The organism is Asaia sp. As-1742, from assembly GCF_011753235.1.
Lineage (GTDB): Bacteria > Pseudomonadota > Alphaproteobacteria > Acetobacterales > Acetobacteraceae > Asaia > Asaia bogorensis_B.
Genome location: NZ_VWWA01000003.1, coordinates 115,344 through 230,686, shown reverse-complemented (window position 1 = coordinate 230,686; position 115,343 = coordinate 115,344). Strand labels below are relative to the sequence as shown.

Genomic DNA, 115,343 nt, shown 5'->3' with positions numbered 1-115,343 from the left:
CGGGTCGAACATCATGGCGCGACCGTAATCGGCATGCATCCAGGCTTCATCCTGCAAGGTCAGGGTGCCGTCATCGCCCACCTTGAACACGGCAAGGGAATCACCCAGACGGTTCGAGGCATAGACAAAGCGGTCATCTGCCGAAATCAGGATTTCAGCTGCAAGCGTGCTGCCACGGAAATGCGATGTGACAGTGCTGACCGATTGCAGATTGTTGATTGCCCCTGTCTGCGGGTCAAAAGCGCTGACGACAATTTTCGAGTCCTGCTCACACAGATTGTACATGAGCTTGCCGGAGCGATTGAACTGGAAATGACGCGGCGCGCTGCCTGGCGTCATGTCGTAATAAGGCGTCTTGGCCGGAACGAGCTTTCCGGTCTGCAAATTGAGCGTCCAGACATAGACGCGATCAAGACCGGCATCATCCGCAATAACGAACTTGCCGCTCGGATCGCTCTGGATCATGTGCGGATGCGACCCCGAGTGATCGGATACCGCGAAATTTCCCTGGGGGTTGTCTGCCGCACGCTCGGGCTGGCGTGGCCCGGTATTATGCACAACATCCGTTGCCGGACCGAGCGACCCGTCGGGCCGGATGGGCAGCACAGCCACGGAGCCCCCCATGTAGTTGGCCACGAGAACATAACGCCCTGAATGATGCACACTCAGATGCGCAGGCACAGCCCCGCCGGAGCTGACGGCGTTGAGCTTCTTGAGCGAGCCGGTCTTGCGATCCACCGCAAAGGCAGTCACCGAGCCGTCGCCATCCTTGTTGAAATCATCGATCTCACTCAGCGCGTACAGAAAACGCTTGTCATGCGACAGTGTGATGAAGGACGGGCTGGCGATATCGGTGAAGGTCGTGACAGGCGTCAGGACGCCGCTCTGACGATCCATTTCGAAAACGGCAATACCCTCACCATTACCGGCACCACCCGGAGGCGCATGCTTGGTGTACCCCCCGACAAAACAGATGGTCTTGGAAACCGCCTTGGGCGGGGGTGGCGGCGCAGCCGGGGCCTGATCAGCAGCATCCTGCGCCATGGCCGTGCCGCAACCCAGCAAGCCAAGGGTACCCAACGCAAAGCTGCGGCGGGAAATCGTCGTTTTCATGTTATGCTCTCAAGCTCCTCAAGCGACCATTCGGCTCAAGGCAGTTTGCATTCAGGACCGATCTTGCCGCGATAACGGGTCCATGTCTGCGTCTTGCCGAAAAGGGGAATCCCCAGAATGAAACCGCGCAGCTTCAGCACCTCCGGTGATTCGGCATGGATCCGGGCATCATAGGTACGCCCAGTCTCCGGGTCGAGGATATGCCCCCGCCACACGTTCTCATCACTGATTAATCGGAAATCGGTCAGCATGACCAGCCCACATTGTGAACGTCCCCAAACATCCTTGGGAACAGGGCCATCATACTGCATGCCAATCAGCCTGCCGCAGAGCGTATCGCCACAATGGCCGATCAGGAACACGCCATCGTGATCCTGCGCAAGCCATAATCCCTCTTCGGGCGCAGGTGGATTGCCTCGTGTCTGGGCCTGTCCGGGGAGGCTTGTCGTAAGCAGGAGCGCAGCCATCGCGCCAATGGCAGCAATATGCCTGAAGGGAAAACCCCCTCGCCTGAGCCCTGCGGCACGCCGCACCCCGGCATGCTCAGGATTCCGTGCGGTCGAGCCAGGGTATCGGGAAGAAATCCACGCCTTCATCTTCAAGCCTTTCCCTGTCAGAGTCGCTCATCGTGCCGTAAATGCCACGACCGGTCTGGCTGTTCTCGCTGTTGCCTTCATCATGCCGCTTCAGCGCTTCTTCGGCAAATCGATCGCCCACATTGTCGCACTGCGCCTCTACCTGACGTCTCAGCACATGGAGGGCCATTCGCAACTGGTCGTTCTGTGTCATGGGTATTGAGGGAGCAGGCGTCGCCGATTGACCTTTGCTCGTGGTCCGCCGCGCGATGGCCGGGGCCATCAGGCTTTTTTCAACCGTACTCACACCGCATTGTGGACATGAAACAAGACCATGGGACTTTTGGCGCTCAAACCCCGCGCCGTCAGGGAACCAGCCTTCGAATTCATGCCCCGCCGTACAATGCAAACGAAAGCAGATCATGCCTGCGCGAGCAACGCGTCCAGCTTGCCCGAAGCATCAAGCTGCATCAGATCAGTGCAGCCACCCAGACACTGCCCTCCGACAAAGATCTGAGGCACGGTCCGACCACCGCCCGACCGCCTGATCGCGTCCTCGCGCTCCTGTGTGCCGTGAGGGGCATTGATCTCGCGAAATGGCACGTTCTTCGATTGCAGGATCTGCACGGCACGCACGCAGTAAGGGCAGCCAGGTTGGGTATAGATTTCTACGTTGGACATATTCACTCCTGAACGCCGCCTAGATGATCATAATCGCCGGCCAGTTTGACGGTACGCGTAGCGACCAGAAGGTCGACACGTTGCGCCCCTGCGCCGAGCAATTGCCTTGCGCAGATGGAGGCGGTTGCGCCGGTGGTCAAGATGTCATCAACCAGAACAACATGCTGGCCCTCGATTGATCCCCGCACCCTCTCCCGGATGCGAAAGGCAGCATCAAGCGCTTGCATGCGTGCTTCGGGGGCAAGCCGAGCCAGGGTGGCTGTGGGGCGATGACGCACGAGCGCATCGGGGAGGAGGCGCCAGTGCGGCGAAGAGCGAATGATATGGCTCGCGAGCAGGGCCGCCTGATTGAAACGCCTTTTCCAGAAACGGTGCCGATGCAAGGGGACAGGAACGAGCAACCGGCGTTCAGCGCTTTCATCCCTCATCATGCCGGCCATGACACGGCCCAGAAAGGGCACGATATCCGGACGATCCCCATATTTGAATTGCAGGACCAGCCGGCGCGCCGTGCCATCGTAAAGAAAAGCGGCGCGTGCCGCTCTCCAGGGGTATGGCGCATGGCCGCATTGGGCACAGCGGCCATCTGAGCCGAGATAGGCTGCCGATGGCACCGGAAGCGCACAATGCCGACAGGCAAGCCCGACCGGTGTCATCGAACAGAAGCATGAGGTGCAGAGGAGACCGCTTGTCATGGTCTCAGTGCCGCATGAGAGACATGTTGGCGGCAATACGAGATCAAGAGCTCGAGAGAGGAAAGCTGCGGTCTTCAGCGCAACACCATCATGCCGGAACCATCATTCCACAACGCCCTTACTCGATGACAATCAGTTCGATGAGTGCCGTGTTTACCAGGACTTTCCCCTGATTCTCGAAATTGATCGTCACGCGCTGGCCGACAACACTCTGTATCTGACCGACGCCCCATTCCGGACACTGGGGATGGGTTACAAACTGACCCGGCTCGTAAAAACTGAAGTTCGGGGTCACGCCTTCCCTCCACCTGATCCGTGATCAGCATTACCCCCGATATCCTGTCTCAACACTTCAGGGGCCGCGACACCTGATTGCAGGAGCAGATCTGCCAAGGTCTCCATCATATCCTGACATGCGGCCGCATCGTCCCCTTCCGCGCGCGCAACAAGGGCTGGCTGAGTATTCGAGGCGCGCAGAAGCCACCAGCCCCTGGCCTCATCCACCCTGACCCCATCAATGAGCGTCATCCGCATCTCACTCTCTCGGGCCCGGGCGATAACGGCGTTGATTACATCGAATTTCTGCTCATCCGGACAATCGAACCTTATCTCGGGCGTCGAGACGGCATGGGGGAGCGACGCAACCAATGATGATAGAGGGGCCGTCTGCTGCGACAGAAGGTCAATTACGCGTATGGCGGCGTAAAGCCCGTCATCAAAGCCGGGCCAGTGATCGGCGAAGAAGAAATGTCCCGACATTTCGCCAGCGAACACGGCACCCGTCTCACGTAATGCATTCTTGACGTGGGAGTGCCCGCTTGGACACATGAGGCCCTTACCCCCTGCCCTTTCAACGCCTTCAAAATAGGTGCGGGACATCTTCACGTCGCCAAGGACCGTTTTCCCGGGTGTGTCGCGCAGGATGGATTGCGCCAGAAGCAAACTCAAATGATCTGCAGCGATTACCGTGCCCCGCTCATCCACCACACCCAACCGGTCCGCGTCACCATCGAAAGCAACGCCGAGATCAGCGCCATGCTGGCGCACGGCAGTCTGCAGTTGCACCATGGCCTCCGGCAGGGTCGGGTCGGGGTGATGAGCCGGGAAGAATCCGTCGATTTCGCCGTTCAGAACCATATGCTGTCCCGGCAGAGCCCCGATGAGCGCTGCGAGGATATCACCCGCTGAAGAATGACTGTTATCCCACACCACTTTGAGGGGCCGCCCACCGGCACGCAGGCCGGTACACAGGGCGTCAACATACTCTGCCGAGCATTCCAGTTTGGCCTGTTGCCCCTCGGCACCGTCATTGAGGGTGATACCCGCTTTCAGCAAGGTCGCGAGGTCAAGGAGCCCCTGTCCGAAAACAGGGTGGTTGTGCTGGACAATCTTGAAGCCATTATAGTCCAGCGGATTATGGCTACCAGTAACCATAATCGCTCCGTCCGCCTTCTGACGGTATGAAGCGTGGTAAAGCTGAGGCGTGGGGCAACAGCTAATGCGACGTATTGTCGCACCGCCCATCATCAATCCTTTGACGAGCGCCTGTTCGAGCGCGGGAGAGCTTTCCCGGCCGTCATGGCCCACCAGAATTGTGGCTGAACGCCCTACACAGAGGCCAGACGCAAAAACGACGCCCAAAGCCCGGGCGTCGTCCTCACCAAGTGTTTTTCCAACGATCCCGCGTATGTCATACTCACGCAGGATCGAAGGGTGGAACTCATGTTGAAACAGAGTATCCATCAGGCATCGGCGTATTTCTTGATGAAGCCACGCATGGCATCACGCAGGTCCGGGCGCTCAAGCGCGAAAGCAATCTGCGCCTCAAGGTAGCCAGCCTTGTCACCACAGTCGTAACGCGTGCCTTCATAGCGCAGACCGTGGAACGGGGCATGGCCAATCATCTTGGCCATTGCGTCGGTCAGCTGGACTTCACCACCGGCTCCACGCTCGAGCTTGGACAGGTGCGTCATGATTTCCGGAAGGAGCACATAGCGACCGATGATCGACAGGTTCGACGGCGCATCTTCAGGCTTCGGCTTTTCGACAAGGCCCTTGACCTCGACCAGCTTGCCATCGTCCTTGCCGACATCGAGGATGCCATAACGGTTCGTATGTTCCTTGGGAACTTCCGAAACCGCAACCACATTTCCGCCGGTCTGATTGTAGACTTCAACCAGCTGGGCAACGCAGCCCTTTTCGCCCTGCACAATGTCGTCAGGCAGCAGAATGGCAAACGGGTCATCGCCGATGAACGAGCGCGCACACCATATGGCGTGGCCCAGGCCCATAGGCTCCTGCTGACGTACGGCCGCAAGCGAACCGGCTTCAATGGAGCTCGGCTGAAGTGTCTTGAGAAGATCGGTCTTCCCGCGCTCGCGAAGGGTCGTTTCGAGCTCGAAAGCCACGTCGAAATAATCGATGAGGCTATCCTTACCGCGCCCCGTGATCAGGCAGAACTGGTCGATCCCTGCCTTGCGCGCTTCGTCGATGGCATACTGGATGAGCGGGCGGTCAACAACCGGGAGCATTTCCTTCGGCATTGCCTTGGTGGCAGGAAGAAAGCGTGTTCCCATACCTGCAACGGGCAGTACAGCTTTTCTGAGCGGCTTGATCACGTTATCCGACCTTTAGATCAATTTGAATACGTAGTGCAGATACAGGCTCAACATGAGATGTTGAAGCCCTCAACTGCTTCACAACCTACACGATGACCGGCTGCGTGAAACTCGATCAAGCAGACAAGTTCGGCAAAGTGATGGCACGCGCACCAGATTACACGAATGATGCCTCGGGATAAGTGTCAATCGTTAACGAAAGTTCACTTCGCAGCGATTAATTTATTGGCAATTTTTGAAGATTTTTTTGGGAGGAACTGGCATCCCCCGAAGGGGATGCTACCAGTTCGTCTGGTGCGGTCGAGAAGACTCGAACTTCCACGGGGTTGCCCCCACAAGCACCTCAAGCTTGCGCGTCTACCATTCCGCCACGACCGCATCGTGACAAGCGGGCCGCTCTGGGCGATACCGCTCGTGTGAAGGGGGCTATAGCCGATGACTGATGACCAGGCAATCGTCCATGAGACGATTTTTGAGAAAATCTCGACGAAATTCGAGGAAGGGCTGGTTTCGTATGAAACCGCGCTCGAAACCATGCAAAGAAGAGCCGCTGCCATACGAGCCGGAGAAGCAAGCGAGCTGCTGTGGTTTCTCGAGCATCCGCGCCTCTACACGGCGGGCACCTCGGCCAAGGAGACCGACCTTATCAACCCCGAGGGCCTGCCAACCTTCGAGGCCGGTCGTGGCGGACAATGGACCTATCATGGCCCAGGCCAGCGAATCATCTACACCATGCTGGATCTGCAACAGCCACACGGCCCTACCCCGCCGCGTGATCTTCGCGCATTCGTTCAGAGCCTCGAGCGCTGGATTATCGCAGGCCTCGCCCAGCTCGGCATAAAGAGCCGGACCGAGTGCGGCCGAATCGGGGTATGGACCAATGACCCCATCACGGGTGAGGAAACGAAGATTGCAGCACTCGGCATCAGGGTGAGCCGCTGGGTGTCCTGGCATGGGGTCGCCATCAATTTCGACCCTGACCTCGAAGATTTCTCGGGTATCGTGCCCTGCGGCATTCGTGAGTTTGGCGTCACGAGCATCAGACGATTCGATCGTGACCTGACCATGAGGGATCTCGATCAGGCCCTGCTCACCTGCTGGCCTCAGTTCTTCGGTGGGATACCGACGCTGGCCGATTGACCCGTGACATTGCTACCCTGAGAAATGTCGGAAAGCTGGATCAGGATCCGGTTGCCGCGCGCATCGACACCATCAAGCGATGAGAGCTGCAACCGGTTGTTCTGATCGAGAAAGCGCAGGGTCAGCAGCCCCTGAGAGGGATTATCCGCCTGCGCGAGCGAAATCTGGCTTGCCCCCGGCGCAGTCCGGATGTCCGTGACTCGTATCTTACCATCGAAACGCACGGGAACATGGAGCAGCAGACCGAGCGGATTGCGTGAGAGGTTGAGACGCGTCACCGCACCCGTCTGCGAGTCGTCAAGAACGAGATGGGCGCCACTTGCACGCAGCGTCATGGCGTGAGGAACAGTATAGTCCAGCCCGAGCGACCCTGGTGCGTAGCGAAAATGCCCTGCCCCGCCATTCTGCTGCGGTCCGCGCTGAATAAAGCTGCCCTCAACCGGGGTGGGATCGTTCAGACAGACCTCGACACGCTTCACCTGCGCCTTTTGCTGCGTCGTCAGGCCATCAGTCCCGCTGACAGCGCATCCGGCCAGAGCAATCGCTAGGCCTGTCGCCGCAAGGCCGCGCCGCACCGTCATACCTCCTCCGGCGCGTGCAGCTTGAGCGAGAGTGCGTGCAAGCCACTCTCGAATTCCGGCTTGAGCATCTCATTGATGAGACGATGCCGTGCCACGCGGTTCATTCCTGCAAAGCGGGGGCTGACAATCGTCATGGTGAAATGGGTCTCGTCACCCTCGACTCCATTGCGTCCGGCGTGATGGGCGTGGCGCTTGCTGTCGTCACGAATGGTCAACTCTGCGGGTGCCAAAGCGTCCTGCAACTGCCGGCTCATGCGGGCCGCGCGTTCCTTCAACTCGGTCATCTCCACTCCCTCCTTGCATCAATGTGCCTTACAACGCACATAAACCCGATCATGCAGCGCAAATCCACACGACACAGGGCCTTCGACCCGGACCCCGACGCGCCCGAGCGTTACTGCGACATGCCCGGCTGCACCGAGCATGCGGGATATCGTGCGCCCAAGGACCGTACGCAACTCAGGCAATATTTCTGGTTCTGCCTCGAGCACGTCCGTCAATACAATGCGCGCTGGGACTTCTATAAAGGCATGACACCGGGCCAGATCGAGGCCCAGCTTCGAGCCGACATCTCGTGGCAGCGCCCCTCATGGAAACTGGGCACACGCGGTGGACAGAATTTCGATGAGGAAGAGGTTCTCGATCCGCTGGATATTCTTTCCTCCACACGCGCGCGGCGCGCTCAGGCTGCCCGCCAGCGGCACAATGCCGCCCGCGAGGCCGCGCCCCCGCCCCTGCGCGACCATCTCCGTGCACTGGCGCTGGACTGGCCCGTAACGATCGAGGCTCTCAAGACGCGATACAAGGAACTGGCTCGCAAGCATCATCCCGATGCCAATGCCGGAGACCCCGCTGCAGAGGACAGATTCAAGACGGTAAGCGTGGCCTATAGTACGATTCGCGCCCATCTCATCAGCCTGTAGGCCCGATTATTGCGCGTTTCCCTCTGGCCTTGTGAGGAAACATGACCATATCCTTGGCCGGAACCTGACATGACAGAGTGAAAGACGGATTGAAACCATGAGCGATCTCGCCTCCATCGATGCACCGGAAACGGTTGTCACTGCCGAACAGAACGCGGTGCCGACTCATGTTCTTGGCGCGCCGGACCGGATCGTCTCAGCGCGTGACGTGTTCAAGATCGAATGCGACATGGAAGTGCCTGCGTTCTCGATCCGGACCGAGCATGTGCCCGATATCGATCCGAGTTACCAGTTCGACTGCGACACGACCCGGGCCATTCTGGCGGGCTTTGCCAATAACCGCCGCGTCATGGTGCAGGGCTTCCACGGTACGGGAAAATCATCCCATATCGAGCAGATTGCGGCACGGCTGAACTGGCCCACAGTCCGCATCAATCTCGACAGCCATATCTCGCGCATCGACCTGATCGGCAAGGACGCCATCGTTCTGCGTGATGGCAAGCAGATCACCGAGTTCCGCGAGGGTCTCCTGCCGTGGTGTCTTCAGCACCCCGTCGCCCTGATTTTTGACGAATACGATGCCGGTCGCCCGGATGTCATGTTCGTCATCCAGCGCGTGCTCGAAGCCGAAGGCCACCTGACCCTGCTCGACCAGAATCGCGTGATACGCCCCCATGCCGGATTCCGGCTTTTTGCCACGGCGAACACGGTGGGTCTGGGCGACACGACCGGGTTGTATCATGGCACGCAGCAGATCAATCAGGGGCAGATGGATCGCTGGAATATCGTCGCATCGCTCAACTACCTGCCGCTCGAGCAGGAAGTGGGAATCGTGCGGGCCAAACTGGGCCTCGGCAACGAGCCCGCCATCACGACGCGTCTCGAAAGCATGGTCGCCCTCGCGAACCTGACCCGCGCCGGTTTCATGGCGGGTGATATCTCTACAGTCATGTCACCCCGTGCTGTCATCACCTGGGCCGAGAACGAGCGTATTTTTGGCGATCTGGCTTTTGCATTCCGCCTGACCTTCCTCAATAAATGCGATGAGGCTGAGCGCGGCATTGTCGCAGAATACTATCAGCGCTGCTTCAACCAGTCTCCGCTGAACGCCTGACGGGGGCGAGCGCATGGCCACCTCCAGAGCCAAGGCACCGGACAGGAACCAGAACGACCTTGCCCTGCCGGGCAGTGAGCGCACGGACGCCTTCCGCCGCGCCACGAGCGCTGCGCTGCGGGCAATGTCAGGCGAGCCCGAGACCGAAATCAGCTTTGCGGCGTCGGCCAGTGCCAAACCGGGTACGGGCGTCCAGCTTCCCTATGTCTCCCGGGCGCTCACGCCTCAGGAAATGACACGCGTTCGTGGCGCTGCCGACGCAGCTGCCTTGCGACTGAAGCACCACAATTCAGAACTGTCCCCCCTGCCCCAGCAGGCCGACAGCGCCGAGACCCGCCCCTTGTACGACGCGCTGGAGCAGGTGCGTTGCGAGGTCTATGGCTCGCGTCACATGGCGGGCGTGCGGGCCAATCTGAACCAGAAACTGGCCCTCGATTGCAGCGAGAACGGCTACGCCCGCATGAGCGCGCGCGACGATATGCCTGCCAATGTCGCCCTGCCCCTTCTCGTGCGCGAGGCCTTGTCAGGGCTGCCCTCTCCCTCGCAGGCGGGTCCGGCGCTCAAGGCATGGCGCGACACGCTTTCGCCCGAAGCCAAACGTGCGCTCTCGGGCCTTGCCTCGACACAGATGGACCAGCAACGCTTTGCCGAGGCCTGCTCCGGCCTTTTCAAGGCATTCGACCTGACTGAGGAGCCCGAGCCGGAGGATCAGAGTCAGGCAGATGACCCGGATCAGGATGATGACAGTCAGACCGAATCCGATCAGCCCGATGATGATCCTTCGCCGCAGGATCAGGATGACAGCGAGACGCATGGTTTTCAGCCGGAGCCGACCGAGCAGCCCGACAGCCGCGATGCCAGTGACTCGGAGCTGCAGGACGAAGGCGCAGAACAGCCCGCCGGTGCTCTGGAAGACGATAATGGCAAGGAGGCCGAGGCCAGCGCAGCGCCGCCGGCCTACAAGGTCTTTACTAATGCTTTCGACGAGGAAGCCGATGCTGCCGATCTGTGCGACCCGGATGAGCTGGCCCGGCTGAGGCAGCAGCTGGACCAGCAGCTCAGCAGCCTGCAAGGCGTCGTGTCGCGACTGGCACACCGGCTGCAGCGCAAGCTGATGGCGCAGCAGCAGCGTTCCTGGGCGTTCGATCAGGAGGAGGGCATACTGGACGCGGCACGGCTGGCGCGCGTCGTGGCCAATCCGACCCTGTCACTGTCCTACAAGACGGAACGTCAGGCAGAGTTTCGCGATACGGTTGTTACCCTGCTGATCGATAATTCCGGGTCGATGCGTGGTCGTCCGATCTCGGTTGCCGCCATGTGTGGTGACATTCTCGCCCGCACGCTCGAACGCTGCGGCGTCAAGACGGAGGTACTGGGCTTCACCACGCGTGCTTGGAAAGGCGGCCAGAGCCGGGAGCGCTGGGTGGCAGCGGGTCGTCCACCTGATCCGGGCCGCCTGAATGACCTGCGCCACATCATCTACAAGGATGCCGACACGCCCTTGCGCCGCGCCCGCAACAATCTCGGACTGATGCTGCGCGAAGGGTTACTGAAGGAGAACATCGACGGTGAGGCGTTGCTCTGGGCATGGAAGCGCCTGCGCCGCCGCCCTGAACACAGGCGTATCCTGATGGTGATTTCAGATGGCGCGCCTGTTGATGACAGCACGTTCTCGACCAATCCAAGCTCTTATCTGGAAGACCATCTGCGCACGGTCATTGCGCGTATCGAAGCCTCACCCGAGACGGAGCTTCTCGCCATCGGGATCGGCCATGACGTAACCCGCTATTACCGTAACTCGGTTACGCTCACTAATGCGGAAGAGCTTGGCGGAACCATGATCAAACAGCTTTCCGACCTGTTCGTGGCGCAATAACCCGATCATCCGTCCCGGCGTGGGCCGCCCTTCACGGGCGGCCTCGCTCCGGACGACAGGGCCGAGGCCCCATATCCGGGTTATCGCTCCGCCAGCTCAAGAATCTTGACAAGCATTGCGTCGATTGTGGCGCGTGTTGTGCGGTGGTTGACGATTGCCGCGCGTATGACAAGCTGTTCGCCAATACGCGTTGTGGAGGGTGCAGCCACGCCGCTCTCGTGCAGGTCTTTCACCAGCGTATCGATCGCATCGTCCTCAAGACCGTCCAGTGTAAAGCAGACGATGTTCAGGGCAACCGGGGCCATAAGCAGAAAGCGGTCATCCGCCTCCACGGCCTCAGCCAGATAACGGGCAACGGCGCAACATTCCTCCACCATTTCCCCCAGGCGGTCGGCACCATAATGCGCGATCGTCATCCACACCTTGAGCGCCCGAAACCCGCGTGACAGATCCGGCCCGAAATCGCAGGGCCAAGGGGCATTACCCGCGAGCCCGCGATCCGCCCGGGTGAGATAGCTCAGTGACTGGGCGAATGCCTGCGCATGCAAGGCAGGATCCCGCACCAGAATACACCCTGCGTCGTAAGGAACCTGGCCCCATTTATGGAAATCAAGGGCAAGGCTGTCGGCTCTTTCGATGCCATCAAGCATGATGGCGTGCTCAGGAGAAAGCCGGGCAAACGCCCCGAAAGCACCATCGACGTGAAACCAGCATTTTTCTTTTGCTGCGATATCGGCGAGGGCCTCCAGCGGATCAACCGCGCCGCAATCCACACTGCCCGCCGTGCCGATGATGATAAAGGGATGATACCCTGCCGCACGATCCTCGGCGATACGATGTGAGAGTGCTAGATCATCCATGCGGTACAGCTCATCGACCGGGATGAGGCGCAGGGCGTCGCTCCCAAGCCCCGCCATGTCGAAAGCGCGGCTCACACAGCCATGAGCGGTTTCGGCGGCATATCCAACGAGCTTTGCGCCCGATACCCCGGTCTGACGTAGCCCCGGTATTGCAGCGCGGCTGGCGGTGATGATTCCGATGAAGTTCGCGAGCGACGACCCTGTTACGAGACAACCGGACGAAGCGGTGGGCATACCCACCATCTCGGCGGCCCAGCGTATCACCTGACGCTCCACTTCAATGGCAGCATGATCGCGACCGCCGCAATTATCGTTCAGGCTGGCAGCCAGCATCTCGGCAAGAATACCGATTGGCGTGCCCGCACCCTGAACCCATCCCATGAAACCGGGATGCGGATTGCCATTCGAATAAGGACGTATATCACTCACGAAACGGTCATAAAGCGCCCGCGCCTCCTGCCCCTCGCGCGGCAATTCGGCCCGGAACCCGGCCCGTAGCGCAGCCGGCATCGGCTGCCAGACAGGCCCCTCCCCCATCTGCTCAGCCCGATCGAAAACATCATCGAGCATACGATGGGCAAGGGCACGCAGCCCGGTCCAGTCCTGCGGGTCCAGTCCACTCATCGCCATTCCTCATCCATGTTTGCATTGCGCCTGTCAGGCAGATGGTCTCTTCTAGCGGGCTACGGGCCTGCGCCCAACTCCTGCCGTAAAATTCGGGTTGTAAGAGGGCATGAACAGCCCCATCCTCGCCCCCATGAAACATGCCGCAGCCTCCCTTCTCGCCCTCCTCGCTCTGGGAGGGGCCGCCCGTCACGCGCATGCTGATGCCATCCCGGCATCCTGCATGGCCTCGCAGGCCGCATCGCGCACGATGGGCGCGGCGAGCCTCACAATGTCTGGCTACAGCGCCGCACTTTCTGGTGGTGGCGCCACACTGGGGGTCGGTCAGGTGATGGCGCAGGACCGTCAGGGCCATTTGACCCTGCCCAACCTGCGTGATGCCAATGCCCTGATCTCGTTTGGTCTGCTCAAACTGGTCCATAACGGATCTCCCGCCGGGTGCCGTGGCGTCGATGGCAGGCCAGCCCTCAAGAGCCTGCGCGACGCCTTGCATCAGGGGGCCGTGGCCGAACTCGTCTGGACGGGCATCGCCTTATCTGATGGCAAGAACCGCTATACGGCTGATCGGGTGAATGTCACGTTGCGGTCAGGCCAGACACCGGGAAGTGTGGATATCAACTTTGCAGCCTCCGGTGTCAGTGCGCCTGGGGGCTCCGCCCTCCCCGGCAAGCTGAGCACGACCCTGACCATTCCTGAGCAGATGCTCGACAGCACAAAATCACCCGAAGGGAGGATCACGATCTCCTCCCTCCAGGCCTTGTGGGCGAAAGGACGTCTCGACGGTCATGGCTGGATCACCCCCGGACGCACCACAGCCACAAGTGCAGGCGAACTGCATGTCGCCATCACGGACCTGAGCGATCTGCTGGCGACCATTCGCCCCGTCCTGCCAAGTGGCGTATCAACCGCGCTCGCTGTGGCGCAGTTCATGGGGCATCGCGATGGCAATCAGGTTCTGTGGGACCTGACGCTTGGCGGCGGCGTGCTCAAGGTCAACTCGATCCCTATCCCTGTACACTGAAGCAAGATCTCTGCCCCGTCAGGAAAGCGTCTCTTGCAAGGTCAGCCTGTAGGGCAGAGCGATCCATCTGATCATGTTTGCGCCTGCGGGCAGCTTTTCTGTCACGACTGCCCTCGGGAAGAAAAGCCACGAAGCGAGGTCATGAGGGGCGGCCCCTCCGAGCGATGCTCAACCTTGCCGCCAGGGAGGCTGTCCGGGACCATAACCCGGCCAGAACTGGCCTTCCTGCCCCCCCCCCCGCGGACACAAAAGGGAGCGCAATCAGCCCGGGTGACGCAGCAGGCCACCCTCGACACGCAGGGCCGCACCCGACGTTGCTGAAGCAAGCGGAGAGCAAATATAGGCCACCATATTTGCAACTTCCTGCGGATCGGCCAGGCGATTGATCAACGTGGTCGGCCGGTTTTCCTTCAGAAAAGACGCTTCGACTTCCTGCGCCGACCGCCCCGATTTTTCGGCAGCCTTGTCGATCATGCTCATCACCCCCTCCGTACGGGTGGGGCCCGGCAGCACACTGTTGATTGTCACCCCGGTGCCGGCCACGCTCTCGGCAAGGCCGCGCGCGATCGCAATCTGGGCGGCCTTGCTGAATCCGTAATGGATCATCTCTGCCGGAATATTGAGGCCCGACTCACTCGAGATAAAGACAATCCGGCCATCCTTGCGCTCGACCATTTTTGGTAGATACGCACGGGAGAGCCGCACCCCGCTCATGACATTGATGTCGAAAAACCGCTGCCATTCCGCATCGCTGATCTCGGCAAACGGGACTTCCTCGAAAATACCCAGATTGTTGACCAGCACATCGACTTCAGGATGCGCTGCAATCAACTGGGCGATAATTTCAGTCTGCGCCACGTCGCCCGCAAATCCGCTCACAGAGGCATCGCTGACCTCCTGACGGATCGCCTCTATGGCCGCAGTTGTGCGTGTCTCGCCACGCCCATTCACGATCACATGGGCTCCGGCTTCTGCCAGACGCTTTGCAATCGCAAGACCGATACCGCCGGTCGAACCGGTCACCAGCGCCTTTTTTCCCGAGAGATCGAGTGCAAGCATGATATGTCTCCATTCATTCGATACAAATCGAACAAACCAGAACAAATTAAGTTGCCTGCACCCCGCTCATCATCCCCCGGTCTGGGGGTGAGGCGTAGAAGGAAGAGACAAGCCCTCCCTCCAGAACCCAATATTCTCTTCGGCTGTTACCTCGCAACACGACTCAGGTGTCAGCCTTGTCAGCCAGCTTCTTCAACGCCCCCATTACCTTGCGGGCCATGGTGATTCTCTGCGCGTTGGTCATTTCGCGCACGACGGCAAGCTTCTGGTCGGGACGCAGCTTCACGCCCTGATCCTTGTGTCGTTCCACCCATTTCAACAGACCCATCGGGTTGCGGAACTTCCGATTACGGAACTGGATGACCATGCCCTTGGGGCCGGCCTCGAGCCGATCCACGCCAGCCGCACTGCACAGACGCTTGATGACAACCACATCAAGCAGGTTCTCCACTTCCTGCGGCAGCGAACCAAAACGATCGACCAGCTCGGCGCGCATTGCGTCGAGCTCCGCCTCGCCTTCCAGCCCGGCAATACGGCGATAAAGACCCAGCCGAACAGGAAGGTCTCGCACATAGGTTTCGGGGATAAGCACGGGCAGACCCAGAATGATGTTGGGCGTCCAGTCCTTGTCCTCAGCGCGCTTCTGATCCTTCTGCAGGCGCATGGTGGTAACGGCATCTTCCAGCATCTGCTGGTAGAGCTCGATCCCGACCTCCTTGATATGACCCGACTGCTCATCACCCAGCAGGTTCCCCGCGCCGCGCAGATCCAGGTCATGTGACGCAAGGGTGAAGCCCGCCCCGAGCGTGTCGAGCGTCTGCATGATTTCAAGACGCTTTTCGGAAGCCGGCGAAAGACGATGGCTCTGCGGCCATGTGAGATAGGCGTAGCCGCGCTGCTTGCCGCGCCCCACACGCCCGCGAAGCTGGTAGAGCTGCCCCAAGCCGAACATGTCAGCACGATGGATGATCAGCGTATTAACCGCAGGCATGTCCAGACCGCTTTCCACAATATTGGTGGAGAGAAGGATATCGTAGCGCCCGTCGGAAAATTCCGTCATGACGCGCTCGAGTTCTGCCGGGGTCAAACGACCGTGCGCCTGAACGGTTTTTGCATCGGGCACGATGTCGCGCAGGCGGTCCGCCATGCGGTCCATATCCTCGATACGCGGCACGACGCAGAAAACCTGCCCGCCACGAAAACGCTCGCGCTGGATCGCCTCGCGGATCATCACACTGTCAAACGGCGTGATGAAGGTCCGTACGGCAAGCCGGTCCGTTGGCGGCGTAGCAATGAGACTCATCTCGCGCACGCCTGTAAGCGAAAGCTGCAAGGTGCGCGGCAAGGGCGTGGCGGAGAGTGTAAGCACATGCACATCCTCGCGCATGGACTTGAGCCGCTCCTTATGCGCCACGCCAAAATGCTGCTCCTCATCAATGATCAGCAGGCCCAGATTAGCAAAATTGACCGATTTGGCGATCAGCGCGTGTGTGCCGACCACGATATCGACCTGCCCTTCTTCCAGCGCACGCCGTGTCTCGGCAGCCTCCTTGGCTGTCACGAGGCGGGACAGCTGGGCGATACGGACAGGAAAGCCCTCGAACCGGGTTGAGAAACTGCGGAAATGCTGTCGCGCCAGCAATGTGGTTGGCACGACAACGGCCACCTGCACACCCGACAACGCCGCCACAAAGGCTGCGCGCAGGGCCACCTCCGTCTTACCAAAGCCGACATCGCCGCAGACCAGACGGTCCATGGGGCGCCCCGAGGTCAGATCCTCCAGCACATCGGCAATGGCGCGTGACTGGTCCTCTGTCTCGACGAAGGGGAAGCGGGCACAGAATTCATCCCACATCCCTTCGGCAGGTATGAGCGACGGCGCTTCCTTCATGGCGCGACCGGCGGCGGTGCGTATCAGCTCGCCCGCCATGTCGCGAATGCGCTCCTTCATCTTGGCCTTGCGGGCTTGCCAGGCCTGACCGCCCAGCTTGTCCAGCGCCACACCGCCCTGCTCCGAGCCAAAGCGGCTCAGAAGCTCGATGTTTTCAACCGGCAGGAAAAGCTTCTGCGCCCCGTCATAGAGCAGACGCAGACAATCATGGGGAGCCACGCCATCGCTGACTGTTTCCAGCCCCTCATAGCGCCCGATGCCATAATCAGCGTGAACGACCAGATCACCTTCGGCAATTTCAGACGCCTCGGTAATGAACTGCTCAGCCCGGCGCTTGCGACGGGGCGGACGGGCGATCCGCTCACCCAGCAGGTCCTGCTCGGAGATGAACGCCATGCGGTCCGCCACAAAGCCGCGTTCAAGCCCGAGCACAATGAGCCCGACCGTTCCCGGCGAGATCCCCGCCGCCGAAGCCCAGCTATCATGGGGCTCGGTGGTAAATTTGTGCTCCTTCAGCAGCGAGGCAATGCGCTCACGAGAGCCCTTGGTCCATGCCGTCACATAACAGCGCCGTCCGGCTTTCTCCCATGCCTCAAGCTGGGTACGCAGGGCATCGAAAGCCCCCTCACGCGTGCCGTCCTTGCCACGGACGAAAATGGGGCCCGGCCTACCCCCGGCATCCATGCCCTGTACCGTGTCGGGCTTAGCGAAAGGATTGAGGGCAATGCTGGGCACACGGGCCAGCATGGCATCCCAGCCCGAGCGATTGAGATAGAGCAGGTGCGAGGGCAATGCCCGATAGATGGCCTCTCCCTCACGCGCGGGAGCCTTTCTGGCCTCGAAATGATCGGCGATCATTTCCAGACGGGCCGAGAGAATATCCGGCACCTGATGGTCCATGCTGATCGATGCATCGGGCAGGTAATCGACCAGCGTATCCATATGCTCATGGAAAAGCGGAATGTAGTGTTCTAGACCCGGAAAACGCCTTCCCTCGGAAACGTTTTCGTACAGCACATCCGAAGCTGAGGATGGCCCGAAAAGATCGCGCCAGGCGGAGCGGAAGCGGCTTATGGCCTCGGGGCTCAACGCATATTCGGAGACGGGGCGAAGGTTGAAAGCGTCCAGCGTGTCGGTCGAGCGCTGGCTCGACACATCGAAGCGCCTGATATGATCGACCTCATCGCCAAACAGATCAAGGCGGATCGGCTCGCTCTCGCCGGCGGGGAACAGATCGAAAATGCCCCCGCGTGTGGCAAACTCACCGGCCTCCATCACCGTATCGGTGCGCGTGTAGCCGCTCGCGACCAAAAGATCGATCAGCATGGCCTGATCGAGGGCCTCGCCCTTCTTCACGGAAATGGCCTGATTACGGAACGCATCGCGTGGCGGTACGCGCTGAACAAGGGCATGAACCGTGGTCAGCACGATGCGTCGCGTCGCCCCTGCGGGTTCCAGCAGACGCGTCAGCGTTGCGGCGCGCTCCGCTGTCAGGGCCGGATTGGGCGAGACACGGTCATAGGGAAGGCAATCCCAGGCAGGAAAGCGTAATACGCTCACGCCGGGCTCGACATAGGCCAGCATGTCAGCCAGCGCGGCGACAGCGGCATCGTCGCGCGCCACATGGATGAGCGGGCCGTCATGCTCGCTCAGGCGGCGACGCAGGAGAAAGGCCGTATAGGCCTCCGGCACGCCCCAGAGGGTCGGCCGGTCGGGGGTATCGGTCATACAGAAATCCAAAGCACGCACGCCACAATGCAGGCGTGCTGCCAGGCGATGGTTTCGTTTTGTTCCATGACGGTTCTATCCTATAGCCTGTGAAACTCCCGATGTCAGCCCATGTTCCATGAAGGTCATGTCTCCAGAGCTATCGCCGATCACCCCGCTTCTGGCGCCCCTCGTCACCCTGCCCGGCATCGGCCCCCGTTATGACGGGCTGCTGCGCAAGGTTGCCGGTGGCAACAGGGTTATGGACCTTCTTTTCACCCTGCCAAGCAGCTACGTCGACCGACGCACGATCATGACCCTGCGTGAGGCCCGTGAGCAGCTGATGCCCGGCGCGACCCTGACCGCCCGGCTGCGTGTGCTCGACATTGTCCAGCCCAGTCGCGCCCGCCAGCCCTTTCGCATCCGTGCGACCGATGACACCGATGAGGTGGAGATTCTGTTCTTCCATCAGGCATTTGTCCGCTCCGTTGCACCGGGTGACGAACTCGCCGTCTCGGGCAAGCTCGAGCGCTACGGTCTGTCGCTTACAATGCCGCACCCGGATTATATGGTGAACTGGCTGCGCCATGACACAATCCCCGCCATCGACCCCGTCTGGCCGCTGACCGCAGGCCTGTTTCCGTCCGTCATGCGTCGCGCCATGCACAAGGCGCTCGATCTTCTGCCGCGACTGCCGGAATGGATTCCCACGGAGGTTCTGGCGCGCCATGACTGGCCGTCCTTTCACGAGGCGCTCGAAATTCTGCACCGCCCCAAAGCCGAGCCAGGCCGTCACTGGTCTCGCCTGGCCCTGATGGCGCGCGAACGGCTGGCATTCGATGAATGTCTGGCCGATCAGCTTTCCCTCGCGCTCGCGCGTCAGGAGGCACGCATCCTGCCCGGACGTGCGCTGACAGGCGACGGCACCCTTCGCGAGGCTGCTCTGGCCCGGTTCGGCCATGTCATGACCGGCGCGCAGACCCGGGCTCTGGCCGACATCGATGCGGATATGGCCGCACCTGTGCCCATGATGCGCCTGCTGCAAGGCGACGTCGGCGCAGGCAAGACGCTCGTGGCACTGATGGCCATGCTTCGTGCCGTCGAGGCCGGAGCGCAGGCCGCCCTCATGGCCCCGACCGAGATCCTGGCCAGCCAGCATTATGAGACCCTGTCGCGTCTGTCTGGCGTGACCTGCGTCTATTTGTCCGGAAGCGTGAAGGGCAAGGCGCGCTCCATTGCGCTCAAGGCTATCGCCGACGGGACCGCACGGCTCGTCATCGGCACCCATGCCCTGTTTCAGGAGGCCGTGGTGTTTCACGATCTCGGCCTTGCCGTCATCGACGAGCAACATCGCTTTGGTGTGCAGCAGCGTGCCATGCTGGGTGGAAAGGGCGACTGCACCGATATTCTTGTGATGACGGCGACCCCCATCCCGCGCACGCTGCTTCTCACTCAATGGGGGGATCTCAGCGTAAGCCGGCTGGATCAGAAACCGCCCGGACGCAAACCCATCCAGACATCGCTGCATCCCCTCTCAACGCTTGATGATGTCATTGGCGGGATCAGGCGCATTGTCGAACGAGGGGCACAGGTTTTCTGGGTTTGCCCGTTGGTTGAAGAAAGCGAGGTGCTCGACGTGGCGGCGGCCGAAGCACGATGGGCCGATCTTTCGCAACGCCTGACTACACCTGTTGGACTGGCTCATGGGCGGCAGGAAATCTCTCAGAGACAGGCGGAACTCGACCGTTTCCGGCTGGGTGAGACGCGGCTGCTTGTCGCGACGACGGTTATCGAGGTCGGTGTCGATATCCCCAATGCCTCTGTCATGGTGATCGAACATGCGGAACGGTTCGGGCTTGCCCAGTTGCACCAGTTGCGCGGCCGCGTCGGGCGTGGTGCAGCAGCGTCGTTCTGTCTGCTGATCTATGATGATGGCGCGACCGGTGCCACAGGCAAGGAACGCCTCGCCCTGCTGCGGGAAACGGAGGACGGCTTCATTATCGCTGAGCGTGATTTCAGGTTACGCGGAGGCGGTGACCTCACTGGAGTCCGGCAATCGGGCTTGCCGCTTTTCCGTTTGACAGAAGGCGTCGATGCAGAGTCACTACTCAACGAGGCTTATCGCGAGACAATTGCGATCACAGACAAATTATCCGACGGGAGTAAAGTTGACTCAAATTTTTTGCTTCTGTTCACGATATTTGATCGCCATGATCCCAACAGGATAAATCGAGCAGGATAGTGAAAATACCAGTCACCCGCAGTAATACTTACTCAATCTTTTGACATGTTACATTAATCATTTTAACTATTGCTAAAGACCAGACTTGCTCAATTCGTCGTCGTATTTCATAACCTGATTGATCCCGTCAAAGAGAGGCGATATGTCACCGATCCATCAGCCCGAACCTCACCTCGCGATACTTGAAATCGCGCGAAGGCTGCTAGGAGCGACATCTATCTGCATATGCGGATTCGATAGATCGGGCGACCTGATCGAGATAGCGGGTGGCGGCACGATCGCATCCGAAGTAACCGCTGAGTGCGTCAGGGCCGTTTGCAACGCCGACGACTCGCTTTATCTCAAAAAAACCGACGAGTCCTTTGATCTGGGTATAGCATTGGAGGGCGATCTGACCCTTCTTGCACGCGTACCGCTCTCGGTTTCCGAGACAGAACTACGCGAGCTTGCACCCTACCTTGCCGTATGCGCAAGATCGCTCCTGACCAATCAGACTTTGCAGACACGCAGGCGCGATCTGCCCGATCGGGTTCTTTGCGCAGCACATATCGGCAGACTGATCGAGACGACGACCTGCGAGAGCCGCAAGGCGAGTTTTTCGGTTATCGGGGTCGATCTCGATCACCTGAACACGCTCAATCTGCGTTACGGATGGGAAACCTCGAACCGGGTTATCGACGAGAGCATCACACGCATCCAGCAGATTCTCCCCGGACAGGCCTATCTCGCCTATGCGGGCGGCGGAAATATTCTGGTTGTGTCCCCACCCGGCCTCTCACTGGTGACAACCAGAACTCTGATCGCAAGCATTCGTCAGGCACTCTCGCCAACCATCCTGATAGATCGGGGCGAAATCCAGCCTTCATTCTCGATAGGCTGGGCCTTGTTCCCTCAGGATGGTGAAACGTCGACGTCGCTCCTCCAGGCGGTCGATGCTGCCGTCAATGACATAAGACAGCATGGCGGCGCGCATGAACGACGCGCCACCCCTTCCGGTACCGCTGCGCTGCTTGGCTCATCGGGGCTGGAGCGTGATCTGATGCGCGCGGTAGAAAGCAATGAACTCACGCTTAACTGGATGCCGATCATCGCTTCGGGCAGTCAGACCGTCGTCGCGCTGGAGGCACTTTTGCGGTGGGAGAGGCCAGGCGTGGGCCAGATCCCACCTGATATTTTCATCCAGTGCGCCGAAAATGGCGGCATGATTGAAAAGATCGATCAGTGGAGTCTCAAACGCGCCTGCGAGGCCGCTGCATCCTGGAGCCATCCACTGCGCGTATGCGTCAACATTTCTCCCACTTGGCTCGCTCGCCGTCTCCTGTCCGGAATGGTCGAGGCCGTCTTGCAGGAAACCGGCCTGGCTCCCGAGCGCCTGCAGATCGAGCTTTCCGAAAAGCGCTCCTTCGGCCCGCGCGACATTGCCTATCAGGAGCTCTCACGCCTTCGCGCTCTGGGCGTGCATGTCGCGCTGGATGATTTCGGCGCCGGATACTCCTCCCTCGAGAGGCTGGCGAATTTCCCGGTCGATCAAATCAAGTTCGATCGCTCGTTCATGCTGCGACTCAACGATGACCGCCGCGTCAACGAGGTGATGGGGCAAACAATCCAGATGGCGCGTCGACTCGGCATTTCCTGTTGTGCCAAGGGCGTGGAGACCGAGCGTCAGATGGCCTTTCTCGACTCCTATGGGTGTGAGGAAGTACAGGGCTACCTGTTGGGCATCCCGACACCGGATTATCTCTGAGCACCCTGGCCGGGAGGCAGTTTGCCTTCGAACAGGCGAACCGCCTGGGCAACATGCATTGAAAAAACCCGTACCGGCGTCACGCCGATACGGGTTTTACTGATTGCGTCGATACAACCCGGCGAAACCGGATTGTTACTGTCGGCTCAGGCTCAGAATTTGACTGAGAGCTTGAGCGAGCCATAGTTGAAAAGGCCTGCCTTGGCCGTCTTGAACTGGGCGGTCTGCCAGTTCTGGCTGTAGGACAGCCGAACCCCGTGCCACATCACTGCCACGCCTGCATGGATCATACCGACGTCCCACGTCTTGCTCACATGGGGTGAGTTGTCACGCAGTGTATTGCCTTGCAAGGTCGAGTCATAGGCAACCGCCTGACCTTCCACACCGCCATACAGATACCAGGCAACTGGGCGGGTGGCGACAAAGGCATCCGTGCCATCAAGGCCCGGACCGATCGTCGCATTGCCGAAATCGCTGTCCAGCCCTTGGCCGATACGGAATGTTCCGGCTGCATCGGCATAGGTACGATAGTCACCAGCGGCGCCTGAAATGGCCGGCAGCACATCGGCGCTGATTCCATAAAGGTTCACCACAGGCAGACGCCAGATACGCCCGGCCTGAATCTGGAAGATCGGCTGGTTCTGAAGCTGCGTGTGCCAGCCACGGTTCTTCGTGTCGCCGATCGCGCCGTGGAAGCCATTCTGCAACTGACGACCCAGACCCGCAGGCCCCATGACGCCAAACTGGATCCCGGCGACGCTGCGTGACAGATCCGTGTCGTTGATGAAGTTCACCGTGCCGAGCAGAAGGCTCGAATAAGGACGGTCGCCCGAAGCAGGCTGCGCTGTCTGCGTGTCGCGCGGCGTATAGATAAGCTGCTGCACGCCAAGGCTTACACGCTGCATGCCCTCACCCAGCAGGAAGCGGTTCACGTCAGCGAAGGGCTTGGGCAGATTATCGGTGCCCGATGTCCAGTTGAAACGCAGCCCGGAGGTATAATACTGGTCTGATGTGCCCTTGAGGGTCGATACTGCGTCATTCTCGCCCTGGAGCGTCCAGGTGCCGTAAGGGTCCTGTTTGGGGGTGGCGTGAGCCGTTGCACCCATCACAGCGAGACCGAGAACCGAGAGCGATCCGGCCCTGACCTGTCTGGCGCCCGGCCAGCGCGACTTTGAACAGCGCAAATCCATCCCCTTCCGAAATAACAGGCAGCCACCATAGCCGATTTCACGTAACAGGAAACAGTGACAGCCGGTAACGCCAACACTATCCCCTCATAAAAACGCGATATGAAGAAGATCGTGGTAATCGGGTCACGTTTTCTGGTGGCATAACCCGAAAAAACCGTGTTAGGGTCTTGATGAAACCCCTTGTGGACATCGCCCGTTCCGTACCAGCCGGCAGGCCCGTGCACACCGTTTCGACTTACTCCACTGGTGATTCTCCGTATGATGGATCACCGCACAGATCTCGGGATTAGACCGTTGAGAAGCAACCGTACCGACCGCAGCCCACGTTCCCCGCGCCGCGGCGGATTCGACGACGATTTCATGACCCCCTCCTTCGGTGACCGTGGTGGGATGCAAAATCGTCGTCCCCCTTCGGGCGGCCCACAGGTTCTGGCGTCAGGCCCGGAAGTGGGCGCCAGCGTCAAGTGGTTCAACAGCGAAAAGGGTTTCGGCTTTGTCGAGCTCGCTGATGGATCAGGCGACGTTTTCCTTCACGCAAACGCCCTCTCCACCGCTGGCCACACCAGCGTAAACCCCGGCACGACGCTGAACGTCCGCATTGGCCAGGGCCCCAAGGGCCGTCAGGTCGCTGAGGTTCTCAACGTCGACACCAGCACGGCAGAAGCTCCGCGCCCCCGCGCTGCCTTCAACCCGGCTGGCCCGCGCCCGGCTTTTGGCGGCGGCGGTCGTCCTGCCCGTCCGGCTCCTGACCTGTCGCAGGCACAGGATCTGCGCGGCATCGTGAAGTGGTACAACGCCACGAAGGGCTTCGGCTTCATCACGCCGGAAAACGGTGGCAAGGACATCTTCATCCACGCCTCGGCTCTTGAGCGTTCGGGCCTGTCTGGCCTCAACGAAGGCCAGGCAGTCGATGTAAAGGTTGTGCAGGGCCAGAAGGGTCCGGAAGCAGCCGACATCAACATCGCCTGAGCGATCTTCTGATCCAGAAAAAACCCGGCCTTGTGCCGGGTTTTTTTGTGCCCTGTGAAGAATGGCCGGTTTCAGACTACGGGACTTCCTTGATCCGCGCAGTCATACCACATGATGAGCAGTAATCGTCTACGCTGACGCAGTGCCCGCAATATGCACTTCTTGACGAAGAAGCGCGTCGGCACCGGAACAGCTTCCGTCGACGAATAAACGGTGGGATAGCCCGGATTCAGCTTGCTGCAGAATAACCACTGCCAAACCGCTGATCAGTAATCCTTGCCCTTGCTGCGTAGCAAACGGGCCTTGTCACGCTGCCAGTCCCGCTCGGCAATAGCGTGGCGCTTGTCTTCTTTCTTGCGCCCCTGACCGAGGCCAAGTGTCAGCTTGGCACGTCCACGGGCGTTGAAGTGAACGTCCAGCGGAACGAGCGAAGCCCCTGCCCGCGAGACAGCGCCAAGCAAATGGGCAACCTGCTTCTTGTGCAAGAGCAGCTTGCGCGGTGCGCGCGTGTCAAAACGGGAGAGCACGCCGCCCTGATATTCAGGGATATAGGAATTGAACAGCCAGATCTCGCCGTCCCGCTCGCCAGCATAGGCTTCGTTGATCGCTGCGCGACCCATACGAAGACTCTTTACCTCCGGCCCCTTGAGAACGAGACCTGCCTCGACGGTTTCGAGGATTGTATAATTGAACCGGCCTTTTCTGTTCTGCGCGGCAATGCCGTGCGAAATCAGACCGGATTTCTTTTTTTCAGCCACAATTTATCCTGACAGGCCGGTTTTTTTCAGAGCCTCGTCAATCACAGCGCGGGAGGCCGCGCCGGGTTCACACAGGGGCAAACGTACGGTCGGGGTGCACAGCCCCAAACGTGATGCTGCGTATTTAACCGGCCCCGGATTGCTCTCGCAGAACATGGCATCGTGAAGGGGTGTCAGACGTTGCTGGATCTGCATCGCCTTTGCCACGTCACCCGCCTGCCATGCTTCGTGCATCGCAGCGCAGAGCCTCGGCGCGATATTGGCTGTCACGCTGATGCAACCCGTCCCGCCCGCAGCGAGGAACGAGACGGTTGTGCCGTCATCGCCCGTCAACTGGGTGAATGGCGCATCGCCAAGCAGGGCACGAAGCTGAAGCGGACGCGACAGATTGGCCGTTGCATCCTTGGTCCCGACAATATTCGGGTGCTGCGCCAGACGCGCCATCGTCTCCGGCAGAACTTCGACCACTGAGCGACCAGGCACATTATAGACATAGAGCGGCAGATCGGTCGCATCGGCAACCAGCATGAAATGCTGGTACAGGCCTTCCTGGGTCGGCTTGTTGTAATAGGGTGCCACCACGAGCAGGGCGTCGGCACCAACGGCCTTCGCATGGCGTGCCATGCCGATCGCCTCATGCGTGCTGTTCGACCCGGCGCCAGCCATGACCGGCACGCGCCCGCCCGACACCTTGACGGTATGGGCGACAACAAGGGCATGCTCATCATGGGTCAGGGTCGGGCTTTCGCCTGTCGTGCCGGCTGGGATAAGTCCTGCCGTCCCTTCATCGATCTGCCAGTCGATAAAGCGACCGAGAGCCGCGAGATCAACCGTGCCATCTTCACGAAACGGGGTCAGCAGCGCGGTCAGAGACCCTTTGAAATCCTTGTTCCGTGCCATGCCTGTTCACCTGCCCCGTTTTTAGAACCTGCTGCTAAATAGAACTCCTGCCGCCCCTGTCAAATGGATATCGCGTGGAAGCCCTGCCCTATGCGCTACCCCGGATAACGGGAGGGACTCGCGGGATAAACGCCAAGTATGGCAATTTTCTCGCTGCATCCCCGCAATACCGCCAGAGCCTTGCCCAGCGCCTCCTGCTCGGGGTGGCCTTCCACATCCAGCAGAAAGCCTGTCGCAGTCAGCGTGCCGGGGCTCATATAGCTCTCAAGGCGCGTCATGTTGACACCGTTTGCGGCGAACCCACCCAGAGCCTCGTAAAGCGCACCAGCCCGGTTGAGCACACGGAACACAAGCGTCGTGATCACGCGTTCATCCTGCGGCGAGGGCCAGGCAGCCTGTCGCGCCACCAGATAGAACCGCGTCGTGTTATGGGCAGCGTCCTCGACATTGGCCCGCAAGACCTCAAGGCCGTTGAGTTCGGCAGCCAGTGATGACGCAATGGCGGCATCCTCGCGGGATTGCCATTTGACGACCATCTCTGCCGCCCCCGCCGTATCGAAGGCCGAGCAGGCCTCGACACCAAGCTCACGGATCAGGTTCCTGATCTGCCCAAGCGCCACCGGGTGGGTATGAACCCGCCTGACTTCCTCAATCCTGGTGCCGGGCAAGGCAATCAGGCAGTGTTCCACACGCTGGAAATGCTCGCCAATAATCGGCAGACCGGCTTCCGGCAAAAGCGCATGAATTTCGGGAACACGGCCCGCGAGCGAATTTTCGCAAGCCAGCATGCCAAGCGTTGCCCGTCCCTCGCGCACGGCATCGATCGCCGCCTGAAAGCTGGGGCATGGCAGGGTTTTCCAGCCCGGTCGCGCCGTGCGGCAGGCAAGATCGGAATAAGCGCCGGGACGCCCCTGAAAAGCAATTGTGTGGGTCATGCTGCAAGCACCTGACGTATGCGTACAAGATCCTCGGGCGTATCGACCCCGAGCGGCGCCTCGGCAATAGAGGCGCAGCCAATGCTCATACCCGCCTCAAGCGCCCGCAATTGCTCAAGCGACTCACGACGCTCGAGAGGCGAAGGCGCCAGCGCCACGAACCGCGCCAGCGCCTCACGCCGCCAGGCATAGACCCCGACATGATGCCAGAGCGGGCCGTCACCCCAGGGGATCGGCTGCCGGGAGAAATAAAGCGCACGCGCTACGCTTGCACCCGACGCGAAAGCGCAGGCGGCCTTGACGACGGAGGCCCGTCGCGCCTCTTCCTCTGTCTCTACCGGCGCAACCAGCGTACCGATATCGAAACCTTCAGCCACCGGGCGCAAGGCGGCAGAGAGGCTGTGCGGCGCAATCAGAGGCAGATCACCCTGCAGATTGATCACCACATCATGACGCCCCTCCGGATCATGGCTTTGCAGGGCAGCATGAACGCGGTCAGATCCGCTGGGCAGGGCCGGATCGGTCAGGACGCCTGCCACATCATGGCCAGACAGGGCATCGAGAATGGCCTGATCGCCAGAGGCAACAAGCACAGGGCCAAGGCCTGATGCGAGCGCCCGTAACGCCACCTGTAGAATCATGGGCTTGCCGTCGATCTCTGCCAGCGGCTTGTTTGGCAAGCGCGTCGAGGCAAGACGCGATGGAATGACGATGATGGGATTCATGGGAATGAGGCAGGCTTTCCGCTTGTCTTGTGAAGGGCCGCAGCGCGAGGCCAGACATGCCGCACCCCCCATGACGCGTCAATCTTTCCTTGCAGGCTGCGCGTTTTCATTGCGTCAGCCTGTAAAGATTCATCGCCATCATGGCTAAAAATATCGTTTTTCGGTCCGATACTGTCGTTCAGCCCTCATGTGCCCTTGCGATCGTGGCCGCACTGCCGGATATGCCTTCAGATTGTTCGACGCTGCGCTGCCCGCTCAGGGCTGATTTACGGATTGTGAGTTACCGCCATGACGCTTCCGCCCGATCTCGATGCCTGCCTGCAAACTGCACGGCTCTGTGCCGATCACGCGGGTCAGGCGATCACACCCCATTTCCGCGCTGGTCTGGATGTGGATGACAAGAGCGACGAATCTCCCGTCACGCGTGCCGATCGCGAGGCAGAATCTGCCATGCGCGACCTCATCAGGCAGGCCCATCCCGACCATGCCATTCTGGGCGAGGAATATGGTTTCTCCGGTGATGAGGGGGATTACATATGGGTACTGGACCCCATAGATGGCACACGCGCCTTCATCACCGGCAGGCCGAGTTTTGCGACACTCATTGCCCTTTTCCACAAGGGAATGCCTGTGCTGGGCGTGATCGATCAGCCCTTTACCCATGAGCGCTGGGTTGGCGTTGCCGGACGTGAGACCGTCTTTGAATCCGCCACTCTTCCCGGCGTTGCAGGTACCCGGAATTGCCCGACGCTTGGTGACGCCGAGCTGTCATGCACTTCGCCCGATATGCTCATAGCCCCTTATGACCAGCGTTTTGCACAGCTCAAGAAAGCTGCACGTCGCACAAGCTGGGGTGGCGATGCCTATGGTTATGGTCTGCTGGCACTCGGGCAGATTGACCTGATTGCGGAATGTACCATGAAACCGTGGGACTGGGCTGCTCTGGTTCCCGTTGTGAACGGCGCAGGCGGCATTGTGACGGACTGGCAGGGCGCACCCCTTACGCTTGAAAGCGATGGGACTGTTCTGGCCTGTGGTGACAAGGCGCTTCTGCCCAAGGCCATCGCGAGCCTTCGCCCTTCCCCCTGAACCACGTATGAGCTAGCACCGCGTTTCGGATTTGCGCTGCTGACAGGAGCCGACATGGAAGCCTCGTTTTCTCTCCCCAAAGACCGCATTCGCATCCTTCTGCTCGAAGGTATTCATGAAAGCGCCGCCCAGCATCTCGCCGCGCAGGGCTACAAGCAGGTAACGTGCCTCAAGACCGCGCTTGAGGGCGAGGCTCTGACAGAAGCACTCAAGGGTGTGCACATGGTGGGCATCCGCTCACGGACACAGCTCACCGCCCCCGTGATCGAGGCGGCCGACCGACTCATGGCAATCGGCTGCTTCTGCATTGGCACCAACCAGGTCGATCTCAACGCGGCACGCATGGCAGGTATTCCGGTTTTCAACGCTCCCTTCAGCAACACGCGCTCCGTGGCCGAACTCGTCATGGGCGAGATCGTCATGCTGCTGCGCCGTATCCCCTCGCGCTCCGAGCAATGCCACGCAGGCGGCTGGGACAAATCGGCTGTGAACGCGTGGGAAGTGCGCGGCAAGACGCTCGGCATCGTGGGCTACGGCTCGATCGGTTCGCAGCTTTCCGTTCTGGCCGAGGCTTTCGGCCTGCGCGTGATCTATTACGATACGGTGGACAAGCTTCCGCATGGCAATGCCACACCGGTTGCCACGCTCAATGAGCTTCTCGCCCAGTCGGATATCGTGAGCCTGCATGTTCCGCAGACGGAGCAGACGAAGGACATGATTGGCGAGGCCGAAATCCGCGCCATGAAGCCCAATTCCATCCTGCTCAACAATGCACGCGGCACTGTGGTCGATATCGATGCCCTCGCTGCTGCCCTGCGTGACGGGCACCTCATGGGTGCCGGTGTGGACGTATTCCCCAAGGAGCCGAAAGGCGCAGGCGAGAGCTTTGTCTCCCCCCTTCAGGGACTGCCCAACGTCATTCTCACACCGCATATCGGTGGCTCGACCATGGAAGCGCAGGAGCGTATCGGCGTGGAAGTCGCCAAGCGCTTTGTGGAATATTCCGATGTCGGCTCGACGCTGGGCGCTGTCAATTTCCCTCCGGTGCAGTTGCCCGAACGTCCGCGTGGTACGCGCTTCATGCATGTGCATGAAAACCGCCCCGGCATCATGCGCCAGATCAACGAGATCTTCTCCAGCGAAGACTGCAACATCGTTGCTCAATACCTGCAGACCGATGGCGAGGTCGGTTATGTTGTGGTCGAGACCGATGCGAGCCCCGACTCGGAACTTGATAACCGCCTGCTCAACAGCCTCCGCGAGCTCAAGGGCACGATGCGCGCGCGTCTGATCTATCAGCGTTGAAGTAATTTGATGAATTATTAACACTGCACTAATAATGATCAGGAACAGATTCACCTGTTCCTGATCATTCGTTGGTGCCGGTGACCGCTTCATCCTCTTCCATTGCCCGTATCCAGAGTTTTGCCTTTGCGGGCATCGATGCCATCCCGGTCACGGTCGAAATCCAGATCGCCTCTGGCCTGCCCGCCTTCATCATCGTTGGCCTGCCCGACAAGACAGTCGGTGAATCACGCGAGCGCGTCCGCGCTGCCCTGGCAGCACTCGGACTCGCCCTGCCCCCCAAGCGTATCCTGATCAATCTGGTTCCGGCCGATCTGCCCAAGGAAGGCTCGCATTTCGACCTGCCGATTGCTCTGGCCATCATGACGGCCATGGGTATCCTGTCGCATGAGGCCGTGGCGGCTTACAGCGCCATTGGCGAACTCTCGCTTGACGGACGCCTGCAGGCGACGGGTGGCGTGCTTTCTGCCGCACTCGAGACAGTCCGGCATCAGCTTGGCCTGATCTGCCCCCGCCCCCAGGCACAGGAGGCACGATGGGCGAGCGACACGCTCGATATCCTTGCCCCCGACACATTGCGCGCCCTGCTGTCGCATTTCAACGGCGAGCATGTATTGCCCTCCCCCGAACTCGAACCTGTGGCGCGCTCAGCGCCGCTGAACGATCTTGCTTTGGTCAAGGGCATGGATATGGGGCGACGCGCCCTTGAGATCGCGGCTTGCGGGGCGCATTCCCTGCTGATGTCAGGGCCTCCGGGTGCTGGTAAATCCATGCTTGCGCAGTGCCTACCCTCTATCCTTCCCGATCTGACGCATGAACAGATACTTGAGTGCAGCCGGATTCACAGTCTGGGCGGTCAGGCCAGCGGGAGTACCCTGATTACCCAACCGCCTTTCAGGGCGCCGCATCACTCGACTACCCTGCCCGCGCTTGTCGGCGGGGGCTCACGATCCCGCCCGGGCGAAGTGAGCCTTGCCCATAATGGCGTTCTCTTTCTCGATGAACTGCCGGAATTTTCGCGAAGCTGCCTCGAATCCCTGCGTCAGCCTCTGGAGACGGGCGCGATCACGGTGGCACGAGCCAGACAGACCGTGCTCTATCCCTCGCGTTTTCAGTTCATCGCGGCCATGAATCCCTGTCGGTGCGGCTATCTGGGCGATGCTGAGCGCGCCTGCCGAAAGGCTCCTCAATGCGGCGAGGAGTATCTCTCCCGCCTCTCCGGCCCCATGCTCGACCGGATCGATCTTTCCTTGTTCGTCACCCCGGTCTCGCCCCTCGACATGATTACCGCACCGGCAGGCGAGAATAGTGCCACCGTGCGCGCCCGCGTCGTGAAAGCAAGACAATTTCAGATTGCGCGTCAAGGAGTCCCCAACGCGCAGGTGGCAGCTCAGGATATCGTTCTGACGCCGGAGGCACGCCATCTTGTCAGTGAGGCGGGTACCAGGCTGCGCCTTTCAGCCCGCGGGCTTACACGCCTGCTGCGCGTAGCACGCAGCGTTGCCGATCTCGACCACGCAACAGATGTCGGCGCCCCGCATCTGCGCGAGGCGCTCGGTTTCAGGATGCGCTAGAGCCGCGCCTTACCCCGCCAGTGAAGCGCGGAGCACTTCGAGTCCCCCTTCAAGATCTGCAATGAGGTCGTTGGGGTCTTCGAGCCCGATATGCAGTCTGAAGTTTGGCCCCTCAGGCATGGCGTTGGGCAGCGAGCGGCGCACGCCCCCCGTCGTTGGCAAAACGAGGCTTTCATATCCGCCCCAGGACGCGCCGATGCCGAACAGGGCCAGCGCATCAATCATGTCCCGCATGGCCGCGACAGACAGATCGGCGCGCAACTCCACACCGAAAAGCGAACTTGCCCCCTCAAAATCGCGTCGCCAGAATTCATGGCCGGGACATTCCTCGAACGCCGGATGCAGCACACGCGCCACTTCCGGTCGGCCACGCAGCCATTGCGCCACCAGCAAAGCCGAAGCTGATTGACGCTCAAGCCGCACCGCCATCGTGCGGAGCCCGCGAAGGGTTAGCCAACATTCATCCGGTCCGGCCAGCTGGCCAATCTGAATGGCGGAATCGCGCAGTGTCTTCCAGAGTGCGCCATCTGCCACTGTGATCGCGCCGGCAATCACATCGGAATGTCCGGCGGGATATTTCGTCAGCGCCTGGATGGAGACGTCCACCCCATGGCGGAAAGGCTGGAAAATGCCAATCCCCCAGGTATTGTCGAGCATAAGCAGCGCACCATGCTCATGGGCCACACGTGCCAGCATGGGAACGTCCTGCACCTCGAATGTGTGGCTGCCCGGGCTCTCGGCAAACACGACACGCGTATTCTCTCGCATCAGCCCGATCAGGGTCTCTTCATCCGCTAGGGGCGCATAATAGGTGGTCTCGATCCCCATACGCGCCAGCATGGTGCCGGCAAAACGGCGTGTGGGCCCATAGACCGAGTCGGGCAGAAGCAGGTGATCACCAGAACTCAGGAAGGCGAGCAGAGGCAGGGTGCAGGCCGCCAGCCCCGAGGAGACGACCTGCGTATGGGTCCCGCCTTCAATCAGCGCGAGAAGCTTTTCAAGCTCATGCTGAACGGGCGAGCCCATCGCTCCATAGATCAGTTCATGCTCATGGCTGCGCAGCCCCTGTTCCCGCATCGCGTCCAATGAGGGAAAAAGGACGGTCGAGCCCCTCGTCACCGGCGCATTGACATAGGCCCCCTCGGGCGGGGTGGGCTCAGGTCGCCCTCCCTGTACCAGTAGTGAGGACAGGCGCTTCCAGCCGGAAGTGACCTGCTTGGCGGTGTTTTCCACTCTCTTGTTTCTCCTGTCAGGTCTCAATGGGGGTGGCAGGATCGCTTCCCCACTCGGCCCATGACCCATCATAAAGCTGCCCTGGCGCCAGCCCGGCCACACGCAAGGCCATGGTCAGCGTTGCGGCGGTCAGACCCGACCCGCAACTGGTGATGACCCGACGCGAGCCTATGGCACAGCCCGCGAAACGCTCGACCAGCGCCTCAGGCTGCAGAAAGCAGCCGTGGGGGTCCAGCACCTCGGTAAAGGGCAGGTTCACCGCGCCCCTCATATGCCCACCGCGCATGTTGGGCCGTGGCTCGGCTGTTCGGGCATGGAAACGCACTGCACTGCGTGCATCGAGGATTACGCGGTCAGGGTCATCGAGCGCGTCGAGCACATCGCCCTTGCCTGCAAGGAGCGCATAGCGGGTGCGCGGTCGATAAGGCTGCTCGCAGGGTGCCGCCGGAGCCGGCGCAGCGTCGGGCGCAAGACCAAGAGCCTCGAGCGCTGCCAAGCCACCGTCAAGAACATGCACAGACTCGTGCCCGAACAGTGAGGCCATCCAGTGAGCCCGACAGGCGCCGATACTTCCTTTGCGGTCATAGAAAACCAGTCCCGTATCGGAGCCTATGCCCAGTGCCATCATGGCCTGCGCAAATGTGGCCGCACCGGGTACGGTATGGGGGAGCGGGTCCGAGCGATCACATATGTCGTTGATACGGAAACGATTTGCCCCGGGAAGCGCTAGTTTATGGAAGTCTGCTTCCGGGTCACCGTCCTGCCCGGGAAGGAGAGCCGAGGCATCGAGATAGCGATACCGGCCGGGAGGAAGCGACATCAGGGCCTGTGCATTGATCAGGGGGGGTATCGTCATGGATGGCACGCTCCTGCACATGATGGATCAGGCATGTCCCGGCCTGACGGGGATCGCAAAAACGGATCAGGAACCGCACGATAGCAGCCGGAATGACCTCGTGGTCAACTGGCGACGGCCACAGCCGGGGGAGATTAGGTGACAACCGAACGCATCATGCTGGGAATGCTCCTTCTGGGGGTCGCTTATGGTTGCGGCGTGGTGCTGTGGCCCTTCCTTTCCGCCATCCTGTGGGGCGCGATTCTCACTTTCACGACATGGCCCCTGTTCAAGCGCCTGCGCCGCCACATGCGCCCGCCTCTGGCCGCTGTGGTCATGATGGTCGGTAGCGCCATTGCCATTGTCATGCCGCTCGCGCTCCTTACCTCGACCGGCATTGCGGATCTCCCGCTGATCATCGGCGGCATCAACACCGAAATCGAAGCCCTTGGGCGTACCCATCCGGCGCCGGACTGGCTGGCCACGATTCCCGGCATCGGCCCACAGCTGACCAATGCCTACCAACACTGGAGCCATGACGTCCGCGGCGTGGGCGAGGCCCTTCATCCCTATGCCGGGCAGATCGCCCGTTATACCCTCAAGGCCCTGATGCAGATGGCGAGCGGCCTGGCCGAACTGGTCATGGCGCTCTTTATCGCCCTGTTTTTCTGGATCAGTGGTGATTCGCTGGGGCGTGTCATCACGGCTGTCCTGACCCGCATCACCGGCACCTATGCCGATCGTCTGATCACCATCATCGGCAGCGTCATACGGGGCACGGTCTACGGCATTCTCGGTACCGCCATCGTTCAGGGCGTGCTCACCTCCATTGGCCTGTTCATCTCGGGCGTACCTGCCCCGGTGCTGCTCGGCGGTGTCGCGGCCTTTGTGGCGGTTTTTCCGGTCGGTGCCCCGCTGGTATGGGCACCTGCCGCCATCTGGCTGGCCCTTCATCATCATCTCGGCTGGGGCCTGTTTCTCGCGGGTTATGGCATCGTGTTCATCTCAGGGGCCGATCACATCATCCGGCCCGCTTTCATCGCCAGAGGGGCGCAGCTTCCCTATCTTCTGACCGTACTCGGTGTGCTGGGCGGCGTGGTCACATTGGGCGGACTGGGTATTTTTCTGGGTCCGGTCCTGCTGGGCGTCGGCTATACTCTGACAACTGAATTCGCGCGTGGCGCCTATCAGACAGAAAAGAAAATGCTTCAATGAATCCGTCTTTGACCCACGACGCCCCGCCTGCCCATTTAGCTGATCGCACTGTCCCCGGTATTGGCCAGAATTTTACCATCCTGAGCTGGAATCTGCTCCGCGCCGTGGGGGCCCCGCTCGATGAGGTCGTCGAACTGGCACGCACCTTCCAGCCCGATATCTTTCTGATGCAGGAGGCCGTGAGCAGTTTCGACAGGCTGCCCACCATACTGGGCGGACATTACGCGCGAATTCCTCTGCCCGACCGCATCCACGGCACTGCGTGCTGGAGCCGCTTTCCCTTCGCACGACCGCCGGTCTCCTGCGCCCTGCCATCGGGGTTGATGGTCAAGCGCACGGCACAGCTCATCGATTTCGGGTCATTCTCGATCGCAAACGTGCACCTGTCTCACGGGCAGATCCTGAATCGCCGTCAGCTTCGCCGTATCGCGCCGATCCTGCGCCATCGGGCGCTCGTCATGGGCGACTTCAATCTTGTCGGGCCGACCTTGCTCCCCGGTTTTCGCGATGTTGGCCCAAGAGCCCCCACGCATCGCATGGCCGACATGCTGCCGATACGGATCGACCGCTGTCTGGTGCGTGGCATGACACCCCTCAATGCCGGTGTTCTGCCCAATCGCAGTTCGGACCATCACCCTATTACGGTAACACTACGGCTCGATGCGCCCGACAGGCACCGCGCCTTCTTTCAGCGACTGGCAGATCGCCGGCAGGTCAAGGCGCTCACAGATAGGGCATGAACAATCTGACGGCAGCATTACGCGTTTTGCGCCAGGCGCTGAGGCTGTCGAGCGCGTGATGCGTGAGCCGTCCCGCCTTATGCCGTTCCATGAAACTATTGAGAGACTGCGCCACCGACGCACTGTAGATTTCGAGATTGATCTCGAAATTCAGACGCAGGCTGCGCGCATCGATATTGCTGCTACCGACAAAGGACCATTCTTCATCAACGACAAGCAGCTTGGCGTGATTGAAGGGTGGCCTGTTCATCCAGACATGGCACCCTGCCTTCAGGAACGGTGCAAGACTGGCATCGCGGGCATAATCGATCAGCCTATGATTGCTGCGACGTGGCAAGATGATATCGATCTGCACACCACGCAGGGCTGCAAGGCAAAGCTCCGATACCAAACGCTCATTGGGCAGGAAATACGGCGTCATCAGGCGAACCGCGCGGCGTGACAGGGCAATCGCCTGCAGCATGGAGAATTCGATCTTCTCAAGATCGTTATCCGGCCCGGATGTCACGATACGCATCGGGATATCACCGGCCCGGTCAAGCTCGGGAAACCAGATCTTACCGTCAAGCTCTTCACCGCAGGTAAAAGACCAGTCACGCGCAAAGGCTTCGGTTAGTTGATGAACAATCGGCCCTTTAAGCCGGAAATGCGTATCCGCCACCGGATGCTTGATTCGCAGGCGCCGCAGGTTCTCCTCACCGATATTCAGGCCGCCCATAAACCCGGTACGCCCATCGATAACCAGAATTTTGCGGTGATTGCGCAGATTGATGAATGGCATTTTCCACGGAAGAAGCGAGTGCATGAACCGCTCACAAGGGACTCCACGCACGCGCAAGGCCTTGTGAATGCCACTGCGGAAATACCCGCCCCCGATACCGTCAACCAGCACACGCACCGCGACACCCCGCGCCTGCGCTGCCACCAGGGCATCCACAAACTGCTCCCCGATTCTATCTGCCCTGAAAATATAGGAACACAGCAGAATCGAGACTTGTGCCGAGGCAATGTCCTGCAGCATGCGCGGATAGATGTTGTCGCCATCATGAAGGCAATCGACGGAATTGCCGCCCAGCAGGGGCCGCTCGGTCAGCTTGCCGATCATCCGCGCCAAGGGGGCGAAATCCCCCTCCATACGCTGGCGGGCATGAAAGGCCGGGCCCCGCCCCCGCCAGTGATGGTCACTCACCAGACGTCGCGCCAGACGCCTGACACGATTGATACCGAACATCAGATAGAGCAACGCGCCGAAAATCGGCATGAGCCAGCTCACACCGATCCAGCCGGCACAGGCCGCCGTGTTCTGTTTCGTCCGCAGAACATGCAAAGTGACTGCAACAGCAAGACCGAGCCGAAGCAGGATCAGGAAGGCGTCAAGGAGGGTAATGGGCCAGCTCATTTCTCATAACGTTAGCGTATTCGTCCGGAATTCAAAGAGAGACATCTTGCAACCGGAAAAATCATCGTAAAATATGAGAGGGTGATCGTGGGCCAGATCCGTCCGGACTCGGTGTGCAAGGCTTTGGGCTAGCCACAAGGAATGTTGCTGAGCCGCTCGAAAAAGCGTGCGCAGCGTTTTCACGGCGCGTCTGTCCTGCCGGGTCAGGATACCGGTTGGACAAGGGTCTGAAGCAAGGCCGGTGCTGGCCTGTCCGGATAGGACCGAAACGCCCTGTGGCACCGGACCGGAATGCGAGGTCCGCAGGCAGCAACCGACGGTCAGGACAGTCAGGCTTACGCAATCGATGGCCCTCCCGTGCAGGGGGGGCGTCACTATCAAGCGTTTTCAGGCAGAGGAGAGAAAGGATGGTTATGTCAGCTCATCGTCCCCAGCTCTTCTACACGACAGAGCCGTCGCCCTGCCCGTATCTCCCCGGCAGGACGGAGCGCAAGGTCATGACCGAGCTGACCGGCAGTGATGTCGACCAGCTTCACGATCGCCTGTCCCGTGCCGGTTTCAGGCGCAGCCACGGCATTGTCTATGCCCCTGTCTGCCATGGTTGCCAGTCCTGTATCCCGATCCGGCTTCCTGTCGCGGAATTCGTGCCGGATCGCACCATGCGCCGGGTGCGCCGGGACCACGCCGATCTTGTTGTGACTGAGCGCCCCATCGTCGCAACCGAGGAACAATACGCCCTGTTCCGGGCCTATCAGGCGCATCGTCATGGCGATGGTGATATGGCCCTCATGGGGCTCGATGATTATCAGTCGATGGTCGAGACCAGCCCGGTCGAAACCAGTCTGTTCGAGTTCCGCTCACGCGATGGTCGTCTGGTCTGCGTGTCTCTTGTCGATATGCTCTCTGACGGTCTCTCGGCGGTCTACACGTTCTATGACCCGGCAGAGACCCATCGCTCCTACGGAACGGCATCCATTCTATGGCTGATTGCCGAGACGGCCCGACGCAACAAGCCTTATCTCTATCTCGGCTACTGGGTGCCAGGCAGCACGAAGATGGGCTATAAATCACGCTTCAACCCGGCGGAAATTCTTCGCAACGGGCACTGGCACCGACTGGCAGGCGCGCCCTCTGCAGGGTCCTCGACACCGACAATCGCGGTATCGAGCCCGAAAGACGACATCCCTTCCGCCGGGGCCGCCTGAGAACTCAGCTTCTGGTCACGGGCTTGCGGGTCATCCATTGCGGGGCAGCCTTGCCCTGATCCGCTCGTTTGCCGACAATCGACGCGAGATCGGCGTCACTGCGTGGCTTTTGCCCCTCATGCCAGACCAGACCTGTTTCCGAGGCAAAGACCCGCAGATCGACGATGCGCTGACCCGGCGGGAGCTTCTGGATCGTGACACCCATGCCCTTTGTCATTTCGGGCAAGGCATCAAGGGCAAAGGATAGCGCCTTGCGGTTGCTGCCCATGGTGATGATCTGATCACCAGTGACAGCCACGCAGAACCCGGCGCGGTCACCGTCACGCAGCGTCAGGACCTGTTTGCCCGTCCGTTTTTCAGCGGCCATATCGGCGTCACGCACAATCATGCCGCGTCCGCTTTCGCTGGCCAGAACGTGACGGCCGGACTCATCGATCACAAAGAAAGAGACGATATCCTCGTCTTGAGGCAGATCGACCAGAACGCGAATGGGCTGCCCGAAGCCACGCCCACGCGGAAGATCAGCCGCCTTGAGCGTAAAGGCTCGGCCGCCACTCACGAGAATACAGAGACGATCGGTGCTCTGACACTCGAGCGACAGTCCGAACGCATCACCCTCCTTGAACTTATGGCTCTCGGGGTCGATCCCATGTCCCTTCACGGCCCTCACCCAGCCTTCACGTGAGAGGAGCACGGTCAGGGGCTCACGATCGACCTGTATGGCGGCACTCAAATCGATCGGTGCGGGCGGTGCCGCAATCTGGGTGCGTCGGGTGCCAAGGGCGCCCTCGCCAAAGCTGGCGGCTGTCGCGTCAAGTTCCTTGCCGATACGGGTCCAGCGTTTGCGCTCACTGCCCAGCAATCCTTCGAGCCCGGATTTCTCCTTGAGAAGCGCATCACGCTCCTTGCGTATCTCGATCTCCTCAAGACGACGCAGTGAGCGCAGGCGCATATTCAGCACATATTCGGCCTGCAGATCCGTCAGGCTGAACACACGCATCAATTCGGGCTTGGGCTCGTCGCTTTCGCGAATGATGCGGATAACTTCATCGAGATTGAGATAAACGGCCAGAAACCCTTCAAGGATTTCCAGACGGCGCTCAACCGCGTTCAGACGATGCTGCGAACGGCGAACGAGAACGATCTCGCGATGGTCCAGCCATGACTGGATGACCTCACGCAGCCCCATCACCCGCGGCACGCGATTGGCGTCCAGCACGTTCATGTTCAGGCTGAAACGACTCTCCAGCGGGGTGACCCGGAAGAGGGTTTCCATCAGCACTTCCGGCTCGATCCCCTTGGTCTTGGGTTCGAGGATCAGGCGGATATCTGTCGTACTTTCGTCGCGTATATCGGCAAGGAGCGGCAGCTTCTTCTGCTCCATCAACTCCGCGATCTGCTCGATCAGGCGCGATTTCTGCACCTGATAGGGAATCTCGGTCACGATCACGGTCCAGGTACCAAAACGTCCCTGTTCGACCTCCCATCGTGCGCGGGTACGAAAACTGCCGCGTCCGGTCTCGTAAGCCGTGACCATGCTGGCCGGGTCTTCAATCAGCACGCCACCTGTGGGGAAGTCAGGTCCCGGCATGAACTGCATCAGCGCCTCGACAGGCGCCTGCGGGTTCTCGATCAGATGACGTGCAGCGCGACAGATCTCGGCGGCGTTATGCGGGGGAATACTGGTGGCCATGCCAACCGCAATCCCGGCCGCGCCATTGGCCAGCAGGTTCGGAAAAGCGCCGGGCAGGACCACGGGCTCGGCATCTTCATTGTCATAGGTCGGACGGAAATCGACCGCATCATCCTCGATACCTTCCAGAAGGGCCTTGGCCACAGCGGTCAGCCGGGACTCCGTGTAACGCATGGCGGCTGCGTTATCGCCGTCAATCGAACCGAAATTGCCCTGGCCTTCGACAAGCGGATAGCGCACCGCGAAGTCCTGGGCGAGGCGGACCAGAGCCTCGTACACGGCGGCGTCGCCATGGGGATGGAACTTACCGATCACGTCACCCACGACGCGGGCGCATTTCTTGAAACCCGCCGTCGGGTCCAGCTTGAGCTGCTGCATGGCGTAGAGGATGCGCCGATGCACAGGCTTCATGCCATCGCGCACATCGGGCAACGAACGCGCCATGATGGTCGACATGGCATAGGCAATATAGCGCTCGCTCAGTGCGTCTGCGAGTTTGGTATCCTCGATATGTCCTGCCAGATCCTGACTCATGCCACGCCCTTTCGTTTCAGGGCAGATAAGGCGGCGCGGCGCGGCCTGTCCAGTGCAAATACCCCGTTTTTGTTCCCGGTCCTGTGTGGCACGCTTCGGCGAATGGCCGCCTCTGCGTCATCTGCCCAGAGAAAGGCCTGAGCGCGATAAGGTCCGATAAATATGGCTGTCAAGGCAGACGAATTACAACTTTATGTGTCAGGCACCGTTCATCGCTCTCCTCATCTCGTGAAAGACAGCGATAATGACCCTGACAGTTCTCTGGCTGACGGCCCTGATCATGTTTGCCGGTGGGACGGCGCTGCTGCTGCTTGGCAAACGTCGTACCGAAACCGAAGGGGTTATGAGCCTTGCTCACGGTATCGTCCCCATCATTGCGGGCTGTTTGTATGTCGCCATGGCGACAGGCCAGGGCGCAGTGCTCCTGCCGACGGACGCCACACTCGCAGGCGCCGCCAGCACGACCCGCATCTTCTGGTTCGGCCGCTATATCGACTGGGTGTTTACAACCCCGCTTCTGCTTGTCGGTCTCGGGTTTCTTGGGATGTTCCGCGGCCGCAAGCGTGCCGATCTGCTGCTCGGCGCAGTCGCTGCGGATGTGATCATGATCATCACCGCCTTCGCCTTCAGTGCTTCGGAGAATGTGGTCAGCCGCTGGATCTGGTTCGTGCTTTCCTGTGTGGCGTTTCTGGGTGTGTATTATGTCATCTGGGTCTCGCAGCTTCAGGCCAACCGCCTCGAGCGGCCTGAAGTGCAGACGGCCTATATCCGCAGCGCAACCATCCTTTCGGTGCTCTGGATGGTATACCCGATCATTCTCGCTCTCTCGCCAGATGGGTTTGGAATTGTACCGGATTCGGCAAGCGTGCTCATTATCGCCATCACGGACGTTCTGGCGAAAGTCGGGTTCGGCTTCCTCAGCCTGTCCGATGACCGTAAACTGACCACGGTCTGATGATGTCTGGCCCGGCGTGACATTTATGAAATTGACCGGGCCACGCGATTTCTTTGCCCCGCTCTATTGGGGCTGTGCGGGAATTTGCGCCGGTGCCGCAATCCTCACCGATAATGTGCTGATCAGTCTCGCCACCATTATCATTTTCGGTCTGCCACATGGCGCGCTTGATGGAGAGATGGCACGACAAGCGCTTCGGCCCCCTCTCGGGTATCTCTGGTTTCCTGTTTTTGCGTTGCCTTATCTCGCGCTTGTCGGGCTCGTGCTCATCGCCTGGCATATCGAGCCGTTGGTCACGCTCAATCTGTTTCTGGCTCTGTCCGTCTGGCATTTTGGCGGTGAGATGCGCGACAACGGTTCTTCAATGTTTGCCGGGTTTGTCCTTGGGGGGGCGCCATTGATCCTCCCCTCCGTATTCCAGCCAGAAGCCACGGCGGCGCTGCTGAGTGCCATGGCGCCGCCTGCTCATCTTGCCTCACCGCCATCATGGCTGATCGTTCTGTTTCCCGTCTGGGCCCTCTGCGCCAGCGCGTGGCTAGGCGTCAGTCCTCCCGCGACGCGTATGAGGCGCTTATGGTCGCTGTTCGGGCTGATTGTCCCGTTCGCGTTGTTGCCGCCGCTGCAAGCGTTCATGATCTATTTCGTGTTCCAGCACGCACCGGCGCATATCGCATCACTCGTCGCTGACTCTCGCTGGAGCCGCCTCGGCTCACCGGGTGAAGCATTCTATCGCAGCCTGCCGCTCACATTTGCCTCGTTAAGCATCGGGGCCGTCATGGTACCGTTCTACGCAGGACAGTCGGCACCAAAACTGGTGGCTGTCACGTTCCAGCTTCTGGCCGCTCTGACCTTGCCCCACATGATATTCGATTATCTGATCGACAGGGCCCCGGCGCTTCGCGGAGCCCGAACACCTATGCCGGGGGATTTTCCTGCACGGCCTCACGTGCATCCGCCAGTGCCCTGACACGCATCTCCAGACGCTCGCGCGCACCGGGGACAGGTTTGTGCTGGGAGCCGAAAAGATGGCGTGAGAGGAAATGCCCCGTCAATGCCAGCCCCTCAGCCCACAGAGCCGGATCATCGCCGTCATCCTCACCCCCTTGCGGGGTCAGATAATGAGGCAGTGGCAGGAGACGATCGACCCACTGCCCGGCGGCATCGCGGCTTACAGCGCGTCCCGTTCGCGGTGAGACAAAGGCGAGATCAGTCGTCGCGCCTGAAATGGCACAGCAATCGAGCGTCAGCCCGTAACCCAGCGTCGCCAGCAGCGCGGTTTCCCAGCGCACATAATCCACCACCGGAGCGGGGTCGGACAGCACACAGAAGGCCGCGAGATCGCGCACGGTCTGGAGAAAGAAATCAGGATGAGGCTCGCGGTCCGGCAAGGCAGCATCAGCCAGTTCGGCGGCTGACTGAACCAGAGCGAGTTGCAGAGGGCGGTCCAGTAGCCTGACGGCTGTTTCCTGAACCATTTCACCGCTCAAATGCCCGAGCTGATCGGATAGGCGGGAGGCATAACGGGCGAGTATCAGATTACCCGGCTGCCAGAGCGCGGCCTGACGTCGTGACGAGCCGCCACGCACCAGACCGGCAATGCGTCCATACTCTTCCGTGAAGAGATGGACCACAGCTCCGCCCTCGCCGTAGCGCCGGGCGGAGAGGACGATTGCAGCACATTCGAAATTCATGTGCTGCAACCAATCCCGTGATCGTAGGACCGATCAGGCGCCAGCGGCAGCGGCCACTTCGGCAGCAAAGTCGCTGGTTTCCTTCTCGATGCCTTCGCCGAGTTGGAAGCGCTCGAAAGCAATCAGCTTGGCGCCGGCCTTCTCGACAACCTTGGACACGCGGGTCTCGCCATCGTGCACCCAGACCTGCTCCAGAAGAACGACTTCCTCGTAGAACTTGCGGATGCGGCCTTCGATCATCTTCTCGATGATGGCTTCTGGCTTGCCGGATTCACGAGCCTGCTCGATCAGAACCTGGCGCTCACGCTCCAGAGCTTCCGGATCGACGCTGGCAACTTCCAGAGCAGCCGGACGCGTTGCGGCAACATGCATGCCGATCTGGCGGCCCAGTGTCAGCAGGGCTTCGGATTCCGACGGCGCTTCGACAGCAGCGAGAACACCGATCTTGCCAACGCCCGGACGCAGCGCGCCGTGCACGTAGGAAGCAACGATGCCCGAAGGAACGGTCAGAACCTTGGCGCGACGCAGCGACATGTTCTCGCCGATCGTGGCGATCAGGTGGGTCAGTTCTTCGGCAACCGTGCGGCCCGTGGGCAGCTTGGCCTGCGACAGGGTGTCGAGGTCGTCACCGGCATCGAGCGCAGCATGAGCCACGGACTCGACGAATGCCTGGAAGGCTTCGTTACGGCCCACGAAATCGGTCTCGGCATTGACTTCGACCATGGCGGCCTTGTTCTTGCCCGAAGCAACGGCCACGAGGCCTTCGGCCGTGGTGCGACCCGACTTCTTGGCAGCCTGCGACAGACCCTTGGCGCGCAGCCAGTCGATGGCGGCATCCATGTCGCCAGCAGCTTCCGTAAGAGCCTTCTTGCAGTCCATCATGCCGGCGCCAGTCTTCTCGCGCAGGTCACGAACGAGGGCAGCAGTGATTTCCGCCATGTTCAAAACTCCTTTTGAGCAATGTCCCGTCAGACCCGATCGGCTGACCGGATGACAATGCTCGCCACAATAAAGAACCTGAGCCCCTTCCCGCATCCCGAAAGCGCGGGGCAGGCTCTAGGAACGAAACGGCGCGCCGCAGCTTTTCAGCCGGGCACGCCAGAAATTCCGAATGCCTGGGGAGACCTCACGATCTCCCGCACGCATCTCAGGCTTCAGCCGGAGCTTCTGCCGCGGTCTCTTCAACAACCGTCTCGACCGGCAGTTCTTCAGATGCACCGAAATCGGCACCCGAAGCAGCCATTTCAGCCGAGATACCATCGAGCACGGCCTGCGACACGAGGTCGCAATAGGTGGTGATGGCGCGGATGGCGTCGTCATTGCCCGGAATCGGGTAGGTCACGCCAGCCGGGTTGGAGTTGCTGTCGAGGACGGCAACAACCGGAATGCCAAGCTTGTTGGCTTCCTCAACCGCCAGCTTCTCCTTGTTCGTGTCGATCACGAACAGGATGTCCGGCAGGCCGCCCATTTCCTTGATGCCGCCGAGCGAACGCTCAAGCTTCTCGCGGTCACGGGTGATGTCGAGGATTTCCTTCTTCGTCAGACCATGCGTGTCGCCGGAGAGCATCTCGTCGATCTGGCGCAGGCGCTTGATCGAACCCGTGATGGTCTTCCAGTTGGTCAGCATGCCGCCGAGCCAGCGATGGTTGACGTAGTACTGGCCGCAGCGGGTTGCTGCCTCAGCCACATGCTCGGCAGCAGCGCGCTTGGTGCCGACGAACAGCACGCGACCGCCACCGGCCACCGTGTTGCGAACGGCCTGAAGGGCACGATCGAGCATCGGAACGGTCTGCTGCAGGTCGATGATGTGAACCTGGTTGCGGACACCGAACAGATACGGTGCCATCGCCGGGTTCCAGCGACGCGTGTGGTGACCAAAGTGAACGCCGGCTTCGAGCAGCTGACGCATGGTGAATTCAGGCATCGCCATGATGCAAATTCCTGTTCTTCTGGTTGTGCCTCCGTATGACATTGCGCGTTTTCACGGGCACCAGAGAGTCTGTCGTCATACGTGCGAATTGCCTTACTCCCCTGCCGACGATGCCGTCAGAAAAGCCAGACGGGCGCGGTATCGCCTTTTTCGTTCGAAAAGGCAAGGAAGAAGAGCAGGGATTGCCGTCGATCCTCAGCACACGCTTAGGCGACAGGCCCGAATCACTCCCATTGCGTAATGCCGCTTGGGCAAAGATCAGAGAGGCTGGCGAGGGCGTGGAAATTTGATCCCCGGCGCAAATCAGGCGAACTTAGGCGGGCCCTATAGGACACCGCCTGCTCAGGTGAGTGATGATTGCAAGACGCTCTTTGGCGTCCGGAGGCAAACGGTCAGGATCTGACGACATTGTTCGACCCGGGGATATGCCGAACCAAGCTAATCACGAAGGGAATATGATTATGCTCGAAAAGAAATTTCACGCGGCAATGGAAAACATCTATCACGAGGGGCTCAAGCTTCCGAAACCTTACAGAGCAACCAGATATTTGCAGCTTGTCAGGGAGTTGGGCGGTAAGAAAGCTGCTGACAGATTGCTGGCCACACCCAATCCGTCAGAGGGATTTACCCAGCTCTATCTTCACGGACAGACGGAGGGCCTTACGAAAAGCGTCGAGTACCTTGTCCTGCAATCACCGTGGTCAACACTTTTCACCGAACAGCAGCTTGCGATCGCGCGCGCAAGGTTGAAGAGGTACGGTTGCTCACAGGCATAATTTCTCCGCCTCTTGAAACCCACCGTTGAACACAGCTCCCCCGTAAACATCGCTCCATGTGCAGCTGCGCTACAACACGGGATCCGATGCAGGTTAGCTATTGCGGATTGCGATGATCTGGATCGCTGTCGTCCCATCGTGTCGCGCCTTGGACACCTCACCCGCTCAAAGATGATCAATGCGCGATACCCCATGAATGGTGCGCAATTGTTCGCCCAATCGTGGCGTGACCGGGAAGTGTCCGGTCAGGGTCACCTCCACAGCCTTGGTCTCGTCCACGGCTGGCACCAGCACGATCTTGCCGCGCCCCCTGCCCTGGCTGCTGAGAAGATCGCGCACCTTCGTCACCGCTGACGCCTCGCTGATCCATACGCGCATCTCCGAGCTTTCCTGTGCCGCAGCCTTCTCCAGATCGGTCACGTCATTGGCGGTGATACGCAGGGCGTCGCCCTCGAGCTTGAGATCGGCCGTGACCATCACCGCCTGACCAGCCACCAGCAGGTCGCGGCAACGCGACAGCACTTCCGAGAACAGGGTCACTTCGCAACCACCCGTCGCATCGGACAGGCGTACCCACGCCATCTTGCTACCGCTCTTGGTAGGGCGCTCCTTCTTGTCGACCACGCAGCCCGCAATACGCACGCGATAAGACCCGTTTTCAGCGGCGGTCATGAGATTCTGCGATGTCAGCACATTGGCCCGCTTCAGGACCGAGCGATAGGCATCCAGCGGGTGCGCGGACATGTGGAATCCGATCGCCTCGGCCTCGGCCGCCAGACGTTCGAATTCGGGCCAGTATGGGGCTTCGGCCAGGCGCAGTTCCTCGGGCTCGGCCGAGGCACCGAACAGCCCAATCTGACCCGAAGCCGCCTCCTGCGCATCGGATTGCGCACGGCGCATGATGATTTCCGAGCTGGCAAAGACGATATGACGCGGCTTGTCGAGGGAGTCGAAAGCTCCCGCCTTGGCCAGATTTTCAATCTGGATCTTGTTGAGCTGCTTGGCATCACAACGTGCAGCCAGATCGGCAAGACTGGCAAAGGGCTTGTCGCCACGTGCCTCCACAATGGCCTGCATGGCCGAAAACCCGACACGTTTAACCGCAGCCAGAGCGTAGCGAATGGCCCAGCTTCCGTCCTCCTGCTTTTCGAGCGAGAAATCAGCCTTCGAGCGATTGATGTCGACGGGAAGCACCTTGATTTTCATCCGACGCGCTTCCTGACAGAGCGAGGCCAGCTTGTCCGTCTTTTCGCGGGCGAGCGACATGCATCCGGCAAGAAACGCCACCGGATGGTTCGCTTTCATCCAAGCCGTCTGATACGAGACGAGCGCATAGGCGGCAGCGTGAGATTTGTTGAACCCGTAATCGGCAAAACGCGCCATGAGGTCGAACACCTCGGCAGCCTTTTCAGGGGTGATCCCGCGTCCGGTGGCACCTTTGACGAAGATCTCGCGCTGCGTGTCCATCTCGGCGCGGATCTTCTTGCCCATGGCACGACGCAGCAGATCGGCGCCGCCAAGGCTGTACCCGGCCATTTTCTGCGCGATCTGCATGACCTGTTCCTGATAGACCATGATGCCATAGGTCTCGGACAGGATATCGCGAATTTCCTCATGGGGCGGCTCCCATGAGGTACCGTGTTTGCGCGCGCAGTAATCTGGGATATTCGCCATCGGCCCCGGACGGTAGAGCGCCACAGCCGCAATCAGGTCCTCAAGCCTTGTCGGGCGCATCTGCTTGAGCACGTCGCGCATGCCCGCGCCTTCGAACTGGAACACGCCGCCCGCATCGCCACGGGCCAGCATGTCATAGGTAGGCGCGTCGTCCAGAGGCAGTGTGGCCAGATCGACCTCGATGCCTTGTTGCGCGATGAAATTGATCCCACGCTTGAGAATGGTGAGCGTGGTCAGCCCGAGGAAGTCGAACTTCACCAGCCCGGCCTGCTCCACGAATTTCATGTTATACTGCGTAACCAGCATATCGCTCTTGGGATCGCGATAGAGCGGCACGAGCTCGACCAGTTCCCGATCGCCGATCACCACACCCGCCGCGTGAGTTGACGCGTGGCGATAGAGCCCTTCGAGCTGCAACGCGATTTCCATCAGGCGGCGCAGCGCCTCGTCGTTCTCGCGCATTTCCTGCAGGCGCGGCTCGCCATCGATGGCCTGTTTGAGCGTGACAGGCTTGGCCGGGTTGTTCGGGATCAGCTCCGCCACGCGGTTGACCATGCCGAAAGGCAGGCCGAGCACGCGCCCGACATCGCGCACGGCGGCGCGCGCCTGAAGCTTACCAAAGGTGATGATCTGCGCCACGCGCTCGCCACCATATTCGGTGCGCACGTATCGGATCACCTCGTCGCGCCGGTCCTGACAGAAATCGATATCGAAGTCAGGCATCGAGACGCGTTCGGGATTCAGGAATCGCTCGAACAGAAGGTTGAACGGCAACGGATCGATATCGGTGATAGTCAGCGCCCAGGCCACAAGAGAGCCTGCCCCCGACCCACGCCCCGGCCCGACCGGGATATCATGTTCCTTCGCCCATTGGATGAAGTCGGCCACGATCAGGAAGTAACCGGGAAAGCCCATACGCCCGATGATGCCGAGTTCCATTTCCAGACGCTCCTCATAGCGTCTGCGTGTGTCGTCATCGGCCTCCATACGGGACAGGCGCTGGCGTAGACCCTCTTCCGACATGGCCCGCAATGTCTCTTCCTCGGTCGCGCCCTCATTCACCTTGGGACAGACAGGCAGGAGCGGCGGACGGGTCGAGACCTTCACCGCGCAGCGCTGCGCGATCATGAGCGTGTTGTCGCAGGCCTCCGGCAGATCGGCGAAAAGCGCACGCATGGCATCGGGAGATTTGAACCAGTGCTCAGGCGTGACGCGCCAGCGCTCCTGCTCCGCCATGGTGCGTCCCTGCGCAATGCAGAGTAGCGCATCATGGGCTTCATGCATGGCAGGTTTTGAGAAGAAGCACTCGTTGGTGGCGACCAAAGGCAAGCCAAGGCGGTCAGCAGCGGCGATCATGCCGGGCTCAACGGCTTTCTCCTCAGGCAGACCATGGCGATGCAGCTCGACAGCCATATGGGCGCCAAAGCTCTCCTGCAAACGGCGCAGCAGCGTCATGGCCTGATCTTCCTGCCCCTCGGCCAGCAGGCGGAACAATGGCCCACGCGTCCCGCCAGTCAGCAGAAAGAGCCCGTCCGCATGAGCGCAGAGAGTCTCGAGCAGAATGGCCGGGTCGGAAGGATCGCCCTTGAGGAATCCCTCGGAAGAGAGGAACTGCAGATTGGCAAGCCCCGCCTCATTACGGGCCAGCGCCACCATGGGCTCTGACGGGGCACCGGGCTTGTCGCTGCGCGATGGCAATGCGAGCTGACAGCCGATGATGGGCTGCACACCCTTGCCCGTGCAGTACTGCGAGAACTCAAGCGCCCCGAATAGATTGCCCGTATCGGTCAACGCCACAGCAGGCATGGCGGATTCAGCGGCCAGCGCCACCAGATCGGGTATGCGTATCGCCCCCTGGCTCAGCGAATAGGCAGAGTGATTACGAAGATGAACGAAGGGGGCATGGGACATGGGTCATGGTCTACCAGACCCGAACGCCCCCTTCATCTCTTTCTTGCGTTCACCATGAACCGAAATCGGCATGGTCGGACATGCTGTTCGATACGGCGTCTTTTCGTGCTGTACCGATGGTCCGCTCAACGATCCGCCCATCACGCAGGGTCACGACACGATCCATACGCGACGCCAGCTCCTCGTTATGAGTCGCGATCAACGCGCCCACATTCTCGCTACGAACCGCATGCAGCAACTCGTCAAACACGGCATCGGAAGTATGCACATCCAGATTGCCGGTCGGCTCGTCAGCCAGAAGAAGCTTTGGTCGGTTGGCCAGAGCACGGGCAATGGCCACGCGCTGCTTCTCTCCACCCGAAAGCTTGCCCGGCAGATTATACAGCCGATGCGCCAGCCCGAAACGCGTCAGAAGATCGGTCGCGCGTGCTGTCGCATCGCGAGGGGAAACGCCCGCAATATGCTGGGGGAGCACCACATTCTCCAGTGCCGTGAACTCGGCGAGAAGGTGATGGAACTGATAGACGAAACCCACCTCGTCGCGTCGTATCTGCGTGCGTGCCGTGTCTGACAGGGAGGCCGCGTCGTGCCCGGCAATGCGCACACTGCCCTCCTGCGGGGCCTCCAGCAGACCGGCAATATGAAGCAGAGTCGATTTGCCCGTACCGCTGGGCGCGACAAGAGCCACGATCTCTCCGGGGAACAGATCGAAAGACGCGCCCTTCAGGATTTCGAGCGTCTCTTCGCCGGAGCGAAAACGACGCGTCACGTCCTTCAGGGAAAGAACCGGCGCAGCCGCAGGATTGGTCTCACTCATGACGCAGCGCCTCGATAGGATCAGTCTTGGCCGCACGCCAAGACGGGTAAAGCGTTGCGACGAAAGACAAGGCAAGCGCCATGACCATAACCTCGATGACCTGCGACCAGATCAGCTTGGCTGGCAGATGTTCGAGATAATAGAATTCCGGGTTGAACAGGCTGGTATGGGTCAGATGCTCCACACCATGCTGGATGCGCTCGATGTTCAGGCAGAATACGACCCCGATCCCGAAACCGATCAGCGTGCCAGATACACCGACCGAGGCGCCGCACATCAGGAAGATGCGCATGACAGCCCCCCGGCTGGCGCCCAATGTGCGCAGCACTGCGATATCGCGCGTCTTGTCCTTGACCATCATGATCATGGAAGAGATCACGTTGAACGCCGCCACCAGGATGATCAGGGTAAGAATGAGGAACATCACGTTCTGCTGCACGGTCAGCGCACCCAGAAACGCGTTATTGCTCTGGGTCCAGTCCATCACGCGCAGCCTTGGGTCATCCAGACGCTGTGCGATGGCGCGGGTGACGGGCGTAACCTCGAGCGGGTCACGCGTCGCCACCTGAATGAGCGATACCGCATCGGGCATCATCAGAAAGCGCTGGGCAGAGTCCAGCGGCATCAGGATGACACTGGTGTCGTAATCATTCACCCCGGCATCGAACACCATGGCCACATGATAGGCCCTTATGCGCGGCATGGTCCCGAAAGGCGTGGCGCGACCATTGGGCGAGAGCAGCGTGACCTTGCTGCCAACCGTCAGGCCGGCCCGGGCCGCGAGCGTCGTGCCAACGGCAATCGCATCATCGCCCTGGAAATCAGCAAGTTTGCCATCGGTGATATTATCGCTCAGGGCATGAAGATCGCGCAGGTCAGAGGGGATGATGCCACGCACGACGCCGCCTGTGGAATAATTCCCGGCATCGATCAGCACCGTCCCTTCCGCCATTGGCGTAACACGGGTGACGTTTTTGACCTCGCGTATGGCGACCACATCATCCTGATAATTGGTGATGCTGTGCCCTGCGCTGAAAATGTTCAGATCGCCGTTCAGCCCGAGCACGCGACCCATCAGATCGGCGCGAAACCCGTTCATGACCGCCATGACGATGATGAGGGTGGCGACCCCCAGCGCAATGCCGATGAGCGAGAAAATCGCGATGATGGAAACGAAGCGTTCTCCGCGACGGGCGCGCAGATAGCGCCCCGCCACCACGCGCTCGAAGCGGTTGAACATGATCAGGCGGCGTCCTTGCCTGCTGAATCAGTACCCAGCACCTTCGCAAGTGCTTCTTCCACTGTCAGCTCGAAGCGTTCGCCGGTCGCACGGCGCTTGAGTTCGACCTTGCCTTCCTTCGCACCGCGCGGGCCGACGATCATCTGCCAGGGATGGCCCATCAGATCGGCATCGTTGAACTTCACGCCTGCACGCTCGCCGCGATCGTCATAAAGAAATGCGTCAGGCGCGGCGGCATAGAGCTGTTCGCACAGTGCATCCACGGCTTCATCGCCGGGCTTCAGGCTCAGAATGGCAGCGCGATAAGGCGCGACCGAGTCCGGCCAGATGATACCGGCCTCATCATGGCTGGCTTCAATGATGGCACCGACAAGGCGCGACACACCGATGCCGTACGACCCCATTTCCGGGAAAAACTGGTTGCCATCAGCACCGCTGACCGAGATCCCCATGGATTCGGTATATTTGGTGCCGAAATAGAAGATATGACCGACTTCGATACCACGCCCTTCACGACGACGATCGGCAGGCACGTCTTCCCACGCCTTTTCGTCATGCATCTCGTCAGTCGCGGCATAGAACTTCGTAACGCCGCTGAAAAACGACTCAAGGCTGGCATGGTCGGCAATATCGACGGCCTCATGCAGCCAGTCCTGCTCCTCAAGCGCTGCGTCGAAGAATACCCCGCTCTCGCCTGTCGGCGCCAGCACAAGAAATTCATGGCTCAGATCGCCGCCGATCGGCCCGGTATCCGCCTTCATGGGGACAGCCCTCACACCCAGACGCTGGAAGGTGCGCAGATAGGCCAGCATCATGCGACGATAGGCAGCAACAGCGTCTTCATAAGACGCATCGAAGGAATAGGCGTCCTTCATGAAGAACTCGCGACCGCGCATCACGCCAAAACGCGGACGCAGCTCATCGCGGAACTTCCATTGGACATGGTACAGCGCCTGGGGCAGCTCGCGATAGGATTTGATGACCTGACCGAAAAGATCGGTGATCATTTCCTCATTGGTCGGCCCGTAAAGCAATTCGCGGTCCTGACGGTCGCGGATACGCAGCATTTCGGGGCCGTAAGCGTCATAACGGCCAGAGCGCTTCCAGAGCTCGGAAGACTGGACGGTCGGCATCAGCAATTCCTGCGCGCCGATGGCATTCTGCTCTTCCCGCACGATCTGCTCGATATTGCGCAGCACGCGCAGACCAGCCGGAAGCCAGGCATAGATACCCGCCGAAGTCTGACGCACAAGACCAGCGCGCAGCATCAGACGATGCGAGGCAATCTGGGCCTCGGCAGGCACTTCTTTGAGGGTGGGCAGGAAACCGCGGGACAGACGCATCGTGTGTGACCGTTCTAGAAAAGAAAAATGGCGCGCCTGTTATGGCGCGTTCGTGGCAGACGCTGCGGGATCAGACCCGCAGCAGATGGACATCGACCAGAGGACGCTTCTGCAGCTTGCGCCCCAGCGCGCGACGCAGCGCCGTCTTGGCCGCATCGCGGAAGGCATCGTCATCCTGACGCAGATCATCAGGGATTTCATCGATGGCATCGGCGAATTCTTCCGAGATGCGGGTGCTCTCGGGATCTTCGGATTCCAGCAGACCGGGCGCGCTGATCTTGGGCATGCCAATCACATAACCCTCGTCATCAACCGCAAAGCTCGCAATGACCATGCCGTTGAACAGCATCTTGCGACGCGCTGCCAGCACGCCGCCGGTCATGGGCAGCAGACGCCCACCATCGAGCGCCAGACGACCCGTGGGGGCGGTATCCACCACCTCGGCGTGATCCGGGCCGAGACGCAGCAGGTCACCGTCCTCAAGCAAAATCGCCTCGGCGCCGGTCTCGCGAGCAAGGGCTGCGTGAGCGGTCAGATGACGCCACTCACCGTGCGTCGGAACGCTCAGCTTGGGGCGAACAAGGCTGTAGAGATGACGCAGATCGTCCGCTGTGGCATGGCCCGACACATGGACCAGATGGTCCTTGTCGGTCAGCACAGTGGCACCACGCCGGGTCAGGTTGTCCTGCACCGCCATGACGGCCTGCTCGTTGCCGGGGATCATGCGTGAGGAATAGATAACCGTATCCCCCTCACCCAGCGAAATGTTCGGGTGAACATCCGAGGCAATGCGCGACAGCGCCGAGCGGGGTTCGCCCTGGCTGCCCGTAATGATCATCAGCAGGCGGTTATCCGGAACCGAATTCGCCTCGCGCTCGTCGAGGAAGGGCGGAATATCCTGCAGATAACCACACTCGCGGGCCGCAACCTCGAGATTGCGCAAAGAACGCCCGACAACCATTACCTGACGTCCGGCCGCCTTGGCTGCACGTGCGATGCTCTCGACACGCGCGACGTTACTGGCAAAACAGGTGATCGCGACGCGGCCATGCAGCGTCTTGATCAGATCGGCCATGGAATCACGCACCTGACCTTCCGTGCCGGAAATCCCGTCACGGAAGACGTTGGTACTGTCGCACACCATAGCCAGAACGCCCTCGTCACCCACGGCCCTAAAGGCGTCGAGATCCGTCAGGGGGCCCACCACAGGCTCGCGATCGAGCTTGAGGTCGCCAGTGTGTACGATCGTGCCGTAAGGCGTGCGCAGAACGAGCGACTGCGCCTCGGGCACCGAATGGGTGACGTTGATGAATTGCAGATCGAACGGCCCGACCGCGAAATGCCCACCCATCGGGATGGTATGGATCGTCACCTGCGACAGCAGATGCGCTTCTCCCAGCTTGCGTCGAAGCACAGCGCTCGCGAAAGGCGTGGCATAGATCGGACAGCGCAATTGCGGCCAGAGATGCGCGACGGCACCCAGATGGTCTTCATGCGCATGGGTGATCACAAGTCCACACAGGCTCTTGTGACGCTCGGCAATGAAGAGCGGGTCAGGCATGAGAATTTCGGCTTCAGGCGTATCATTGCCCGAAAACCCGATACCGCAGTCAATGGCGAGCCACTTGCCGTCGAGGCAATAGAGATTGAAATTCATCCCGATCTCGCCCGTCCCGCCCAATGGCAGGAAGGCCAGACCTTTTTCAGTAATGCTCATAAATTAATCCTAGATAGAGACATAAACACACCTTCATCCTGGTGCCGGAATAAATTCGCCAGTGGCATTGCGCGCAGCAAGCAAGCGCAGGCCATCCAGCGTGAGAGTTGGAGCTACATGCTGGAACAGATCTGTTCCCTCGGAAAAAAGCGGGGCCAGTCCCCCTGTCGCGATCACCTTGATCGGTGAGGCCATCTCAAGCGCGATGCGCGAGACGATCCCTTCCACCAGACCGACATAACCCCAGAAAAGACCTGAGCGCATGGCAACCGTCGTGCTGCGCCCAATTGCAGAAGATGGACGTCCGACACTTATACGGGGCAGACGCGCTGCTGCCTGATGCAGGGCCTCGAGCGAAAGATTGACCCCGGGTGCAATCGCACCCCCACAAAAGGCGCCCTCGCTATCCACCACATCGAAAGTCGTCGCTGTGCCGAAATCGACCACCACCAGCGGACCGCCGAAAAAATGCTGTGCCGCCAGCCCGTTGAGCCGCCTGTCCACACCCACTTCGGCCGGGGTATCAACCTTGACGGGACATCCCCAGTCGAGCGCGTTATTGGCAATCAGGGGCTCGATATCGAGCCATTCGCGGCACAGACGGCGCAGATGGTAAAGTGCAGCTGGCACGACGGTACCGATAATCGCACGTGATATCGCACGGTGATTAAGGTTAGATAATTCAATCAGGCCGAGAAGCCAGACGGCGTATTCATCAGAGGTCCGCTGGTCGTTCGTCGAGATGCGCCAGGTGCCACGCCACTCCTTGCCGTCATGGACAGCAAAAACAATGTTCGTGTTACCAGCGTCGACAACGAGGAGCACAGACCGTCCTTCACCCAAGCAGTAGAATATCCCCCGCCGCGACCGTCTGAACCTCGTTCTGGTCGGTCTGCAAGACCAGCCGACCGCACTCATCGAGACCCGCGAAGAAACCCTCTATATAGTCTCCACCCCTCTGGACCGCAAGCCGCGAACCCGGCTCATGCGCCCGATCAAGCCAAGCCTGCCGAATGGGCGTAAAGCCCCGACGCTGCCAGAGATCGAACCAGAATGAGAAACACGTCAGTATCTGACGGGCTAGATCGGCGGGGCCGACCTGCCCGCCCAGCGCTGAGAGTGCGACCGTCTGACGCCCTGCAATATCCGGCGCCGTCTTCAGATTGGCGCCAATGCCGACGACAATCCATTCGGAACCAGTCGCACCGCCGCGCTCGATCAGCACGCCAGCCAGCTTGGCGCCATCGCATAGAATATCGTTGGGCCATTTGATCCGCAGTGCCGCGGACGGCGCGCAGGCAGAGAGAGCGTCATGAACAGCCACGGCAACCATGAACGGCATGGCCTGCACGAGGTCGTTTACCCGAGCATCACGACATATGAAGGAGAAAGATAGGTTTCCGCTGGGGGCGTCCCATTGACGCCCGCGCGTCCCGCGACCGGCCGTCTGACGGTAGGCAAGGACGGCTCTGCCATGGGCAGCACCATTTTCTGCTTCGTTTTTGCAGAAGTCGGAGGTGGAACCGAGTGTCTCATGACACTCAAGGGTCCAGCTGAAGCCTGACTGGAAGCTCATCGATCTTCCAAAAGCTGAGGAATGGTGGGCGATGACGGGATTGAACCGCCGACCCTCTCGGTGTAAACGAGACGCTCTACCGCTGAGCTAATCGCCCTCAGGGCAGACGGTCGAATCGCCGCCTGCCGTGGGAGAGGGGATACGTTAACTTACGGCATCCTTCAAGCCCTTGCCGGGACGGAAACGTACAGAAACCGACGCGGGAATGTCGATTTCTTCGCCAGTGCGTGGGTTGCGCCCTTTGGCAGCCTTGCGTGTTGCCGTTGCAAACGAACCAAATCCGACCAGACGCACTTCCTGCTTACGTGCGAGCGCCTCTTCGATGCTCGCAAACAGCGCCTCGACGACATCCCCGGCCTTCGCCTTGGGCAGATCGGTCTTTTCTGCAACCGCAGCAATGAGCTCCTGCTTGTTCAGCGGCTTTTCCATCTCGTTTCCTCGCAGAGTTCCTGAATAACCGATCATCCGCCCACAGGCGGTGCTACAAGCAAGGCACTATGAAGGCGTTTTCCCTAACGTCAACAGCGCTGAGGCCCGCAAGCCGGGCGGTTTCACGCTTTGGCCCGCGCTGCGACTTTCCTGCCATGAATACGACAATGGCCGCCCCTTAAGGGCGGCCACCGTGTTAGTCCGGTCATCGGATGAAATGGGAAGGATCACGCCTCCCTTACCCTCAGTGTGGCAGCTGGCTGGAGAGATTGTCCTTCCCCAGCGCGGCCGGCACATCATCCTCTTCATCCCACTCAATTGCCTCCGGCGGCCGCACCAGTGCGGAAGCCAAAACCTGATCGACATGCGATACGGGAATGATCTTGAGCGCGTCCTTCACATTGGCCGGGATCTCGGCGAGATCCTTTTCATTATCCTTAGGGATAAAGACCGTCGTGATGCCGGCGCGTGTCGCCGCGAGCAGCTTTTCCTTAAGACCACCAATCTCGAGCACGCGTCCACGCAGGGTGATTTCCCCTGTCATCGCCACATCGCGACGGATCGGAATACCCGTCATGACGCTGACGATCGACGTTGCCATGGCGACACCGGCAGATGGACCATCCTTGGGCGTTGCCCCTTCCGGAACATGCACATGAATGTCACGCTTCTCGAAGATCGTCGGCTTGATGCCAAAGGACTGGGCTCGCGAGCGCACATAGGAAACGGCCGCGGAGACACTCTCCTGCATCACCTCACCCAGCTTGCCCGTTGCCTTTACGTGCCCCTTGCCGGGCAGCATCACGCTCTCGATCGTCAGGATCTCGCCGCCGACTTCCGTCCAGGCAAGGCCGGACACCATGCCGACCAGATCCTCGTTCTCGGTCTCACCATGCTTGAAACGACGGATGCCGGAGAACTCGCCGAGATTTTCCGCCGTGACCGCAATGGTCTCGACCGAACTCGTCACGAGGCGCTTGACCACACGACGCGCAATCTTCGCGATTTCGCGCTCCAGATTACGTACACCGGCTTCACGCGTGTAGTGCTGGATCAGGCTGCGCAGGGCGTCATCGCTGATCGACCACTCATGCGGCTTCAGATTATGCGCTTCAGCCTGCTTGCCCACCAGATGACGACGCGCGATCTCGACCTTTTCATCTTCGGTGTATCCCGACAGACGAATGATCTCCATGCGGTCCAGCAAAGGCTGGGGCATGTTGAGGCTGTTGGCCGTCGTCACGAACATCACGTCCGACAGATCGTAATCGACCTCGAGATAATGATCGTTGAACGTGCTGTTCTGCTCCGGGTCCAGCACCTCGAGAAGCGCGGAAGACGGGTCGCCGCGCCAGTCGGAGCCCATCTTGTCGATCTCGTCCAGCAGGAATAGCGGGTTCGACGTCTTGGCTTTCTTCATGCCTTGGACGATCTTGCCCGGCATCGAGCCGATATAGGTACGACGATGACCGCGAATTTCGGACTCGTCGTGCACGCCACCCAGCGACATGCGCACATACTGACGGCCCGTTGCTTTCGCAATCGACCGCGCCAGCGAGGTCTTGCCCACACCCGGCGGCCCTACGAGGCACAGGATCGGCCCTTTGAGCTTCTGCGAGCGCGTCTGGACCGCGAGATATTCGAGGATGCGCTCCTTGACCTTTTCGAGACCATAATGCTCGGATTCGAGCACTTCCTCTGCCGCGGCGAAGTCGCGTGAAACCTTCGAGCGCTTCTTCCAGGGGATGGACAGGATCCAGTCGAGGTAATTGCGCACCACTGTGGATTCAGCCGACATCGGGCTCATGCCGCGCAGCTTGCGCAGCTCGCCAATGGCCTTCTCGCGGGCTTCCTTGCTCAGGCGGGTCTTGGCGATACGCTCTTCGATTTCAGCCGTTTCATCACGACCATCCTCGCCCTCACCCAACTCCTTCTGAATCGCCTTGAGCTGTTCGTTCAGATAATACTCACGCTGGGTCTTCTCCATCTGCCGCTTGACGCGGTTACGGATTTTCTTTTCGACCTGCAGGACGCCGATTTCCTGCTCCATATGAGCGAAAACCTGCTCCAGCCGCTTGCTGACCGAACTGCCCTGCAGGATTTCCTGCTTCTCGGCGATTTTCAGGTTCAGATGGCTCGCAATCGTATCGGCCAGCTTCGAGAGATCCTCGATCTGGTTGAGCGAAACCATGACTTCAGGCGCGATCTTCTTGTTGAGCTTGATATACTGCTCGAATTGCGAGATTGCGGTGCGTCCGAGCGCCTCAGCCTCGCTGCCCGTCTCAACCTCGTCCTGCACGTCCTCGATCTCGGCCTCGAAATGGCCGTCGACATCATGAAATTCCTTGATACGGGCACGGCGAATGCCCTCGACAAGGACCTTGACGGTGCCGTCGGGCAGTTTCAGCAGTTGCAGGATCGTGGAGACGGTGCCGAAACGATAGATATCCTCGGCTGGCGGATCATCCTGGGAGGCGTTCTTCTGGGCAACAAGCAGGATCTGCTTGCTGTCACGCGTGACAGCCTCAAGCGCACGGACGGATTTCTCGCGCCCGACGAAAAGCGGCACGATCATGTGGGGGAAAACAACGATATCGCGCAGAGGCAGGACAGCGATCGTCTCGACCGGCTTTGTCTTGGCTTTGGCCTCTTCTGCCTTTGCTGCGGTGTTCAGCTTGCTCACCGCAGTTTTCCTCTTTTTTTCAGTCATGAAATCCTGATCTCCTTGAGGACGATCTCAATGCGGCCACCCGTAAGTCTGGCGTGGCCGGCATCGCATCTTTGCTGCCTGAAAAGGCAGTATCCCCTTTATGTGAGGATGAAGGGCTGGTGCGGCAAGCCAGCCCAGGAGTTTTTACCTGATTGACTCAGGCAGATTGTTCAGTGGGTTCTGCGGCCTTGCCCTTGCCATAGACATACACGGGCGCAGCGCGATTTTCAGCGACATCCTTGTTGATGACGACCTCTTCCACGCCATCAAGGCCCGGAAGATCGAACATGGTGCCCAGCAGGATGGCTTCCATGATCGAACGCAATCCACGCGCACCGGTTTTGCGGGCAATGGCGCGCTGGGCGATCTGCACAAGGGCATCATCGGTGAAGGTCAGTGCCACGCCTTCCATCTGGAACAGACGCTGATACTGTTTGACGAGCGCATTTTTGGGCTTCGAGAGAATGGCGACCAGCGTCTCCTCGTCGAGATCCTCCAGCGTCGCGACAACAGGCAGACGACCGATGAATTCCGGGATCAGACCGAATTTCAGCAGGTCCTCAGGCTCGACGTCATGAAGCACGGCGCCCAGACGACGATCATCGGGATTCTGCACATCAGCCCCGAAGCCGATGCCCGAACCCTTGCCACGAGCAGAAATGATCTTGTCCAGCCCCGCGAATGCGCCACCGCAGATGAAGAGCATGTTCGTGGTATCCACCTGCAGGAACTCCTGCTGCGGATGCTTGCGTCCACCCTGCGGGGGAACAGAAGCCACGGTCCCTTCCATCAGCTTCAGCAGCGCCTGCTGCACACCCTCACCGCTCACATCGCGGGTGATTGAAGGATTGTCCGACTTACGGGAGATCTTGTCGATCTCATCGATATAGACGATGCCACGCTGGGCCCGCTCGACATTGTAATCGGCGGCCTGCAGAAGCTTGAGGATGATGTTCTCGACATCCTCGCCCACATAACCGGCTTCAGTCAGGGTTGTGGCATCGGCCATGGTGAACGGCACATCGAGAATACGTGCAAGCGTCTGGGCCAGAAGCGTCTTGCCCGAACCGGTCGGGCCGATGAGCATGATATTGGACTTTGCAATCTCGATATCATTACTCTTCTGGGCATGAGCCAGACGCTTGTAATGGTTGTGCACAGCCACAGACAGCGCACGCTTGGCAATGAACTGACCGATCACGTAATCATCGAGAACCTTGCAGATCTCTTTCGGGGTTGGCACCCCGTCACGTGACTTCACGAGATGCGTCTTGTGCTCTTCACGGATGATATCCATGCACAGCTCAACGCATTCATCACAGATGAAAACGGTTGGACCGGCAATCAGCTTGCGCACCTCGTGCTGCGACTTGCCGCAGAACGAGCAATACAGGGTGTTTTTCGAATCGCCGGTCTTGTTATTCATCGCTGCTCCTCCTCCCCGATCCGGCGCATCAGTGATGATGCCCCGACAGGGGGAACTTCAAACTTAGGCCAGGCGACAGAAGCCCGGCAAGCCCCTCCGGCAAGAGGCAATAATTGGAAACCTGGGGGCAATCACAGGGCAGGATTGCCTGTTCGCCGCGTGCGGCCCGGCAGGAGGGCCGGACCTCGCAACCGGAGAGCAAGGGCCTCAGCCCGGCTCGGCAACACTCTTGGGACGTGCCTGAACAACCTCGTCGACAAGACCGAAAGCTTTTGCTTCATCTGCCGAAAGATAGGAATCACGCTCAAGCTTCTGCTCGATTTCTTCAAGCGTACGACCGGTGTGATGACGGTAGATCTCGTTGAGGCGTTTGCGGATTTCCAGAATCTCGCGTGCCTGGATCTCGATATCCGATGCCTGGCCCTGAGCGCCGCCGGAGGGCTGATGCACCATGACGCGAGCATTGGGAAGGCAGAACCGACGTCCCTTCTCACCGGCTGCAAGCAGCAGCGAACCCATCGATGCCGCCTGACCGATGCACACCGTGCTTACGGGGCAGCGGATGTACTGCATCGTGTCGTACATCGCGAGGCCGGCTGAAACCACACCACCGGGGCTGTTGATGTAGAACGAGATTTCCTTGCTCGGATTGACGCTCTCCAGATAGAGAAGCTGAGCCGAGATGACAGCGGCCACCTGGTCGTAGACCGGGCCTGTCAGGAAAATGATCCGCTCCTGAAGCAGGCGGGAATAGATATCGAAAGCGCGTTCGCCGCGTGACGTCTGCTCGACGACCATCGGTACGAGCGCGTTGTTGAAGATCTCGACAGGATCGCGATCCCTCATGGCCATTTCCGTTCCTAACTGGCACCGGCCCCATCAGGGCCGGTGTGTGACTTCTCTCATCTTGGTATGGCCACCATGAACGCCTAGAGCCCGTCCGTCAAAAAACGAACGGACTCCAGACATTTCGGCGCGAATCAGACGATCAGAGATCGGCAGGCGGGATCTCTGCCAGCTCTTCCGGCGTGACTTCCTTCTCGGTGACCTTGGCCAGCTCGATCAGATAATCGACAACCTTGTTCTCGAGAATCGGGCCACGGAGACCATCGGCTGCCTGCGGGTTCTTGCTGAAGAACTCGAAAACGGCCTGCTCCTGACCGGGGTAGCGCATGGCTTCCTGACGGACAGCCTGCATCAGCTCTTCACGGGTCACCGTGATTTCCTTGGTGCGGCCGATTTCTGCCAGCAGCAGACCCAGCTTTACACGACGCTCGGCAATCTTGCGGTAGTCGGCGCGCAGGGTCTCTTCGTCCTTGCCCGCGTCTTCCTCATCCATCTCACCCGAAGCGCGATCCTGCTCGACGCGCTGCCAGATCTGGCCGAACTCGCTCTCGACCATGCTCTCGGGCGCTTCGAAATCGGTCTTGCCCGACAGGGCATCCAGCAGCTCGCGCTTGATGCGCAGACGCGACAGCTGGCCGTATTCGCCTTCAGCCTGCTTGACGATGATGTCACGCACCTGGGCGATGTTCTCGAATCCGATCTTCTTGGCCAGCTCGTCATCAAGCGCCGGATCAACCGGAGTCTTGAGCGCATTCGCCTTGATGTCGAAGGTTGCTTCCTTGCCAGCCAGTTCCTTGGCCTGATACTCGGCGGGAAACGTGACCGTGATCACCTTCTCTTCGCCAGCCTTCATGCCTTCGAGCTGCTCGGCAAAGCCAGGGATGAAGCCGTCGCCACCGATCTCGACATTGACATCCTGGGCGGTGCCACCGTCGAAGGGCGTGCCATCGAGCTTGCCCACGAAATCGCAGTTCACAACGTCACCGGTGCGGGCGGCGCGATCTTCCTCGATCGTCTCGAAGCTGCGCTGACGCTTTGCCAGCTCGGCCAGAGCCTTGTCGATGGTCTCGTCGCTCGGCTTGGCCGTCAGGCGGGTCAGTTCGAGACCCGACAGATCCGGCACGGCGATTTCGGGCAGGACTTCCAGCTCGATCTTGAAAACAAGATCGCCTTCGCCTTCACCACCGGAAACCAGTTCGACCTTGGGCTGCACGGCAGGGCGCAGCTTGTTGTCTTCCAGAACCTTGTTGGTGGAGTCGTTGACAGCCTGCTCCATGATCTCGCCGTTCAGGGCGGCGCCATAGCGCTGCTTGACGAGCGATGCGGGCACCTTGCCGGGGCGGAAGCCGGGCAGATTGATCGTGCGGCCGAGCTCGGCGAGACGAGCGGCACGTCGCGCCTCCAGATCGCCAGCCGGCACAGTGACGGTAAAGCCGCGCTTCAGACCTTCGGATTGCGTTTGGGTAACCTGCATCTGTCAGGCGATCCTCTATTGACCGGGTTGCCATCGGGGCCCCGCGCCCGGCTTCATCGCAGCACAGGCAAGGCAGGAAGCCCCGACTAAGGAGAAATTTTTTTGGTACGGGCGGAGGGACTTGAACCCCCACGACTTGCGCCACCAGAACCTAAATCTGGCGTGTCTGCCAATTCCACCACGCCCGCACACTCGGATCAGAGTAAACTGAGCCGTCAAGCGCGCCGCTTTACAGCAAGATCAATCTTTTCACAAGACGGGGTGCTTCACGGCATGCCCATAAGCTTTCACACCTGCCCGTGCGCAGCGGCATGAAGGGCGATTGCCAGCGCCCGCGCATCACCGAGATGAGTATCCAGCGCCTCGACAACAGGCCAGTTGCCAGCCTTCATCCCTGCCTCGCCATGCAGCCAGGCCCCGGCACAGCTGGCTTCCCAGGCCGGCATACCTGCCGCCAGCATCGTGGCAATCACACCGGCCAGCGTGTCTCCGGAGCCTGCCGTGGCCAGTGCAGGACTCGCGTGGTCGTTGAGCATCACCCGCCCATCCGGCGCCGCGATAATGCTCACAGCCCCTTTGAGAAGCACCACGCAATCGAGCTTTTCCGCCGCAGCACGCGCGGCCTGAACCAGATCCTTGCCGGGGGCACCGAATAACTTGGTAAATTCTCCGATATGGGGCGTGATGACCGACACGCCGCGCAGCTTTTCCGGAACGCCATCGGCCCAACCAAGCGCTCCGGCATCCGCAAGAACGATACGACCTGCGCGGAGCAGGCTCGGCAATGCCGCTTCCACTTCCTCAGGCGTCAGCCCCGGTCCGCAGAGCCACACCTCGCGCCGTTCATCCTCAAGCAATGCCGGTAGCGGCGCATCGTCGACCACCAGTCCGGGCGCGCCCAGGCGATAAGCCTGCGCGGCTTTGCCAGCACTGATTCGCACGAGCCCGGCCCCGCTGGCCCTCGCGCCCGCTGCCGCCAGACGTGTGGCGCCGGGCATGACCGCCCCACCACAAAGACTCACCACGCCGCGACTATATTTGTGATCATCCGGCGACATGGCCGGAATGGCCCAGAGCGCGGGATGGTTGAGCCACATGTCTGGTGCAGCGTGCGCCACGCAATCTTCCGGCATGCCGATATCCGCACAGATCACCTCCCCGCAGATTGATCGCGCAGGATAGAGCACGTGTCCCGGTTTGGGCCGCACGAACGTGACACTCATGAGGTAATCCGGCACGTCACGGGAGGCACTATCTTCGACCAGCAACGCGCCAGTGCGACCGTTCACGAAGCTTGGCAGATCGACCGCCACCCGCTTTTTCGCGCTGGCCAGCACGGTCATCACCTCGTCCGATGGCGCCCGATCGAGCCCGGCCCCAAAAACGGCATCGATCACCAGATCGGCACGTGCCGCGCTTTCCTGATCAAAAACGACATGCCTGCCATGAAAGCGCGCCGCTGCCTTAGCAGCTATGGTGCCTGCCCGAGGTGCGGCCAGCGCCGCCACCTGAACCGGCCACCCGGCGCGTTCGAGATAGCGCGCCGCCACATAGCCGTCGCCTCCATTATTGCCCGGCCCACACAGGACCAGCACACGGCACGGGGCGAACCGCGTTTTGACGGCCTGCGCCACTGCCCACCCAGCGCGCTCCATTAACGCCTCGATGCCGATACTATGGCTCGCCATTTCATCCATTGCGGCACACTGGGCAGGGTCCGGCAGGCAGAAACGTAGCGGCAAGGCTGTCATGAATTCACTCCACTGTTGATGATTTCGCGCATACTGCTAGGGAACGTCGCAGCAACCCCGTGTATTCATGATGCCGCCCTTTTGAGGGCTGGTTCATGCGCGAACCGACCCGTTATGGAGCCCCCATGTCGAACCCGTTTCTCTGGAGCCTCGTTCTCGCCATCCATCTGTTATGCATGGCGTACTGGATTGGCGGCGGTCTCTATGCAGCCATTGTGAGCCGCAGCACCGTGGCCCTTTTGGAGCCCGCACAGCGCCAGAACGTCCAGATGCAACTCATCGCGCGCTATTTTCGTACCCTGCTGCACATCATCCCTACTGCGCTGGTGACGGGATGGCTGCTCGTCATTCATACGGGCGGCTTTGCGAATATGAGCCTGCCGATCAACCTCATGCAGGGTCTTGCGCTTGTTATGGCGCTGATTTTCGTGAGCGCTTATCTCGGCCCGTTCCAGAGCCTCCGCCGCGCCATCCGCCCGCAGCCTGCCCTGTTCAGCAAGGTCCGTCAGCGCGTGATCATCATGGTCGGTGTTGGTGTCCTGACCGTGCTTTGCGCGGCCATGGGCGGAAACATGTAAACGGGGACCGACCCAGCCGCGCCCCTGCCGCTACGGGCTGGCCGCGGAAGGCGGAATGAGAGACACGCAAAATACCCCGTAAAATCTTGCCTTTTGCCTGATTTCGCGATAACGCACAGGCAATTGGCCAGCATTACGGGCTGACCTGTTTGAGAATATGCAGCGCTACGGCACCGCATCATTTCTGGACCTCCAAAGTTATCAGAGAGCAGTTTGACCGCAAAATCGACCGCAGGTTCTGCAAAGACCTCCACCACACGCAAGAAACGTTCCACCTCAAAGACGGAACAATCCGTGATGGAGGCCGTGGCTGACACACAGCCGCGCAACAGCGAACCCGAGGCCTCGATTGCGTCGCCCGTCGCGAAGGCTGCACGCAAGACAAAGACTACGGCAGCGCGCCCGACCAAGGCACGCGCCACGAAGGCGGCTGCAGCGAAAACCGCTCCCGAGCCCGAGATCAACGCGGCAGACTCTGCCAGCGCCAAGACCCCGGCCAAAACAAAATCCACCACGCGCAAGGCGAGCAAACCCGCTACGGCGGGTAGCAAGGCAGACGAGCCGAAATCAGCTGGCCGTCGTTCTTCACGCGGCAAGGGCGCCAGCGCAACCGAGATCGAGGCCGTCGTGACCGCTCCGGCCCATGCCAGCCCAGAAGTGCCCGTCTCGCCCGAGCAGCCCGCCAAGCGCAAGCCGGGTCGCCCGCGCAAGACAGCTGTCGCTGCGGAGATTGCAGAAGGCGAAGTCAAAAGCGACAACACGGCAGCACCAGCCGAAAAGCCACGCCGTGGCAGAAAGCCCGCTGCGCCCAAGCAGGAAGAAGCGGTCGCAGAGGCCGTTACACCTATTACAGACGAGCCCAAGCCTCGCGCCGGCCGTCCTTCGCGTCGCAACAGCGCCCCCAGCACGACCCCGACGGAAACACGCAGCCGCGCTGTTAAGAAAGCCGCCGAGAAGGTTGCTGCGCAGGATAACGCGCCGATCGTAAGCAGCACCACGGTTGCTGAACCCGAGGCCCCTACCCCCGCGGTTTCTGAGCCTGAAGTACAAACCGACAGCCGTGCGACGCGCTCACGTCGTCGACGCGGTGGCAGGAACTCAGCCCGTACGGCATCAGCTGACGCATCGCCCGCCGATGCCGCTACGGAAACGCAAGACACCTCCCCTGTAAGCACAACCGAAGCAGCCAAGGCCGACCCGGCACTGCAAGCCATCATCGATGCGCCCAAGCCGCTCTTTTCCGAACTTGGCCTCTCTGCACCGATCATGCGTGCGATCGAGGAAATGGGGTATGAGCATCCAACCCCGATTCAGGCACGCGCCATTCCGGTCGTTCTGAGCGGACAGGATGTGCTGGGTGTCGCCCAGACAGGCACCGGCAAGACAGCGTCCTTCACACTGCCCATGCTGGAGAAGCTCGCAGGCTCGCGCGCCCGCGCCCGCATGCCGCGTTCTCTCATTCTGGAACCGACGCGCGAGCTTGCGCTGCAGGTTGCCGAAAACCTCACCCTCTATGGCAAGCATCTGCGGCTCAACCATGCCCTGCTGATTGGTGGCGAGAGCATGGCTGACCAGCGTGCGGTACTTAATCAGGGTGTCGATATCCTGATCGCCACGCCGGGTCGCCTGATGGATCTTTTTGATCGTGGCGGGTTGCTTCTGACCCAGACCGGTATCCTCGTCATCGACGAGGCGGATCGTATGCTGGATATGGGGTTCATTCCCGATATCACGCGCATTGTCTCCATGCTGCCCGTGCGCCGCCAGACCCTGCTGTTCTCGGCGACGATGGCCCCGGAGATCCGCACCCTGGCCGATCAGTTCCTGAATCTGCCTGAGGAAATCACGGTTTCCCGTCCCTCATCGGTTGCCACGACCATTGAGGAAGCGCTGCTCGTCGTTGATGAACACGACAAGCGTCGCGTCCTGCGCAAGCTGCTGCGTCGCGAAAACGTGCAAAACGCCATCGTGTTCTGCAACCGCAAGCGCGATGTGGATGTGCTTTACAAATCGCTGCACAAGCATGGCTTCGCGGTTGGGCACCTGCATGGCGATCTGGCGCAGTCGCTGCGCTTCAAGACGCTGGAACGCTTCAAGGCTGGCGAATTGCAGATTCTCGTCTGTTCCGACGTCGCGGCTCGCGGCATCGATATCGGCGGATTGTCGCATGTCTTCAATTTCGACCTGCCCTTCAATGCCGAGGACTATATCCACCGCATTGGCCGCACAGGACGTGCGGGCAAGACAGGTCATGCCTTCAGTCTGGCCTCACCTCGCCAGAAGCTTCTGGCTGAGGGTATCGAGAAGCTGAAGCACGCGCCGATTCCGATGGTCGAAATCGAGGGTATTGAAACCCTCCCCTGGGCCGATCCGGAGCAGGAAGGCGGACAGCATGAACGACGCGAGCGGCGCGGGAAGGATCGCGGCGGTCGCCAGAACCGCCACGGCGAAAACCGTGACCGTGACCGTGACCGTGACCGTGACCGTGACCGTGACCGTGACCGTGACCGTGACCGTGACCGTGACCGTGACCGTGACCGTGACCGTGACCGTGACCGTGACCGGGCTGCTGCGTCCGAACCGGCGCGTCAAGCATCGCGCCCGAAGCAGGATGCGACGATCGAGCGTCACTCTGGTGAGCATGCGAGCGCCGACCGTGGTTCGGTTGCGCCGACGAACGCCTTCGATCACGACGCACCGCGCACCGGCTTCGGCCATGAGACCCCGGCCTTCATGCTCCTCCCCCGTCGCAACCGCCGGGTCGAGAGTGAAGATCAGGTCGGCCCGATCCAGCATCGCGGTACTGTCTGAGCGATCATGGCGTCCCTGATTGATACAACCGTTCTCTCCTACGGAGCGAACGGCGACGGGCTTGTCCTTATCGACGACAAGCCCGCCTATATTCCGCAAGCCGTCCCCGGAGACCGCCTGAAGTTGCGTGTTGGCAGCGATCGGCATATCGAGGTGCTCGATATCGAGAGTGCTTCCGCCAATCGCGTTGCCCCTGTCTGCGCGCTGTTTGACAGTTGCGGCGGCTGCTCCATGCAGACAACCGCCCTGCCAGCGCTTCTTGAATGGAAGACAGGTCTCGTTGCGCATGCGCTTCAGCGTGCGGGCTTCGACAATCTGCCCCGTATCGAGGCCATGCAGGTGCCGGTTGAAAGCCGTCGCCGCATCGATCTGGCGTTCCAGCGCCTGCCCGGTCGGATTATCCTTGGGCTGCATCGCCGCCATGGCGATGTCGTGGATATGACCGAGTGTCATATCATCGATCCTGCCCTTTTTGCGCTGCTCGCTCCCCTGCGCGAAGTTCTTGGCTCGCTCGGCGCCGTCACAGGCGGGGGTGATCTGCAGATCAATCTTTACAGCTCCGGCCCGGATATTCTGCTTTCGACGGACGCGGCTCTTGTGCCGACGGATCGGGTAAAGCTCGCCAATTTCGGCAAGACACACAAGATCCCGCGTATTTCATGGCGCTCGAAACGCCGCCCGAATGACGGCTATGAAATCGTTGCCCAGCAGGGCCCGGTTTTTCATGCCTTTGGCAGCGTAAAGCTTACACCACCCCCTGGCGGCTTTCTGCAGGCTAGCGCCCAGAGCGAGACCGCCATTGCCGAGGCCGTTCTCGCTGCACTGCCTGCGCTGAACCGCCGCGATCCTATCGTCGAGTTGTTTGCTGGTTTCGGCACATTAACCGTGCCACTCGCGCAAAAGGGCCGCGTCCTCGCCTATGAGGGCCACTTCGAGGCCATTGCTGCGTTGAAATCGGGCGCGATTGGTCAGCGTATCGAGACAACGCATCGCGATCTGACGCGTCAGCCGCTTATCGCGAAAGAATTCGAAAAGGCGCGAGTCGTCGTACTGGACCCGCCTCACGCAGGTGCGCTGATCCAGATGGATCATATTGCACGGTCCAAGGTCGAGGACATCATCTATGTCAGCTGCAACCCGCAGGCGCTGAGCAAAGATTCGGCGCTCCTGAAAAAGGCGGGTTACGAGGTGCTGTCGATCACGGTTATCGACCAGTTCCTCTGGTCGACCGAGGTTGAAGCCGTTGTCGCCTTTACCAAAAGCAAGAAGCGGCTTTCACGTCGTCAGACGTGAAAGCTTTCGCCACAGCCGCAACGGCCCTTCTCATTCGGATTGGTAAAGGTGAAGCCGGATTCGAGATCCTTGACCTCGTAATCCATCACCGTACCAATCAGAAACAGTGTCGCCTTGCGATCGATCAGCACATCCACCCCGTGATCGGTAACGCGCTCATCACCGGGTGACACGCTCTCCACAAAGCTCATGTCATAGGACATGCCTGAACAGCCACGCGTGTTCACGCCAATACGCAAAAGCTGGCCCTTGTTTGCGCCCTCATAGAGCTTTTTCAGCCGTGTGGCAGCGCGCTCCGTCATCTGCATAAGGGGCGGCAGGGCACGCTTCACCGGTGCCGGGGCGGTTGTCGTATCGCTCATGGTTCTCTCCCGGTTCAGAACATGTTCAGCGCAAGGCGGGCATCGTCGCTCATGCGGCTCATATCCCAGGGCGGATCCCAGACAATCGAGACGCTGGCATTGCTGACACCGGGAAGCGCCGCCACAGCCTCGCGCACCTGCTCGGGCAATTCCTGTGCGCTCGGGCAATTCGGGGCAGTCAGCGTCATTTCAATATCCACGCGGCCATCATCATGCAGGTCGATCGCGTAGATCAGCCCCAGCTCGTAGATATTGACCGGTATTTCCGGGTCATAAACGGTCGCGATAGCCGATATGACGCTATCCTCGTCCGGAACACCGGCGTGAGCTTCCGGCGCTGGCGTTTCCGCCGGAGCGCCAAGCGGTCTGGTCAGGATGTGACCTTCTTCAGACATGAACGACCTCCCTCGGTCAGACCAGCATCTGACGGGCGCATGCTACGCCCTTCACCAATGCGTCGATATCATCTCGTGTGGTGTAAACGCCGAAACTGGCTCTGGCCGTAGCGGTCAGACCAAGGCGTCTGATCAGTGGCTCGGCACAGTGCTGGCCAGCACGTATCGCAATACCCTGCCGATCCAGCAGCACCGCCAGATCATGTGGGTGCGCGCCCTCGACAATGAAAGAGACCACACCGCCCTGTTCTGCCGGAGAACCGATCAGCCTCACGCCTTCGCTGCCACCCAGCACGTCACGCGTGTAGGCTACGAGCGCATTTTCGTGGGCGGCAATGGATGCAGCGCCCAGCTCTTCCATAAAGGAGAGCGCAGCGCCAAGCCCGATCACCTCGATGATGGGGGGCGTTCCCGCCTCGAACTTGTGAGGAATAGCGGCCCAGCTCGATTTCGCGAAACTCACCGTCTCGATCATTTCGCCGCCACCGAGGAATGGAGGCATGGCATTGAGCAATTCGCTGCGTGCCCAGAGCACACCAATCCCGGTCGGGCCGTAGAGCTTGTGCCCTGTGCAAACAAAGAAGTCAGCGTCCAGATCCTGCACGTCGATCGCGCGATGCACGGCCGATTGTGACCCGTCGAGCAGTATCTTCGCCCCGTATTGATGGGCCAGACGCGCAAGTGTCTTTGCGGGGGTCAGCGTGCCCAGAACATTGGACATATGCGTGATGGCCACAAGCCCGACGCGGCCATCGGCCAGCAGGGATTCATAGGCCTGAAGATCGAGATCGCCGGTCTCGGTAATGGGGGCGACGCGCAATTCGATCCCGGCGCGGTCACGCAGCATCTGCCACGGCACGAGATTGGAGTGATGCTCAAGTTCCGAAATCAGCACCGCCTGACCCGGCTTGAGCAAGGCGCCATAGGAATGAGCAACGAGATTGATGGCCTCGGTGCTGTTGCGTGTAAAAATGACCTCATGACGGTCAGGGGCGTTCAGAAAACGCGCGACCTGCGTACGCACCGATTCATAGGCTTCGGTCGTACGCTCGCTCATCCAGTGCAGCCCGCGATGAATATTCGCGTATTGGTGCTGCATCGCGTGCATCATGGCCTCGATCACGCAATCCGGTTTCTGCGACGACGCCGCGCTGTCAAGGAAGACCAGCGGGCGGCCATGAACCGTCTCGGACAGGATCGGAAACCGGCTGCGCAGGGCAGAAAAACGGTCGAGCATGTCGATTGAGGACATCATCCCTCTCTTTTTTGCCACCAGGCATCCACGCGCAGGTCGAGCAGGGCATGAGCCGCCTCGTCAGTCACGAGAGACAGCGCATCCAGCAGGAAGGCGCGCACGAGAATGGCCCGTGCTTCCGCATAGGGAATGCCGCGCGCGCGCAGATAGAAAAGCTGCTCGTCATCAAGCGCACCAACGGTCGCGCCATGACTGCACTTCACGTCATCCGCATAGATTTCCAGCTCCGGCTTGCTGTCAATCTGGGCCTTCTCCGAAAGGAGAAGCGCCTGGTTCATCTGATAGCCATCGGTTTTCTGAGCAACGCGGTGAACGTGGATCTTGCCCTGGAACACGCCATGAGCCGCATCCATGAGCACGTTCTTGACGGTCTGACGCGAATTGCAATCGGGTGCGGCATGGGTGATGACCGATGTGAGATCGGCATGCTGCGCGCCAGCCAGAAGCTGGGCCGCATTCACATGCACCATCGCATGTTTCCCAGCCAGATGCGCCAGCACCTCATGACGCGAGAGCCTGGCCCCCAGCGTCAGGGTGAAGCTGTCATACGTTCCATGCTCAGCCACGCAGGCATTGACGAAAGCCAGGTTGGTGGCCTCAAGGCTGTCGTGCTGGACACGCAGATGGGTCAGATGCGCTTTTTCCGCGACCGACACCGTAAGGCTCGGATTGGCAAGATAGCCCCCCTCACCCGACTGGATATCGAGCAGGGTCAGCGACGCCCCAGCCTCGAGCGTGACCTGATGCGCAAGATGGGTCGAGACCGGCGTATCGGTCGTCACCAGCGAAACGAGGCAGATCTGACCGGCCTCAACGTTCTCCGGCACAACCAGAGACAGACCGGGCTGACGCAGGGCGTTGTTGAGCACGCTCAAAGGCCGATCGGCCACCAGCGATGCCACGTCGTTCGTGATGACTACACCCTCAGGCAGGCGTGTCAGCCCGGAAACCAGTGACCCGTTGATGAAGACAACGCGATTCCCGGTGCGCGCTTCAGGTGTCAGACGGGCAAGGAGCGCTTCCGCATCGCCAAGCGACACGGGGCTAGGCGCGTCAAAGCTCGTTTTCTCGATCTCGCGAAGCGGCGTATAGCGCCACGCTTCTGCACGACGCTGGGGCAGGCCCTGCTGCGCCAGCAGCGCGCGGGCTTCACCCTCATGGGCACGTGTCAGAAACGACCCGACCGCAGGCGACAAGGCTGCGACGTCGCTCATGCCACCGCCTCGAGATATTGCTGATAACCCTGGGCTTCCAGTGCGAGCGCCACTTCTGCGCCACCACTATGGATGATGCGTCCCTTGGCCATGACATGCACACGGTCCGGCTGGATATAATCCAGCAAACGCTGATGATGGGTGATGATCAGCGCCGAGAAATCAGGCCCGCGCAGGCTGTTGACGCCCTCTGCCACGATACGCAGGGCATCGATATCAAGGCCACTATCGGTTTCGTCGAGGATCGCGAATTTCGGGCGCAGCATACGCATCTGAAGCACTTCGTTGCGCTTCTTCTCGCCGCCCGAGAAGCCGACATTCACGTTACGCTTGAGCATGTCGTCCGACATGTGCAGGTGCTTGGTTTCCGCGCGGACCGCCTTCAGGAAGCCCACAGCATCCAGCTCGTCTTCCTTGCGGGCGCGACGGACGGCATTCACAGCCGTGCGGAGGAAATTCGCATTATTGACGCCCGGCAACTCCACTGGTGCCTGGAAGGCAAGGAACAGACCAAGTGCTGCACGCTCTTCCGGCTCGAGGGCCAGCAGATCCTCGCCCTGGAAGGAGGCGCTGCCACCCGTGACTTCATAATCGTCACGCCCGGCCAGCACATAGGACAGGGTCGACTTGCCCGACCCGTTGGGCCCCATGATGGCGTGGATTTCGCCCTTGGGTACTTCGAGATCCAGACCGCGCAGAATCTCCTTGGGGGTTCCGTTGTCGTCGATCTGCGCACAGAGACCGGAAATTTTCAGAAAATTATTCATGTTGCGGCTCTTTACCCGACGCTACCTTCAAGACTGAGTTGCAGGAGCTTCTGTGCTTCCACTGCAAACTCCATGGGGAGTTCCTTCAGGACATCCTTGCAGAACCCGTTGACGATCAGACCCACCGCATCTTCTTCCGACAGGCCACGGGACCGGCAATAGAACAGCTGGTCCTCGGAAATTTTCGAGGTGGTCGCCTCATGCTCGACACGGGCCGTCATGTTGCGGTTCTCGATATAGGGCACGGTATGCGCGCCACACTGATCACCGATCAGCAGGCTGTCACACTGCGTGAAATTGCGGGCACCGCGTGCCTTGGGCATCATACGCACCAGTCCACGATACGTGCTGTCCGAATGTCCGGCCGAAATGGTCTTGGCGATGATGGTCGAGCGCGTATTTGGCGCCAGATGGATCATCTTCGTGCCCGTATCAGCCTGCTGGCGGTTATTGGTCACGGCCACCGAGTAGAACTCGCCAACTGAGCCCTCACCCGCCAGAATACAGGAAGGATATTTCCATGTAATGGCGGAACCGGTCTCGACCTGTGTCCAGGAGATCTTGGCATTGCGACCTCGGCAGGCGCCACGTTTGGTCACGAAATTATAGATGCCGCCCTTGCCGTTCTCGTCGCCGGGATACCAGTTCTGCACCGTCGAGTACTTGATGGTGGCATCGTTCATGGCCACCAGTTCGACCACGGCCGCATGAAGCTGGTTCTCGTCGCGCATCGGCGCGGTGCAGCCCTCAAGATACGAGACAGTCGCCCGGTCCTCACAGATGATCAGCGTGCGCTCGAACTGCCCGGTATTGCGGGCATTGATGCGAAAATAGGTCGACAGCTCCATCGGGCAACGCACACCCTCCGGCACATAGACAAACGAGCCATCGGTAAACACGGCGGAGTTGAGCGCGGCGAAAAGGTTATCACTGACCGGCACAACCGAGCCGAGATAGCGCTTCACCAGCTCGGGATGCTCGCGAATGGCGTCCGATATCGGGCAGAAAATCACGCCAGCCTCTTCGAGGGTCTTGCGGAATGTCGTCACCACTGAAACGGAGTCAAACACGGCATCGACGGCCACGGGCAGGCGCGCCTCAGGCTCGCCCGCACCCTCGACCCCGGCCAGAATGGCCTGCTCGTGGAGCGGAATACCCAGCTTTTCATAGGTCCGCAGCAGCTCGGGATCGACTTCCTCCAGCGATTTCGGGCCGGGTTTCGTCTTCGGCTCGGCGAAGTAAAACGCATCCTGATAGTCGATGGCAGGATAATGGGGCTTTTGCCAGCTCGGCTCTTCCATGGACTTCCAGGCGCGAAAAGCCTGAAGGCGCCATTCGAGCATCCATTCAGGTTCCTGCTTGCGCGCGGAAATGAACCGGATCGTGTCCTCGCTCAGGCCCTTGGGCGCGAACTCCATCTCGATCTCGGTTTCGAAACCCCATTTATAGGTCGACTGGCCAAGGGTTTCGACGGCTTCGCGTGTTTCGGTTACGGCTGGCATGTCATCCCTCCCTGGCAGGATGCTGGTCGTGATTTTCGGCGTGATCATGCGTCACGCAGCGTGACGCCGGCATGAAGCCCCCCGAGAGATGGGCGCGGCTCATATCCGCCAGATTGATGGCTTCAAGGGTCGAGCGAATGGCCGTGTTCACCATGTCCCATTGCCCCGAGGAGAGAGAGCAGAGCGACTTGGCCTCACACACACGCCCCTCAACACAGGCGGTGAGTGCAATCGGACCATCGACCGACGTAATGACGGCAGCGATCGAGATATCGGAGAGCGAACGGGCGAGACGATAGCCGCCGCGTGCCCCGCGATGCGAGGCCACAAGCCCGTCTGCTGCCAATCCCTTGAGGAGCTTGGCAACCGTCGGCTCGGGCACACCGGTCGCACCCGCGAGCGCAGTAGCTGTCATGAGCGTGTCCTGTTGGCCAAGCTGCACGAGCAGAACCGTAGCGTAATCAGCGAGTTTCGATAACCTGAGCATTCTGCTCCCTCGATCAGTTCCGCATGAACAGAAATTAAAGACCTAAATGGTGCTATTTTCCTAGCAGATGCGCGTCCGAGGCTCCCGCGTCAACCCTTTTCGCCTCTTGTCATGAGGATAAAACAGGTGGTTGTGCATCCTGCGCGCGACATGTGACCGCACAGGCCTTGCACCGCGCGAAAATGGGTCAGCCCAGATGGCCGAAACAGAGCCGCATGAGCATATCCAGCAGGGCGCCCACCACGAAACCAACCAGGGTCCCGTTGATACGGATATATTGGAGATCACGCCCTACACGCTGCTCCAGCCGCGCCGACAGTTCCGCCGGGTCCCACCGCTCCATGACGGAGGCGATATAGGCTGCCAGCTTGTCACGAAGCGATGGCAGGATACGCACAAGTGTCGTCCGCAGCGTCTGTTCGAGGCGCGCACGCATGGTGGGGTCGTGGTCAAGCTGGTCGGCAAGGCTCTGCAATGCCGTCTCGATCACGCTGCGGCTCCAGCCATTCTCACAGGCCAGATCATCCTCGGCGAGGGTCCTGAAGCGCTGCCATATCTCGGACCACCACAGCTTAAGGCTGTCATGCCCAAGATAACCGCTTACGGCATCGCCAAAACGCGCCCGCCGCTCGGGGTCCTGTTCCAGCCGGTCGATCTCGGCACGTATCCAGCTTGTAAACCCCTCGCGCAGCTCGGAGTCCTGAGGGTCGATCCGCTCGAGTTCCAGATAGAGGGCTGTGATCACACGATTGGCGACAGAGGGACCAATGGCCCAGCCGATCATGCGACCGCCCTGCTCACGCACACGCTCCTCAATGAAGCTGCGCAATGTTGTCTCGCGTTTCTGCACGGCAATCTTGAAACGCTCCAGTAGCGCCGAGAGCACTTCCTGATGCAGCTCATCCTCAACCAATGCGCGCAGCGCACGGGTGATGACGTTGATGGAGGCCTCACCACGCGCCAGCACCGGCAGTGCTTTGGCAATGGCAGCACTAGCCCGCCCGTCCTCCAGACGGTCCAGCATGTCCGGCACGCTACGACGGAGGGCGGAGGCCGTGGCATTGGCTGTGCGCGGCTGCCGCAACAGATTGGCCAGGATACGGGCGACATCTGCCGAGGCCAGCGCCCGCCCGGCATCCTCCTCAGTGAAAAACTGCGTTGAGACGAAGCGGCCCAGAGCCCGTGCCAGACGGGGCTGCTGACGTGGCAGAACAGCCGTATGCGGAATGGGTAGCCCCAGCGGATGGCGAAACAGTGCCGTGACCGCAAACCAGTCGGCAATGCCGCCCACCACCCCGGCCCGCGCCCCGGAACGCAGCACTTCCAGAACAAGGCCGTCCTTCACAAGACCCATGGCCGGCAGCCCGGCCGATATGACCATGAGCCCGCCCATTCCAACCAGCAGCCCGCCCGCCAGACGGCGGGACGCCCTGAGCGCTGCGAGCGCCTCGGCCTCGGTCGTCGCGGGTTCGGCAGGTCGTTGCGTTGGCGGCTGATTCTCGGAAAACGCTTGTTGCATGATGGATCGATTACCACCGGCGGGATAAAAAGTCCTGCGCCTCCCGCAATCCACCATTGCCATCACTCTTGGGGCATGGAAAACCGGGCGCAGTCCGTGAACTGAACATAAGCGAGAGTGCCTTGTCCAATACCGCGCCGCATCACGCCTCTTCCGGAACGCCTGCCCCGAAACCCGAGAGCAAGGCCGATCCGAAAACCGTGCCGGACCTGCGAGATGGCGCGGCTTTTGCCGAACGTCTCACCGGCGAGATGCAGGCGCTTCAGGACCGTGCTGCCCATGAGCGTCACGCGCCCGACCCGATCGAGACCCTGTCGAGCCAGATCGGTGATGAACTGATCGACGGCGCCCTGTCGGTCCCCACGCTTGAAAATGCGGTGCGCGTCCTGCGTGATGCGAATCTGAAGCAGCGTGCGGCTCGTCTGCGTAGCTATGTCGGGCTCAAGGACGAAACCACACCGGCAGCACGCCTTGTCGAGGCTGCGCGCCTGACCGTGGAAAGCTGCGACAGCGTCGAGACGCTGGTTGCGCGTCTGTCGCGTCCCGGTTTTGCCGCTGTTTTCACCGCTCATCCCACCTTCGCACTGGCCGATAACGTCTATCGTCACATTGTCGAAATGGCGACCGAGCCGAGCCATCGCCTGCCGGAACTGAAATCCCATCGGCGCGAAGGGGCCCCGACCCTCGCGCACGAGCAGAATCTGGCTCTAACGGCCATATTGCGCGGTCGCGATGCCCTCGACATCTTCAACGCTGCCATTCTCGATCATGCCAGCAAGCGTTGGCCGGATCAGGGCGACACGCTCGGCACGCTCGATATACGCACCCTGATTCTGGCAACCTGGGTCGGGTTCGATACAGATGGCCGCAGTGATATCCATTGGTGGGACACGCTGCGTATCCGGCTGGCGCTCAAGCGCACGCAGCTGGAACGCCTGCGCACACAGCTCGAATCCCTCCTGCCGCAGTGCTCGCAACTGGTCGCCCGCATCGACGTCGCCCTTGGGGCAGTCAAGGAGCAGGAGGCTGCCTGCCCTGACCAGCAGCATCACGACGCCAATGCCATCGCCGCCTTTGCACAGGCGCTGGTAAGCCGACGCGAATCTGCCCTGATTTCCGCTGAAACGCTTCGCCCCCTTTTCGATGAGGCTCTGGCGCTTATCGATGGGGAAAAGCGCAGTGCCCTGCTGACCGCACGTTCGGGCTTCATGGCGCATGGCCTTGGTGCTGCGCATATCCACACGCGTCTCAATGCGACACAGATCTATAACGTCGTGCGCCATCGCCTCGGCATCGAGGACGACCCGACCATCCCCTCACGCCGCCGTCTGGTGCTGTCACAGATCAACGAGGCGCTGGAAGGGCTCAAGGAGCCGATTCCGGTCGATTTCGGCGCGGTGATGATGGAGCAATCCTCTGCTGGCCGTCTCATGATGACGATGGCGCAGATCCTCAAACACATCGACAGCGCCACACCCATACGCTTCCTGATTGCCGAAACAGAGAGCGGCTATACGCTTCTCGCCACCCTCTGGCTGGCCCGTCTGCTGGGTATTCGCGACGCGCAGATCCAGATTTCACCCCTCTTCGAGACGCAAAGCGCCCTCGAACATGGTGAGATCATTCTGGAAGAGGCTTTCCGCTCGCCGCATTGGCGTCAGTATATCCGTAATAACGGTCGTCTCTGCCTGCAATTCGGCTATTCGGACTCGGGCCGCTATATCGGCCAGCTTGCTGCGACGAACCTCGTCGAGCGCCTTCGCCTGCGCACCCTGTCGCTCATGCAAAAGCACGGTATGCAGGATATCGAGCTCGTCCTGTTCGACACCCATGGCGAGAGCATCGGTCGCGGGGCACACCCCTTCAGCCTGTCAGACCGCCTCAGCTATTTCTCGCCCGATCATACACGGGGCCTGTTCGCAAAAGCCGGTATCCGCCTGCGCGAGGAAGCCGCTTTTCAGGGGGGCGATGGCTATACCCTGTTCGGCACGGCCCCGCTGGCAGCCTCGACGATCGCCACGCTTGCAGAACATCTCGTGCGCCCGCTCTCCACGTCGCGCGATCCGATTTATGACGAGCCGGATTTCTCTGCTGATTTCTTCTCAACCATCGCGCTCGACATGAGCAGCCTTGTGGAAGATCCGGGTTATGCAGGGCTTCTCGGCGCATTCGGTCCGGCACTGATCGACAAATCAGGATCACGCCCCTCGGCCCGTCAGGGCGATGGCATCAGTGTCACGCGCATCACCCATCCCAGCCAGCTTCGCGCCATCCCGAACAACGCCATTCTCGAGCAGCTCGGCTGGTGGACCAATGTGCTGCAGGGTTTCGGTACGGCTGCATCACGCCACCCGGAAACATTCGAGAAGCTGGCCCGCAGCAGCCGTCGCTTCGGCCTTGCGCTCGACTTTGCCCGCCAGGCCGCCGCCCATTCGGATATTGGTGCCCTGCGTGGCATCGTACGCCTGCTTGACCCCGGCACCTGGCTCGATCGGGCGGCCTCGGCCCGCAATGAGGAACAGCGAAGCCAGCACCTCGTTCTCGCCGATGGTCTGGAGGGACTCGAATTCTGGCGCAGCCTGCCAGCTATGTTCCGCCGCATCCAGGCTGACCATATCGCGCTCGAATCCGTCTGGAGCCACACGCTCAAGATGAGCGCGCAGGAACGTACGCTGCACGCCATTCGCCATGCCGTGATCGGGCAGATCTGGCTGCTGGCCACACGCATCCCGTATTTCAGCCCGCGTAACGATATCAATCGTGAGACCCTGCTGCGCCTCGTGCTTCAGCTCGAAATTCCTGCCGTGCTCAAGCGTCTCTCGGAAATCTTCCCGCAATCAGCGGGTATCGTGACCGATCTGGACTTCCACGAACCAAGCGGCCCGCGTGATGATCACGGCTTCACGCGCGAGCATGAGGAAATCTTTGCCCCGATGGCACGCCTGTTTGCCCTGCTGCGTGAAATCAGCGTGGCGGTCATGCATGCCAATGGGTCGTTCGGTTAAGTCGGTCTTCCCATGCAGTCCATCCCGCTCTTGTAGGGGGCTGGACTGCATAGTCAGGCGCGATGGCTGAACAAAACCCGTCCTGCCATCGTTCATGACCTGTGCGGCGCATCTTGCGCCCCTTGTCTGAAGCGGCGCCCAGTCGGCCCGCATCTTGGAGAGGAGAAGACAGATCATGATACGATACACTGCTCTGATTCTAGCACTTGCCGCACCCGGCATCGCACAGGCCGCAGAGACAACGGGCATTCTTCCTGAGTCCGGGGTGAAATCACCCTATTCCGCCCCTGCCGTGCCGACAACGATGAAGCCGCTCGCCGCCTCTCTCGCCTCCCTGCTCGACCAGGGGTATGCCATCACCACAACGACACAAACCGGGCCGGAACTCGTCCTGACGCTGAGCCAGCGCGGCCACGTGGTGTTATGTGCGCTCACACCCCCGGACCTGCGCAATGACCAGAATATTCCGACATCGCGCTGCTGGGCGCTCAACGCAGCGCATTGACCTGTCGCCCTTGCGACGCAAGTGGCACGTGTCATGACGAACGCTTCGTGATAATCACGGCAACGTGATAGATTATCCTATCCAATCAAGGAGATGACATGCATCTGATCTGGACACTGATTGTCGGTTTCTTTGTGGGACTGATCGCGAAATTTCTGATGCCCGGCCGTGACCCGGGTGGTTTTATCATCACGATCTTTCTTGGCGTGGCTGGTGCGCTGCTGGCGAGCTGGATCGGCCAGAAGCTGCATTTCTATCATCCCGGTCAGCCTGCCGGTTTTGTTGCGTCCGTATTCGGCGCCATGATCCTTCTGCTGATCTATCGCCTGTTCGTGGCCAACAACCAGCAGAACTGAAAAAATCCCCCCGATGCCTCAGCACCGGGGGGATAGCTGCAAGGCGATTTACTCGCCAGTCCAGCCCTTGTAGCTGCCAACATTGTCACGCGTGATCAGGGTTGGCGGCATCAGGCGCACTGTACCCTTGGCAACCTTGCCATCCTTGATGGCCTGCCCCATCGCCACGCCGTCCTTGCCCATCTGGTAAGGGTCCTGGCTGGCCGAGGCCACCACCGACGAGCGCGGGTCCTTGAGCGACGAAACGATATCGGGCGCACCGTCGACAGAGGTGACGACAATACCCTGACGATGGGCCTGGCGAATGGCCAGATCGCCACCGATTGCCTCGGGGTCATTGATGGCGAACACACCCTTCAGGTTCGGGAAGCGCACCAGGAAGCCCTGCATCACCTTGAATCCGAGATCGCGCTCGGCACCACCATTCTGGTCGTCGCTGACGATCTTGATATCAGGGTACTTCGCGAGAACCTCCTTGCACCCCTTCACACGATCAATAATCGACGAAACCTGCGGGCCGTTTTCAATAGCGACCTCGCCCTTGCCGTCGATTTTCTTGGCCAGATACTCGCAGGAGATGCGCCCAGCGGCAACGTTATCTGTCTGAACCGTGCCATCGACACCCGCCGAGGCCACGTCAACCGCAATGACGGTCGCACCGGCCTTCTGCACACGTTTGACGGCGGGCATGACGGCCTGCGGATCCACACCATTGAGCAGGATCAGGTTGACGCCCGAGGTGACGAAACTGTCCATCTGCGAAAACTGCTTGTTGAGATCGTAATCAGCCGACAACGCATTGATGCTGGCGCTCGGGGCGATGCTCTTGAGCTGTGTGGTGGCGCCCTTTACCAGCGCCACGAAGTAGGGATTGCCGAGCGAGCCGACAGAGACACCGACATTGCTGATGCCATCAGCCCGTGCCGCGGGCGCCGCCAGAACGGTGGAGAGAGCGAGAGCACCGAGGAAGAATTTCGTACGAGTGATCATCTTGAAAAATCCGAAACGGAAGAGAAACAAACTCTGGAACCGGTGGAATATATGGCGGCTCAGGTGCGGGCTGTCGGTGCACGGAACCTGTCGAGTGCCACGGCCACGATGATGACCAGACCCTTGACGATGAACTGCCAGATATCGGAGACGCCAATCAGGATGAGCCCGTTGGTGAGCACGGCAATCAGGAGAGCACCGACAAGCGTGCCCCAGATTGAACCGATACCGCCCACGAAAGAGGTTCCACCCAGAATGACTGCGGCAATTGCGTCGAGCTCATAGGATTGACCGAGTTGCAGGCCGTTCGCTGCGTAGAGACGCGCCGACGACATGACTGCACCCAGCCCGGCCAGAAGGCCCGAAGCCGCATAGACGAACATGAGAACCAGACCGACACGAATACCGGCCAGACGCGCAGCGGACGGATTGCCGCCAATCGCGTAGATATGCACACCCAGCACCGTGCGACGCAGGATGAACCAGCTTGCCACCACGACGGCAAAGGCAATCACTGCCAACCAGGGAATGGTGAAGGTCGAGGTGATGGCGATGCCGTCATTACCGATCCATGCAAAGGAGAGATCGGGGTTGAAGATCGTGCGGTCATTGCCCATCAGGCGGGCAAGGCCGCGCACAGCGGTAAGCGTACCAAGGGTGACGATGAAAGGCGGTATCTTCACACCTGCAATCAGCGCACCGTTGAACACGCCGATCAGAAGCCCGGCACCAAGGCAGGCGGGCACGGCAAGCCAGGCCAGATGCGGCATGAGCGAGACGATCAGTCCGCACATGGCGGCGAAGGCGAGGATCGACCCGACAGACAGATCGATACCACCTGTCAGGATGACAAAGGTCATGCCTGAGGCCAGCACGGTGTTGATTGAGGCCTGCTGGGCAATGATGGAAAGGTTCTGGCCGGACAGGAAGCGATGACCACCCAGGAAATGGAAGCCCAGCGCGAGAAGGATCAGCACAGGCAGCATGCCCGCTGCCTGAAGGATGCTGCGCGTGGTGGCGCGTGCGTTCAGCTGGGCAGCTGGTGAGGCCGCCACCGCCGGGTTGAGAGTGTTGCTCATGGAGATGATATCCTAGGCGGCGATTGGCGAGGGGGAGACGAGCCCGACAGCGAGAGACATGATGGCCTCCTGCGTGATGGCCTTGCCTTCAAGTTCACCGGTCATGTGACCTTCGCGCATGACAAGAACCCGATCACTGACACCGATAATCTCGGCCATCTCACTGGAGATGACGATGATCCCGAGACCCTGGGCAGCCAGATCGTTGATGATGCGGTATATTTCAGTCTTGGCCCCAATATCGACGCCGCGTGTCGGCTCGTCGAGAATCAGAACCTTGGGGCCGGTTTCGAGCAGGCGGCCAAGCAGGACCTTCTGCTGGTTGCCACCCGACAGCCCCCCCACATTTGTGAGCATGTTCTGCGCCTTGATCCGCAGGGCAGAGAACGACCCGGTTGCGCGTGTGCGGCCCTTGCCCTGATCGAGCACGCCCATGCGGGAGTCACGCTCGACCACGCCAAGATTGATGTTGCCGCTGCACGACATATCCAGAAAAAGCCCGAGCGCCTTGCGATCTTCCGTGAGATACGCAATGCCCGCCGCCAGCGCGTCGCGCGGCGAGCGGATGTCGATCTTGCGGGAGTCGAGCCATACTGTGCCGCCGGTTTTCTGATCCGCACCGAAAATCAGGCGTGCAAGTTCGGTACGCCCTGCCCCCACGAGTCCGGCGATGCCGAGTACTTCACCGGGCCGCAGATCGAAACTGGTCGGCTGCACGCGCTTGCCATCCGTCAGCCCCTCGACCTTCAGAATGGGTGCAGCATCGTGTCGAATGTGATTGCCGTCTTTTTCGTAAAAGCTCGACAGATCACGCCCGACCATCAGGCTGACGATGCGGCCGGAAGAGAGCTCGTGCTTTTCGAGCGTGCCGACATGGGCACCATCGCGGAGCACCGAAACCCGATCTGCCAGCTCGTCAATCTCGTCCATGCGGTGGCTGATATAGATCAGCGCCAGCCCCTTCGCCCGAAGCTGACGAATGAGCGCAAACAGACGATCCGTCTCACGGGCTGAAAGGGCCGTGGTGGGCTCGTCCAACACAAGAATACGGGCATCGCGATGCAGCGCGCGGGCGATCTCGACAAGCTGCTGCTCGGCCACCGACATTGTCGACAGCCTGTCTTCCGGCCCGAAAGGCGCCCCAAGCTCCTTGAGCAGACCCCGACAGGCCTCGTTCATGGCGGCGCGGTCGATCATGCCGTTCTTGCGCAGTTCAGAACCCAGATGGATGTTCTCGGCAACGGTCAGGTTCGGCGCGAGCGCCAGTTCCTGATAGATGATGCCAATTCCAAGCGCCCGCGCTGAGCCTGGATTCGTAATTCTGGCTGTCTCGCCTGCAATGCGGATCTCGCCGCCCGGGTCTGCCGTATAGGCACCGGAAAGGATTTTCATCAGGGTGGATTTACCGGCCCCGTTCTCTCCCATGAGCGCCAGAATCTCGCCGCCATAAGCGACCAGCGAAACATCCTTGAGAACCTTCACTCCCGAGAATGTTTTGGAAATACCCTCGACCTGCAGAAGCGGCGCGCCGCCATGCGTGTCACACGAAATGTGTTGGGCCAGTGTCATGGGACCAGTCTCCCGGATTAAACGCTGGCAGCCGGACGGGTCCTTGCGCGTCCCTCTGCCTGACGAGAGAGAAGCAGATATTTTGTTAAATTTATATAATGTTTTTGCAATCTTCGGTTTTATAACGGATATGTGATGGTTAAATCCTGTCCATGTTATAAATCACAATATGGGCTGTGCCATGGCCGGCCTTTCTGCATCATGAAACGACGGCATCCGATCACGGAATCTCACGAATCAGGCTGACCCTCACCGAGCGCCTTGCTCAAAAAGAGAGAAAGCACTCCGGGGTCAGCACCATGGAGGAACGGGTCGAACATCCCGTCTATCGCCAGGAGCGAGAGGCCGTGAACGCGCGCCCATAGCCCCGCCATGCGGGGCATGGCATCCGTCGAATCAGGGTAAGATTCTTCCCTGCCTGCGAGTCCACGCAGAGTGGCAAAAGCGCGCGATGACGCCTGTGCAAGATTTGGTAGCGTGTAATCAAGCAAGGCACGGCGAAACATCAACCGAAACAGGTCCGGATTTTCCAGGGCAAAACCGATATAGGCCATACCGACAGCATGAGCGTTCACCCGGGGCGATCCCGACATGGCCTGAGTCAGGACATGGGCAAGAGCCTCATACCCTTCGGCCGCAAGGGCTGAGCGCAATCCGGTCAGGTTGCCGAAATGTGGCACGGCAGCGGTGGCGGAGACGCCAACCTCCCGCGTGACAGCGCGCAGGGTCAGGGCCTCAATACCATCGCGCTGGATAACGACCCGCGCCGCCCGTATCAGCGCCTTGGCAAGATCGCCGTGATGATAATTCTCCACATATTGGGTCATGAGATCCCCCCCCTGTCACATCTTTACAAGGAAAAGTTTGACATTACGTCTCATATAAAGGCAATCTTTTTATGGAAAAGATTACAAGGGAAACAGATTAATGGCTTATCTGAGAGATGCGCATCGTTTACCCCTCCGAGCGCTCCTCGCCGAATTGGGTGCCCTCGCCCTGATCTGGGGTGGCGAATGGTTTCATGTTGAAGCATACGCCTTTCCCGCCTGTTGTGCTGTGATTGGCGCGAGCGCCTTTCGCCGTTGGCGTGCTTCTGTTCCATTCGATCGTCTGTGGCTGGCCTTGAGTGGTACGGCTCTGGGATTCGGCATCATGGATATGACGCTGCGTGCGCAGCTTTCCCCGGATATCTTCGCGGCCCTCTGCGCCACACTGCTCGCAGCCCTCTTCTTGTTGGGGAGTTCCTGGCGTGTGCCCATGATCCAGCTGCTGGCAGAGCAGCGCACGGGCCAGATGCTCGATCGTGGCAATCCCACTCTTCTGCGGTTCTTCCGTCTCTACACCCTCATCTGGGCTGGGTATTTCAGCCTGCGTGCCCTGACACTGCTTCTGATGTCCTTGCAGCCTCAGGACGTGCTTGCAGAACAGATCGGGCTGAAACTTAGCCTGCTCATCATGATCCTGCTCAGCTTTCGTGGTCCGGCACTTTATCGCCTCTACCAGCGTGCCCACCCTGCCCTCTGATTGGATTGAGGCCGGATACATCGCCGGTGCTTGTGAGCTGCGGCGGCGGGTAGAAGCGCCCCTCCTCACGCACGGCCTTGCAGGGGTTTCGCACCTCCTGCACCATCACCATCCCAGATACGCCCCCCTTGCGCACAATTGCCCAAAACGAAAAAAGCCGCCCCGAAGGGCGGCTTTTCCGTGTTCCGAGACTGAACCCGAGGGATCAGGCGCTCTTCGCCATGATCTCGTCGGCCACGTTGCGCGGCACCGGATCATAGTGATGGAACTGCATCGTGAACGACGCGCGGCCCTTGGTGGCCGAACGCAGATGCGAGATGTAGCCGAACATTTCCTTCAGCGGCACCTGAGCGCGGATCATGACGGTCGAACCGGCCGTCTCCTGGCTCTGGATGATGCCACGACGACGGTTAAGGTCGCCTACCACGTCACCAACGTGATCGTTCGGGGTCGTGATTTCGACGTCCATGATCGGCTCAAGGATCACGGGGCCGGCATTCTTCATGCCTTCACGGAAGCAGGCCTTGGCGGCGATTTCGAAGGCGAGAGCCGACGAGTCGACGTCATGGTACTTGCCGTCAAGCAGCGTGAACTTGAAGTCCACCGTCGGGAAGCCAGCCAGCACGCCCGTCGAGGACTGCATGCGGATGCCCTTTTCGACAGCCGGGATGTATTCCTTCGGAACCGTACCGCCAACGACCTTGTTCTCGAAGCTGATGCCTTCGTTACGCTCGACAGGCACGAACTCGATCTTGACTTCAGCGTACTGACCCGAACCACCGGACTGCTTCTTGTGGGTGTAGGTCTCGGTGTGGGCACGCGAGATCGTCTCACGATAGGCCACCTGAGGCGCACCGACATTGGCTTCGACGCCGTATTCACGACGCAGACGGTCCACGATGATGTCCAGATGCAGCTCGCCCATGCCGGACAGGATGGTCTGACCCGTTTCCTGATCGGTCTTGAGCTGCAGCGAGGGATCTTCAGCGGCCAGCTTCTGCAGGGCCAGCGTCATCTTCTCAACGCCGTCCTTGGTCTTCGGCTCGACCGAGATGTCGATCACCGGAACCGGGAACTGCATGCGCTCCAGAACAACCGGATCGGCAGCGTCGGCCAGGGTGTCACCCGTCTGGGTGTCCTTCAGACCCACGAAAGCAGCAATATCACCAGCGCCGACCTGCTTGACTTCCTCACGCTTGTCAGCGTGCATCTGGAACATGCGGCCCACGCGTTCCTTGTGGCCCTTGGTCGTGTTCAGCACGGTATCGCCCGACTTCAGGACGCCGCGATAGACGCGCACGAAGGTCAGGGTGCCGTACTTGTCCGAGATGATCTTGAACGCGAGACCAGCGAACTTGCCATCGGGGTCGACCGGCACGATCGGCAGGAAGTTCTCGTCAACCTCTTCGCCTTCCGGCGGCGCGATACGGATGCCTTCGACTTCGTCAGGAGCCGGCAGGTAATCGATAACGGCATCGAGGAGCGGCTGAACGCCCTTGTTCTTGAAGGCCGTGCCGCACAGGACGGGACGGAACACGCCGGAGATGGCGCCCTTCTTGATGCACTTCTTCAGCGTTGCGACATCGACATCGCCCTTCTCGAAGTATTCTTCGATAGCGGCTTCATCAACGCTCAGCGCGGTGTCCAGAAGGTTCTGGCGGGCTTCAGCTGCCTTTTCCTTCAGGTCATCGGGGATCTCGGCATAGTGGAACTTCGCGCCCAGCTCGCCGCCTTCCCAGATGATGGCGCGCATTTCGACCAGGTCGACCACGCCAACAAAGTTTTCTTCAATGCCGATCGGCAGCTGAAGCGGAATAGCGACGATGTCGAGCTTTTCCTTCAGCGTGTCGAATGCGCGATAGAAATCGGCACCGGTACGATCGAGCTTGTTGATGAAAATGACGCGCGGAACGTTATAGCGGTCAGCCAGACGCCAGTTGGTTTCCGACTGCGGCTGAACACCGGCAACGCCTTCGATGATGAAGATGGCGCCGTCGAGCACGCGCAGCGAACGGTTCACTTCGATGTTGAAGTCGATGTGGCCCGGGGTGTCGATGATGTTGATGCGGTGGTTTTCCCACTCGCAGGTCACGGCTGCCGAGGTGATCGTGATGCCACGCTCACGTTCCTGCGCCATGTAGTCGGTGGTCGTGTTGCCGTCATGCACTTCACCAATGCGATGCGACACGCCGGTGTAGTACAGAATACGCTCGGTCGTCGTGGTCTTGCCGGCATCAATATGCGCGGTGATACCGATATTGCGGATCTTCGAGAGAGCCGATTTGGCTTCTGCGACGCTGCTTTCGGACACGGGATACCTCCAGAATGCGATGAAAGGTGCTTCAGGCCGCCCCGAAACACCTTTGCCGTGGCCGTCACAGATCGACGCTTTTTCCGAAGAAACCCGGTAAGAAATACGTCGAAGCCGGACCGACCAAGTGGGCCTTGTGATCGAGAGGCTGAATGAAACAACCCGACCACGTTTTCAAGGCCAATTTTGTTGCAGCCAGCCTTTTCCGCCGAAGCGTCAGGCTGGCGCCGTCAGGCTCAGGCGGTCTGAGCGGCCTTGCTTTCCTGAGCGCGCAGGATGCGGCGCTTGATGACCTGAGCCTCGACCGGGAGCTTGCGGTTCGGCGTGCTGATCAGGAACGAGTCCAGACCGCCATTATGCTCAACCGTACGGATGCCCTGCGTGGAGAGACGCAGACGAACGCCCGTGCCCAGAATGTCGGACAGAAGGGTGATTTCCTGCAGGTTGGGCAGGAAACGGCGACGGGTCTTGTTGTTGGCGTGGCTGACGTTGTTGCCCGTCAGCACACCCTTGCCCGTGATTTGGCAGCGGCGTGACATGGACTTGATCCTCGGTAGTAATATGATCGCCGAGACCACTCCCGGCATACGACGATGCGTTAAGGCGCGGCTTATGACGGAGCCCCCCGCTCCCGTCAAGCCGAAAGCGACCCAAACCGGTCATTCGCCGTCGGAAAAGGCGTCCGCACAGAGCAGTTCGCCCGATCGGACGCTGTCTATGGCCGTCTGAAGCATGCGAACCATCGTTTCGGCATCGGTTGTCCGCGCCAGCACGCCCATCGATCCGCCAAGCAGCGCCGACGCGATGAGTTCGGTCGGCAGGTTCTGCTCGACCAGATAGCCGATCGCCTTGTCGATCACGACGCCGCACTGACGAAGCTCCTCAGGAATCTCCACGCCTTCCGGGTCACCCGATACTTCATGAGCCGCCTGTTCGCGAATATCCTCTTCCACGGCCTGATCGGGGTGGAAATCCTGGGCGAGGTCATCAGCCGGCTTGGTCATGGGCGTTCTCCTTGTGGTTGCTTCGTATCCTTGCCCCTCACGTAGGGAAGGCCGCCCGGGAAAACTAGGCCTCTGGCCCGGATTGGTTGGACACCATATCGAAATAAGCCCCCTGACGGGCCATCAAGCTCTCGTGTGTGCCTTCCTCGACGATCCTGCCTGCCTCGATAACCAGTATGCGCGTCGCGTGGCGTATGGTGGAGAGACGATGGGCAATGGCAATGGTCGTCTGGCGCGACGTCACGCGGCGCAGGGCGTCCATAAGCCGCAGTTCGGTGCCCGTATCCAGTGCACTCGTTGCCTCGTCCAGCAGAAGAAGCCTCGGCTTGCGCAGGATGATACGTGCCAGAGCAATGCGCTGTCGCTCGCCCCCCGAGAGTTTCAGCCCGCGCTCACCGACAAGCGTCTCATATCCGTTCTCAAGCCCTTCGATGAAATCATGGATCTGGGCCAGACGTGCCGCCTCCTCGATTTCCGCCTGCGTGGCATCGAGCTGGCCATAAGCAATGTTGTAGCCGATCGTATCGTTGAAGAGTTGCGTGTCCTGAGGCACCACACCGATCATCCTGTGCAGGGCGACTGGCGGTATGGAGGCAAGATCCCGGCCATCGAGCAGGATCTGACCGCTGGCTGGCGCATAGGCACCAAGAATGAGGCGCGCAATTGTCGATTTTCCGGCCCCGGTCGGACCGACCAGGGCAATGGTCTCCCCCGGCCCTGCCCGGAACGACAGGGCATGCAGGATCTCGCGTCCGTCATAGTCGAAACTGACATTCTGGAACACGAGCGAGGCAGGTTCCATCGCCGCTTCACCTTCGCGTTCCGGCACAGGCAGTGCAGGACGTGGGGCTTCGTCCATGAGATCGGTCAGATGCTCCAGATCAACACAGGCATTGCGCCAGCCCGCATAAACGAGGTTGAGCGAGATGATGGCCTGATAAAGGGTGCGCAGATAGGTGCCGATCAGCACGAACGCCGCCACATCGAGCCTGCCCGTCGCCAGATCCCGCCCGGCCATGAAAAAAATCGCCAATGTGGCCAAGGCGATCATGGCGTTCTGACTGACGGAGGATAAGCCTGCAACAAATGTCATGCGCAGGCTTGCCTTCTCCTGCTCACGCCGTGCCTGCTCATACCGGGCATATTCATGCGGCTCATTGGCGAAATGACGCACAGCCTCGAAATTCAGCAGGGAATCGAGAAGGAAATGCTGGGCTTTGCCATTGGCCTCGTTACGCTGACGCCGGGCACGGACCCGCTGGCGAACGAACCATTGCGCCAGAATGATATAGCTGAGCAACGCGACAAGAATGACGCAGGCATAGCGCCCGCCAAGAAAATGAAAGACAACCGCCACTGTCAGCCCGGTGTCGAGAATGGCCGGCAGGATGTTGAACAGCGCAAGCCGCAAAAGCGTATCGGCTGCCTCCGATCCCCGCTCGATCGCGCGGGTCAGGGCACCGGTCTGACGGTCACGATGGAAGCGATATGGCAGGTCCAGCAGGTGACGAAACGCCGCCTGCGCGGTCAGCGCCTGCAAACGCTGCCCAACGGGCTGATACACAAGCTCCTGCAGGGCAGAAAACACACTGCGGAAGAAAATCAGCCCGCCATAGCCCAGTATAAGCCCGGCCGGCACGACCACGCGTAGATCCGCCGTCGCATAATGCGCGACAAGACGACTGAACATGTAGGGCGTGCCCAGAATACAAAGACGCTCGGCAACCAGCAGCGCCAGAGTGAGCCCCATCCCGATACGGAAGAATCGTATGTCGTGTGACAGGACGAGACGCCAGGCACGCAAAAGGCTCGACAAGGCCAGAGGCAGGGCGAGAGGGCGGCCCACAGGACGGGAAGGAGGAAGGTTCATGGGCCCAACCTGAGCATGCGCCCGGCGTTTTGCAATCGAACGGTGATACGCGATATCGTTGTCTTTCAGACAAGAGAGTTGCGCCTTTCATGACTTCAGACAGCCTCGCCCCGTTTCTCGACCACATCAAAAGCTGCCAGACCGCCATTCTGCCCGGCGGGCGGCGGCCCGTACTGGCTGGAGACAGGCGCTTCGGCCTTGCCGATCCGAAGGTTTTCGAGGCTCTAACCGCCCTCGGCTATGCCTCCGAAGATAGGGGGCATGAGATCTTTCGTGTGCCCGATGGCGACGCCCTCCAGCCTCTGGGGGGCGAATTGGCTGATAGGGGGCTTTACAGACCTCATCACGAGCTCTTTGACGTGTTCGACGAGGGCGGCGAGGTCATTGGCCAGATCGATCGCGGGGCCCTGCCCCTCCTCGGCTGCACGGCGGCTGGCGTGCATCTGAACGGTCTGGTCGAGAAAGCAGACGGTCTTTATCTCTGGATGGGCCATAGAGCGCAGAACAAGCGCCTCGACCCCGGCAAGCTTGATCACCTTGCTGCGGGCGGCATCTGCACTGGCCTAACCCCGCTTGAGGCGCTCATCAAGGAAGCGGGGGAGGAAGCCGCTATTCCACCTGAACTGGCTTCCAGGGCGCATCCGGTAGCGACACTGCGCTACGCCATGGCACGCCCGGAAGGACTGCGTCAGGATACGCTCTTCTGCTATGACCTCACCCTGCCTGAGGATTTCATTCCGCAGCCCGTCGATGGCGAAGTCGCCTTTTTCGAACTCATGCCCATAGACACCGTGTTTCGTCTGGTGCGCGACACCAACGACATCAAGTTCAACGTCAATCTGGTGTTGATCGACCTGTTTATCCGTCGCGGCCTGTTTTCCGAGGCTGACAGCGCTTTTTTGCGTCGCGCCCTCGATCAGCGCTGACGTCGAAAGCGATGCGCCCCGCTTCCATGCTCCGACATCTCGGACTGTCGCCTCTGAGAAACGAGTTGGGTCACGGTTCGCCCGCGCCGAGACGGGCTGCTCCTCGCAGTCATTTGGCGCTGCTGGGTATCCTGACAGGGCTAGCCGGATGTAGTTCGCCCTCACCCGGCAGGCCAGTCCTGCCGATCTCTGCCTGCATGGCCCAGAACATTCTGACCAACAGCCGCGAGATGCTCTCCATAACCCTGGCTTTCGGCCTCACCGAACCAGGCGGTCGGGCCATTACGCCATCTGAATGGTCCGATTTCCTGGCGCGGGAAGTCACGCCCCGTTTTCCTGCGGGGCTCTCCGTTGTCGAGGCACAAGGGCAGTGGCAAGACGAGCCCGGCGGCCCTGTAACACATGAGCCAGCCCGGCTGGTATGGATCCTTACACCAAAAACAGCGACGCTTGCCCCTGCTCTCGCCGCTATTCGTGCCTCCTACAGGAAACGTTTCAACCAGCAATCGGTCGGCGCGTTCATCCACTCGGGCTGCGCCTCTTTCTGAAGGCTCACCCGAACCCTAGAACACCCGCGTCCAAACTGCGTTATTGACGCGCAGGCAGGACTTGCCGGTAATGACTCGCAGGACCACGGCGCGGAATGACCCCTCGCGAGGCATCACGCCGTGCTGTCATGCCCAAATATTAAATCCGAGGCGGTACGCCGAGGTTGAGGACAATGATGACCGACCAGAACGCCATGCCACCAAACAGTCCGACCCGAGCCAGCAACAAGGGTCAGGACTGTGCGGCAGAGGACGATCTTCCGGAAGAGACTGTGACAGGATCACCGGTCGGCCGGGGACAAAGACGCTCACGCGGCCTCCTCGGGTTTTTCTTCATTGCGCTCGCACTCTTCACGCTCAAGAATTTTCTGCCGGCGCTGCTGTGGGGATGTGTTTTCGCCATTGCGTCCTGGCCGCTCTACAAGCGAACAGAGGCACGGTTTGGCCGCACCGAGTGGCTCCCTATGCTTTTCACAGCGGCAATTGCACTCATCTTCCTGATCCCGCTCAGTCTGGTCGGATACAAGGCGGCCGAGGAAGCGCAAAGTGCCCTCCACTGGATCGATGAGGTCCGTCACACAGGCATACCCATGCCGGAATGGCTGAACGATCTGCCCTTCGAGCGGGCTCAGGTCGCGCGATGGTGGCAGAACAATCTGGTCAACCCCGAGCATCTGAACAGATTGTTCCATTCGGTCGATGCCAATCACGGCATGGCCGTAACCCGTCAGGTCACGACACAAGTAGCCAAAAGGGCCACGCTGTTTCTTTTCTCCATCCTGACCCTGTTCTTCCTGCTCCGTGATGGCGCAGATATCATCCATCGCGTTCTGGTCGTTTCCAACCGCACATTCGGCCAACGCGGCGAGAAGCTCGCCCGTCAGATGATCTCATCCGTGCACGGAACAGTCGCAGGGCTGGTTCTGGTTGGGCTTGGTGAGGGGCTGGTGATGGGCGTGGCCTATGTGTTGACCGATACGCCGCAACCGCTGCTTTTCGCACTGCTGACCGGGGTTGCCGCCATGATCCCGTTTCTCGGCTTGCCTACAGTCGTGCTGGCAGCACTCCTGGTCATCGTTCAGGGCAAGATGATCGCGGGGATCGTGATCGTCGCGCTGGGCGCCATTGTTATCTTTGTGGCCGACCACTTCATCCGCCCTGCCCTGATTGGCGGCAGCACGCAAATGCCATTCCTCTGGGTACTTCTGGGCATTCTTGGCGGTGTGGAAACCTGGGGCCTGCTGGGCCTGTTCCTCGGACCGGCCATTATGGCGGCCGTTCACCTGCTCTGGCGAATCTGGAGCTCTGATTCAGAAATTGTCCTGAAGGATGAGGCTTACTGAAGCCTTACTATCGATCTGCTGTGCTGCCGATGAGGCGGCACAGAGCCGGACCCTGATCAGGCACCAATTGTCCAGGATCTGCTTCGGACCACGCTGGACTGACCTGAAACCGGGCCTCATATGGCAGCCCCCTGAGACACAGGACTATCAAAGAACCCCGGGAGGCGGAGCGATCCAGCTCGACTATGGCCACATAACTCGACATGTTCAGACCGGCATCTCGAACGCGTGAGAAGCTCAAAGGCTGAATGCAACAGGATATTTTATGGGAAAGTACCGCAGGACAGGACGATATCGGGCAGGCGGGATTCGAACCCACGACCCCCAGTCCCCCAGACTGATGCGCTACCAGGCTGCGCTACTGCCCGTCAGTCCTGCGGTAAAGGCCGTTTAGCAGCGGGGGACTTTCCCTGCAAGCACCTGAATGCAGGTTTTTGCAGGGAAACGGTTTTTCATGTGCTGGGCAGCATCTCGCGCAGGTTGTCGAGCTCGCCAAGCACGTCTTCCAGCGCCAGACGCAGGGCCCGTCGCTCCTGCTTCCAGCGACCCCGCTCAATACGCAGGCCCTCGAGTTCATCCTGGAGAATCGCAACGAGCGCGCTATCTGTTTCTGACGATCCGGAAGGCTGCGTTGATACAGAAGCCTGCGCACCAGCCGCGTCCTCCGGTGTCATCATCACGGGGAGGCCACTGGTTTCCTCTCCTGGGTCGAGGATCGTCGGCTCATCGTTCGCAACAGGGTCGAAATCATGCTCATGAGTGCTTCCAACGCAAGCTTCGCTGTCGGGACCGGCTGCCTGCATATCAGCGCCGGCCTCGGCATCCTCACTGGATATCTCATGATTGACGTTCGCAGAAAGGCGAGTCGTATCAGTTTCAGGCTCTTCGAGGCCGCCTGCCTCATCGCGCGACACGAGCCTCGTATCCTCTTCAGGATCGCTCCCGGTGGGCTGGGTAACGTGATCCCGGTTCGGCTCTGAAGACTGAAACACTGGTATCTCGAACGAACTACGCCCTCCCTCATCAGGAGCAGCGGAGGGTGCCGCAGGCTCAGGTATCACTGGGGGCGCCGCGACAAAATGGGCATCTGCAAGCTGCTCCTTGAGGACACGCTGCACGCCCTTGATCGTATAGCCCTGAACATAGAGCAGATCAGTGATATGGCGCAGGATCTCGATATCAGCCGGGCTATAATAGCGGCGCCCACCGCCACGCTTGAGCGGCTTGACCTCGGGAAAGCGCGTCTCCCAAAAACGCAGCACATGCTGGGGCACATGCAGTTCATCTGCCACTTCGCTTATTGTGCGATAGGCATTCGGCCCTTTTACAAGACGGTCAAAATCAGTCCGCTCCTCCGGACTGCTCTTCAGAGACGCCACAGGAAAACTCGTCGTCATGAATCATCGCTTTCGCTAACCAGCCCCTCGGTCGATTCGCCATTCACGACGGCACGCAGGATCTGGCTGGGTCGAAACACCAGCACCGAGCGCGGCAGAATAGGCACTGCGATGCCGGTCTTGGGATTACGGCCGACACGCCGGCCCTTCTGGCGGACGGAAAAGGTTCCGAATCCACTCAGCTTGACCGTCTCCCCCTTTTCGAGGCGCGCAGCGATCAGTTCGAGAACGCTCTCGAGCAGATCGGCGGACTCGTGCCGGGACAGTCCAACCTCACTGTAGATATGCTCTGCGATTTGCGCGCGTGTCACCGTTGTCATGACGCCACCGTATCATGACAGTAATGAAGGTCAATCAAATCAGTGAAGTGTGAGCGCGCGCATTGCGCTCTACATGCGCAGAAGTGCTGATCCCCAGGTCAAACCGCCACCAAGCGCCTCAAGAAGCACGAGATCGCCCTTGCAGATACGTCCGTCGCGCACGGCCTCATCCAGCGCCAGCGGGATGGAAGCCGCTGACGTGTTGGCATGGCGGTCAACCGTCACGACCACACGATCAAGCGGCAGGGCGAGCTTCTTAGCCATACCCTCGATGATGCGTAGATTGGCCTGATGAGGCACCAGCCACGCAATATCCTGCCCGCTCAGCCCATGAACGGCCAGGGCCTCATCCACCACCGAAGAGAGCTTGGCCACAGCGTGACGGAAAACTTCACGGCCCTGCATATGCAGAACAGGCGACGGTGTGGAGGGACCATCGACAAAAAGAATATCGCCATGGGCGCCATCACTGTGCAGATGGGTCGAGAGGATACCAACGCCGTCTTCTTCGGTCGCTTCCAAGAGGACGGCGCCTGCACCATCACCAAACAGCACGCAGGTCGTGCGGTCTTCCCAGTCGAGAATCCGCGAATAGACTTCTGAGCCAATGACAAGCGCCTTGCGGACCTGACCGCTGCGAATAAACGCCTCTGCCGTCGCCAGCGCATAGACAAAACCCGAGCAGGCAGCCGTCAGATCGAATGCAAAACCGCTACTCAGCCCCAATTCGGCCTGCACACGCACGGCTGTCGCGGGAAAGGTCTGATCCGGCGTCGCTGTGGCTACGATCACCGCGCCGATATCGGTTGAATCACCCCCGGCATAATCGATGGCGGCCCGTGCTGCTGCCACAGCCATGCTGACGGCATTTTCATCCCCGCTGGCGATATGGCGCTGGGCGATACCGGTGCGCGTGCGGATCCATTCGTCAGAAGTCTCGATACGCTCGGCGAGATCGGCATTGGTGACAACCTGCTTCGGCAGATAGCTGCCAAATCCGGTCAGTCGCGCGCGCAGGGACATGTGTCTTCCTCTTGAATGATACCGGTCAGGCACTCAGGCCAGCACCAGCTGCTTCCTCAGCACGCCTGTCAGGCAGCGCTGGGAGAGGTGGCGAGTTCGGTCTCGACATTCGCCGCCATAAGGGCTTCGACCTGGCGCAGACGCTCGCGGATCTTCTCGTTTATGGAGTGGGTTACAGCATCCATCGCAACATCAATGGCTGCCGCGAATCCTTCGGCATCGGCGCCGCCATGCGACTTCACGACGATACCATTGAGGCCGACAAATACCGCACCGTTGTACCGTCGCGGATCGATCCATTCCTTCATGCGCTCCAGCCCGGGACGCACGAGAAGGTAACCGATACGGGTCAGCAGGCTGGTTTTGAAAACGCGCTGGAGCAGCATGGAAACGAGCTTGAGCGCGCCCTCACCTGTCTTGAGTGCAATGTTGCCAGAGAACCCGTCGGTTACGACCACATCGGTCGTCCCGGCGGTAATGTCATGCCCCTCGACAAACCCGTGAAACTGGGCAGCAAGCGGCGATTCGCGCAGAATATCGGCAGCAGCACGCAGACGCTCGTCACCCTTGAGCTCTTCGGCACCCACATTCAGCAGGCCAATGCTCGGCGCGGGCAGCCCCAGAACAGCCTTGGCGAAGGCCTCGCCCATCACGGCAAACTCGACCAGATTGCGCGTATCGCAGGCAATATTGGCGCCAAGGTCCAGCATCACCACGTCGCCGCGGGCAGACGGATTGACCGCTGCCATGGCAGGCCGCGTGATACCGGGGAGGGTTTTGAGAACGATCTTGGCTAGAGCCAGCATGGCGCCGCTATTACCAGCCGACACAACGCCACCTGCCTCGCCCGATGCCACGGCGTCGATCGCCATACGCAACGACGAGTCACGCAGGCGCAGAGCCGCGGTGGGCTTCATTTCCATCGAGATGGAAGAAGGCGCGTGGCGGATCTCACAGATACGCTGCGCCTTGGCGTAGCGCGCCAGCTGAGGGCGCAGAATAGCCTCGTCACCAACAAGCAGGATTTTTGCTGTGGGATGTCGATCGGCAGCGCGATCCAAACCAGCCAGAACGATTTCGGGGGCATGATCCCCACCCATCGCATCAATGGCCAAACTATAAGGCGCAGCCTGGCTGGCCGGCGCATCTAGGTCAGTCATGCTCCGCCCCGCGTCTTATTTTGAACAAGACGAGCCGACCCGGAGGGGGTCGACCCGATCGAGCCTCAAACGCGAACGGTCGTCTTCAGCGTCTTGCCGGAAGCCACGACTTCACGACCGTCATAATGACCGCAATGGGCGCACACGTGATGCGGGCGCTTCAGTTCGCCACAATTGCTGCACTCGGCGTGAGCCTGAACGGTCAGGGCGTGATGGCTGCGACGCATGCCCATGCGGGACGGCGTGGTCTTTCTTTTGGGGACGGCCATGGCGGGAGCCTCTTTCTTCTTAGATCGTCCCTGCTTTCGGCCGCCATTCGGCCTCAGCAGATAACGATGCTGTTCACTATGATCAGGCGGGCGGCTCTAGCAGACCCTAAGCCGGGTCGCAAGCATCCTGTTCAATTCTAGCTCAGATCTGTCTTTTTTTTGCTCAAAGACAGTCCAGCGAGGGCACCGAACGGGTTGGGTCGGCCGCCTTCCTCTTCAGCTGCTTCCTCTGCCGTCTCCCGTGGGGCTTCGTCAACCGCATTCTCGAGCGCGGCACCGGGCTTACGCGGATAGGACGGCAACATCAGGGCCAGTTGCTCCGAGGCGACCTCCCCGAGATCGAGCGCGTTTCCCTCATACGGAATCTCGTCAATCGCCTCGAGATCGGAGGCGCTATCCTCAGAAAAGCGTCGCGCCGGGACCATACGCACGGCAAAGGATTCGCTCAGGGCATCCTCGAAGGTTTCGCCCGTGATGACACATTCGAGCGCCACATGGGCAGTCAGCACCCCTTCCAGCACGAAATGATCGCCCGGTTCCGGATTGATGCGAAACCGGCAATCCAGGGCATGGATAGCCGGAATGCCGAGCCTTCTGGCCAGTTTGCGGCACTCGGCTTCATTTGCCTTGATCGTCTCTGCCATGCCGTCATGACCGATGCGGTTGATCACGAGGCGACGGGAGAACTCCGGAGGTGCCGTAACCGCCGCCGCGGATTCAGCACGGGAGAATTTCGGGTCGTTGCTGTCTGTCATGCGGCTTTCCTGACGTGGTGCTGGCAAAAACCCGGGAGCGGGCTTCCTTTTCCGAATTGCCTTAACGTCGCTCTCCGCAATATAGAAGAGCCTGATGATCCTATCGACGTTGGTGAAACGATGTTCCCACCAATCAGAGAAGATCGCCCGGATTATTTCACGATCACTGCAGGACGACATAACCCGCCATGACGAGCGCCTCCCAGAAGACCTCCCAGCGGCAGAAATCGCATGCGGGCCTCGCGCGCGCCCTGCTCTGCATCGCCCCCCTCGCCCTGGCGGGCTGCTCGGTGTTCAGCCCGATTCCCCAGAATCGTGGTTCGCTGATTGAAAAGGACGACTACTCCCAGCTCGTGCCGGGCACCAGCACGCGCAACGACGTGACCGATATCCTTGGCTCGCCGACAGCCCATGCGACCTTTGACGATAACACCTGGCTCTACGTTTCGATGGTGACCGTGCCCCAGCCTCTGGGCTTTCCCCGCGTAACCAAGCAGAATGTGCTGGTTCTGGCCTTCGACACCACGGGCGTTCTGCGTCGCATGGACATGCTGCATCGCAAGAGCGGCTATAATGTCGGCATGGTCGGTGAAACGACCCCGACGCCGGGCACCAAGGTCAACGTGCTGCAGCAGCTGCTGGGTAATGTCGGCCGCTACAACCCCATGAGCAACATGGGCAGCACATTCGGCGGAACACAGGGCCCGCTGGGTGCCGGTGTCGGCACAGGTCATGGCGGTACGGGCAACTCGCTTCCCTGATCGTCCGACAGTCGCCTGATCTCCCCCTTCAGGACCCCCAAAGCAGGATTTCTGCTTAACAAACCGGCCCCGCCTTGCTGCGGGGCCGGTTTTTTCATGTTCACAATCCTGTCGTAACGGGTCGGCTCGCTGCGTCGCAGTCCAGCTCTTCGTACAAAATGCGAGGAAGCTGCCCGGAAAAGCCCGAGCCCCATTAACGGCCCGTTCCCCTCGGCACTGGGCCGCAACCGGACAGACCGTACCAGGATGGACACCTCTATTGCGGCAGTTTGAGCATGACCCTCAGGCCACCGAGCGGACTGTTCCGTAACACCACGCTCCCCCCATGCGCCGCCATGATGTCACGGGCAATCGTCAGACCGAGCCCGCTTCCGCCCTCCGGGCCCGCAGTACTGCTGAAGGCCCGGAACACATCCTTGCGTCGTGACTGGGCAATGCCCGGCCCGTCATCATCGATGGTGATTTCAACCATACGCCCGGTCTGGCGCAGCGAGAACATCATGCGTCCACCATGACGGCGCGCGTTCTCAGCCAGATTGATCAGCACTCGACGCATCGCATCGGGGCGCACCGGCACCGTGAGACCCTGCTCGGCATGAATGGCAAGCACATCACCGCCAGCGCGCGTCGTTGCGGCCGCGACATCGCGCAGCAGGGCCAGAAGGTCGGTCGGAACTGGGTCTTCCTCGCCCTCCCCCCGTGCAAAGGAGAGGTAACTGCCGATCAGGCGTTCCATTTCGGCAATATCAGCAACCATATCCTCGATATCGGGGCGCAGTTCCTGCGCCTCGACCGAGCCCTCGACGGGCATCATGGCCAGTGTCAGGCGCAGCCGCGTCAGAGGGGTGCGCAGGTCATGCGAAACGCCAGCGAGAACCGCGGTCCGATGCGTCACAAAGCGGTTGACCCGCGCCTGCATGCGATTGAAGGCAAGCGCGGCCTTGCGTATCTCCAGCGCACCCTGCGGGTGAATCGGTCCGTCATCGCGCCCCAGGCCGAAATTCTCTGCGGCCTTTGCCAGCCGTCTGACGGCACGAACCTGCCGACCGATAAAGAGACCAGCGACCATGAACAGCAGGATGGCGCTTCCAACCTCCCACGCTACGAACAGCCATATGGGCCCGACATCCAGCCGCTTTCGCGGCACAATCACCTCAAGCACGCCGTCATGCAGAGGGATATCGAGCCGCACGCTCTGTCTCGTGGCGTTCCAGTCGATGTAACACGGGGCATCGAATACCCGGCGCACGGCATTCGTCAGATCCTCATCCATCGGGCCCAACACGAAGGGCGCGGGCGCATTGGTAAGCCGTGCACCGGGATGAAAGGCAATGACAAGCTGCGTGCGCCAGCGGGCCTGATTCAGGATCCAGTCCTGCTGCCCCGGCATATGCTCGACCGAGTCCCTTATATAGGCCAGATCCGACACTACGCTGTCGGCCAGACGGCGCGACACGACGTTCAGATAGTTGCCGTAAAAGAGCTGCAAGGCCACGATCTGGGTGATCAGTAGCGGCATGAGCACGATCAGGAGTGACCGGCCCTGAAAAGAGCGCGGCAAAAGCCGGCGAACCACGCGCTCAAGCATTCGGGCGGCTTTCATGCCAACCTCAGCTTCCCGGCTTCAGCACGTAACCCTTGCCTCTGACTGTCTGGAGAAAGCGCGGCTCCTTCTGGTCCGGCTCAATCCGGCGGCGCAGGCGCGTAACCTGCACATCGACGGCACGTTCGCCAATCTCATCCATGCCCAGTGCCTCTGCAATGGCCTCGCGTGACAGAATTTCTCCCGGTACGCGGGTGAGCACACCCAGCAGCGCTGCCTCGCCGCTTGTAAGGTGTACAATACCCTCTGGCCCGGTAAGGAGCCCGCGACCTGTATCGAATTCGAGCCGCCCGAGTCTTAGCAGACGGGGCGTGCCCGTTGGGCGAGGAACATGACGGCGCAGATGCGCCTGCAGCCTGAGCAGCAACTCACGCGGCTCGAAAGGCTTGCCCAGATAATCATCTGCGCCGGATTCGAGACCGATGATACGGTCCGCAGGCTCGCCACGGGCAGTCAGAAGAATGATGGGCCAGACCTGGCCGTTTTCGCGCAGCCAGCGGGTCAGGCTCAGGCCATCTTCCCCGGGCATGTTGATATCCGCCACCATCGCATCGGGCTGGGTGACAGCCAGGATCTTGCGCGCCGCCTCGGCGTCAACCGCCGTAGTAATACGAAACCCGGCCTCGGTCAGAAAGCGCTGCAACAGGCGCAGGAGGCGCGCGTCATCATCCACCACAAGGATATGGGCACCATGGCCGACACTCCCCTGCGATTTACCCTCCGCTGATCTGGTCTCGCCCATACCACCCCCGGATATCGTCGTGTCACTCGTCTTGCCCGGCATCGCGTCTGGTGCCTTTCCTGCCCTCATATCCGGCATTCCGGTCATGGTGCACCGCCTTCGCCTTGAAGGGTTGCCAGCACGCGCCTGAACCCCTCGACAGCCTGCCCTCCGGCAGCACGATAGGCCAGCGTCATGCGGTCACGCAGGGCCACGAAGATTTCCTCCTCGATGGCCGCACCCTGCGGGGTCAGGTGCAGATGTTTAAGCCTTTTATCGCGGTCATTCGCACGTTGCTCGATGAGACCGCGGGCCATAAGTTCCTGCAGGACGCGGTTGAGGCTTTGCTTTGTGATATTGAGGCGCCTGAGCAGATCGCTCATTGTCAGGCCATGATGGGTCGAAACCAGAAACATCACCCGATGATGGGCCGAGCCTAACTGATTGTCACGCTGGAGCGGTTCACAGGTTGCGCTCAGTTCGCGCCAGGCCAGGAGCATGGCCTCGTAGGTGAGCCGGATCTGCTCTTCACGAAGATAGAGATGCGCTTGGCCAGGAGCATCTCGCTGCATACGCAGGCCGGACATCAACTAGCCCTCACTGTCACGAGGTATGGCGAATTCCTCAGCATAGCCGAAGCTCGCGAAATCAGTCATGCGCATGGTGTAGAGGATACCATCAAGGTGATCATATTCGTGCTGCAGGACGTTGGCGTGGAACCCACGCGCTTCTCCCTGAATCACCGAGCCATCAAGATCCAGACCACGATAGGCGATGGCAGCGTGGCGTGGCACGACACCCCGTAATAGCGGGAGAGAAAGACACCCTTCCGGGCACTGCATCATCTCCTCGCCCAGAGGCATGATTTCGGGATTGATCAGCACGCGCGGCGGAATCGGCGCTTCATTGGGGCCGCATCGCCCCTCAGGCACATGATAAACGAACAAGCGCAATGATTTGTGAACCTGCGGCGCAGCGAGCCCGGCGCCACGCGAATCAAGCATCGTTTCGATCATGTCTGAAACCAGTTGCCTGACCGATAAAGAATGAACGTCTTCAACCGGTTGCGCTCGCTGAAGCAATACCGGATGCCCCATACGCGCAATTTTCAGCAACGCCATTTCTGCACACAGCCTTCTATTTGCGGGAATAGTTCCCGCATCCTGTCGCATGGTGACATGAATAATTTTCGGGCGATACTGCTCAAACCGTTTGTGTCCCCTTCAAAACCTGTGCTAAGGCGCTGGCCTCTCTGGAACGCTCTGCCATCGGTATCGCGTTCCTGGCATCGCATTTACAAACAGACCATGATTTTCATGGTCGGACAGGAGATGGCAGACCCGTGCAGGTTCTGGTTCGTGACAACAATGTTGATCAGGCGCTCAAGGCGCTCAAGAAAAAGATGCAGCGCGAAGGCGTTTTCCGCGAGATGAAGCTGCGTCGCCACTTCGAAAAGCCCTCCGAGCGTCGCGCTCGTGAAGCGGCCGAAGCGGTTCGTCGTGCACGCAAGATGGAGCGCAAGCGCCTGGAGCGTGAAGGCTTCTGATCAGCCTGCCGAACCGGCAAACAGAACAACCGCCGTTTTCACGGCGGTTTTTTTGTGCCTGCTTCCCGGGGGCCGTCATTGCCCCGCATCGTTTGTCGCCCGGTCGTTTCCCGATCCAGTCTGGCACTGGCCTGCGTCACCATAAGAGACCCTCGGCGAGGGAGAGCTTCCCTCGCCTGCCATCCATGGATCATACCTGCCGCAGGCTCGGGCGCTGGGCAGGCATCAGGCTCTCAGTGTTTGAAGGCGGGGTCCTGGTCCATGAGGCTCTTTGACAGATAGACGGCCTCCAATGCCCGTTCATGGGCAATTTCCCGGGCGTTGACTGTTCCGGCATGACCGCCTTCCGTGTCTTCATAATAGAAGAACGGCTTGCCCAGCTCCTGCAGACGGGCAGCGAAGAGACGTGCGTGAACAGGACCCACGCGATCATCCTTGGTGGAAGTAAAGATGAACGGTACCGGGTAGGACACGTCTTTCTTGAGATGCTGCAACGGCGATATCCCCTCGAGGAATTTACGTTCCTGCGGCGCGCTCATATGGCCGTACTCCGCAGCCCAGGACGCGCCCGCCGCCATTGTCTCGAAATTCTCCATATCCAGCAGCGGCACACCGATGATGACGGCCTTCCACAGTTCCGGATGCTGGGTGAATTCCACCCCCATCAACAGGCCACCATTTGAGCGCCCGCGTATGGCGAGGTGCTCGCGATCAGCAATCTCGCGTTTGGCCAGATCGCGCCCGATGGCCGCGAAATCATCATAGGCATGCTGACGGCCCGATTTCATCCCCGCCTCGTGCCACGCTGGCCCGAACTCACCCCCACCACGAATATTGCCGACCACATAGACGCCGCCGCGCTCCAGCCAGGTCTTGCCGATATCGGCATAATAGGTCGGCAGGTAGGAGAGATCGAACCCACCATAGGCCGTAAACAGCACGGGGTTATGACCGTCCAGCTTCCAGTCCCGGCGGTGGGTCACGAAATAGGGGATATCGACCCCATCACTCGATTTTGCCCAGAACTGCTCGGTTCGCAGCCCCTTGGCATCGAACAGTGCCGGGGTCGTCTTGACCTTCTGGGACTTGCCCGTGTCGGTATCGAAACTCCAGAGCTCAGGCGGGATGATATAACCTTCAACCTTGAGATACGCGTAGCTGACAGAAGCAGACGATGATTGCAGGGTCGCTGAGCTCATGCGTGGCAGGACGTAGTACTTCTCCTGCCAGCCGCTCTCTTTTGCGGATGGCGTATAGAGTCGCACGGAAGGATGCACATCGCGATAAACCACCGCGATAATCCCTCTGGACGTGACGCCGATATCGGTTGTCGTTTCGCTGGCCTCGGGCTTGAAAACCAGGGCTGGCGCTTTACCAGATGCGGCAGGGTCGACAGCAACAATGCTGCCACGAGAGAAGTGCCCGCCAACATTCCAGTCCTGATCAAGGCGTATGATCAGCTTGCCGGCATAGAAGCCGAGATAACCGATCTTCTCAGGCAGGGCGATCTGTCGCAGCGTCCCGGTGGCAGGGTCATAAACACGATATTCGCTACGGAAGAAGTCAAGATTGCGCTGAATGACGGCAATACGCTTGCCTGTCTCGTCATGCAGCACCTGGGGCTCGACAACCATGTCGCTTTCCTGCCCGCGATAGATTTCCCGCGCCGCCGAGAGAGGCTCACCCCTTTTCACGAGACGCACGCTAAACGGATAGCCAGAGCGTGTCATGGAGCCCTCCCCCCAATCACGCGACACCAGAAGCGTGTCGCGGTCGAGCCACGCCACCCGCTGTTTCGAATGAGGAAGATCGAAGCCATCGGGCACGAAACGACGCGTCTGTGTGTCGAATTCGCGGTAAGAGGCAGCGTCTTCACCCGAGAGCGACAACGTGATGAGGCAGCGCGTTGCATCGGGCTCCAGGCAATCCGCGCCCTGGAACACCCAGTCTTGCTTTTCATCACGTGACAGAGCGTCGATGTCGAGCATCGTCGTCCAGTCAGGCTCCGTCTTGGCGAAAGAGGTTGGCGAGGTCACCCGCCAAATTCCCTTGGGATGGCTGGCATCCTGCCAGTAATTCCACAGCTTGCCTCCCGACTGCTCGGGCAGCGTCAGCCGTCCCGGCGCCTGCTCGACCGCAAGCACATCATCGTAGAATTTCTGATAGCGCTTATCGGACTGCAGGAGCCCTGCGCTACGGTTGTTCTGGGCCTTGACCCAATCGAGCGCCTGCTGCCCCTGAACCTGCTCCAGTACAGCGCGGGACGGCACGTCCTTATCTGAGGGCTCGGTCGTTGTTCCCGCCTGGGCGAGGGCCTGACCGACCGCAGGAGGCAGGAGTGTCGTGCAGACGAGCGAGGTCATCGCCATCAAGATGCGCTTCATGAGCCATTTCCTTCATGCAAATCACGGGCAGCCTAAAGCATACCGTTACATGATGGAAAGGACCTGACACAGCTTCAGTACTGCGAATGTCGGGGCCGCCATTTTTGCCCCCGACATGTGATGATTTGGTCGAAAGACCCCGACATTCCAGCCTGACGGAGCCAGTCCGAAACAACATTCCGATGGGTAAAGTCTCAGGGTAGCTGGTGCATCGCTGTCCCGGCGGGCAGGTTCAGATTGATCAGACGGTAGCAGATGATCGGCTGGCCGCGCAGCAGGCGACAGAAGCGGCCCGTTTCAGCCGCGCCGAGCCATGCCGCGGGAAGATCCGGCTTTTCGCTCTCGCGAAGCAGCAATTGCGCTTTGGGCCCCGGATAGGCGCGCTCGTGTATGTCATGCCCGCCAAGAAAACCCCAGCGGCTGTCATAGCTGTATATCGGCTGATCGGGCGTCTCGTAGCGCATGATGGATGCGAGAGCATAATCGCCTACGACGAGGCTATGCCCCGGTGAAACCTCTTCCTGCACCCTGTGTGCCAGCCCGGACCAATCCGCAGTCTGGCGGGCGATGACATCGTGATGGGCCGAGAGATGGAGCGGCGCCACCATACCCTGAAGGCTGACAAGCGCGGTGATCGCAAGACCAAGAGCGCAGGCATAACCGATGCGCCTATGCGTTGCGGCTGCCGCAAGGGCCGCTGCAGGATAGATCACCACCGGCCAGTTGGCCTGCACCCGCCCCCCAAAAGCATGCTGAACGAAAACGGCAACCGGCACGATGCACAGACAGGCCAGAAGGCGCGCCACTGGTTCGCGCCCTGCGCGTTTGAGGCACCAGATAATCCCGATGCAGAAGAGCAGGAAAACCAGAGGCGTGGCCAGACCGATCTGACCTCCGACCAGTTCCGCAAGAAAGCTGACCGCCTTGAGTGGATGCCAGTCGCTGGCCCGCCCGCCCTGCTTCAGAAAGCTCGCCCAGTGATGCGCTGCGTTCCACGCCAATACGGGGAGGATCGCGACCAGCCCGATGACTGCTCCCCCAGCAAGCCAGAGCCAGTGACGGCGTTGTGCTGGCGTTGCCAGCACCCAGAGCCCGCAGGCGAAAGCAGGTAATACCGCCGTGTATTTGCTATCAAAGGCCAGGCCGAAAAACAGTCCTGTCGCCAGCCACCAGCGCGGCTGACCCGTTACGATCAGGCGCCCCAAAGCCCACAAGGTGAGCGTCAGGAAGAACACCAGCGGTGTATCCGGCGTAGCCGTGGCGGCCCCGAGGCCAAGCATGAGTGTCGCGTTGAGCAGCAAAGAAGCGCGGTACCCAGCCTGAACACTTCCGAGGAGGTCACGTCCGGCGCGGACCAGCACGATTGAACCAAGCAGCGCCGAGATAGGGCCGAGCACCCTGATCCCGAAAGCACTATCTCCGAACAAGGCTGTGCCAAGTCTGATCCATAGGGCGATCATGGGTGGATGATCGAGGTAACCCGCCTGAAGATGGCGCGACCACGTCCAGTAATAAGCCTCGTCCGGTGAGATCCCCAATGTGGCAGCCAGACCGATGCGCAGGAGGGTCAGGACAAGCAGGACACCCCAGAACAGGACAACAAGCTGCCTTGTTTCCCCGTTGGCGGGCGATGCCGGCTCAGCGCCAGACGAGGGTAGAGGCAATCGCATAATTCCAGACCACACCAATCACAGCACCAGCCGCACTGGCACGACTCCAGTGCCCATGCGTGTCATAAATCAACTGGGCAACGCCGATATTACCGAAAGCCCCGATTGTGGCGCCAATGACGAAGATACACAGCCCTGGCAGCCAGCGCCGCCCGCGCAGTGGACGATCAAGATAAGTGATACGGTTATTGAGCTGGAAGTTGGCGAGAATGGCGCAGGCCGTGCCGAGCACCTGACTGACCTGAAAATCAGCGCCTGAGAAACGCGCGAGCTCTGACACAAACAGATTGACGGCAATCCCGATCAGCCCAACAGCCGCGAAAATAATGAAGCGTGTTGGCAGCCAACCACCGAAGGCACGCTCGATCAGCATGCCCAGAAACTGCACCATCACAAGCGGACTGAGTTTGCTCTCACCCGATACGCGCGGACGAAATACGAAGGGCACCTCGATCAGCCGTGCCTCACGAGGTACGGACAGCACAATTTCGAGCAGGATCTTGAAGCCCGTCCCGGTAAGTTTAGGAACAGCCTGTTCGAACGTCGGCCGTCTGACCGCGAAGAAACCGCTCATCGGATCGGAAAGCGGCATAGGCAGGAGCGATTGCGACAGTCTTATACCAGCCTGCGACAACATGTGCCGCCACCGATTGGCCAACCCGCTGCTGTCACCGCCCTCTACATGACGGCTCGCAACAGCGATATCAGCATCGTTTTCAAGCAACGGTGTCACCAGATCACGCAGAATGGCTTCATCATGCTGCAGGTCACCATCCATCACGGCAATAACAGGTGATGTGGACGACAACGCGCCCTCGATCACCGCAGAGGAGAGCCCCCTGCGCCCGACACGGCGGATCAGGCGGATACGGGGATCTTCCTGAGCAGCTTTCTCGACCGCTTTCGACGTCCCATCAGGCGAGTCATCGTCAACGAAGACAATTTCCCAGCGCATGCCTTCAAGCGCACGGCGCACCCCCTCGATCAGGGGGGCCACATTGGCGACTTCGTTATAACAGGGAATGACGAGGGTCAGATCCGCCGGAAGCGGGGACATCATACCGGAACGCCGGCCCTGTTCAGACTGGTGCGTATGGTCTGCAACGTTTGCACGCGCACCACGTGATCCAGATCCGTCAGGCGTTTCGTCAGGTAGTTCTGATGCGCGGCATCACGGGCCACGAGGCGCACAAGGAAATCGCCGCCCCCCCTGATCATGTGACATTCACGCACTTCGGCCCAACCGGCGACTTCGCGCTCGAAGGCTTCCAGCACACTGCCCTTCTGGCTTTCCAGCCCGATCAGCGCGAAAAATGTCAGCGACCAGCCAAGCCGGGAGGCATCCACATCTGCATGATAGCCCTCGATAACCCCGATTTCCTCGAGGCGTCGAACACGTCGCAGGCAGGGTGGCGCCGAGATGCCCGTGCGTCGCGCCAGCTCGACATTGGTCATACGGCCGTCGCGCTGCAACTCGGCCACGATCTGACGGTCGATCGAATCCAGATCGACGATCGTCGCGCTGGACGATCCCGGGGAGAGACCTGCCGACAGTGACTCGACTCGCGCCGCGGCGTCGTGAGGAGCAGCGTTGTGGGGGAAGTGGTCGTCAGGATCGTTGTCAGTCATCGTCACCGTGAGGGTCGGGCAAAACTAGTCGGTTGGCAGGCGCGCATCATCACCTATATCTGCATCCTGACCCAAGAGCCATGTCTCTTCGCAATTGTCTTGTCACTTCGGCATGGGCATCAACACCCTAACCGAGGTCAATGACCGATAGTTAAACGAACACCAGTTCAAGGACATTCCCAGTGAGCCAGAGTTTCAGGACTGATCTGCTTGTTATTGGCGCAGGCCCGGCAGGCTATACCGCAGCGATTTACGCAGCGCGTGCCAATCTCAAACCGATTCTTGTGGCCGGGCTGCAGCCGGGCGGCCAGTTGACCATCACCACCGATGTTGAAAACTACCCCGGTTTCGCCGAACCCGTTCAGGGCCCCTGGCTGGTGGAGCAGATGCGCCTGCAGGCCGAGCATGTCGGCACTGAGATGCATTACGACCTGATCACGGAATGTGCCTTCAACGAGAAAACCGACGACGGCTATTTTCGTCTGAAGGCGGATTCCGGCGCGGACTATCTGGCACGCACCGTGGTCATCGCCACCGGGGCCCAGGCAAAATGGCTTGGCCTGCCCTCCGAAGCCAGACTGCAGAGCGGCGGCGTCTCGGCTTGCGCCACCTGCGACGGGTTCTTCTATCGCGGCAAGAAAGTGGCCGTGATCGGTGGCGGAAACACGGCAGTCGAAGAGGCGCTCTACCTTACGCACCACGCCGACCATGTGACGCTGGTTCATCGACGCGACAGTTTGCGCGCAGAACGCATCCTTCAGGACCGTCTTTTTGCCAATCCCAAGATCACGGTGCTCTGGAACAACGCGGTCGAGGAAATTCTGGGTGCCGGCAAGCCGGAGACCGTATGCGGCGTGCGCCTGCGCAACACGCAGGACGGTAGCGAGCAGACCCTGGACGTCGATGGCGTGTTCGTGGCGATCGGCCACAGCCCCAATACCGGCCCATTCCGCGAAACGCTTGAATGCGACTCAGAAGGTTACATCGTCACGGTGCCCGGCAGCACAAAAACTTCAGTCGAAGGCGTGTTTGCCGCTGGCGATGTGCAGGACAAAAAATTCAGGCAGGCGATTACGGCTGCTGGTACCGGGTGTATGGCAGCCCTTGAGGCCGAGCATCTTCTGGCTGGACTATCCTGACATTTCGATCGTTATTCTTCCGTAAGAGTTGCTGCATAAAATGACTTGGCAGGGCCGTAGAATGCTGCCAAGTCATAGTGATCAACATTTGATGACCGCCAGGCACGCGACCGGGAAATCTGCCCGCTCGCGCTCTCTTTCTGACGTGGTCGGGGACGAGCTCTAGGAAAGCCGCATGGACTGGGACAAATTGCGAATATTCCATGCGGTTGCAGAGGCGGGTTCGTTTACCCATGCCGGTGACCGGCTCAATCTGAGCCAGTCGGCAGTTTCCCGGCAGATTTCGGCTCTTGAAGAGACGCTGAACGTCCCGCTTTTCCACCGCCATGCCCGCGGCCTGATCCTGACCGAACAGGGCGAGACACTCAATCACACCGTCCGGGAAGTGTTTTCGAAACTCTCCCTGACGCAGGCCTATCTGAGCGAGAGCAAGGTCAAGGCCAAGGGCGAGCTCAAGATCACCACAACGTCGGGGTTTGGCCTCGGCTGGCTGGCCCCCAAACTCCAACGTTTTCTGGCGCTCCACCCCGATATCGAGGTGAGCCTGATCATGGAGGATACGGATCTCGACCTCGGGATGCGTGAGGCTGACGTCGCCATACGTATGCATCCCCCCAGGCAGGCCGATCTGATCCAGCGTCATCTGGCCAATTTCGCGATGCCTATCTATTCCAGTCAGGCCTATCTGGACCAGCACGGTGTCCCGAACAGTATTGCAGAGCTCGGCCAGCATCATCTGGTCGGGTTCGCTGGTATGTCACCTCCCCTCCCCGATGCCTTCTGGCTGCTCGAACTGGTTCGCCGGCAGTGTCATGGGTCAGTTCGCAACAAGCTGGAAATCAACAGTTTCCCGGCCATCGCCACAGCCATCGCAAAAGGTGCTGGGATCGGATCGGTCCCTACCTATCTGGCTCAGGCGCATCCTGAACTGATCCGTATTCTCGACCATGAACCGATACCGACCGTCGAGGCCTTCTTCGTTTACCCGGAGGAGCTGAAGATGTCGAAGCGGATCACGGTACTCCGTGACTTCCTGCTGAGCGAGATCCAGGCTGGCAAGCACTGAGAGCGGTCAGATATCCTGTCCGCTCTCGTTGTGACGTAATAGTCTGTCACGGCGGGAGATGACCACTCGGGTCGTCTCCATCGTCATGATCTGGCACCTTGCGTCAGGCCTTTCAGAATCTTCCGGCAACCCTTCGGGACTTCGCCTTCCTCCGGTAGAGTACCCACCTATTATACCTGACCTGCGCGTTCAGCTCCGCTTGCTTGCATGGGCGTTAACGCGTTCGCGCAGCTCCTTGCCAGCCTTGAAGAACGGGATCGTCTTTTCCTCGACAGAGACAGCAGATCCCGTGCGCGGATTACGCCCCTGACGGGCATCGCGCTTTTTGACAACAAAAGCGCCAAAGCCGCGTATCTCGACCCGATCCCCCCGCGCGAGCGCGCCGGAAATCTCGGAGAGAATGGTCTGGACAATCATCTCGATATGGCGGGCATTAAGATGAGGATGCGCCGCTGAGAGTTCGGCGATGAGTTCGGATTTTGTCATCAGGGGCTCTGCAAACTCTCGGTAACAGGAGGACGGATCGCATGATCCGCCCGACAACGCGCAAATATCACCGTGGCAAAATCGAGACTGCACCGTCAAGACTCTGATAGGCCATGACCTTGTCTATGGCCTCGGGCCAGGCAAACCACGAGCCGCCAAAGCGATGGTAGAAACGCTCCCACATCGTACGATCCGGTTTCTTGATGGCGAGCTTCCTGACCGGCAGATCCTTGCCGTCCTTGATCTGGCTGTGCAGCCACGCCGCCGCCTGATCCTCATCTCCGATCTGGTCGATCAGGTGCAGTGCAACCGCCTGACGCCCGGTATAGGGACGCCCGTCAGCAAGCTGACGTATTTCCTCAACAGGCCGGTGACGCCCCTTGGCAACCATCAGGACGAACTGATCAAACAGATCGTCCACGATCCCCTGCAGCATTTGCCGTCCCTCGGGTTTGAGCGCGGTGAAAGGCTGCGACTGATCCTTCATGGGGCCGGAAGTAATCGTCTCGGCCTTGACGCCAATACGGTCGAGCAGCGCCGACGCATCTGGGCGCATCATGATGACGCCAATCGATCCAGTGATGGAAGAGGGATAGGCAAAGAGCCGCTGTGCCGGAACGGCGATCATGTAGCCCGCCGAGGCCGCAAGACCCTGCATCGAAACAGCGACCGGCTTGCGACTGACAAACCCGGCGATAGCATCATGGAGCGCCTCACCGCCGGTCACACCGCCTCCCGGGCTGTCGATAACAAGCAGCATCCCCTTGATATGCGGGTCGCGACCAGCACGCTCGATAGCCTCCACGGTAGGCCTGACCCTGTTGCCTATAACACCTGTGATCTCGAGACGAGCAATCGCATCATGTGGCCCATGAGGCCGGCCCGGCACAAAAAGCACCAGTATCGTTGCAACCAGAGCCGCCACAGCGATACCGCGCCAGAACAGCAGGCGTCTCCGCTGGCGAAGTAGTACGGCTGGGGTATCATCATTCGTGCGGTTAAGCGCCGTCATCAGTCCTGTTTCCCATCACGCAAATAAAAAAGGCAACCCATCGCAGGATGGGTTGCCTTTAATGGCGCGTCTACTGGGTAAATCCCGGTATCAGGCCTTTTTTGCACGACCGCGGCGCACTGTGCGCTCTTCGCCATCGTTTCCTTCTTCAGCAACCACCCGCGAAGAAGCATCTGCTCCGGCGTTGATCTTGCGACCAAGGCCAATTTCACGAGCGAGATGCGAGCGACGCTCTGCATAGTTGGGTGCCACGAGCGGGTAGTCGCTCGGGAGGCCCCAGCGTTCACGATACTGTTCCGGCGTCATGCCATAAGCACTCTGCAGGTGACGCTTGAGCATCTTCAGCTTCTTACCGTCCTCAAGGCAGACGATGTAATCGGGGAAGACCGAGCGCTTGATCGGTACGGCAGGCTGCGGACGTTCCGGCTCGGGATCAGCCTGACCAGCACCCTGCAGGGCGTTGTATACTTGTTTGATCATGCCTGGCAGGTCGTCACCAGCCATCGAATTGTTGGCAACGTGAGAGGACACAATCTGGGCAGTCAACTCAAGCAAGGCGACGTTGGTTTCTGACTCTGACATTTATTTTCTCTTTGTTGAAGTTTAACTCTTTTAACAGGTTCTTTTATAGCATGAGTTTTTCGAGGTAAATAGGTTTAACGATTTATCTTTTCTTTTTTATACTTCCGATCACCGCTCGTTAAAATCATCACGATCTCACAGTTTTTTTCCACCCGTCGCAAGAAAAAATTCTAACAGGAAATCTTTTTTGCGAAGCACTTTTTCACGCGACGTCAATATACGTCAACGATCACTAGTATATATCTGTAAATTTTTTGATAAGTTCCGCGAAGAAACTTAAAAAACATGACATGCCGCATCTTGGTCCTGAGTTTTCCCCTAATTGTTGTATAATTAACGTTTATTCTTCTTCATCTGCTTACTAGGGATAGCGGCATCCCAACGCGCCAGACGGCAAAACGATCATGTCATCGGCGCCTCCGATAGAAAATTTTTGTTTGTGCTCAGAGATGCCAATCAGCGTACGCTTTCGCATCGTCCTCTCTATGACGCTGCGACACTATGAACGATTCTTGCGGTTTACATTTGGTTACTCCCCCGCCTCATGTGAGGATCACGCTAAACTGGAAAATCCTGTCTCTATGCTCAAGTCTCCGACCGGCCTGCTCGTGCAACGCCTGCCCCGCTTGCCGGCGGGAGAAAATCTTAACGGGGAATAACGACAGTTAACTATGCAGTAATTCCTGACAATCCGATGGAATCGTCTTCACTGCAGCCCTGCGCAGGCGGCTTGAGCCAACCTGATGGCTGCATCTCGACCACGTGAGAGCATTACTGATTCTTTAGGCACCTGCTAACTGACTGCGCTTTCTTTCCACTTAGTGCCCTGCCATCATGACAGTGCTGTCAGCCGGGCAATGTCGTCCTGCGCCCCAATCAGTCGTACAGAACGCGGTCTTCCCTTTGCGCCTTTTCCCTTTTCACCCCTCCTTCGTCAGTCGTTCAGGCAAACGATTTTCTCTGGCTGGGGCTTTTGTTCCGACGATGCGTGATACGCATGGCCGAAATCGCTGGGGCTGGCTGTTCGCTCCCTCTGCCCAATCCGTGGAATTCGCCTTACGCAATACGATTGCGGCACTGCTGGCGCTCGGCATCGCCATGTGGATGGAGCTGGACAGTCCGATCTGGGCAACCATGACTGTATGGGCCGTCGCACAGGGCACGCGCGGGGAAAGTCTTTCCAAAGCGCGGTGGCGTATCGTGGGGACAGTCATCGGCGCAATCGCTGCTATCGGGCTGTTCACCGTATTTCCACAGCAACCCCTGCTTTTCTTTCTCACCCTGGCACTCTGGATGGGGCTTTGTGCAGGGCTGGCAACTTTCGTCAGTAATTTTCGAGCGTATGCCCTCGTCCTGTCCGGCTATACCTGTGCGATCATTGCGATGGGGGCCGTCTACGACCCGGAAAACGTTTTCATGATCGCGGTCTCACGCTCCACATATATCGCGCTCGGCGTGATCTGTGAGGCCGGGATGGGGCTGATCTTCGCAACCAGTCAGGAACGTCAGGCCCGGCAGACAGTGCGGACGAAGCTACAGACCGCCCTTTCTCTCGTCTCCCTTTCAATTGCCGATATT

At 60.1% G+C, this 115,343-nt stretch carries 103 protein-coding genes and 4 tRNA genes (2 of these 107 cut by a window edge); 32 read left to right on the top strand and 75 right to left on the bottom strand.

Annotation, left to right across the window (positions count from 1 at the left end):
- The 9 genes from F3J08_RS06035 to F3J08_RS05995 all read right to left on the bottom strand — a co-directional run.
- On the bottom strand, positions 1-1,113 hold the 5' portion of the coding sequence (locus tag F3J08_RS06035) for a lactonase family protein (protein WP_023977441.1). The gene continues 150 nt to the left of window position 1, outside the view; only the first 1,113 of its 1,263 coding nucleotides appear in the window; its start codon is at positions 1,111-1,113; its stop codon lies beyond the left edge, outside the window.
- A gap of 35 nt (positions 1,114-1,148) precedes the next feature.
- Positions 1,149-1,646, bottom strand: a complete 498-nt coding sequence (locus F3J08_RS06030) for a DUF2147 domain-containing protein (protein WP_240386474.1) — start codon at positions 1,644-1,646, stop codon at positions 1,149-1,151.
- Positions 1,647-1,656: 10 nt separating this feature from the next.
- Positions 1,657-2,112 (bottom strand): DUF1178 family protein, encoded by a 456-nt coding sequence (locus F3J08_RS06025; protein ID WP_166928802.1) that lies wholly within the window; start codon positions 2,110-2,112, stop codon positions 1,657-1,659.
- Positions 2,109-2,369: a glutaredoxin 3 gene (gene grxC, locus F3J08_RS06020; RefSeq protein WP_122039164.1), complete on the bottom strand. Its 261-nt coding sequence runs from the start codon at positions 2,367-2,369 to the stop codon at positions 2,109-2,111. Before grxC ends, F3J08_RS06025 begins: the two co-directional genes overlap by 4 nt.
- Before the next feature lie 2 nt (positions 2,370-2,371).
- A complete protein-coding gene (locus F3J08_RS06015) occupies positions 2,372-3,142 on the bottom strand; it encodes a ComF family protein (RefSeq protein WP_255493454.1) in 771 nt (256 codons plus the stop codon).
- Positions 3,143-3,182: 40 nt separating this feature from the next.
- Positions 3,183-3,359: a DUF3553 domain-containing protein gene (locus F3J08_RS06010; RefSeq protein WP_166928800.1), complete on the bottom strand. Its 177-nt coding sequence runs from the start codon at positions 3,357-3,359 to the stop codon at positions 3,183-3,185.
- Positions 3,356-4,807 carry a phosphomannomutase/phosphoglucomutase gene (locus F3J08_RS06005; RefSeq protein WP_166928799.1) on the bottom strand — a complete coding sequence of 484 codons (1,452 nt, stop codon included), beginning with the start codon at positions 4,805-4,807 and terminating at the stop codon, positions 3,356-3,358. Before F3J08_RS06005 ends, F3J08_RS06010 begins: the two co-directional genes overlap by 4 nt.
- A complete protein-coding gene (gene galU / locus F3J08_RS06000; RefSeq protein WP_122039168.1) occupies positions 4,807-5,682 on the bottom strand; it encodes a UTP--glucose-1-phosphate uridylyltransferase GalU in 876 nt (291 codons plus the stop codon). The genes F3J08_RS06005 and galU overlap by 1 nt, the downstream gene beginning before the upstream one ends.
- Positions 5,683-5,974: 292 nt before the next feature.
- Positions 5,975-6,060 (bottom strand) — tRNA-Leu (locus F3J08_RS05995).
- 57 nt (positions 6,061-6,117) lie between these two features.
- Here F3J08_RS05995 and lipB point away from each other — a divergent pair.
- Positions 6,118-6,822 carry a lipoyl(octanoyl) transferase LipB gene (lipB, locus tag F3J08_RS05990; RefSeq protein WP_166928798.1) on the top strand — a complete coding sequence of 235 codons (705 nt, stop codon included), beginning with the start codon at positions 6,118-6,120 and terminating at the stop codon, positions 6,820-6,822.
- Here lipB and F3J08_RS05985 read toward each other — a convergent pair.
- Both F3J08_RS05985 and F3J08_RS05980 read right to left on the bottom strand, forming a co-directional pair.
- Positions 6,786-7,403, bottom strand: a complete 618-nt coding sequence (locus tag F3J08_RS05985) for an outer-membrane lipoprotein carrier protein LolA (protein ID WP_166928797.1) — start codon at positions 7,401-7,403, stop codon at positions 6,786-6,788. The genes lipB and F3J08_RS05985 overlap by 37 nt on opposite strands.
- A complete protein-coding gene (locus tag F3J08_RS05980; RefSeq protein ID WP_023977451.1) occupies positions 7,400-7,687 on the bottom strand; it encodes a BolA family transcriptional regulator in 288 nt (95 codons plus the stop codon). The genes F3J08_RS05985 and F3J08_RS05980 overlap by 4 nt, the downstream gene beginning before the upstream one ends.
- A 51-nt stretch (positions 7,688-7,738) precedes the next feature.
- Between F3J08_RS05980 and F3J08_RS05975 the strand changes: the two genes are divergently transcribed.
- The 3 genes from F3J08_RS05975 (at position 7,739) to F3J08_RS05965 (ending at position 11,316) form a co-directional block, all read left to right on the top strand.
- The gene (locus F3J08_RS05975; RefSeq protein ID WP_122039170.1) at positions 7,739-8,326 is read left to right on the top strand and encodes a DnaJ domain-containing protein; all 588 of its coding nucleotides are present in this window, start codon (positions 7,739-7,741) and stop codon (positions 8,324-8,326) included.
- A 97-nt stretch (positions 8,327-8,423) separates the two neighbouring features.
- Positions 8,424-9,440 (top strand): AAA family ATPase, encoded by a 1,017-nt coding sequence (locus F3J08_RS05970; RefSeq protein ID WP_023977453.1) that lies wholly within the window; start codon positions 8,424-8,426, stop codon positions 9,438-9,440.
- Positions 9,441-9,453: 13 nt separating this feature from the next.
- Positions 9,454-11,316: a cobaltochelatase CobT-related protein gene (locus F3J08_RS05965; RefSeq protein ID WP_166928796.1), complete on the top strand. Its 1,863-nt coding sequence runs from the start codon at positions 9,454-9,456 to the stop codon at positions 11,314-11,316.
- A gap of 80 nt (positions 11,317-11,396) precedes the next feature.
- On the opposite strand, the gene F3J08_RS05960 is transcribed toward F3J08_RS05965, so the two are convergent.
- Positions 11,397-12,800 carry a pyridoxal-dependent decarboxylase gene (locus F3J08_RS05960; protein WP_166928795.1) on the bottom strand — a complete coding sequence of 468 codons (1,404 nt, stop codon included), beginning with the start codon at positions 12,798-12,800 and terminating at the stop codon, positions 11,397-11,399.
- A gap of 109 nt (positions 12,801-12,909) precedes the next feature.
- Between F3J08_RS05960 and F3J08_RS05955 the strand changes: the two genes are divergently transcribed.
- On the top strand, positions 12,910-13,821 hold the full coding sequence (locus F3J08_RS05955; protein WP_166928794.1) for a DUF2125 domain-containing protein: 912 nt from the start codon (positions 12,910-12,912) through the stop codon (positions 13,819-13,821).
- Positions 13,822-14,082: 261 nt separating this feature from the next.
- Here F3J08_RS05955 and F3J08_RS05950 read toward each other — a convergent pair whose 3' ends face one another.
- Both F3J08_RS05950 and mfd read right to left on the bottom strand, forming a co-directional pair.
- On the bottom strand, positions 14,083-14,880 hold the full coding sequence (locus F3J08_RS05950; RefSeq protein WP_166928793.1) for an SDR family NAD(P)-dependent oxidoreductase: 798 nt from the start codon (positions 14,878-14,880) through the stop codon (positions 14,083-14,085).
- Positions 14,881-15,043: 163 nt separating this feature from the next.
- Positions 15,044-18,499 carry a transcription-repair coupling factor gene (gene mfd / locus F3J08_RS05945; protein WP_166928792.1) on the bottom strand — a complete coding sequence of 1,152 codons (3,456 nt, stop codon included), beginning with the start codon at positions 18,497-18,499 and terminating at the stop codon, positions 15,044-15,046.
- 118 nt (positions 18,500-18,617) lie between these two features.
- On the opposite strand from mfd, the gene recG reads away from it, so the two are divergent.
- On the top strand, positions 18,618-20,720 hold the full coding sequence (recG, locus tag F3J08_RS05940) for an ATP-dependent DNA helicase RecG (protein ID WP_166928791.1): 2,103 nt from the start codon (positions 18,618-18,620) through the stop codon (positions 20,718-20,720).
- Between the two features lie 142 nt (positions 20,721-20,862).
- Complete coding sequence (locus tag F3J08_RS05935) at positions 20,863-22,464, top strand: GGDEF domain-containing phosphodiesterase (protein WP_166928790.1); 1,602 nt, start codon at positions 20,863-20,865, stop codon at positions 22,462-22,464.
- A 152-nt stretch (positions 22,465-22,616) separates the two neighbouring features.
- On the opposite strand, the gene F3J08_RS05930 is transcribed toward F3J08_RS05935, so the two are convergent.
- Entirely contained in the window at positions 22,617-23,570 is a 954-nt protein-coding gene (locus F3J08_RS05930) for a lipid A deacylase LpxR family protein (protein ID WP_240149197.1), read from the bottom strand.
- Positions 23,571-23,948: 378 nt separating this feature from the next.
- Here F3J08_RS05930 and F3J08_RS17450 point away from each other — a divergent pair, with 378 nt between their 5' ends.
- Complete coding sequence (locus tag F3J08_RS17450; RefSeq protein ID WP_023977462.1) at positions 23,949-24,623, top strand: cold-shock protein; 675 nt, start codon at positions 23,949-23,951, stop codon at positions 24,621-24,623.
- Between the two features lie 266 nt (positions 24,624-24,889).
- Here F3J08_RS17450 and smpB read toward each other — a convergent pair whose 3' ends face one another.
- The 4 genes from smpB to F3J08_RS05905 form a co-directional block, all read right to left on the bottom strand.
- Positions 24,890-25,384 carry an SsrA-binding protein SmpB gene (gene smpB / locus F3J08_RS05920; RefSeq protein ID WP_062164382.1) on the bottom strand — a complete coding sequence of 165 codons (495 nt, stop codon included), beginning with the start codon at positions 25,382-25,384 and terminating at the stop codon, positions 24,890-24,892.
- Positions 25,385-26,281, bottom strand: coding sequence for a 4-hydroxy-tetrahydrodipicolinate synthase (dapA, locus tag F3J08_RS05915; protein WP_166928789.1), 897 nt, complete (start codon positions 26,279-26,281; stop codon positions 25,385-25,387). It lies immediately after the preceding gene.
- Between the two features lie 95 nt (positions 26,282-26,376).
- On the bottom strand, positions 26,377-27,216 hold the full coding sequence (locus F3J08_RS05910) for a prephenate dehydratase (RefSeq protein ID WP_166928788.1): 840 nt from the start codon (positions 27,214-27,216) through the stop codon (positions 26,377-26,379).
- Positions 27,213-27,941 carry a 3-deoxy-manno-octulosonate cytidylyltransferase gene (locus tag F3J08_RS05905; protein ID WP_166928988.1) on the bottom strand — a complete coding sequence of 243 codons (729 nt, stop codon included), beginning with the start codon at positions 27,939-27,941 and terminating at the stop codon, positions 27,213-27,215. Before F3J08_RS05905 ends, F3J08_RS05910 begins: the two co-directional genes overlap by 4 nt.
- 288 nt (positions 27,942-28,229) lie before the next feature.
- Here F3J08_RS05905 and F3J08_RS05900 point away from each other — a divergent pair, with 288 nt between their 5' ends.
- The 3 genes from F3J08_RS05900 to F3J08_RS05890 all read left to right on the top strand — a co-directional run bounded on the left by F3J08_RS05900 (position 28,230) and on the right by F3J08_RS05890 (position 31,909).
- Positions 28,230-29,030, top strand: a complete 801-nt coding sequence (locus F3J08_RS05900) for an inositol monophosphatase family protein (RefSeq protein WP_166928787.1) — start codon at positions 28,230-28,232, stop codon at positions 29,028-29,030.
- Positions 29,031-29,084: 54 nt separating this feature from the next.
- Positions 29,085-30,335, top strand: coding sequence for a phosphoglycerate dehydrogenase (gene serA, locus F3J08_RS05895; RefSeq protein WP_023977468.1), 1,251 nt, complete (start codon positions 29,085-29,087; stop codon positions 30,333-30,335).
- 80 nt (positions 30,336-30,415) lie between these two features.
- Positions 30,416-31,909, top strand: coding sequence for a YifB family Mg chelatase-like AAA ATPase (locus F3J08_RS05890; RefSeq protein ID WP_166928986.1), 1,494 nt, complete (start codon positions 30,416-30,418; stop codon positions 31,907-31,909).
- Between the two features lie 9 nt (positions 31,910-31,918).
- Here F3J08_RS05890 and metC read toward each other — a convergent pair whose 3' ends face one another.
- Both metC and F3J08_RS05880 read right to left on the bottom strand, forming a co-directional pair.
- Entirely contained in the window at positions 31,919-33,142 is a 1,224-nt protein-coding gene (gene metC, locus F3J08_RS05885) for a cystathionine beta-lyase (protein WP_370458674.1), read from the bottom strand.
- A gap of 16 nt (positions 33,143-33,158) precedes the next feature.
- Entirely contained in the window at positions 33,159-33,998 is an 840-nt protein-coding gene (locus F3J08_RS05880; RefSeq protein WP_166928786.1) for a sulfurtransferase, read from the bottom strand.
- 138 nt (positions 33,999-34,136) lie between these two features.
- Here F3J08_RS05880 and F3J08_RS05875 point away from each other — a divergent pair, with 138 nt between their 5' ends.
- Together F3J08_RS05875 and F3J08_RS05870 are read left to right on the top strand one after the other, a co-directional pair.
- Entirely contained in the window at positions 34,137-35,192 is a 1,056-nt protein-coding gene (locus F3J08_RS05875; protein ID WP_122039186.1) for an AI-2E family transporter, read from the top strand.
- Positions 35,189-35,932: an endonuclease/exonuclease/phosphatase family protein gene (locus tag F3J08_RS05870; protein WP_166928785.1), complete on the top strand. Its 744-nt coding sequence runs from the start codon at positions 35,189-35,191 to the stop codon at positions 35,930-35,932. Before F3J08_RS05875 ends, F3J08_RS05870 begins: the two co-directional genes overlap by 4 nt.
- Here F3J08_RS05870 and cls read toward each other — a convergent pair.
- Entirely contained in the window at positions 35,916-37,331 is a 1,416-nt protein-coding gene (gene cls / locus F3J08_RS05865) for a cardiolipin synthase (protein ID WP_166928784.1), read from the bottom strand. The genes F3J08_RS05870 and cls overlap by 17 nt on opposite strands.
- A 407-nt stretch (positions 37,332-37,738) precedes the next feature.
- On the opposite strand from cls, the gene F3J08_RS05860 reads away from it, so the two are divergent.
- Entirely contained in the window at positions 37,739-38,536 is a 798-nt protein-coding gene (locus F3J08_RS05860; protein ID WP_240149165.1) for an arginyltransferase, read from the top strand.
- 4 nt (positions 38,537-38,540) lie between these two features.
- On the opposite strand, the gene parC is transcribed toward F3J08_RS05860, so the two are convergent.
- Positions 38,541-40,763, bottom strand: a complete 2,223-nt coding sequence (parC, locus tag F3J08_RS05855; protein ID WP_166928783.1) for a DNA topoisomerase IV subunit A — start codon at positions 40,761-40,763, stop codon at positions 38,541-38,543.
- A 244-nt stretch (positions 40,764-41,007) separates the two neighbouring features.
- Here parC and F3J08_RS05850 point away from each other — a divergent pair, with 244 nt between their 5' ends.
- Both F3J08_RS05850 and F3J08_RS05845 read left to right on the top strand, forming a co-directional pair.
- On the top strand, positions 41,008-41,718 hold the full coding sequence (locus F3J08_RS05850; protein WP_166928782.1) for a bacteriorhodopsin: 711 nt from the start codon (positions 41,008-41,010) through the stop codon (positions 41,716-41,718).
- Positions 41,719-41,743: 25 nt separating this feature from the next.
- Positions 41,744-42,685: a Brp/Blh family beta-carotene 15,15'-dioxygenase gene (locus tag F3J08_RS05845; protein ID WP_166928781.1), complete on the top strand. Its 942-nt coding sequence runs from the start codon at positions 41,744-41,746 to the stop codon at positions 42,683-42,685.
- Here the strand turns inward: F3J08_RS05845 and recO are convergent.
- The 3 genes from recO to rpsB form a co-directional block, all read right to left on the bottom strand.
- Positions 42,633-43,409 (bottom strand): DNA repair protein RecO, encoded by a 777-nt coding sequence (gene recO / locus F3J08_RS05840; protein WP_166928780.1) that lies wholly within the window; start codon positions 43,407-43,409, stop codon positions 42,633-42,635. The genes F3J08_RS05845 and recO overlap by 53 nt on opposite strands.
- Before the next feature lie 33 nt (positions 43,410-43,442).
- Complete coding sequence (tsf, locus tag F3J08_RS05835; RefSeq protein WP_023977481.1) at positions 43,443-44,348, bottom strand: translation elongation factor Ts; 906 nt, start codon at positions 44,346-44,348, stop codon at positions 43,443-43,445.
- A 208-nt stretch (positions 44,349-44,556) separates the two neighbouring features.
- Positions 44,557-45,339 carry a 30S ribosomal protein S2 gene (rpsB, locus tag F3J08_RS05830; protein ID WP_166928779.1) on the bottom strand — a complete coding sequence of 261 codons (783 nt, stop codon included), beginning with the start codon at positions 45,337-45,339 and terminating at the stop codon, positions 44,557-44,559.
- Between the two features lie 455 nt (positions 45,340-45,794).
- Between rpsB and F3J08_RS05825 the strand changes: the two genes are divergently transcribed.
- Positions 45,795-46,115, top strand: a complete 321-nt coding sequence (locus F3J08_RS05825; protein WP_166928778.1) for a hypothetical protein — start codon at positions 45,795-45,797, stop codon at positions 46,113-46,115.
- Between the two features lie 165 nt (positions 46,116-46,280).
- On the opposite strand, the gene dnaE is transcribed toward F3J08_RS05825, so the two are convergent.
- The 15 genes from dnaE to F3J08_RS05750 all read right to left on the bottom strand — a co-directional run bounded on the left by dnaE (position 46,281) and on the right by F3J08_RS05750 (position 65,029).
- Positions 46,281-49,700, bottom strand: a complete 3,420-nt coding sequence (gene dnaE, locus F3J08_RS05820) for a DNA polymerase III subunit alpha (RefSeq protein ID WP_166928777.1) — start codon at positions 49,698-49,700, stop codon at positions 46,281-46,283.
- A gap of 49 nt (positions 49,701-49,749) precedes the next feature.
- Complete coding sequence (locus F3J08_RS05815) at positions 49,750-50,517, bottom strand: ABC transporter ATP-binding protein (protein ID WP_166928776.1); 768 nt, start codon at positions 50,515-50,517, stop codon at positions 49,750-49,752.
- Positions 50,510-51,757 carry a lipoprotein-releasing ABC transporter permease subunit gene (locus F3J08_RS05810; protein WP_062164365.1) on the bottom strand — a complete coding sequence of 416 codons (1,248 nt, stop codon included), beginning with the start codon at positions 51,755-51,757 and terminating at the stop codon, positions 50,510-50,512. Before F3J08_RS05810 ends, F3J08_RS05815 begins: the two co-directional genes overlap by 8 nt.
- A 2-nt stretch (positions 51,758-51,759) precedes the next feature.
- The gene (proS, locus tag F3J08_RS05805) at positions 51,760-53,100 is read right to left on the bottom strand and encodes a proline--tRNA ligase (protein ID WP_166928775.1); all 1,341 of its coding nucleotides are present in this window, start codon (positions 53,098-53,100) and stop codon (positions 51,760-51,762) included.
- 70 nt (positions 53,101-53,170) lie between these two features.
- The gene (locus F3J08_RS05800) at positions 53,171-54,817 is read right to left on the bottom strand and encodes a ribonuclease J (protein ID WP_166928774.1); all 1,647 of its coding nucleotides are present in this window, start codon (positions 54,815-54,817) and stop codon (positions 53,171-53,173) included.
- 33 nt (positions 54,818-54,850) lie between these two features.
- Positions 54,851-55,642 carry a type III pantothenate kinase gene (locus F3J08_RS05795; protein WP_023977489.1) on the bottom strand — a complete coding sequence of 264 codons (792 nt, stop codon included), beginning with the start codon at positions 55,640-55,642 and terminating at the stop codon, positions 54,851-54,853.
- Positions 55,643-55,652: 10 nt separating this feature from the next.
- Positions 55,653-56,393 (bottom strand): biotin--[acetyl-CoA-carboxylase] ligase, encoded by a 741-nt coding sequence (locus tag F3J08_RS05790; RefSeq protein WP_166928773.1) that lies wholly within the window; start codon positions 56,391-56,393, stop codon positions 55,653-55,655.
- Between the two features lie 22 nt (positions 56,394-56,415).
- A tRNA-Val gene (locus F3J08_RS05785) sits at positions 56,416-56,490 on the bottom strand.
- Between the two features lie 47 nt (positions 56,491-56,537).
- On the bottom strand, positions 56,538-56,822 hold the full coding sequence (locus F3J08_RS05780; protein WP_023977491.1) for an HU family DNA-binding protein: 285 nt from the start codon (positions 56,820-56,822) through the stop codon (positions 56,538-56,540).
- Positions 56,823-57,066: 244 nt separating this feature from the next.
- Positions 57,067-59,532, bottom strand: a complete 2,466-nt coding sequence (gene lon / locus F3J08_RS05775; RefSeq protein ID WP_166928772.1) for an endopeptidase La — start codon at positions 59,530-59,532, stop codon at positions 57,067-57,069.
- Positions 59,533-59,689: 157 nt separating this feature from the next.
- Positions 59,690-60,958 carry an ATP-dependent Clp protease ATP-binding subunit ClpX gene (gene clpX, locus F3J08_RS05770; RefSeq protein ID WP_122039202.1) on the bottom strand — a complete coding sequence of 423 codons (1,269 nt, stop codon included), beginning with the start codon at positions 60,956-60,958 and terminating at the stop codon, positions 59,690-59,692.
- 207 nt (positions 60,959-61,165) lie between these two features.
- Positions 61,166-61,804, bottom strand: a complete 639-nt coding sequence (locus F3J08_RS05765; RefSeq protein ID WP_023977494.1) for an ATP-dependent Clp protease proteolytic subunit — start codon at positions 61,802-61,804, stop codon at positions 61,166-61,168.
- A 142-nt stretch (positions 61,805-61,946) separates the two neighbouring features.
- Positions 61,947-63,278, bottom strand: coding sequence for a trigger factor (gene tig / locus F3J08_RS05760; protein WP_122039203.1), 1,332 nt, complete (start codon positions 63,276-63,278; stop codon positions 61,947-61,949).
- Positions 63,279-63,381: 103 nt separating this feature from the next.
- Positions 63,382-63,466, bottom strand: a tRNA-Leu gene (locus F3J08_RS05755).
- A gap of 99 nt (positions 63,467-63,565) precedes the next feature.
- Positions 63,566-65,029: an NAD(P)H-hydrate dehydratase gene (locus F3J08_RS05750; RefSeq protein ID WP_166928771.1), complete on the bottom strand. Its 1,464-nt coding sequence runs from the start codon at positions 65,027-65,029 to the stop codon at positions 63,566-63,568.
- Between the two features lie 95 nt (positions 65,030-65,124).
- Between F3J08_RS05750 and F3J08_RS05745 the strand changes: the two genes are divergently transcribed.
- The 3 genes from F3J08_RS05745 (at position 65,125) to F3J08_RS05735 (ending at position 69,711) form a co-directional block, all read left to right on the top strand.
- Complete coding sequence (locus tag F3J08_RS05745; protein WP_240149163.1) at positions 65,125-65,607, top strand: hypothetical protein; 483 nt, start codon at positions 65,125-65,127, stop codon at positions 65,605-65,607.
- A gap of 846 nt (positions 65,608-66,453) precedes the next feature.
- Complete coding sequence (locus F3J08_RS05740; protein ID WP_408863203.1) at positions 66,454-68,418, top strand: DEAD/DEAH box helicase; 1,965 nt, start codon at positions 66,454-66,456, stop codon at positions 68,416-68,418.
- Between the two features lie 6 nt (positions 68,419-68,424).
- Positions 68,425-69,711: a class I SAM-dependent RNA methyltransferase gene (locus F3J08_RS05735; RefSeq protein ID WP_166928770.1), complete on the top strand. Its 1,287-nt coding sequence runs from the start codon at positions 68,425-68,427 to the stop codon at positions 69,709-69,711.
- Here the strand turns inward: F3J08_RS05735 and F3J08_RS05730 are convergent.
- The 8 genes from F3J08_RS05730 to F3J08_RS05695 all read right to left on the bottom strand — a co-directional run bounded on the left by F3J08_RS05730 (position 69,702) and on the right by F3J08_RS05695 (position 77,212).
- Positions 69,702-70,073, bottom strand: coding sequence for an iron-sulfur cluster assembly accessory protein (locus F3J08_RS05730; protein ID WP_122039207.1), 372 nt, complete (start codon positions 70,071-70,073; stop codon positions 69,702-69,704). The genes F3J08_RS05735 and F3J08_RS05730 overlap by 10 nt on opposite strands.
- A gap of 14 nt (positions 70,074-70,087) precedes the next feature.
- Positions 70,088-70,468, bottom strand: coding sequence for an SUF system Fe-S cluster assembly protein (locus F3J08_RS05725; protein WP_023977501.1), 381 nt, complete (start codon positions 70,466-70,468; stop codon positions 70,088-70,090).
- A 16-nt stretch (positions 70,469-70,484) separates the two neighbouring features.
- A complete protein-coding gene (locus F3J08_RS05720; RefSeq protein ID WP_370458673.1) occupies positions 70,485-71,723 on the bottom strand; it encodes a cysteine desulfurase in 1,239 nt (412 codons plus the stop codon).
- Positions 71,720-72,937, bottom strand: a complete 1,218-nt coding sequence (gene sufD / locus F3J08_RS05715) for a Fe-S cluster assembly protein SufD (protein WP_166928769.1) — start codon at positions 72,935-72,937, stop codon at positions 71,720-71,722. The genes F3J08_RS05720 and sufD overlap by 4 nt, the downstream gene beginning before the upstream one ends.
- Positions 72,934-73,704 carry a Fe-S cluster assembly ATPase SufC gene (gene sufC, locus F3J08_RS05710; RefSeq protein WP_166928768.1) on the bottom strand — a complete coding sequence of 257 codons (771 nt, stop codon included), beginning with the start codon at positions 73,702-73,704 and terminating at the stop codon, positions 72,934-72,936. Before sufC ends, sufD begins: the two co-directional genes overlap by 4 nt.
- Before the next feature lie 11 nt (positions 73,705-73,715).
- Positions 73,716-75,206, bottom strand: coding sequence for a Fe-S cluster assembly protein SufB (gene sufB, locus F3J08_RS05705; protein ID WP_166928767.1), 1,491 nt, complete (start codon positions 75,204-75,206; stop codon positions 73,716-73,718).
- Between the two features lies 1 nt (position 75,207).
- Positions 75,208-75,693 carry an SUF system Fe-S cluster assembly regulator gene (locus tag F3J08_RS05700; RefSeq protein ID WP_023977505.1) on the bottom strand — a complete coding sequence of 162 codons (486 nt, stop codon included), beginning with the start codon at positions 75,691-75,693 and terminating at the stop codon, positions 75,208-75,210.
- Positions 75,694-75,880: 187 nt separating this feature from the next.
- The gene (locus F3J08_RS05695) at positions 75,881-77,212 is read right to left on the bottom strand and encodes a DUF445 domain-containing protein (RefSeq protein WP_166928766.1); all 1,332 of its coding nucleotides are present in this window, start codon (positions 77,210-77,212) and stop codon (positions 75,881-75,883) included.
- Between the two features lie 251 nt (positions 77,213-77,463).
- Between F3J08_RS05695 and F3J08_RS05690 the strand changes: the two genes are divergently transcribed.
- The 3 genes from F3J08_RS05690 (at position 77,464) to F3J08_RS05680 (ending at position 81,078) form a co-directional block, all read left to right on the top strand.
- Entirely contained in the window at positions 77,464-80,217 is a 2,754-nt protein-coding gene (locus tag F3J08_RS05690; RefSeq protein WP_166928974.1) for a phosphoenolpyruvate carboxylase, read from the top strand.
- Between the two features lie 175 nt (positions 80,218-80,392).
- The gene (locus F3J08_RS05685; RefSeq protein WP_166928765.1) at positions 80,393-80,722 is read left to right on the top strand and encodes a hypothetical protein; all 330 of its coding nucleotides are present in this window, start codon (positions 80,393-80,395) and stop codon (positions 80,720-80,722) included.
- Between the two features lie 98 nt (positions 80,723-80,820).
- The gene (locus tag F3J08_RS05680; protein ID WP_122039212.1) at positions 80,821-81,078 is read left to right on the top strand and encodes a GlsB/YeaQ/YmgE family stress response membrane protein; all 258 of its coding nucleotides are present in this window, start codon (positions 80,821-80,823) and stop codon (positions 81,076-81,078) included.
- Between the two features lie 48 nt (positions 81,079-81,126).
- Here F3J08_RS05680 and F3J08_RS05675 read toward each other — a convergent pair whose 3' ends face one another.
- The 4 genes from F3J08_RS05675 to F3J08_RS05660 form a co-directional block, all read right to left on the bottom strand.
- Positions 81,127-82,068 (bottom strand): ABC transporter substrate-binding protein, encoded by a 942-nt coding sequence (locus tag F3J08_RS05675; RefSeq protein ID WP_023977510.1) that lies wholly within the window; start codon positions 82,066-82,068, stop codon positions 81,127-81,129.
- Between the two features lie 59 nt (positions 82,069-82,127).
- Entirely contained in the window at positions 82,128-83,147 is a 1,020-nt protein-coding gene (locus tag F3J08_RS05670) for an ABC transporter permease subunit (RefSeq protein ID WP_023977511.1), read from the bottom strand.
- A 12-nt stretch (positions 83,148-83,159) separates the two neighbouring features.
- Complete coding sequence (locus F3J08_RS05665; RefSeq protein WP_166928764.1) at positions 83,160-84,716, bottom strand: sugar ABC transporter ATP-binding protein; 1,557 nt, start codon at positions 84,714-84,716, stop codon at positions 83,160-83,162.
- Between the two features lie 230 nt (positions 84,717-84,946).
- On the bottom strand, positions 84,947-85,543 hold the full coding sequence (locus F3J08_RS05660) for a TetR/AcrR family transcriptional regulator (protein WP_166928763.1): 597 nt from the start codon (positions 85,541-85,543) through the stop codon (positions 84,947-84,949).
- Positions 85,544-85,643: 100 nt separating this feature from the next.
- Between F3J08_RS05660 and F3J08_RS05655 the strand changes: the two genes are divergently transcribed.
- A complete protein-coding gene (locus F3J08_RS05655) occupies positions 85,644-86,240 on the top strand; it encodes a hypothetical protein (protein ID WP_166928762.1) in 597 nt (198 codons plus the stop codon).
- Between the two features lie 205 nt (positions 86,241-86,445).
- Here the strand turns inward: F3J08_RS05655 and fusA are convergent, their stop codons facing one another.
- From fusA to F3J08_RS05635, 4 genes are all read right to left on the bottom strand, one after another.
- Positions 86,446-88,551, bottom strand: coding sequence for an elongation factor G (gene fusA, locus F3J08_RS05650; protein ID WP_023977515.1), 2,106 nt, complete (start codon positions 88,549-88,551; stop codon positions 86,446-86,448).
- Between the two features lie 236 nt (positions 88,552-88,787).
- Positions 88,788-89,090, bottom strand: a complete 303-nt coding sequence (gene rpmB, locus F3J08_RS05645) for a 50S ribosomal protein L28 (RefSeq protein ID WP_023977516.1) — start codon at positions 89,088-89,090, stop codon at positions 88,788-88,790.
- 120 nt (positions 89,091-89,210) lie between these two features.
- Positions 89,211-89,555 carry a hypothetical protein gene (locus F3J08_RS05640; protein WP_205206823.1) on the bottom strand — a complete coding sequence of 115 codons (345 nt, stop codon included), beginning with the start codon at positions 89,553-89,555 and terminating at the stop codon, positions 89,211-89,213.
- Between the two features lie 64 nt (positions 89,556-89,619).
- Complete coding sequence (locus F3J08_RS05635; protein WP_166928761.1) at positions 89,620-91,425, bottom strand: ABC transporter ATP-binding protein/permease; 1,806 nt, start codon at positions 91,423-91,425, stop codon at positions 89,620-89,622.
- An 89-nt stretch (positions 91,426-91,514) separates the two neighbouring features.
- Between F3J08_RS05635 and F3J08_RS05630 the strand changes: the two genes are divergently transcribed.
- The 3 genes from F3J08_RS05630 to F3J08_RS05620 all read left to right on the top strand — a co-directional run bounded on the left by F3J08_RS05630 (position 91,515) and on the right by F3J08_RS05620 (position 94,242).
- Entirely contained in the window at positions 91,515-92,351 is an 837-nt protein-coding gene (locus tag F3J08_RS05630; RefSeq protein WP_166928760.1) for an NUDIX domain-containing protein, read from the top strand.
- Positions 92,352-92,548: 197 nt separating this feature from the next.
- The gene (locus F3J08_RS05625; RefSeq protein ID WP_166928759.1) at positions 92,549-92,899 is read left to right on the top strand and encodes a DUF3574 domain-containing protein; all 351 of its coding nucleotides are present in this window, start codon (positions 92,549-92,551) and stop codon (positions 92,897-92,899) included.
- Between the two features lie 194 nt (positions 92,900-93,093).
- A complete protein-coding gene (locus tag F3J08_RS05620; RefSeq protein ID WP_370458681.1) occupies positions 93,094-94,242 on the top strand; it encodes an AI-2E family transporter in 1,149 nt (382 codons plus the stop codon).
- 294 nt (positions 94,243-94,536) lie between these two features.
- On the opposite strand, the gene F3J08_RS05615 is transcribed toward F3J08_RS05620, so the two are convergent.
- From F3J08_RS05615 to F3J08_RS05585, 7 genes are all read right to left on the bottom strand, one after another.
- Positions 94,537-94,610: transfer RNA gene (locus F3J08_RS05615), tRNA-Pro, on the bottom strand.
- Positions 94,611-94,694: 84 nt separating this feature from the next.
- On the bottom strand, positions 94,695-95,639 hold the full coding sequence (locus F3J08_RS17125; protein ID WP_240149161.1) for a MerR family transcriptional regulator: 945 nt from the start codon (positions 95,637-95,639) through the stop codon (positions 94,695-94,697).
- Positions 95,636-95,959 carry an integration host factor subunit alpha gene (locus F3J08_RS05605; protein ID WP_166928758.1) on the bottom strand — a complete coding sequence of 108 codons (324 nt, stop codon included), beginning with the start codon at positions 95,957-95,959 and terminating at the stop codon, positions 95,636-95,638. Before F3J08_RS05605 ends, F3J08_RS17125 begins: the two co-directional genes overlap by 4 nt.
- Positions 95,960-96,028: 69 nt before the next feature.
- Positions 96,029-96,982, bottom strand: coding sequence for a beta-ketoacyl-ACP synthase III (locus F3J08_RS05600; RefSeq protein WP_166928757.1), 954 nt, complete (start codon positions 96,980-96,982; stop codon positions 96,029-96,031).
- A gap of 68 nt (positions 96,983-97,050) precedes the next feature.
- Positions 97,051-98,142 (bottom strand): phosphate acyltransferase PlsX, encoded by a 1,092-nt coding sequence (gene plsX, locus F3J08_RS05595; protein ID WP_023977525.1) that lies wholly within the window; start codon positions 98,140-98,142, stop codon positions 97,051-97,053.
- Positions 98,143-98,207: 65 nt separating this feature from the next.
- The gene (gene rpmF / locus F3J08_RS05590) at positions 98,208-98,411 is read right to left on the bottom strand and encodes a 50S ribosomal protein L32 (RefSeq protein ID WP_023977526.1); all 204 of its coding nucleotides are present in this window, start codon (positions 98,409-98,411) and stop codon (positions 98,208-98,210) included.
- Positions 98,412-98,548: 137 nt separating this feature from the next.
- On the bottom strand, positions 98,549-99,166 hold the full coding sequence (locus tag F3J08_RS05585) for a DUF177 domain-containing protein (RefSeq protein WP_166928756.1): 618 nt from the start codon (positions 99,164-99,166) through the stop codon (positions 98,549-98,551).
- 188 nt (positions 99,167-99,354) lie between these two features.
- Here F3J08_RS05585 and F3J08_RS05580 point away from each other — a divergent pair, with 188 nt between their 5' ends.
- A complete protein-coding gene (locus F3J08_RS05580; RefSeq protein WP_122039220.1) occupies positions 99,355-99,927 on the top strand; it encodes an outer membrane protein assembly factor BamE in 573 nt (190 codons plus the stop codon).
- A 256-nt stretch (positions 99,928-100,183) separates the two neighbouring features.
- Here F3J08_RS05580 and F3J08_RS05575 read toward each other — a convergent pair whose 3' ends face one another.
- The 4 genes from F3J08_RS05575 to def all read right to left on the bottom strand — a co-directional run bounded on the left by F3J08_RS05575 (position 100,184) and on the right by def (position 103,372).
- Positions 100,184-101,530, bottom strand: coding sequence for an ATP-binding protein (locus F3J08_RS05575; RefSeq protein ID WP_122039221.1), 1,347 nt, complete (start codon positions 101,528-101,530; stop codon positions 100,184-100,186).
- 7 nt (positions 101,531-101,537) lie between these two features.
- Positions 101,538-102,272 carry a response regulator gene (locus F3J08_RS05570; protein ID WP_166928968.1) on the bottom strand — a complete coding sequence of 245 codons (735 nt, stop codon included), beginning with the start codon at positions 102,270-102,272 and terminating at the stop codon, positions 101,538-101,540.
- A gap of 83 nt (positions 102,273-102,355) precedes the next feature.
- Positions 102,356-102,838, bottom strand: coding sequence for a MarR family winged helix-turn-helix transcriptional regulator (locus F3J08_RS05565; RefSeq protein WP_166928755.1), 483 nt, complete (start codon positions 102,836-102,838; stop codon positions 102,356-102,358).
- 3 nt (positions 102,839-102,841) lie between these two features.
- Entirely contained in the window at positions 102,842-103,372 is a 531-nt protein-coding gene (gene def / locus F3J08_RS05560) for a peptide deformylase (protein ID WP_122039223.1), read from the bottom strand.
- Positions 103,373-103,593: 221 nt separating this feature from the next.
- Here def and rpsU point away from each other — a divergent pair, with 221 nt between their 5' ends.
- On the top strand, positions 103,594-103,797 hold the full coding sequence (rpsU, locus tag F3J08_RS05555) for a 30S ribosomal protein S21 (RefSeq protein ID WP_007283570.1): 204 nt from the start codon (positions 103,594-103,596) through the stop codon (positions 103,795-103,797).
- Between the two features lie 233 nt (positions 103,798-104,030).
- Here the strand turns inward: rpsU and F3J08_RS05550 are convergent, their stop codons facing one another.
- The 4 genes from F3J08_RS05550 to F3J08_RS05535 form a co-directional block, all read right to left on the bottom strand.
- Positions 104,031-106,181, bottom strand: a complete 2,151-nt coding sequence (locus F3J08_RS05550; protein WP_240149160.1) for a prolyl oligopeptidase family protein — start codon at positions 106,179-106,181, stop codon at positions 104,031-104,033.
- Between the two features lie 194 nt (positions 106,182-106,375).
- A complete protein-coding gene (locus F3J08_RS05545) occupies positions 106,376-107,851 on the bottom strand; it encodes a glycosyltransferase family 39 protein (RefSeq protein WP_166928754.1) in 1,476 nt (491 codons plus the stop codon).
- On the bottom strand, positions 107,820-108,911 hold the full coding sequence (locus F3J08_RS05540) for a glycosyltransferase family 2 protein (RefSeq protein ID WP_122039225.1): 1,092 nt from the start codon (positions 108,909-108,911) through the stop codon (positions 107,820-107,822). Before F3J08_RS05540 ends, F3J08_RS05545 begins: the two co-directional genes overlap by 32 nt.
- Positions 108,908-109,405: an Lrp/AsnC family transcriptional regulator gene (locus F3J08_RS05535; RefSeq protein WP_051395788.1), complete on the bottom strand. Its 498-nt coding sequence runs from the start codon at positions 109,403-109,405 to the stop codon at positions 108,908-108,910. The genes F3J08_RS05540 and F3J08_RS05535 overlap by 4 nt, the downstream gene beginning before the upstream one ends.
- Positions 109,406-109,662: 257 nt before the next feature.
- On the opposite strand from F3J08_RS05535, the gene trxB reads away from it, so the two are divergent.
- Together trxB and F3J08_RS05525 are read left to right on the top strand one after the other, a co-directional pair.
- Positions 109,663-110,619: a thioredoxin-disulfide reductase gene (gene trxB / locus F3J08_RS05530; RefSeq protein WP_166928753.1), complete on the top strand. Its 957-nt coding sequence runs from the start codon at positions 109,663-109,665 to the stop codon at positions 110,617-110,619.
- A gap of 175 nt (positions 110,620-110,794) precedes the next feature.
- Positions 110,795-111,685, top strand: a complete 891-nt coding sequence (locus F3J08_RS05525) for a LysR family transcriptional regulator (protein ID WP_023977538.1) — start codon at positions 110,795-110,797, stop codon at positions 111,683-111,685.
- A 189-nt stretch (positions 111,686-111,874) separates the two neighbouring features.
- Here F3J08_RS05525 and F3J08_RS05520 read toward each other — a convergent pair whose 3' ends face one another.
- The 3 genes from F3J08_RS05520 to F3J08_RS05510 all read right to left on the bottom strand — a co-directional run bounded on the left by F3J08_RS05520 (position 111,875) and on the right by F3J08_RS05510 (position 113,765).
- Positions 111,875-112,171 (bottom strand): integration host factor subunit beta, encoded by a 297-nt coding sequence (locus tag F3J08_RS05520; RefSeq protein ID WP_122039228.1) that lies wholly within the window; start codon positions 112,169-112,171, stop codon positions 111,875-111,877.
- A gap of 67 nt (positions 112,172-112,238) precedes the next feature.
- Complete coding sequence (gene sppA, locus F3J08_RS05515) at positions 112,239-113,183, bottom strand: signal peptide peptidase SppA (RefSeq protein WP_166928752.1); 945 nt, start codon at positions 113,181-113,183, stop codon at positions 112,239-112,241.
- 90 nt (positions 113,184-113,273) lie between these two features.
- Positions 113,274-113,765: a MucR family transcriptional regulator gene (locus F3J08_RS05510; protein WP_122039230.1), complete on the bottom strand. Its 492-nt coding sequence runs from the start codon at positions 113,763-113,765 to the stop codon at positions 113,274-113,276.
- Positions 113,766-114,749: 984 nt separating this feature from the next.
- On the opposite strand from F3J08_RS05510, the gene F3J08_RS05505 reads away from it, so the two are divergent.
- Positions 114,750-115,343 carry the 5' end (the start) of an FUSC family protein gene (locus tag F3J08_RS05505; protein ID WP_122039308.1) on the top strand. It continues 1,521 nt past the right edge of the window, so the window shows 594 of its 2,115 coding nt (coding positions 1-594); it begins with the start codon at positions 114,750-114,752; the stop codon falls past the right edge of the window.

Excerpts from the sequence above, each read along its gene's own strand:
- F3J08_RS06025 (WP_166928802.1), bottom strand. The coding sequence starts at position 2,112 with ATGATCTGCTTTCGTTTGCATTGTACGGCGGGGCATGAATTCGAAGGC.
- grxC (WP_122039164.1), bottom strand. The coding sequence starts at position 2,369 with ATGTCCAACGTAGAAATCTATACCCAACCTGGCTGCCCTTACTGCGTG.
- F3J08_RS06005 (WP_166928799.1), bottom strand. The coding sequence starts at position 4,807 with ATGGATACTCTGTTTCAACATGAGTTCCACCCTTCGATCCTGCGTGAG.
- lipB (WP_166928798.1), top strand. The coding sequence starts at position 6,118 with ATGACTGATGACCAGGCAATCGTCCATGAGACGATTTTTGAGAAAATC.
- F3J08_RS05985 (WP_166928797.1), bottom strand. The coding sequence starts at position 7,403 with ATGACGGTGCGGCGCGGCCTTGCGGCGACAGGCCTAGCGATTGCTCTG.
- F3J08_RS05980 (WP_023977451.1), bottom strand. The coding sequence starts at position 7,687 with ATGACCGAGTTGAAGGAACGCGCGGCCCGCATGAGCCGGCAGTTGCAG.
- F3J08_RS05975 (WP_122039170.1), top strand. The coding sequence starts at position 7,739 with ATGCAGCGCAAATCCACACGACACAGGGCCTTCGACCCGGACCCCGAC.
- F3J08_RS05970 (WP_023977453.1), top strand. The coding sequence starts at position 8,424 with ATGAGCGATCTCGCCTCCATCGATGCACCGGAAACGGTTGTCACTGCC.
- F3J08_RS05965 (WP_166928796.1), top strand. The coding sequence starts at position 9,454 with ATGGCCACCTCCAGAGCCAAGGCACCGGACAGGAACCAGAACGACCTT.
- F3J08_RS05960 (WP_166928795.1), bottom strand. The coding sequence starts at position 12,800 with ATGAGTGGACTGGACCCGCAGGACTGGACCGGGCTGCGTGCCCTTGCC.
- F3J08_RS05955 (WP_166928794.1), top strand. The coding sequence starts at position 12,910 with ATGAACAGCCCCATCCTCGCCCCCATGAAACATGCCGCAGCCTCCCTT.
- F3J08_RS05950 (WP_166928793.1), bottom strand. The coding sequence starts at position 14,880 with ATGCTTGCACTCGATCTCTCGGGAAAAAAGGCGCTGGTGACCGGTTCG.
- mfd (WP_166928792.1), bottom strand. The coding sequence starts at position 18,499 with ATGACCGATACCCCCGACCGGCCGACCCTCTGGGGCGTGCCGGAGGCC.
- recG (WP_166928791.1), top strand. The coding sequence starts at position 18,618 with ATGAAGGTCATGTCTCCAGAGCTATCGCCGATCACCCCGCTTCTGGCG.
- F3J08_RS05935 (WP_166928790.1), top strand. The coding sequence starts at position 20,863 with ATGTCACCGATCCATCAGCCCGAACCTCACCTCGCGATACTTGAAATC.
- F3J08_RS05930 (WP_240149197.1), bottom strand. The coding sequence starts at position 23,570 with ATGGGTGCAACGGCTCACGCCACCCCCAAACAGGACCCTTACGGCACC.
- dapA (WP_166928789.1), bottom strand. The coding sequence starts at position 26,281 with ATGGCACGGAACAAGGATTTCAAAGGGTCTCTGACCGCGCTGCTGACC.
- F3J08_RS05910 (WP_166928788.1), bottom strand. The coding sequence starts at position 27,216 with ATGACCCACACAATTGCTTTTCAGGGGCGTCCCGGCGCTTATTCCGAT.
- F3J08_RS05905 (WP_166928988.1), bottom strand. The coding sequence starts at position 27,941 with ATGAATCCCATCATCGTCATTCCATCGCGTCTTGCCTCGACGCGCTTG.
- F3J08_RS05900 (WP_166928787.1), top strand. The coding sequence starts at position 28,230 with ATGACGCTTCCGCCCGATCTCGATGCCTGCCTGCAAACTGCACGGCTC.
- serA (WP_023977468.1), top strand. The coding sequence starts at position 29,085 with ATGGAAGCCTCGTTTTCTCTCCCCAAAGACCGCATTCGCATCCTTCTG.
- F3J08_RS05880 (WP_166928786.1), bottom strand. The coding sequence starts at position 33,998 with ATGACGATACCCCCCCTGATCAATGCACAGGCCCTGATGTCGCTTCCT.
- F3J08_RS05870 (WP_166928785.1), top strand. The coding sequence starts at position 35,189 with ATGAATCCGTCTTTGACCCACGACGCCCCGCCTGCCCATTTAGCTGAT.
- cls (WP_166928784.1), bottom strand. The coding sequence starts at position 37,331 with ATGAGCTGGCCCATTACCCTCCTTGACGCCTTCCTGATCCTGCTTCGG.
- F3J08_RS05860 (WP_240149165.1), top strand. The coding sequence starts at position 37,739 with ATGGTTATGTCAGCTCATCGTCCCCAGCTCTTCTACACGACAGAGCCG.
- parC (WP_166928783.1), bottom strand. The coding sequence starts at position 40,763 with ATGAGTCAGGATCTGGCAGGACATATCGAGGATACCAAACTCGCAGAC.
- F3J08_RS05850 (WP_166928782.1), top strand. The coding sequence starts at position 41,008 with ATGACCCTGACAGTTCTCTGGCTGACGGCCCTGATCATGTTTGCCGGT.
- F3J08_RS05845 (WP_166928781.1), top strand. The coding sequence starts at position 41,744 with ATGAAATTGACCGGGCCACGCGATTTCTTTGCCCCGCTCTATTGGGGC.
- recO (WP_166928780.1), bottom strand. The coding sequence starts at position 43,409 with ATGAATTTCGAATGTGCTGCAATCGTCCTCTCCGCCCGGCGCTACGGC.
- tsf (WP_023977481.1), bottom strand. The coding sequence starts at position 44,348 with ATGGCGGAAATCACTGCTGCCCTCGTTCGTGACCTGCGCGAGAAGACT.
- rpsB (WP_166928779.1), bottom strand. The coding sequence starts at position 45,339 with ATGGCGATGCCTGAATTCACCATGCGTCAGCTGCTCGAAGCCGGCGTT.
- F3J08_RS05825 (WP_166928778.1), top strand. The coding sequence starts at position 45,795 with ATGATTATGCTCGAAAAGAAATTTCACGCGGCAATGGAAAACATCTAT.
- dnaE (WP_166928777.1), bottom strand. The coding sequence starts at position 49,700 with ATGTCCCATGCCCCCTTCGTTCATCTTCGTAATCACTCTGCCTATTCG.
- F3J08_RS05815 (WP_166928776.1), bottom strand. The coding sequence starts at position 50,517 with ATGAGTGAGACCAATCCTGCGGCTGCGCCGGTTCTTTCCCTGAAGGAC.
- F3J08_RS05810 (WP_062164365.1), bottom strand. The coding sequence starts at position 51,757 with ATGTTCAACCGCTTCGAGCGCGTGGTGGCGGGGCGCTATCTGCGCGCC.
- proS (WP_166928775.1), bottom strand. The coding sequence starts at position 53,100 with ATGCGTCTGTCCCGCGGTTTCCTGCCCACCCTCAAAGAAGTGCCTGCC.
- F3J08_RS05800 (WP_166928774.1), bottom strand. The coding sequence starts at position 54,817 with ATGAGCATTACTGAAAAAGGTCTGGCCTTCCTGCCATTGGGCGGGACG.
- F3J08_RS05790 (WP_166928773.1), bottom strand. The coding sequence starts at position 56,393 with ATGAGCTTCCAGTCAGGCTTCAGCTGGACCCTTGAGTGTCATGAGACA.
- F3J08_RS05780 (WP_023977491.1), bottom strand. The coding sequence starts at position 56,822 with ATGGAAAAGCCGCTGAACAAGCAGGAGCTCATTGCTGCGGTTGCAGAA.
- lon (WP_166928772.1), bottom strand. The coding sequence starts at position 59,532 with ATGACTGAAAAAAAGAGGAAAACTGCGGTGAGCAAGCTGAACACCGCA.
- clpX (WP_122039202.1), bottom strand. The coding sequence starts at position 60,958 with ATGAATAACAAGACCGGCGATTCGAAAAACACCCTGTATTGCTCGTTC.
- F3J08_RS05765 (WP_023977494.1), bottom strand. The coding sequence starts at position 61,804 with ATGAGGGATCGCGATCCTGTCGAGATCTTCAACAACGCGCTCGTACCG.
- tig (WP_122039203.1), bottom strand. The coding sequence starts at position 63,278 with ATGCAGGTTACCCAAACGCAATCCGAAGGTCTGAAGCGCGGCTTTACC.
- F3J08_RS05750 (WP_166928771.1), bottom strand. The coding sequence starts at position 65,029 with ATGACAGCCTTGCCGCTACGTTTCTGCCTGCCGGACCCTGCCCAGTGT.
- F3J08_RS05745 (WP_240149163.1), top strand. The coding sequence starts at position 65,125 with ATGCGCGAACCGACCCGTTATGGAGCCCCCATGTCGAACCCGTTTCTC.
- F3J08_RS05735 (WP_166928770.1), top strand. The coding sequence starts at position 68,425 with ATGGCGTCCCTGATTGATACAACCGTTCTCTCCTACGGAGCGAACGGC.
- F3J08_RS05730 (WP_122039207.1), bottom strand. The coding sequence starts at position 70,073 with ATGAGCGATACGACAACCGCCCCGGCACCGGTGAAGCGTGCCCTGCCG.
- F3J08_RS05725 (WP_023977501.1), bottom strand. The coding sequence starts at position 70,468 with ATGTCTGAAGAAGGTCACATCCTGACCAGACCGCTTGGCGCTCCGGCG.
- F3J08_RS05720 (WP_370458673.1), bottom strand. The coding sequence starts at position 71,723 with ATGATGTCCTCAATCGACATGCTCGACCGTTTTTCTGCCCTGCGCAGC.
- sufD (WP_166928769.1), bottom strand. The coding sequence starts at position 72,937 with ATGAGCGACGTCGCAGCCTTGTCGCCTGCGGTCGGGTCGTTTCTGACA.
- sufC (WP_166928768.1), bottom strand. The coding sequence starts at position 73,704 with ATGAATAATTTTCTGAAAATTTCCGGTCTCTGTGCGCAGATCGACGAC.
- sufB (WP_166928767.1), bottom strand. The coding sequence starts at position 75,206 with ATGCCAGCCGTAACCGAAACACGCGAAGCCGTCGAAACCCTTGGCCAG.
- F3J08_RS05700 (WP_023977505.1), bottom strand. The coding sequence starts at position 75,693 with ATGCTCAGGTTATCGAAACTCGCTGATTACGCTACGGTTCTGCTCGTG.
- F3J08_RS05695 (WP_166928766.1), bottom strand. The coding sequence starts at position 77,212 with ATGCAACAAGCGTTTTCCGAGAATCAGCCGCCAACGCAACGACCTGCC.
- F3J08_RS05690 (WP_166928974.1), top strand. The coding sequence starts at position 77,464 with ATGCAGGCGCTTCAGGACCGTGCTGCCCATGAGCGTCACGCGCCCGAC.
- F3J08_RS05685 (WP_166928765.1), top strand. The coding sequence starts at position 80,393 with ATGATACGATACACTGCTCTGATTCTAGCACTTGCCGCACCCGGCATC.
- F3J08_RS05680 (WP_122039212.1), top strand. The coding sequence starts at position 80,821 with ATGCATCTGATCTGGACACTGATTGTCGGTTTCTTTGTGGGACTGATC.
- F3J08_RS05675 (WP_023977510.1), bottom strand. The coding sequence starts at position 82,068 with ATGATCACTCGTACGAAATTCTTCCTCGGTGCTCTCGCTCTCTCCACC.
- F3J08_RS05670 (WP_023977511.1), bottom strand. The coding sequence starts at position 83,147 with ATGAGCAACACTCTCAACCCGGCGGTGGCGGCCTCACCAGCTGCCCAG.
- F3J08_RS05665 (WP_166928764.1), bottom strand. The coding sequence starts at position 84,716 with ATGACACTGGCCCAACACATTTCGTGTGACACGCATGGCGGCGCGCCG.
- F3J08_RS05660 (WP_166928763.1), bottom strand. The coding sequence starts at position 85,543 with ATGACCCAATATGTGGAGAATTATCATCACGGCGATCTTGCCAAGGCG.
- F3J08_RS05655 (WP_166928762.1), top strand. The coding sequence starts at position 85,644 with ATGGCTTATCTGAGAGATGCGCATCGTTTACCCCTCCGAGCGCTCCTC.
- rpmB (WP_023977516.1), bottom strand. The coding sequence starts at position 89,090 with ATGTCACGCCGCTGCCAAATCACGGGCAAGGGTGTGCTGACGGGCAAC.
- F3J08_RS05640 (WP_205206823.1), bottom strand. The coding sequence starts at position 89,555 with ATGACCAAGCCGGCTGATGACCTCGCCCAGGATTTCCACCCCGATCAG.
- F3J08_RS05635 (WP_166928761.1), bottom strand. The coding sequence starts at position 91,425 with ATGAACCTTCCTCCTTCCCGTCCTGTGGGCCGCCCTCTCGCCCTGCCT.
- F3J08_RS05630 (WP_166928760.1), top strand. The coding sequence starts at position 91,515 with ATGACTTCAGACAGCCTCGCCCCGTTTCTCGACCACATCAAAAGCTGC.
- F3J08_RS05625 (WP_166928759.1), top strand. The coding sequence starts at position 92,549 with ATGGCCCAGAACATTCTGACCAACAGCCGCGAGATGCTCTCCATAACC.
- F3J08_RS05620 (WP_370458681.1), top strand. The coding sequence starts at position 93,094 with ATGCCACCAAACAGTCCGACCCGAGCCAGCAACAAGGGTCAGGACTGT.
- F3J08_RS17125 (WP_240149161.1), bottom strand. The coding sequence starts at position 95,639 with ATGACGACGAGTTTTCCTGTGGCGTCTCTGAAGAGCAGTCCGGAGGAG.
- F3J08_RS05605 (WP_166928758.1), bottom strand. The coding sequence starts at position 95,959 with ATGACAACGGTGACACGCGCGCAAATCGCAGAGCATATCTACAGTGAG.
- F3J08_RS05600 (WP_166928757.1), bottom strand. The coding sequence starts at position 96,982 with ATGTCCCTGCGCGCGCGACTGACCGGATTTGGCAGCTATCTGCCGAAG.
- plsX (WP_023977525.1), bottom strand. The coding sequence starts at position 98,142 with ATGACTGACCTAGATGCGCCGGCCAGCCAGGCTGCGCCTTATAGTTTG.
- rpmF (WP_023977526.1), bottom strand. The coding sequence starts at position 98,411 with ATGGCCGTCCCCAAAAGAAAGACCACGCCGTCCCGCATGGGCATGCGT.
- F3J08_RS05585 (WP_166928756.1), bottom strand. The coding sequence starts at position 99,166 with ATGACAGACAGCAACGACCCGAAATTCTCCCGTGCTGAATCCGCGGCG.
- F3J08_RS05580 (WP_122039220.1), top strand. The coding sequence starts at position 99,355 with ATGACGAGCGCCTCCCAGAAGACCTCCCAGCGGCAGAAATCGCATGCG.
- F3J08_RS05575 (WP_122039221.1), bottom strand. The coding sequence starts at position 101,530 with ATGAAAGCCGCCCGAATGCTTGAGCGCGTGGTTCGCCGGCTTTTGCCG.
- F3J08_RS05570 (WP_166928968.1), bottom strand. The coding sequence starts at position 102,272 with ATGGGCGAGACCAGATCAGCGGAGGGTAAATCGCAGGGGAGTGTCGGC.
- F3J08_RS05565 (WP_166928755.1), bottom strand. The coding sequence starts at position 102,838 with ATGTCCGGCCTGCGTATGCAGCGAGATGCTCCTGGCCAAGCGCATCTC.
- def (WP_122039223.1), bottom strand. The coding sequence starts at position 103,372 with ATGGCGTTGCTGAAAATTGCGCGTATGGGGCATCCGGTATTGCTTCAG.
- F3J08_RS05550 (WP_240149160.1), bottom strand. The coding sequence starts at position 106,181 with ATGAAGCGCATCTTGATGGCGATGACCTCGCTCGTCTGCACGACACTC.
- F3J08_RS05545 (WP_166928754.1), bottom strand. The coding sequence starts at position 107,851 with ATGCGATTGCCTCTACCCTCGTCTGGCGCTGAGCCGGCATCGCCCGCC.
- F3J08_RS05540 (WP_122039225.1), bottom strand. The coding sequence starts at position 108,911 with ATGATGTCCCCGCTTCCGGCGGATCTGACCCTCGTCATTCCCTGTTAT.
- F3J08_RS05525 (WP_023977538.1), top strand. The coding sequence starts at position 110,795 with ATGGACTGGGACAAATTGCGAATATTCCATGCGGTTGCAGAGGCGGGT.
- F3J08_RS05520 (WP_122039228.1), bottom strand. The coding sequence starts at position 112,171 with ATGACAAAATCCGAACTCATCGCCGAACTCTCAGCGGCGCATCCTCAT.
- sppA (WP_166928752.1), bottom strand. The coding sequence starts at position 113,183 with ATGACGGCGCTTAACCGCACGAATGATGATACCCCAGCCGTACTACTT.
- F3J08_RS05510 (WP_122039230.1), bottom strand. The coding sequence starts at position 113,765 with ATGTCAGAGTCAGAAACCAACGTCGCCTTGCTTGAGTTGACTGCCCAG.